The following is an 83277-nucleotide window of genomic DNA, read 5'->3' as shown; positions in this document are numbered from 1 at the left end:
TGTATTAGGCCTGCCGCTAGCGTTCATCCTGAGCCAGGATCAAACTCTCCATCGTAAATAAATTTGTGCGTATATTGCAACGCACTGTCTTGTTCAACCGACATCCGAAGATGTGTCGTTGAGTTGTTTTGTGCTGACCGTTTGTCAAAGAACGTAGCGCCTGACCCGTTGGTCGAAGCGTGGTTGAGAAGTGACTTAGCTTGTCTAAATCGTGTCTCGTTGTTTGGGAGTGCAAAGGTACTCCTTATTTCCCACTTGTCAAGTAAATGTTGAATTTATTTTTAAAACTTATTTTTCACCATTTCCTTGTAATAGATTGATACTCAATGTGTTAAACTTGTTTTCTCAATCTTTCCCGATGTTTGGGAGTGCAAAGGTAACACACTTTGTTTAACTTGTCAAGTAAATCTGAAAATAAATTTCTAGTTTGATTCTCAGCCTGTTGCACCTAATGAATTGATTACTAACAACTTGCGTTCCTATTCTCGATTCATTCCCGATGTTTGGGAGTGCAAAGGTATGTCCATTTTACGCCCCTGTCAAGCCCTGTCCTAAAAATAGATTGGGAGCTGCCAAAGATTCTTCGGCAACCCCCCCAATCTCAATCACTTAACCAATTAAAATTTTTCTAAACTTTTTTCAACAGGTGGTTCTTTTTGCCTTTCGACACCAGTATATACCGCTCCTGAAGCCATTCTAAATCAACAGAGGCAGCAGGATCGGCAACTTTAATCTTATTGATGCTGACCGCATTTTGCGTGATAGCTCGCCGAGCTTCGCCTTTAGAAGCATATATTTCACCTCGGCTGGCAACAGATAATAAGTCCGTAATATCTTTACTGCTGGCTAATTCATCGGCTGACACTTCGGTTTGCGGTACCCCTTCAAAGATGATATCAAACTCATCAGTCTGAATAGACCGTAACATTTCGAGCGTGGCTTTGCCAAATAAGACTTCTGACGCTTTTACAGCCAAGTCGTAGCCTGCCTGAGAATGGATACGAATAGTTACTTCTTTGGCTATCGCCTTCTGTAGAATTCGCAAATGTGGTGCTTCTTCATGTTGGCGCTCCAGCCCGTTAATCTCTTCCTGTGACAAAAGCGTGAATACTCGAATCAAGCGCGGACAGTCGGCATCGGTGGCATTGAGCCAGAACTGGTAAAATTGATAAGGCGATGTTAAGGCTGGGTCGAGCCATACATTACCGCTTTCAGATTTCCCAAACTTGGTGCCATCGGCTTTAGTAACGAGTGGCGTCGTCAGTGCGAACGCCTGATGTCCTCCTTCGTGACCCTCTGCTCCGCCGGGTGACGACTCCCCACCGGCTTCTTTCCGTCGAATTAGCTCGGTACCAGTCGTAATATTACCCCACTGATCAGAGCCACCCATTTGCAACCGTACATTCTTATTCTTGTATAACCAGTAAAAATCGTAGCCCTGCAGTAACTGATACGAGAACTCGGTAAAGGAAATACCAGTTTCAAGCCGTTTTTTCACCGAATCCTTTGCCATCATGTAATTGACGGTAATGTGTTTGCCTGCTTCACGCAGGAAACCCAGAAAGGAGATTTCCCGGAACCAGTCATAGTTATTAACCATTTCGGCAGAATTAGCTCCGCAATTGAAGTCTAAAAACTTGGTTAACTGCTGACGAATGCCTTCCTGATTTTGTCGCAATGTTTCTTCAGACAGAAATTCACGCTCAGCCGCTTTACCTGATGGGTCTCCAATCATGCCCGTGGCTCCACCTACCAAGGCAAACGGCTTGTGACCCGCCCGCTGAAGATGAACCAAGAGCATAACCGTGGCCAGATTACCAATATGGAGCGACGCGGCTGTTGGGTCGAAGCCGATATAGCCCGCTGTTACTTCTTTTTGAAGTTGTTCTTCAGTGCCGGGGGTCATGTCGTTCAACATACCACGCCAGCGGAGTTCGTCAGTAAAGTTCATAATAAGCGAAAGAGGGAAAGAGCAAAACTGGGTCGCTAGTGCAGAGCGAAGGCTGTGCTCATTTTACCCTTATATATATAGTCCGTATTCTTTAAGTAGATGTGCTACAAAAGTACTATCTCATGGCAACAGTAACGATGAATCACCGTAACTCAGAAAACGATAATCATTCTGCAACGCTTCCTTATATACATGTTTCCAGTCATTGCCAATAAGGGTGGCAATAAGTAAAATTAGGGTTGAGCCAGGCTGATGAAAGTTGGTAACAATCCCTTTACACATTTTGACTCGATAACCGGGCGTAATATAAATGCCGGTATGCGCCACAATCGACTCCTGCTTAGTAATGATCAGATGACTTAAAACAGCGTTTAAGGCATCTATTATAAGAGGTTGTTGGTCAGCCGGAAGTTGATAGGCGTAATGCTGATCAAGCTGGAATGGATTGGACTCGTTTCGCAGTAGTTTTGTGCCTATCCAGTAAAGACTTTCTAGGGCGCGCATGGATGTTGTGCCAACGGCTATAATAGTATCTGGATGCTCAAGTAAGTGGCGAAGATTCTGCTGCGTATAAACGACTTGCTCCGTGTGCATGTGATGCTGTCGGATATCTTCAGCTTTTATCGGTTGAAACGTTCCAGCCCCAACATGTAGGGTCAGATACTCATGATCAATACCATGCTCGGCAAGCTCATCAAATACAGCGGGAGTGAAATGTAGTCCGGCAGTAGGTGCCGCTACAGCGCCCTCCTGTTTCGAATATATGGTTTGGTACGTCTCACGGTCAGCATCGATAGCATCGCGTTTAAGATAAGGCGGCAATGGGATTTCCCCCGCGTAGTGGATGACCTGGGCAAACGTTAATTCTGTAGGTTGCCAGTCTAACTGAACTATTGACTGGTCGTAATCATGCCAGGTGGCCGTAAGTATAACGTCTCCAGTTGGCGTCGGGAATGTAGTTTCCAGACTCTCATCCTGTTTCCAGCGTTTGCGGTTGCCAACCATACATTGCCAGACCGCCGAGCCAGTAACCTCCATTGCTAATGTGATAGGTTGATCGGTTGGAAACGGACTTAGCAGAAATAGCTCGATTGTAGCTCCGGTTGGTTTCGTAAAATGCAGACGTGCCGGAATAACTTTTGTATTGTTGAAGACTAGAAAGCTATTTCTGGGCAATAGGCTGGGTAAATCAGCAAACCGCTCATGGCTAATCTGACCGCCTTGGTAAACAAGTAGTTTCGACTCATCGCGCTGGGTCAATGGAAAGCGCGCAATACGGTCGTCGGGCAGATCGTATTGAAACTGGCTCAACAGCAGCTCATTTGTTTCAGTCATCGTCACCGGGTTTCATGAACAAACGGATTGGTAACGAAGCTATAACCGCAATCAAAATAATTGTACTGAGCGGCAATAACCACGCATACTCAATGGACCGTATTGGTCGGTCAGAACGGTTGAGAAACGAAAGTACCAACAGGCCCAAACCCAGAACTGTATTGATGGCAGACATCAGTAAGCTGAACCACGTCTTAAACACATTGTCTAATTTTGGACGATGAGCAGCCCATACATCCTGGTTCGGCATTGGAATCTGGTTAGTCGGCACCCGAAGAAATAGGCGTCCGACAAGGTTAATCAGTGTATTGTTGATCAGAAAAATGGCAATAGCCAAGTAAAAGATCGTTTCTCGATTGATGGTTTGAATAGGATGATTTAGATCGTCGAAGCGCACCGTTACCTGATCAGGATACGAAATATAACTACTGAACAGCGCGAGAAGGAATCCGACAATGGACATGAGACGCCACACACGGACGAAAAAAGTACCTGCTTTCATAAATTAATTGATTACGGGACCATCCCGCGCACGGGTCGCCCGTGCGGTAGGTAATAGATAGTGGCTGGTGGTCTAACTATTCGTTGCCAGTCACTACATACTATCCACTATTTTTCAGGCCGCAAAGGTAAGGCTCGAATGGGGTAAATCCGTTAGCTTAGCCATTTGTTGAGCATTTTGGTTTAGGTACAGTATGAAGATTTACACAAAAACGGGCGATAAAGGCCAAACCGCGTTGATTGGCGGGCGTCGGGTGAGTAAAAGTGAGTTACGAATTGATGCCTATGGAACGGTGGATGAACTCAATTCATGGATTGGTTTGGTACGCGATCAGCCAGTCAATGCAGGACGCCGAGATTTGTTGAAAGAGATTCAGGACCGACTCTTTACTATTGGTGCTGAACTGGCAACCGATCCCGAAAAGGCATCTATCCAGACAGCGACCAAACGGGCAATGCCTGCTATCACACCGGAGGATGTTAGCTCACTCGAACAGGAAATGGACACGATGGATGCCGAATTGCCCGAATTACGGGCGTTTATCCTGCCGGGTGGACATGAGTCCGTATCGTTCTGCCACCTCGCCCGAACGGTTTGCCGACGGGCTGAGCGGTTAGTCATTGCCCTAAACGACGAGTCAGCCCGGTCACTACTACCCAATGGAGCAACTGCCGTAGATGAATTAGTGTTACAATACCTTAACCGACTGTCAGATTACCTATTTGTATTAAGCCGCAAAATGGCACAGGAACTAAACGCGGAAGAGGTAGCCTGGAAGCCAAGAAAACAACTCTAAAAAAAAGTTGTCAAGACAACTAAACTTACTCAATCTATTTTTTTAGCTTTGCCGAAGCTTGTTCATTAACAGGCTAACTCAGTAACCATAAGCTGTTATGACGACGGACGTATTACAAATTGAATTGCGGAAAGCGGAACGCTCCCGCATTCAGGAGGTAGATTTTAACCATCTTCCTTTCGGAAAACACTTCTCGGATCACATGTTCGTGGCCGATTTCGTAGATGGTCAGTGGCAGAATCAACTAATTGTGCCATTCGATAATTTCACGCTAAGCCCTGCTCTGTCGTCGCTGCATTATGGTCAGTCCATTTTCGAGGGCATGAAGGCGTTCAAAAATGAGGCTGGTGAGGTGTCTATGTTTCGTCCTTACGCCAACTTCGAGCGTATGAACGAGTCCGCCCGTCGTATGTGCATGGCTACCCTACCCGAAGAAGTATTTATGGGGGGACTGGAAGCGCTTTTACGCGTAGATGCTGATTGGGTACCAGACACCCCGGAGAGTTCGCTTTATGTTCGCCCTTATATGTTTGGAACGGATACATTTTTGGGTGTAGCCCCGTCGAAAACGTATCGTTTCTGTATTTTTACCTGTCCGGTAGGACCTTATTATTCGAATCCGCCAAAACTTAAAGTCGAAACTGAGTATAGCCGTTCGGCACCGGGTGGCGTAGGTTATGCCAAATGCGCCGGAAACTATGGTGGCTCACTATATCCGACGATGCTGGCGCAACAGCAGGGTTATGACCAACTCATCTGGACCGATGCCCGCGAGCATAAATACATTGAAGAATCGGGCACGATGAACATCATGTTTATTATTGATGGCAAGTTAGTGACTCCAGCTACGTCCGATACCATTTTGAAAGGCGTTACTCGCGATTCTATTTTGAAGATTGCCCGCAATTGGGGGGTTGAGGTTGAAGAACGACTGGTTTCCGTTGATGAAATTATTAGTGCCATCGAAACGGGTCGGTTAACCGAAGCGTTCGGGGCTGGCACAGCGGTAGGTTGTGCGGCTTACTCGCTCATTGGCTATAATGGTAAGGATTATATGCTGCCAGAATTCGCCCCGGAAGATTCGTTTGCGGTTCGCATAAAAAATTACCTCACCGATCTGCGCACAGGCAAGGTTGACGATACGTTCGGTTGGATGCATCAGGTATAAGCTGATACTACTGCTTCTTGCAAAAGCCCCGGCTGATTAGCCGGGGCTTTCGCGCTTTTATGTCAGTTAGTGAACACCCTATGTCGTTGAATAACGTGACTATATTCATTACTCTACTCATATTATAACTTATCCAGAGCTACTTATCTACATCACTATAGTTGGCAGTTGATAGGACTAATTTAGTATTATTCAGTCAACGCTTTAATTCAGGTCATTTCGCGGAAGCAGTTGCGGCACTACCAGCCGGAGATATCTTGATTTTTAAGCCGAAGTCCTTGCCTTTCGAAACATCTTTTAGAGTAACCATATTTCCTTTCGACCCGACCCAGATGGGACCGCCAGCACCAGGCTTTGACGCGCCGTAACGAGCAGTGAAATAGGTTCCTAATTCTTTCTGATAGTCATTAACTGATTGGTGCGTATTCAGAAATAAGTCCACATCAATAGCCGATACTTTTTTGCTCGTTTGATAATAAAGTATATCGGCTGATTCAAGATTTTTCAATTCAACAGTATAGCCAATATGATCGGTGTCACTCTCAAAAGGTGCACTTTTTTCAATGGCTTTAACTTTAGCAAAATCGTCGCCTAGGTTAATACCACGCCAATCACTGTCGGGTGTTAGACCAAGTTCAGCCAAGCGCCCGACAATAGCAACCGACGTTGACATCTCAGTTGCGGCTACGGCTGTTGTAGAGTCAGTAGGTTGGTTATCAGTCTGCTGTCGGCTACGACAGGCGTTAAGAGAGAGTATTGAAAAGCAGACAACTATCGGAAGGAAATATTTATTCATATGTCTCAGGCTGGTTCGGCAAAGGTACTATATGGATATGATTTGCCACCGAGCCTTATACAAAAAGCAAGAACTTATTAGCTTAACTCGGTTTAACATATTATTTTATTCACTTACCGATTTTAATAGCTACCTCAACTCACGCGTTTTCCGTGTAACAGCATATCAACCGCGTCGTTGAGTGAACCCGCCCGAGTAACTTGACCTGAGTTAATGAAAAATATTTCGTCAGCGCTTTCAATTGTGTTAAGGCGATGAGCTATGATAATACGGGTGGTTTTTTCGGGAAGATTTTGCAAAATCTCGTCCAATAATTGCTCCGTAACCGTGTCAATATTGGCAGTGGCTTCGTCTAGAATAAGTAAATCCGGGTTACGTAAAACGGCCCGCATAAAGGCAATAAGTTGTTTCTGACCAAGGCTAATTGCATCACCGCTCGTTTGAATTTTTGTGTCTAACCCCTCATCAAAACGCTCGACCAAACCATCCAGATTTGCCGTCCGGATAACCTCGGCCAATTGCTCATTGGAATGTTGTTGATACGGTTCATTTCCATACAAAATATTCTCCCGAACAGTACCGGTAAATAGGAACGGTTCCTGAAGAATGAAGCCAATCTTTCGCGTGCGTTCCTCGGCGGTATACCCACGTAGGGATTTCCCGTCAAGCAGTATTGTTCCGTTGGTTGGGTCGTACAAGCGGGCAATCAATGAAGCGGTTGTAGTTTTGCCGCCACCGGTTGGGCCAACCAGTGCATAGGTCTTTCCGCGTTCTAAGTCAAAACTAATATTGTGTAAAACTTCCTGGCCATCAGGGTAACTGAAGGACACATTTTGAAACGATAGAAGTGCGGAATTCTGCGTTGCTATCTGATCTGTAACCGTTAACAAGTTTGTTTGCATAGCCAGCAGATGCGAAATGCGATCCCAACCGGCTAAGGCTACCTGAAAGCTTGACCACAGGGTAGCCAATTGCCGAAGTGGATTATAAAAATTGGTTACGTACGACAAAAAGCTAATTAGTAAGCCAATGGTAAAATGACCAGTTGAGATCAAATATATACCAAACGCCAGAACAATTAATTGACCGAGATTGGCCGAAATTCCGTACACAGGCATAAAAATGTTATTTGCCAGGCCAGCGCCAATGGCCGTTTTGTAATTTTGCTGGTTAGCTTCCTCAAAGCGTTTGCGGAAATAATCGCGCCGGTTGAAAGCAATAATGACCTTGAAATTATTCAGGCTTTCCTGAATTTCGGCACTCATATTACCTACGCTATTCAAGTTGGTTGCGTTTTTTTGTTTTACCCAGGAAGAAGTTGCCTGCGTAAAAATCCAGACCAATATTACGGGTGATAACACGGCGGCCCCAAGAGGCAAATCAATAGAGAGTAGAAATAAACCAGCTCCAGTCATAATGAAAATGCTGCTAACAAACTGCATCAGCGCCTGCGAGAAAAACTGGTTTAGCTTATCGGTGTCGTTGTTAACTCGAGAAATCAGATCACCCGCCTTGTTCTGATTGAAGAATGCGACGGGCAATTCCTGCAATTTATTGAACACGGCATTCCTCAATTTGAATAGCGTGCGCTGACCTACGCCACCCATCAGGCGTGTCTGCATATAATTGGTTATGAACGCCATAGCATACACGCCTAGTAAGATAACGGCATTCCGAAGAACGCCATCGTACTGTTTTGTTTGAATATATTTGTCGATAGTACGACCAACCAGCATAGGGCTAACCAGCGTCAATCCTGAATTAACCAGAATAACAATAAATGCCAGAATTAAGGTTTGGCGTTCATCGTCAATAAGCGCTAACAGTTTTCGTAGCGCTTTATACGTAGCGTTTTTTTCCTTTTTTGGCCCGGCAATCTGACTAAGATCGTAATTCATACTGGCTGGTGCTGCGTTGGGATTGATAAATCTGAACGTATTCGGGACTAGTACTCATAAGGAACTGGTGGGTACCTTTGGCAACGATTTCCCCTTCCATCAGCAGGATAATCTGTTCGTAATCTTCAATGGGAACGATTTTCTGTGTCACCGAGAGCAGCGTTAGACCAGGGAAATTCTGCTGTACATTCGTCAAAATTTTCTGCTCCGTATTGGTGTCGACGCGAGCGGTAAAATCATCCAGCAACAACACATTTGGGTTAAGCGCCAAGGCACGAGCCAGCATAATTCGCTGCTTTTGTCCACCCGAAAGACTGGCTCCCCGCTCTGAAACAACGGTCTGAAGTTTGTCAGGAAGTGAGTCGATAAAGCCCTGCAATTCGGCGGTGTCAATAGCTTTTTTTAGCGACTCGTCGGTGACGGTGTCACTAAACGCAATGTTTTCCCGAAGACTTAAATTAAAGATAATACTATCCTGAAAGACAAACCCAACCTGATGATGGAAGGAATCCTCATCATAGCTGTTGATCGGTCGGCCATCGTATTCGACCGTTCCTGAAGTGGCATTAATCAAGCCAGTCAACAAATACAGCAACTGACTTTTACCCGCTGCGGTTGGCCCCACAATAGCCGTTCGGCTACCCGCTTTTACCGAAAAAGAAATATCCTTTAAAGCAGGCTTTTCGCCATAATACACCGATACATTCTTGATCTCAATATCGCCTGTCAACGTGACATCTATTGTTCCGGTATTGGTTGTTTCGGGGGCCTGCAACACTTCATTAACGCGCTCATAAGAGGCCGATGCCTGCGCAATAACGTTACTCATAAAACCTATGATAATGATCGGAAAAATGAGTAAGGCCAGGTAACTATTGAAAGCGGCAAAGTCTCCGAGCGACATACTACCTGTGATAACAAAGTGCCCGCCCAGCACCAGAATGGTTAGAGCAGCCATGTTGGCCGTGAAACTGATAACTGGAATGAGACCAGCAAACAACCGTAAAATAGCCAGTCCTAGGTCTTTAGCATCTGTATTGGCCGCCAGAAACTTGTTGTATTCGAGTTGCTGTGAATTGAGTACCCGAATTATAGCCGAGCCCAGAATGCTTTCATTAATAACTTTATTGAGCCAGTCAATTACTTCCCGACTTCGCTTAAACAAGACCCGGACTTTTTTCAGTACGAGGTAAAACGTGATACCAACAATTGGCACAATCATCAATACAGCCAGCCCAAGTTGCCAGTTAATGTTGATCAGAAAAATACTGGCCCCGATGATGATGCAGAGTGAAGAGACAATGGACACAATTGCCTGAGAAACAAACATCTTGACCGAATCAATATCTGATGTCAGGTTTGTTAACAATCGGGACGGGTTCGCCTGCTGAATATAGACAAAACTCTGGCGTGAAATTTTGGCCGCCAGTTGTGTTCGCAAATCCTTTGCCACGCGCTCAGAAGCATACGTTTGGATAATGCTTTGCAGATATGTAAAGACAAAAATGAATAGAGCAGCCACCAAAAACTCGGTAATCATAGTTCGCAGGACGAACTTCCCGGCGGTGTAGTCGTCGATACCATGCGAGATAATCATCGGCAGCAGCAAATTGACGCCATTACTAATCAGGGCAAACAAGATCAGCAACAGGATCATCCGGGAATACGGCTTAAGCAAGCCCAACAAAGGGAACGATGGCTTTTTGGATGCTTCTTTTTGCGGAGTGACATTATCCATGATTGATCCTGATAATGAGGCTTTAGTTACGAGTGAAGGGGAGTTCAAAGGTAGGGAAATTCGACCTTTACCTACTTACCATCGGAAATTGATATGATGATTTTATAAATAGAGAAAGTGGCTAAAGGGTAGTTGTCTTACACAATTAAGCAAGACTAAACTGCATTCTTATTTTAGTTGACGATAAAAGACCTGCCGGGTAAACAACGGTCTAACACTACAACTCCTGCGCCAGATTGAAGAAAAACCCTGCTTTACCTTGCCCGTTAATGGTCCCGCTGAAGCGCATCACTAGATTGTAAAACGTCACAATATCTAGGCTCATACCCGTGCCAACGAGCAACCGATTTGCCAATTGACTTTGGTATTGTTCCGCCACCGTACTACTAACATACCCCGCATCGCCAAAAGCCGTCAGGTAGGCCGCTATTGGCACCGTGTTGAACTGCCGAACATGAAGCCAGTTCAGCTGTTTCCGAACATTAAAGAGCTGATAGCGTAGACTGTTACGCCAAATAGCCGTACGCTGTCCATCCACTACATAAAGCTCATATCCCCGCACCATGTCGGTGACACTACCCAACCCACGCAGGTTAAAGTACGGCTGGCGTGTAGGCCAGGTGGAGCGGGCGCGCAAACTACCGGCTACGTAAAACCGACCACCTAATGCCCAATAGCGGGTAACAGACGCCGATAAATCCAGAAAATGAAAATTATCCTCCGGCAACAGACCCGAAACAGCAACGGCCCCAGCGACCAAAGTGCCCTGCAATGGATATACGATATTATCGCGCCGGTCGTAGCGGTAACTATAGGTCATTGCTAAATAGTGCTGACTGGTACTTCCGTCTAGAAAATAGTCTGGATTCAGTTTAGCAATCGTATCCGCAATTGTGTTGCGGGTATAGCGGGTATCGAGTGTGTGATAATGATACAGACCACGCCGATGCGTGAGGGTTAGCGCTGCGTAAGCCCGTTCGCGAAGCACATTATCTGACTTTACATACACCCACTTATCAAACTGCGTACGATAGGGAATCTCTTTATTCGTGATATAGCCCACATCGGCCCGCAAACCAATACGCTGTGCCTTATCGATATAGGGTTTGGAATACGACACAACTGTACGCTGCGAAAAGCCCCGCTCAATTATAACCTGAAGGCGGTCATTGGTACCCGTTACGTTGCGGTAACTAAGCCGCCCACCGTAAATAACCCGACGAAAATCGTGCCCTCGATCATACCACCATTCATTAAAATTGCGGTCGGCTATATCAAAAACCGGATAGGCGATGACATACCAGCGTTCTTTCATGGTGACGGTCAGGTCGAGTTGGGCCAGTTCTGTAGAGTCAATAGGTAGAGTAATCTGGCTTGCCACGTCCACCGTTATGAATAAAGTGGTGTTATTAATATTACGTTGATCCCAGGCAACACGACCCGGCAAATTGACCAATCGAACGGAGTCGCCGACACGAAGTGTCATTTCCCGCAGAATAATTCGTTCGCGGGTACGGTAATTTCCTTTAAGCGTAATGGATCGAACAATAACTTTTTGCGTCGAGTCAACTGAAGCAGAAGCAAAGACGGACAGAGACGATAATATAAAAACCGTTAGTATCAGAATCAGGAGCGGCCACCTTTTCGGAATCATTCGCAAAAGTACATCTTTTCAAAAAAATAAGACAAGTATATCTCCGTATCCTGCAAATCAGTATGTATTATTGTTAGCTAGTAAGCAAAACTTATGATGACTGTTAAATATACACTAATCTATGCAAACGGGAAATATTCAGAAGTCAACTAAAACGGCTAAACCCACCTTAAGTTTCTGGCAAATCTGGAACATGAGTTTTGGCTTTTTGGGCATTCAATATGGCTTCGGTTTGCAACAGGCTAACATGAGCCCTATTTTTCGGTACCTACACGCCGACGAAGCCAATATCCCGATTTTGTGGCTGGCCGGACCAGTAACCGGTCTTATTGTACAACCAATTATTGGGTCGTTAAGCGATCGAACCTGGTCGGAGCGATGGGGTCGTCGGAAGCCTTTTTTCCTGATCGGGGCACTCATCACCAGCTTTGCCCTGATTATGATGCCAAACTCAACCTCACTCTGGATGGCCGCCAGCTTAATGTGGCTGCTCGACTCAGGTTTGAACGTGTCAATGGAGCCATTTCGGGCGTTCATTGGCGATAAACTGAATGACAAACAGCGAGATTTGGGGTTTGCGGTACAAAGCTTTTTCGTTGGTTTTGGTCAAACACTGGCCAACCTGATGCCCCGAATTCTGCCTCTATTTGGTATTACGATGGTAGCCGCCGGGGCGAATGGCATTCCTGATTTCGTGAAATATTCCTTCTACGTTGGGGGCGTGGCTGTACTGGGTGCTGTTATTTGGACCATGTACACGACCAAAGAATATCCGCCAGAAAACATGGCCGAATTTGAACGGGAGAAACGAGAAAGCAGGGGTGTCGCGGGCGTGTTCAGGGAAATTGGTGTTGCCCTGCGCGAAATGCCCCCGACCATGAAACAGCTCTGGTGGGTTAAGTTTTTTACCTGGTATGGTCTGCCGCTCATGTGGCAATATCTGTCCCTCGCCATTGCCCGACATGCATTTAATGCGCCCACGCCCGAATCGCCGGGGTTCGAAAAAGGAATTGAAGTGGGTAATGATTGTTTTGCGCTGTTTAATATTGGTTGTTTCGGTATTTCATTTTTCCTGCCCGCTATTGCTAATCGCATTGGTCGACGGGCTACCCATGCAACTTTCCTGACTATTGGCGGGCTGGGCTTCATTTCAATGCTTCTCGGCGAAGATAAAAGTGCGTTTCTAATTGGTATGGCGCTGGTTGGCTTGGCCTGGGGGTCAATTCTATCCATGCCCTATGTACTTTTGTCTTCGTCAGTACCGAAAGAACGAATGGGTGTGTACATGGGCATTTTCAACGGGTTCATTGTTGTTCCGCAGATCATCAATAACCTGACCATCAAATACATTTATGGCCCTGTACTCGGAAATGATCCGCGTAACGCGCTGGTTCTATGTGGGGTATGCCTTATCCTGGCAGCTGCTTCCTGCTTTCTGGTTAAAGAAAACAAACAAAGTGAAGAGGCTGCTTTTCCAGTTGAACCGGGCGGGAATTAGTGGCTAAACCAGTATTTATATTTGCCATTCCGATTGTAATCTTCTTATGTAGTTTGCCTGCGAAATAACTCTCTTTGCATGACAATTCCACCGCGTCCCTACGCCCTACTTTCTGTCGGTGAATTACTAGCCGATTTTATTGGTCACCACGTCACAAATAGTTTACTCGACGCGCAGGATTTCCGTCGATATCAGGGTGGTAGTCCGGCAAATATGGCCACCAATATGGCTCGTTTAGGCAATAAGGCTGCGCTGGTTTCCTGCGTTGGTAATGATAACATTGGGAAATACCTGATTCGACAGGTCGAGGAATCAGGCGTAGACACGCAGTTCATCACATCTGACCCACTGGAACCAACGAGTATTGTCCTGGTTTCGCGCACGGCTGGCACCCCAGATTTTGTTGCTTACCGCCATGCTGACTGCCAGCTCACACCCGACCAATTGCCCGATTCCTTATTAGCTCAAGCTCAACTATTTCATACCACCTGTTTTGCTTTGAGTCGGCAACCGGCGCAGAATACCATTGTAGACGCGGCCAAACGGGCAAAGGCGGCTGGTTGCCAGGTTACAATTGATACAAATTATGCACCGAGTATCTGGCCCGACAGACAACAGGCATGGCGTGTGCTAACCGATTATTGCTCAGCCGGGGCGTTGGTAAAAATTAGCGAAGACGACGCCGAACGACTCTATGGGGAGGTTCAAACACCAGAGCGCATTTTAAGCGATTTTCACCAAATGGGTGCGTCCGTAATTTGTCTGACGCTCGGTCCAAATGGTAGTATAGTCTCGTATCAGGAAGGAGAAAAGCAAACCCATGTACCCGGTAAAAAAATTGACGTTGTGGATGTTACGGGAGCCGGTGATGCCTACTGGGCGGGTTTTCTGACAGCTTATTTAGACGGCCATGCCCCTGAAAGTTGTGCTCAGGCAGGGGCTGCTTTAGCCAAGATGAAACTCACCAGACAAGGCCCATTGCCAGATAAAGTAGATCGCAAACTGCTATATCATTAGTAGTACGTGCAAACGAGGAATCTCCGCAACAGCGAATTGTTGCGGAGATTCCTCGTTTACTCTTTCACAGAATAGCCTTTTTGTCATCGCTCCGGTGAACCGACCCAGCTACGCTATTTATTTCAATCCGGCAAGCTTGTCCAAATCGACATCTTCGAGCGCGGCTTTAATTTTGTCCATGCTAATACCCCGGCCCTTCGCCGTAACAACAAATCGTTTGTTTACCAGCAGGTCAACTTCGCCTTCTTTATTGCTGTTATCGTATTTCTCATACGATTTATTGTCACCAATTTTGCTGGTTTTCTCGTAGCCATTCTCGGTTTCTTTGTCCACTTCCATCATTGACCAGGCGGCTAATCCCATCATCATGGCCGAGCCTCCTCCATCTACAATAGACAGTTCGATGGTTTCGCTATCGTCGGCATTGGCATATTTTCCGTTTGCTGTTGAGATGGTAAAACCAGCGGCTCCATTTTTTTCGCCAGAGGCTTCTTTCCGTGCCAATCCGTCGGCATCAGCAGGAAGCAATTCTTTTAGTGACCGGAAATCGACTGTTGCAACGGGACCACTTTTCTGCATTTCTTCCGCCTGAGCAGCCATTTCTTTCATGGCACTTACAGCACCCAGTGTCGATACAGACTCTTCGTCTTTCTTCTCTTCTTCCTTATTTTCTCCGCAGCCAGTAAGAAACATAACCGGTAGCAATCCGGCCCAGAGCATGTTTAGGTTTATTCGCATGATAGTTATGTAAAATAAGAATGGGATAATTTATTAATCACCAGCAAGCTACATTTTCTATCAACACAAGCCCCAATCTTTTGAGTGAACGTTGCGAGCGAATTCTTTCCAACCGATATTTATCGCGCATCTGGCAAAGATTCATTCACAAAATAGTTGATATACAATAAGTTAATTCACTAGTTTGCTCAATACATAATAATTCGCATCAACCGTCAGCATTGTTTCATTTTTAGCCGACAAGGTTTTCCACTGGGCAGTCGGTTGAATGGTAGAATAGGGCCCTGACTCGCCCATACATAAACGAACAGGCATGGCAAACCCCGCAACACAGTTGGTCCAGCGGTATTGAAACCCGCCCGCTACTGGCCGGTATTCGAGCACCGGAATCCGGATATCACGTAGATACTGGTCAAACACGGGTTTTAAAGTAAGGCCCGATTGCTGACTCATATATTGCTCGATCTGGTTAGTGGTAACAGTTTGGTGGTAAAAGGTTTTGTTGATCCCCCGCAGAAGTTGCCGCCAGGTTAAGTCGTTGCCTACGAGTTGCCGGATCGTATGTAGCATATTGCCGCCTTTGTAATACATATCGCTCGATCCTTCCTGATTTACGTTATAGGTTCCGATGATTGGCTTATCATTTCGTATGTTCGCCCTGCACCCTATTACATACTGAGCACCAGCCTCTTTACCGTAATAATATTCCGTAAATAGGCATTCCGAATAGTTGGTAAAGCTCTCGTGAATCCACATGTCGGCTACATCTTTATACGTAATATTATTGGCGAACCATTCGTGACCTGATTCATGGACGATAATAAAATCCCAGAGTAGCCCCCAACCCGTTCGTGACAGATCGCGACCCAGATAGCCGTTCCGAAAACGATTTCCGTAGGTAACTGAACTTTGATGTTCCATACCCAGATACGGTGTCTCAACCAGTTTATACCCGTCTTCATAAAACGGATATGGCCCAAACCAATATTCAAATGCCTTCAGCATCTTAGGCACTTGCCGGAACTGTGTTTTAGCCGAGTCGAGATGTTCGGGCAACGCATAATAGTTTAGCGAAAGCGGCCCTTTTTCGCCGTTGTATACTTCGGACCAGTGTTCATAACGACCAATATTAAGGTTAACGCCATAGTTATTGATTGGATTGACAACGTACCAATCAAATGTGCGCGTATGATCGGGATTGGTCGTTACCCGGCGAAGTCGGCCATTGGAGACATCGGTCAGGTCTTCGGGAACTGTTACGCTAATGGCCATTGAGTCTGGCTCATCATACATGTGGTCTTTACAGGGCCACCACGCGCTGGCTCCCAAGCCCTGACAGGCTGTTGCAATAAACCAGTTTCCAGACTTATCGCGCGACCACACAAGGCCACCGTCCCAGGGTGGGCGTTTAGCTACACGAGGCTTTCCGGCATAGTGGACCGTTATAGCCTCTGCCTGACCTGTTTTTTGCGGCTTTGTCAACGTGACAAAATACGCATTGCCATCTTGCCGAACGTCAAGTGATTCACCATCCTGCTCCACACGCAACACGCGTAATGGACGCTGTAAATCGACCTGCATAACCTGGCCTGGTTTCAAAATCCGATACCGTATTTCCGTTGATCCGCTTAATGTACTATCGGTTGGTTGAACGCGAACGGTTAAATGATAAAATGTCAAATCCCACCAAACGCGTTCGGGTGTAATGGATCCACGAAGGGTATCATCATGGGAAAAGCCAACTTTCTGCGCCTGAACCAGAATGGGAAAAGCCAACAGCAAATACAGAGATAAGAGTCGATTCATGGTATGTACTTGCCGTTAGCGTGGACCCGGAGGGCACTGTTTAAGCAGATAGTTTGTGTACAGCGTTTGTAGATGCATGGACGTTCCCGGTCCCTCGTTGATACTATGCGAGCGGTTTGGGTAAGGCATTACCTGAAACTGTTTATTGTATTTTATCAGTTCGTTAATTAACGCTTCTGCATTGTCGTAATGCACATTATCATCGCCAGTGCCGTGAATATAAAGCAGGTTGCCACGCAGATTTTTGGCGTAGGTAATTGGCGATCCCGACACAAAATCTTCCCGGTTCTCCTGCGGTAATCCCATATAACGCTCCTGATAAATATTGTCGTAGAACAACTGGTTGCCAACGGCTGCAATAGCAATCCCCGTTTTGTAAATATCGGGGTATTGAAACATCAGATGCAACGTGGTAGATCCGCCCCCACTCCATCCCCACACGGCCACGCGGCTGGTATCTATGTAGGCATGTTGCGTAAATAACTTCCGGGCACCCATCGCCTGATCGCGAATATTAATACGACCAATTTGCCTATAGATTGATTTGCGCCAGGCAGCACCCTTCAGATTGGGTGTTCCCCGATTGTCGAGCGCCACATAAATATACCCCGCTTTGGCCATGTCGCCCTGAAACAAACGGTTCTGTCCAATAGAGAAATCGTCATTTACCGTACTACCTGCCGGTTCGCCGTAGACATAAAACACAACCGGATATTTTTTTGTACTATCGAAATCAGTTGGTTTTGCCATCCAACCGTCAACGGTAACACCATCATCAGTAGTAAGGCTAAAAAAACTGACATTCGGTTTGGCAAGGGGTTTTATTCGTGCAGCAATGCTTTCGGCTTCGTTGACTGCCTTGTGATCGGGAAGGCTTATCCACTCCCTAGCCAATGGTGTTTGATAATTCGTGAAAGTGTGCTGAGCCAATCGCCCGTTTGGTGAAACCGTATAACCATGTGTTCCGGCCTGACCGGTAGGCGTTACACGTTCGGCTTTGCCTTTACCATCTAAGCGAGTACGATATAAATACCGTTGGTTGGTGTTGTCGGGTGAAGCAATGAAATAGATCAGATTGGTAGCCTCATCGATATGACTGATTGTGGCAATATCATACCCCCCCGGTGTCAAGTTAATTTCTTTTTTTCCATCGACATTAACCCGATATAAGTGCCGCCAGCCATCTTTTTCGGAAACCCAAACAAAAGACTTACCGCCCTCCAACCACTCCCAGCCACTAGGGTCATCGCGGCTCCAACGCGCTTTTCCATCAATCCATGCCTTGTCGGTTTCGGTGTAGATTAGATTGACCGATTGACTGGCGGGTTTACAAATGAACAACTTACTTTCGTTCTGTTTGCGGTTTAATTGTTGCACAACCAGGCTTCCAGCATTAGGAAGCCAATCCAAACGGGTCAGATAATGCTGTTGTGAATCGCCGGGAATAGGTAACCAGGCCGTTGGCCCGCCCGATGCTGCCACGACACCGATGCGGGTTGGCGATGGCGATTCGCCGACTTTCGGGTACTCAACCGGCACTGTATGAGAATAAGCAGAATCAGTGGTGTTCAACATCAGGTAATCCCGAATGTTGGTGGCATCTACCTGCCAATAAGCAATTTGTTTGCTATCGGGACTCCATCGAAATCCATCACGGCAACCAAACTCTTCTTCATACGCCCAATCGAAAGTGCCGTTGATTCGCTTGCGGGTTCCATCGGTCGTCAGTTGGGTAGTCTGCCCCGTTGCCACATCGTCAACAAACAGGTTATGTTCGCTAACGTAGCCCACACTTCGTCCATCCGGCGACAGTTTGGCGTACATAAGCGACTGTGCGGGCTTACCCTTTCCAATCTGCCGGGCTTGTCCACTCGCCCGATTAACAAGGTAATAATCGCCTTTGGTATTGTAACGCCAAACGCGGGCCGTATTCATGAAAATCAGGACGTTGGCACTATCGGGTGTAAAGGCAAAGTCGGCAATGGGTGTCACCTGTTCACCAATGGGCCGAGGCAGTTTATTCTTTGCTACTAGAATTGTTTTTCGACCGGTACGAATATCCGTTTTAACGAGCTCACCTTGCTCAACGGTGGCATACCCGGTACCATCGGCGGTCCAATGCATCTGCCGACCGGGTATCTGAGCTTCTGCCACACAGATGACCAAGCTAACCAGCAGGGCTGGCAGGAATTGACGTGAAATAAAAAAAGACGGGTTCACAGAATGAAGTGTATAATTGAGGTAAATAACTCACCAAAAGTACACGAATTCTGTGGCACCGTCTTCTAAAAAGTGTACGGAAACTGGTGAGAATTTTGCCGAATCGATTAGATTTCTCCAAATTCTCCAGTTTATTTCTGTCGTTATGGTGTAATCCTGTCTGTCTTTTCCGATGCCAGCAGCGTAACCGGAGTTCGGTAACTGCGCACAAGGAAATAGATGCCTAACAACACAGCAGGAATACTCAGGAGTTGGCCCACGTTTAGCGGCAGATTATCTTCAAAAGCTACTTGATTTTCCTTTAGGTATTCGTAAAAGAACCGAAGCCCAAAGATCCAAATCATAAAAATCCCTAACATACTACCGCGTGGTGTCTTTTCCTTTGTGCGATTCCAGAACCACAATAAAATGAAAAACAGCACTAAGCAGGAGAGCGATTCATAAAGCTGGGCTGGGTGGCGGGGGATTTTCGCATATTCACTGTTATTCATAAATACGAACGCCCAGGGCAAATCTGTTGGACGACCCACAATTTCGGAGTTCATCAGGTTGCCAAAACGAATGCAGGCTCCTGCCAGCGCTACCACGATAGCAATGCGGTCGCACACCCATAAAAAAGTCTGATTGGTCAATATACTTTCCTTTCGGCGCGAATACAACCATAGACCTGTCAGAATACCAATGATAGCACCGTGGCTGGCTAAACCGGCAAACGGCGGTGTAATAACCGTAAGTGGATGGTGAAACAGAACGTCGGGTTCGTAGAATAAAAAATGGCCAATTCGGGCACCCAAAATTGTGGATACAACCATGTAAATCAGTAAGCTATCCGTATCGGCAACGGGTTTATCTTCCTTCTTGAAAATATAGCTCATAATCTGCATGCCAATTAGGAAACCCAAGGCAAAGAGCAACCCATACCAACGTACTGAGAACCAGCCAATGTGAAAAATTTCGGGATTAACCTCCCAAATAACGTATTGCAGCATAAGGAATTAGAGTCAATGTCGGTTGTGTAACGAACGACGGCGGGCAAAGATACGGATTGCAGGAAAGTTTTTGAACGTTTTGGTGTTTACGAGTTTATGATGAAGTCAATTCTGGTTGGACTTGTTAAGGCATATCAGGCCATTGTGTCACCTTATTTTCCGAATGCCTGTCGTTATACGCCCACCTGTTCGCAATATACGATTGAGGCTATCCGAAAACACGGGGCTATTCGGGGTGGATGGATGGGCCTTAAACGCATTGGCCGATGCCATCCGTGGGGTGGTCATGGGTATGATCCGGTTCCATAACGGTAATTGGTCATCGTCGGTAGCTATGACATTTTGGCTTAAGAAATAAACTTGCCTGATTTTTGACCATCAAAATCAACCCACTAACAGGCCGCAACAGATTGTGGCACTACACCGATGATTGGAATTACTGATGATAATAAATTAAAACGCCTGATTATTGTAGGCGACCGGGTATTGATTAAGCCAAAGGACCCCACCGACCGTACAAACAGTGGGCTGTATTTGCCACCAACGGTGCAGGAAAAAGAACAAGTTCAGTCGGGCTATGTTATTAAAGTGGGGCCAGGTTATCCGATCCCTAGCCCGACGGAAGACGAACCCTGGAAAGAAGTCGAAGAAAAAGTAAAATATATGCCGCTCCAGGCACAGGAAGGGGACGTAGCGTTATACCTGCAACGTAATGCCATTGACTTGCAATACGAAGGTGAGCAGTACGTCATTGTACCACAAGGTTCGATTCTGATGCTGGAACGGCTGGAAGATTTGTCATAAAATGACTAAATACGTTACCTAAAACACTATGCTAAGCTATTGGTTGATATCTTTGACAGTCCTGCTAATGGGATTTACCCGTACTATGGAGAGTGTAGCGAATCAACAAAAATCGCTCAAGGCGATATTGACCGAAAAGAAAGACCATCGACGTGTGTTGCTACTTTATGTGCGCGATGATGCCCAGCATTATACAATTGAGCAACAGGAAGCGCTGAATGAAGAAAAAGCCGGATTAGCCGAACGCGATTTAGACGTAATTGTACTCGTGGCGTCGCTGGTGATGGAGCCTGACCGCCAATTTCTGATGCATGATTACAAACTCAACCCGTCCGATGATTTTGTGGGCTGGCTGATCGGCAAAGATGGTGGTGTCAAACAAACATACAAAAAGCCGATTGCCGTAAAAGACTTATTCGATACGATAGACAGTATGCCAATGCGAAAGCAGGAAAGCAAACAAGAATAATAAAGAGCCGAACGACCTTGAGATCGTTCGGCTCTTTTATTGTCTCTCCAAATAGCGTAGTGTCCCGACAAACTCAGACCAGAATTTGAGTTTTATTTTCTGGTCAGTTACATAGTTATCTATCTATTCGCCTTTTGTAGTTATTGTTGGCCAAATTTAGCGGCTTCGGTAATGCCTTTCCACGTATCGGTGCGAAATGGTACGGCGGGAAAATTTTCCTGATTATATAAATCCACGTCGCCATTGTCATCGGCCCAGCCATAACGAACGGCTACCGGCACCGTTACAGAGTCGGCATGAACTACAACTGAGTTACCCTGAATATCGGCCTTGGCGTAATAAAATTTCTGATCGGCACCTGCTACTTCGAAGCCTTTAAGATACCCGTATTTATCCTTCGCCATTAATCCCCCACCTCCATTGCGAAACGTAATAATAGCGCGGTTGCCATCAACTGTCATTTTATCCAGCATCGGCCCGCGCGATGGCGATTCAGTAGCACTTACTCCACTTTTCTGATACGCTACACGCATGGCTTCGGCGGCTAAACGATTGCCGACATCCAGTTTGTTTTTCGGGTGAATATCCGTCCGCTCGCCAATATCCGACGCCACGGCCATGCCCGTGTTGGGCAACTGAAGTGTCATTGTTTGTGCTTCGCGAAGTTCGGCCCAGGCACTCCCATGCTGACTATCACCGTTGGCGGAATTATAACTAGCTAACTGAACAAACAAAAATGGAAAATCGTATCCCCAATGCTGGCGCCAGTCCTGAATCATGAGCGGAAATGTTTTCCGATATTGATACGCCCGACCTGCATTCGACTCACCCTGATACCAGATGGCCCCTTCGATAGCATATGGTATCAACGGATTCAACATAGCGTTAAATAGCTGAGTAGCATATGTATTTGGCCCTGGCATAAAGGAAGAAGAGAAAACGTTGGCTACCCGGTATTTCCAGATACCTGCCAGCGGAATTGTCAGGCTTTCGCCAGAAAGAGTGAGTTGATCAGGCCGTCCCATAAGCCCCCCGCTCCCGCTGGCATCTGTAACGCGTACAGCAATCACATTGCGACCCGTCTTTAATAACCCATCGGGCAAAACATAGTCACGAGCTTTATTTCCCTTTGTACTACCTACCAACTGTCCATTTACAAACGTCGAATCGTTGTCTGCTACGGAGCCAATATGAAGGACAGTTTTCTGTAATTTGCTTCCTTCCGGAATAATGACCTCCCGCCTAAACCAGACAACGCCATCTAGGGTTGGCAGACCACCCCATTCCCAATCACCGGGCATATTCATCGTCTTCCAATCACTATCGTTCAAAGCAGCGTTAGCCCAAGTCTGCTCGTCGGCGGTAGTGGGTAAGCCACCTTGCTGTGTTTTTAGTAGGGCCTGAATACGCGCTGAGCCACTCTGAATAACCTCTTCATAGCTAGCAGGTAATTTGTTGGCTACTACCCGCAACTCATCATTCTGATTCATGGCTTCACGACTGGTCCAGGTCTCGGAATGAGTGCCTCCCCAGGATGTATTAATCAGTCCAATCGGGACATTCAATTCCTTTTGCAATTGCTTGGCAAAGAAATAACCGACAGCGGTGAATTGAGATGCTGTCTCGGGAGTGCAAACACTCCAATTTCCCTCCATATTATCTTTGGGCGTTAGGCTTACTTCTCGTTTAACCAACAGTTGCCGGATGTTTGGGTAATTGGCAACCGGAATTTCTGTTTTGGCGTTTGAAGCCCCACTCAGCGAAAATTCCATGTTCGACTGACCGGAGCAAATCCACACCTCCCCCGCCAGTACATCATCGAACGTAACCGTATTATTCTTTCCCTTCACTAACATCTGATAGGGACCGCCCGCTTCCATGGCATCAAGTGTGACACGCCATTTTCCATCTTTGCCCGCTTTGATAGTCTTCGTTTGATTATTGAGTGTCACTGTTACTTTCTCACCAGAATCAGCCCATCCCCATACGGGCACCGGTTTCCGACGTTGCAACACCATGTGTGAACCAAAAACGTTCGGCAAACGCACATCGGCAAATGCAGTTTGGACAGCGAACAAACATAAAAAAAGCAAACGCCAAGTCAAATAATTCATTCGTAGTCAGGGTTTTAGTTGTGCATTAGCTCGATCCATCGGAACGGTTGTTGATATAAAAGGCGAAAGTTTACTTTTATCCTTATTGATCAACAAACATTCCTCTCGAATACAGGAAATACGAAACAACAGAATAGTAATAATGTAGACTGGAAACCCTGCGCCAATTAACGAAGTCTCCTGCCAGAGAACCTGTAAGATAATTGGCGAGCTAAGAATTTTGAGAAATTATATGAGACAGGCACTTGTATCCAGACGGATACAAGTGCCTGTCTCTGGAGCTTTTGGTAAAGATGTCGAGCCCGTTAAAGTCTAGGGAAGTGTATAGAAACTACCCGCCAAACAGAACGGTAACAAAAGCGTCCTCTGCTTATGTGCTGGTGGTTTGCCAGTAACCAGGCTAAAAATTTGGCGACTACGATGCTAATGAATATGCCCGGTTTTCCCCTTTATATCCAGAGCGTTGGACAGATTACGCCGAATAGCAAATGTGTAGCGTAATGACACACCGTAACTCAAGCCGGTGCCAGCTCCTTGTAATTGAGCTTGTTGACTATATTTATGATTGACGCTATACGTCACATCAGTGGTGAGGGCATTACCTAAACCCCAAAATTTGCGAACAGAAACGCCTAAATCAATTGCGTTACTTAACCGGACATTATATTCCGCTCCGACTTCGGCCAAAGCAGTTATTTGGGTATTAGCCTGAGTCTGGCTAGTTAGGCGGAGAGTATCGGCTGTTTCTTTATGATCATAATATCTATAACCGATCAGCGAAAAACGACCTTCCTGATGACCACTATTTGGCACGAGCCACATGCCGCCAGTTAGCCAAAATCCCGACCGGAGCCACGGCTTGCTAGTCGATACCATAAGCCGCTTTCCACGTAAAACGAAAGCGTTTTGGGCACTTCCATATCGAAATACCAACGGCGAACCGGCATTACTAATAGATATCTGACTATGAATAGGCATTCGGGTGTATCCACCTTCAATAGCCCACCGCTCACGATACGACCAGCCAATAACAGCTCCCCAACCAAGTTTACCAACTAAGTTACTCTCAATCAGGCCATTGAATGAATTATCAAGTTTAGCACGATCCGTTCGGACAAACCCATCGAGAGCCACATACCAGCGACTTTGAACATAAGGGCCACCATATCGCATGAGCAACCGGTTATATTGATGATCCCGCACTGGCAATCGGTAGTAGTCCGTAACCCCCTGACCACAGACAGGCAGTACGACTAGGCCGAGCAGTACATACAGCAAGTAATGTTTCATCATCGAATATGGATTAGAGCGTTTCACAAATAACGCGATAAACCTTTGCTTGTTAACCACTTACAAACAATTTAATTAGTAAGCGGGCATTAACTTATCTATCTGGAAGAATTACAAAACGAATTACGGCCAAAAAACCCATACAAGATTAATTAACACTTTAGTTTACAGCATTTTAGAAATAAAAAACCCAGCCTTATGGACTGGGTTTTTAAGTAAAATTTAACCGTTAATTTTTGTGAGGTTGCGGCCCGTTTTCTCAGCCATGTTTCATTACAGGCACCGAGATTGTCATGTTATCCCAGGCAATGGCAATGCTACTGTTAGCGGGTGTGATAACAAGTTTCTCGATGGGTGTTTTATTCATCGAAACGGGTACTTTAATCATCGCTACGTCAGTACCTTTAATTTTTTCGTAATCGTAAGCGCCCCACTGACCTAGTGTGCTATTCAGAATTACGCTCCACTCCTTTTCACCGGGAATGGTAAATAGCGTGTACGTACCTGCTTTCACCATTTTGTCGCCAAACATTACGTCGCTTTTGAAGGTCACTTCAGTAGCTTCATTAGCACCCGTCCGCCAAACCTTACCATATTTCTCCAAACTACTCGAACCGTCGGCTCCGAAGACAACACGCCCTTTTTTTGAAGGTTGACCATAGATTACTTTAATATTCTTGTCGGGGCTTTCGGCCGTTATTTTAGGGCTTACGGGTGCTTTTTTGTCCTGCGCCTGTACCAACGATACCGTTGCAAAAAGAAAAGCAAAAACTGCAAGTAAGTTTTTCATGTGTTAATGATAAATTGGTTTTAAGTTATTACTGTCTAAACGCCACAAAGTAAACGATAGTTTTTTGAGAACAATATAAAGATTTGGCCAAACGGTGGTATTTTTAGCCCTACAACTGTACGTAAGAATACCTTTTTCTAATAGAATCGCTTTACATGGCAACAACATATTTTAGTAAACGCAACCTCCAGTTTCTATTGCACGAAGTATTCAAAGCAGACGAATTAACTAAATACGACTATTTCAGTGCCCATGACCGGGAAACGTTCAATCTTGTGCTCGACTCGGCCACGTACATTGCCGATACGTTCATGCATCCGTATTTGAAGGAAATGGACAGAAACCAGCCTGAACTTAAAAATGGGCAGGTTACTGTTCACCCGAAGGTGAGGGAATATTTGAAAGCAATGGGCGATGCGGGTCTGATTGGTGCGGGTTTTTCATTTGAGCATGGTGGTCAGCAACTCCCCGAAATGATTAGCTCCTGTGTGGGATTTATTCTGATGGCCGCCAACAACGGCATGATGTACACCGGTCTGACCTCTGGAGCAGCCCACCTCATTACGTCGTTCGGGTTGCCAGCACTAAGTGATTTTTACGTACCAAATATGCTGGACGGAACCTGGCAGGGTACGATGGCCCTGACCGAACCGCAGGCAGGTTCGTCGCTTTCCGATGTAACGACCTCCGCCACTCCACTATCTGACAGCGAATCCGTTACACTTGGAGAGGTGCCACTTCTAGACCAGCCAGGGAGCTATAAAATCAAGGGGCAGAAAGTGTTTATTTCGGCGGGCGACCACAATGCTACCGACAATATTGTTCATTTGATGCTAGCCCGGATTGATGGTGCACCAAAGGGTACAAAGGGCATTTCCCTGTTTGTCGTTCCCAAATACCGGCCTGATGGTAAGGGTGGTTTTGTCGATAATGACGTTGCCTCAACCGGGATTTACCATAAAATGGGTCAGAAAGGCGTACCAGCTATGCACCTGACGATGGGGTCGAACGACAATACCATTGGATACCTCGTTGGCGAGCCGCATCAGGGATTACCGTATATGTTCCAGATGATGAACGAAGCGCGCATTGGGGTCGGTATGACGGCGGCAGGTATTGCCACGGCGGCCTTTTATGCGGCTCTGCAATATGCTAAAGAGCGTCCGCAAAGTCGTCGGTTGAATCAGAAAAATCACCTGGATGCCCCGCAAACACCAATTATTAACCACCCCGATGTTCGGCGGATGCTGTTATTTCAGAAAGCTGTAACCGAAGGCTCGTTAGCCTTACTCCTCGAAGCGGCCCGGCTTTTCGATATTAGTCAGGTGGCCGAAGGTGACGAAAAAGAAAATGCCTTTTTGCTGCTCGATTTGCTGATGCCGGTTGCCAAATCGTACCCCTCTGAAATGGGTGTCCAGTCAGTAAGCCAGAGCGTGCAGACATTTGGTGGCTATGGCTTTACGGAGGATTTTCCGGTTGAGCAACTGTACCGCGACATTCGTATCACGCCAATTTATGAAGGTACAACGGGTATACAGGCGCAAGATTTGTTAGGACGCAAGATGACAATGAAAGGTGGAAAAGCCCCTCTCTTACTTTTTGCGGAAATAAATAGGACTATCGCTGAAGCCAGCACATCCGATGAGTTAAAACCATATGCAGACCAACTAACTGCCGAACTCAAACGGACACAGGAAATCATGGCCAGTTTGATACCACATGCCCAAAAAGGCGATATTGAACGTTATTTATCAGATGCGACCTTGTTTCTGGAATTCTTCGGAATTGTAGTCGTGGCCTGGCAGTGGTTGAAACAAGCAGTTATCGCCAAACAAATGCTTTTGACCCAAAACCCACAAGGTGATGATTTGATCTTTTATGAAGGCAAGATTCACACCATGAAATTCTTTTTCCACTACGAGGTCCCTAAAACGCTGGGCCTGGCGCAACGACTTAAGGACACGGAGGTACTAACAATTGTATCAGAAAAGGAATTGGCCTTATAGACCATTTCTGCCGAATACATAGAAGAGGCCGCTTTTATAAAAGCGGCCTTCGTTATAACTATTGTGCAAATCGGTAATAGTTACATCGGCAAAACAACTTGTCTGGTCGGTTAAGACAAGATCACGTGATCCTTTGCACAGAATACCATAAGACAATTTTACCTTTTTTACGTTTTATCAAGCTTCTCAGTCTAGAACCCTTACCTTTGCGGCTTCAATCGCCCGCGTTCGGTAATGCCGCTGATTGCCCCATCAAGTTACGAGCCGCCTACCCAATTGTGGAACGGACACATGCAGACTATCATTCCCTCGCTGTTTCGCAAGGTACAGGTCTCCTACGTCCGCGAACGCATCGAAACACCAGACGATGACTTTCTGGATATAGACTGGGCTTTTGGAAAATCGGCCCATAAAACAACGGGCGAACAACAATCCATTGACGGCTTTTCCTCCATTCATAATACGCAATCAACTAAAAGTCAGTTAGTTATTTTAACCCACGGACTCGAAGGAAATTCGGGCAGTCAGTATCTGGCTGGAATGGTACGACACCTAACGCAGAACGGATTGGATTGCCTGGCCTGGCATCTTCGTTCCTGTAGTGGAGAACTGAACCGCCAGCAACGATTTTATCACATCGGCGAAACGGGCGACCTACATTTCATTATTCAACATGCACTCTCAAAAGGTTACCAGACAATTTATCTGATGGGTTTTAGCGCAGGTGGCAATGTCACACTAAAATACCTCGGAGAGAACAGTGCGTCGCACGGCGATAACTCGTTAAGTCCAGCGATCAAAAAAGCCGTTGTTTTTTCGGTTCCTGTCGATTTAATGGGATCGGCTCGGCGGCTGGAACAGTGGGATAGTCTGGCCTATAACTACCGTTTCAATCGGACACTCAAACGAAAAGTGTTACAGAAAGCAGCAGTAATGCCGGGCGTTTTCCCAACTGAGGCCGTGACAAAGGCGCGCAGCATCCGCGAGTTCGATAACTTGTTTACGGCTCCCATGAATGGTTTTCAGGACGTAACAGATTATTACACCCGTAGCAGTTCATTACAGTTCATACCAAACATTACAGTTCCGACTTTGCTTGTAAGCGCAAAAAATGACCCATTTCTGTCGCCGGAATGTTTTCCTGAGGAATTAGGGCGGGAACTCCCCAACGTCTGGATGGAGTTCCCTGAGCAGGGAGGTCATTGCGGCTTTCCACCCCGCACTGGAGGCATTCAGGGCATATATTGGTCGGAGGAGCGGACGTTACAGTTTTTACAAACCACTGAAGGATAGTCGATATGAACGGAAAACGTACTAGACAAGTGTTAGACGCTAACAAAGAGTATTGGTTTACCACCTATTCGCTGGTATCACTGGCTCCATTTAGTTCTTATGCCGATGACCCAATACCGAAGAGAGCTGTAGTGTATGACTTGACTATTTCGGATTAGATTATGAATTTATATGGCACATCATTACCGTGAACCTGCCGCCCCGTCAGTAGTGGTCCGGCATCCCAAATAGTAAACAGATTTTAGACATTGAACCGCAGGAAGTTGCGGATATTGAACCCATTTAAATCATGCTTACCAAACCACTCGAACAAACCTATTACATCATTGATTTTGACAGCACCTTTACGAAGGTAGAAGCCCTCGACGTGCTGGGCGAAATCTCGCTTACGGGTCGCCCCGACCGCGATGATGTGCTGAATCAGATTAAGGTGATTACTGACCGGGGTATGTCGGGCGAGATTTCGTTTACAGACTCACTTAATCTGCGGATCAATCTTTTGAAGGCGCATAAGAGTCAGTTACCCGCGCTCATCGAAATATTGATGGGGAAAATCTCCGATTCGTTTCAACGTAATAAGCAGTTTCTGTCCGAAAATGCCGAGACCATTTATATCGTTTCAAATGGATTTAAAGAATTCATTATACCGATTGTAACGTCGCTGGGAATACGGGCTGAAAATGTGTTTGCCAATACATTCGAGTTCGACGAAACCGGCGCTATTGTTGGTTTCGATAAAACAAACCCACTATCGGCTAACGGGGGTAAATCGCAGGTAATTCGCAATTTGAAACTTGACGGTGAAGTTTACGTCATTGGCGACGGCTATACAGATTATGAAATAAAAGCGTCGGGGCTGGCAAACCGTTTTTATGCCTTCACCGAAAATGTGATGCGCCCCCGCGTTGTCGAAAAAGCTGACCACGTGGCCCCTTCGCTCGATGAGTTTTTGTACCATAATAATCTGAGCCGTAGTCAGTCGTATCCAAAGAGCCGAATTAAAGTTTTGTTGCTCGAAAATGTGCATCCGATAGCGGTTCAGTTGTTTGAGCAGGAAGGATTTAACGTCGAGATTCGGAAGGGAGCACTGGACGAAGACGAACTAATTGAAGCCATCCGAGATGTATCTATCCTGGGTATCCGGTCTAAAACGATGGTTACGGCCCGCGTTCTGGAACAGGCCAATAAGCTAATGACCGTTGGCGCTTTCTGCATTGGAACCAACCAGATTGACCTTGAGGCTTGTACCGAAAAAGGAATTGCCGTCTTTAATGCACCATACAGTAATACGCGTTCGGTAGTTGAATTGGCTATTGGCGAGATTATCATGCTCATTCGGGGCATCGTGCCAAAGAGCAATCTGATGCACAAAGGCGAGTGGGATAAATCAGCAAAAAATAGTTTCGAAGTACGCGGCAAGAAACTCGGTCTGGTTGGTTATGGCAACATCGGCACGCAGTTGTCGGTAGTGGCCGAAGCACTGGGTATGGAAGTGTACTTTTATGATGTGGTCGATAAACTGGCGCTCGGCAATGCCCGAAAATGCAAGTCACTGGACGAGCTGCTGGCGGTAGCCGACATCATTAGTATGCACACCGATGGCCGCAAGGAAAATAAAAACCTGATCAGCTACCGTGAGTTTGGGATGATGAAAAATGGCGTCATCTTTCTGAATCTTTCGCGCGGCCACATTGTAGACATTCCGGCGCTGGTCGACGCTATTGAGCGGGGTAAGGTTGCCGGAGTGGGTGTTGATGTATTTCCGCAGGAGCCTAAAACGAACAATGAAGAGTTCATGAGTGCTCTGCGCATGCAGCCAAACGTAATTCTGACGCCACATATTGGCGGTAGCACTGAAGAAGCCCAGGCCAACATTGGCAGTTTTGTACCGGGGAAACTGCTCGAATATATTAACAATGGCAGCACTTATGGCAGTGTTAACTTCCCTGAACTGCAATTACCACTGCTGAAAGGGTCGCACCGTCTGCTACATATTCACGCCAATGTACCGGGCATTTTGGCGAAAATGAATACCATTTTCGCCAAACACCACATCAATATTCACGGCCAGTACCTCAAAACAAACGAGCAAATTGGCTATGTGATTACGGACGTTGCCAAAGAATATGCCGACGAGGTGGTCGAAGAATTGAAGGACATTGATAACACAATTAAGTTCAGATTACTCTATTAGTGAACGTGCGAAAGATCGGGCTGCCAGAGCGGTGAATACTGCCCGGCAGCCCGGTTTCTTGCTCTCGTTCCGTGCCGGTGGCCCGGTCTCATCTTTATGAAAAACACCTACTTCACCCCCGGCCCAGCCGAACTTTACCCGACGTTCTATCAACACCTGCAACGGGCGATGGATGAACAGATTGGCTCAATTTCACACCGGAGTCAGCAGTTTCGGGACATTTATAAGTTTGCCGATGAGCAATTGCGAACCTTGCTAGCCATTCCAGCTACGCACGGAATTTTCTTTACCGGCTCGGCTTCGGAAGTGTGGGAGCGTATGCTTCTCAACTGTGTGGAGCATGAGAGTTTCCACCTTGTGAATGGCTCTTTTTCCCAAAAATTTTACGACTATGCCAACGATCTGCATAAGCACGCTCACGTCCTGGAAAAACCATTTGGCGAAGGATTTGACGCGGCTGATATTGAGGTGCCGGCTTATGCCGAATTGGTTTGTCTGACCCACAACGAAACATCATCAGGTGTGCAGATGCGGCCTGCCGACATGCATAAACTCAAACGCAAATACCCCAAAAAGTTATTTTGTGTTGATACCGTTTCGTCAGCTCCTTATCCCGATCTGGACTTCAATCTGATTGATTCAGCATTTTTTTCGGTACAGAAAGCTTTTGGGATGCCTGCCGGCATGGGCATTTGGATTGCCAATCAGACTTGTTTGGCGAAAGCCGAACGGCTACAAAAAAACGACTCGCTAACGATTGGGGCGCATCACACCCTACCGACGCTTTGGAAACACTACAAAACGTTCGAGACGCCCGCAACGCCTAACGTCCTGTACATTTACCTGCTGGGTAAAATTGCGGAAGATTTTAACCGAATCGGCATTGATAACATCCGGAAACAGACCGAAGAAAAAGCGCGAATGTTATATAAGTTTCTAGACAGTTCAGATGGTTACGCAGCCTTTGTGAAACCAGATCGCCACCGCTCGCAGACTGTTATTGTAGCCACTACAGGATCGCCGGATCGCGTAAAATCACCGGCTGATGTCATTAAAGTTGCAAAAACAGCAAATATGATTGTTGGCAGCGGCTATGGAAAATACAAGGAGTCACAAATACGGATCGCTAATTTTCCAGCTGTATCAGTCGATCAGGTTGCAGCCCTGATTAAGGAATTACAAAAATAAAACGGTGATCGCTGACCGTTTCCAGCATAACGCCTTTTCATATACTTGAGAAGGCGTTATTTTTTGGCCTCATTCTTCTGGACTATGCACCTGCAACAAACCTTATGTATGCTTTGTGGTTAATAGAGCAGTGTTTTAAAGGTATTAACTCAACGATGATGAAGAAATTACTTACCACTGCGACGTTGCTAATGGGCCTAACAGTAGGTGGTCTGGCTCAGAATAAGTCTGACTCAACAGGAAATGGTAAACCGCTCATTGATGAACAAACGAAACAGAATGTTCGCCAAAAAGCCGCTCAAACCAGCGAAAAGCTGGACGAAGAAATCGACAAATCTCTTAATTACCAACAGGCTAACCAACTAAGCTGGTTTGAACCAGGTAATCTTTTCGTTGGCGGAGGAATTGGCATGGGAGCCACTAATGGTCAGGTATATTTGGATTTCAACTCCCGCATTGGCTACTTTTTTCAGCCCGGTTTTGCCGCTGGTCTGCGTTATGATTACGATCGTCTGGTAGGCAATAAATACCACGCCCGCCAGGTGGGTGCTTTTGCCCGTTATTATCCGTTCCGCACCCGTATTAGCAGTTTCGTTGGAGCCAGCCTGAATAGTGGTCGGGAGTTTTCGGAAAATGTTCCGGCAGATGCCAAATATAAATACACCAGTGTTGGTCTGGAAATTGGCGTAATGGCCTGGATTCTGCACCGTTTGGGTGCTGAATTATCGTATGAAAGCAGTTTTTATAATAAGATTGACCCAACGGTTAGCCGGGGTAAGGGTGGCCGCTTGAAGGTTGGTGTTAATTACTACTTTGGTCAGGTTGGCAAACGAGGAGTTAAACTCGCCAAATAGACCATAAAAAATTGACAAAAAAGGCAGACAGATATAAACTGTCTGCCTTTTTTGTATTCAGGATTATCGGTGAGGGGAACAGCATAATTGTGTACTTTTGAATGAATGCAAAATGGCGAACCTATTTAGGCTTTCTTGTTGTAATGTAGGCTAACAGTCCACGCTAAAATAATGAAACTTGCTTAAAGGCGACTGAATATAAAACCTAACAGGTTCACTAACAACAGCAAATCATCCGCCATAATCTGGCTACAAGAAAAAGTAATTACACATATAATCATCAGAAAATTCATGAAAAACCTCCTGCTAACTACCTTATTTATTGCTGCTTCATTGGGCGCATTTGCCCAGGATGCGGTAAGTTACCACGGCAAAAAAATTACGCCTACTGACGCTATTCCAGCCACGGAATTAACAACTAAAATGGCCGACAAAACACAGATGCCCGCCAAAGTAGAAGGCACCGTCGAGTCTGTCTGTAAAGTCAAAGGTTGCTGGATGAAAGTCAAAACCGGCGATGGTCAAACGATGCGCGTAACGTTTAAAGACTACGGTTTTTTTGTGCCGAAAGACATAGTCGGTAAAACCGTTGTGGTTGAAGGTACGGCTGAAACCACGACTACCCCCGTTGCTGATCTACGTCACTACGCACAGGACGCGGGGAAACCAAAAGAAGAAATCGCCAAAATTACTGAACCTGAAAAAGCCCTGACATTTGTGGCCGATGGCGTACTTGTGAAAAAATAAAGAGATTACTTCCAACCCTTTTCCCGATGGTAGTGTCCTTGTTGAAAAAATCACAAGAACTATGTTAGATTTAATGAAACAGCTTTCTGGTTTTCTCATCGTTGGAACAGTACTCTTTTCAGCTTGCAAATCGTCCGAAACAACTCCATCCGACCGTGTATCGGTTAGCCTGCATCAATCGGCTCGGTTAGGTGCAGATATTGTTGTTCGTGCCGACTCCATTCAGGATAGCCGCTGCCCAACGGGTGTAACGTGCATCTGGGCTGGAGAAGCAAAAGTTAAGCTGCTACTATCGAATGGAAAAGACTCCAGCACCGTGCGCCTGACAGTAGGAGCAAGCCTGAATTCAAAGCGGTTAGACTCAACAAATGTTTCACTAACCAACTCCGTCTATAAAGTAATCTTGCGCGAGGTAAACCCATATCCAACCGCAACGCCTAGCAGCCAACCCCAAACGGCGGTCGTTCAGGTAACAAAAATATAAGCGTTGTTCAAGCTCTTTTCGTAGCTTGAGGGCTGCAACTGACCGTTGCGGCCCTTTTTTGTACCCAACTAACTTCTTTTATGAAAAAACTGTATTTACTAGCAGGCTTGTCGCTGCTGGCTGCTCCTCTATTTGCCCAACGCACATTAATTCATTGCGGAAATCTCTTTGATGGCGTCGGCAATAACCTACAGCCGCAAATGACCGTGGTGGTCGAAGGCAATAAGATTACGTCTGTGCAGAAAGGATATACTGTCCCCGCCGGACAGGATCAGGTGCTGGATATGAAATCAAAAACGGTATTGCCCGGCTTGATTGACATGCACGTTCACTTGGAAAGCCAGACCCGACGGGGTGGTGCTATTGATGGCTTCACTAAGAACCAGGCCGACGTGGCGTATCAGGCTGCACAATATGCCAAAACGACTTTATTGGCAGGATTTACAACGGTACGTGATCTTGGTGGTTCCGGTGTAAACGTGTCACTACGCAACGCCATCAATGCCGGACTGGTAGACGGTCCACGAGTGCTGACTGTTGGCAAATCTATTGCTACCACCGGGGGGCACGCCGACCCGACCAATGGCTATCGCAAAGACCTGATGGGCGATCCTGGTCCAACAGAGGGCGTTATCAATGGTCCCGAAGATGCTCGAAAAGCCGTTCGCCAACGGTATAAGGACGGGTCTGACCTCATCAAAATTACGGCCACCGGCGGGGTATTAAGCAACGCTAAAGATGGCTCCGGTCCTCAGTTTACGGAGGAAGAAGTAAAGGCAGTAGTTGATGCTGCCAAAGATTACGGCTTTGCTGTAGCTGCTCATGCACACGGTGCCGAAGGGATGAAACGTGCCATCAGAGCGGGTGTACAAACCATTGAGCACGGTACATTAATGGACGATGAAGCAATTGAGTTGTTCAAGAAACACGGCACTTATTACGTCCCTACGATTATTGCCGGAAAGACAGCAGCCGATTCAGCCCGACATTTTGGGTATTATCCGGCGTTAGTAACACCCAAAGCTTTAGCAATTGGCCCAAAAATTCAGGCTACGTTTGCCAAAGCTTACAAAGCGGGCGTCAAAATTGCCTTCGGTACTGATGCGGGTGTTTATATCCACGGCTACAATGCCAGGGAATTTGAATATATGGTTGAAGCAGGCATGCCGCCGGTAGAGGCTATCAAATCAGCCCTGATGACCAACGCGAAGTTACTCGGTATGGACGCGCAGGTTGGCTCGATTGAAGTGGGTAAGTTTGCCGATATTATTGCCGTAGCTGAAAACCCGATTCAGAATATCAAAACGTTGCAAACCGTTCAGTTTGTAATGAAAAACGGGAAAGTTTACAAACAGTAATAGATTTTTAAGCAGGCTGTAAGAGGTTATCCTTACGGCCTGCTTATTTATTATCTAAAAATTCGATCAGCAAAGTATTCACTCGTTTAGCCTCTTCATGCTGAACCCAGTGAGTGGCGTTTTCGATAAACACTACTCGACCATCATCACAAAGGTCAATGCTGGGTTGAGCCATCTCGCGCTTCAGAAATTTATCCTTTACCCCCCAGATGAGTAACGTCGGCACAGTAACCCGAATAGTTGGTCGTCGGGCGGGTGGTTTTCGAAGAGAAGCCCGATACCAGTTAATCATTGCTTTTCCTGCACCTGGCTGCGACCAGGCCGCTTTATACAGTTGTAAATCAGCTCTGGTAAAAGTTCGCGGCCGACTACTACTAAGCAGCGTTCCGACAAGCATGGTCCAGTTACCCCGCTGAGTCAACGTTTCGGGTAACCACGGCAACTGAAAAAAGCCGATATACCAGCTACGCAGCATCTGACCAATATCACGACTGACAAATTGCTTCATAATAATTGGGTGTGGGACGTTTAGAACGACCAAGCGTTCAACGCGTTCCGGATAAGAAACCGCTGTCCACCATGCCACAGCCGCACCCCAATCGTGGCCCACGACAACTGCTTTTTTTCGGCCTGCTGCATCAATCAGCCCAACTACATCAGCGGCTAATGTGTCAATACCATAGGCATCAACACCCGTTGGCTTATCGCTGAGGTTATATCCACGCTGATCGGGTGCCCACACGCAGAAGCCCGCGTCGGCTAAAGAATCAATCTGTTTCTTCCAGCCATACCAGAACTCCGGGAAACCGTGCAACAGAATAACAAGCGGGCCATCGTCAAGACCGGCCTGAACGACATGCAATTTAATACCGTTCGTTTCGACAAATGTGTGCGTCATTGCCTGTGTTAAAACCCAAAATACCCTTCGGCATTGCGATAACAGATGTCTTGTATGATCTGGCCCACCCAATGTACGTCGTTTGGCAGTTCGCCCTGTTCAATCTCATTACCGAAGATGTTGCACAGAATTCGCCGGAAATATTCATGACGCGGGTAGGATACGAAACTACGCGAATCGGTAAGCATACCGACAAACGCGCTCAACAGCCCCATATTCGAGAGTGCATTGATTTGTTTTTCCATACCGTCTTTCTGATCGAGGAACCACCACCCTGATCCAAACTGTACTTTTCCCCGAACAGACCCATCATTGAAGTTACCAATCATGGTCGCTATCACCTCATTATCAGACGGATTAAGATTATACAGGATTGTTTTAGCCAGTTGATTCCGGTCGTCCAAACCACCCAGAAAACGAGATAGGGAAGCCGCCTGTGGAAAATCACCGATGCTGTCCCAACCCGTGTCGGGACCAATTTCGCGCAATCGGCGGATGTTATTATTGCGAAGTGCACCGAGGTGAAACTGTTGCGTCCAGCCTTTTTCGTGATCCCATTCGGCAAACTGCACCAGCATAAATGATTTGAATTTCAGCACATCGACCGGTGTAATGGAAACTCCCCTGTGTAAATGATCGAATATACGCTGAACATCCCCTTCTGTATATGGCTCGGCATACACCATCTCCAGACCGTGATCGGATAGTCGGCAACCCATTTCGGCAAAGTAATCGTGTCTGGATTTAAGGGCGTCGATATAATGCGTCAATGTCAGAATTTCCCTGTTTGTCACCTCGGCCAGCTTTTGCATATATTCCCGAAGTGCAATTGGGTCTTCGGCGGCCATTGCTTTATCGGGGCGAAAAGCGGGCAGGATTTTAACGCCAAAACCATCCTGCGCTATTTTCCGGTGATGTTCAAGCGAGTCAAGCGGATCGTCGGTAGTGCATACTACCCGCACGTTGAAATGGTTTAGAAGCGTTCGAGTCGAGAGGTGCGGTAATTGTTCATTGCACGCATCATAGACGGTCCTTGCGGTCGATGGGTTGAGTATTTCCGTTATTCCAAATGGATTTTTCAGTTCCAGATGCGACCAGTGATAAAGTGGGTTACGGAGCGTATAGGGAACGGTTTCAGCCCATTTTTCAAATTTCTCCCAGTCACTTGCCCCCCCTGTACAGTATCGCTCATCGATACCGTGGGTGCGCATAGCCCGCCATTTATAATGGTCACCGTAGAGCCAAAGTTGCGTAATGTTCTCAAATCGTCGGTCGGCGGCAATCTGGTCGGGCGGCAGGTGGCAATGGTAATCAATTATCGGCATTGTCCGGGCATAGTCGTGATAAAGCCGACGTGCCGTCTCGGTTTGCAGTAGAAAGTCGTCGGACAGGAACGTAGGAGAAGGAGCGAGTGTATGCATAGACATTAAAGCAAAAGCCGGGTGGTTTCTCCCGGCTTTTGCACTTTTTTTTCAAAAACCTTTCAGTACTTACTACCCGATAATCCCAGCATTAACCCCCGCAACTCGGCCAGACCACGCAACCGCCCGATGGCCGTATAGCCAGGATTAGTTCGTTTTCCCGTCGTCAAATCGTCGAGCATCCGGTGACCGTGATCAGGCCGAAACGGCATTCGCGTATCCATTCTCCCCTCCTCCTGGCGCCTTTTCTGTTCCAACAGTAACGCCCGCATGACCCCAACCATCGGTACGTCGCCTTCGAGATGATTAGCTTCCTGAAAGCTATTCCGGCCCGGATGGTCATCGGCATCGCGCTGGGTACTGCGAAGATGGATAAAATGGATGCTTGGTCCCAGTCGTTCGACCATGCCTACAAGGTCATTATCAGCCCGGACACCATAAGAACCCGTGCAGAAACATAGTCCATTTGCGGGCGAGTCAACAGCGGCCAGCAACGCGCGGGCATCAGCTTCGGTGCTAACAACGCGAGGAAGCCCCAGAATGGGATACGGAGGATCGTCGGGGTGGATAGCTAACTGAACCCCCACTGATTCAGCCACCGGGACAATTTCGCGCAGAAAAGCATATAGATTCTGGCGTAATTCCCGATCACTAATGTCTTTGTAGGCATCCAGCGCATCACGAAATTGCTCCACAGTGTAACTTTCTTCGGAGCCGGGCAAGCCCGCAATGATCGTACGAGTCAGACGTTTCACCTGCGCATCGGTCATACCATCAAGCTTAGTTCGGGCCTGGTGTTTTTGCTCATCGTTATACAGGTATTGGGCACCCGGTCGCTGGAGAATAAACAACTCGAAAGCGGCAAACTCGGTCGCATCGAAACGCAGACCCGTAGACCCGTCGGGCATGGGGAAATCAAGATCGGTACGGGTCCAGTCGAGTACGGGCATGAAATTATAACAGACCGTATCGACGCCCGCCTGAGCCAGATTGACTATGGATTCTTTATAATTTTCGATATACCGCCGGTAATCGCCCGTGCGGGTTTTGATACCCTCGTGTACCGGAATACTTTCAACCACCGACCAACTTAATCCTTTACCGTCAATCTGCGCCTTACGACTGAGGACTTCTTCAAGGGGCCATACCTCTCCATTCGGAATGTGGTGCAGGGCCGTTACAATGCCGGTGGCTCCCGCCTGCCGGACATCATTGAGCGATACAGGGTCATTGGGGCCGAACCATCGCCAGGTTTGTTCAAGCATAGATAATCGGGGCCAGCATTCTACTAACCCGGTTAATTGAGCGGCCAGCATGATGCTGGCCCAGACTGTTTAGGTAAAAAAGCACGTGTACTTCCTTTTCTCCCCAAAACTGTAATTTGTTTTGCAAACGCCAACCACTTCTGGCCGCTTCCGCTGGCGTATTGTTGCATTGCTATTTCTGGCAACGACCATTAATTACGTAGATCGGCAGGTATTGTCATTCACCATGACGGATGAGCTGTTTCGAAAAGAGATGCTCGATATGACGCCCGATGCTGTACTCACCAAAGAAGCAACTGATCGGTTCAAGGTGCTTTACGGCGATGTTGATGCGGCCTTCAAGTTTGCCTACGCTATCGGTTTTCTGCTCGTTGGCTGGCTCATTGATCGTATTGGCACTAAGCGTGGCTTTTCGCTGGGAATATTAGTCTGGAGTATTGCTGCTGTACTTACCACCTTCGTCAATACTATTGCCGGACTGCGTTGGGCGCGGGCACTGCTGGGTTTGGGCGAAGCAGCCAACTTTCCGTCGTCCATAAAAACCATTGCAGAATGGTTTCCCCGCCGTGAACGCTCCTTTGCTAATGGCCTGTTCAATGCCGGGACCAATGTGGGTATTATTCTGACAGCACTCGCCGTTCCGTATCTTATTTTACAATTTGGCTGGCGGAGTTCCTTTTTAGTTACAGGCATACTAGGCTTTGGACTTCTTTTTTTCTGGTGGTTTACGTACAGCAAACCCGAACGAAACCCGAAACTGTCAGCCGATGAATTGGCGTATATCCGCAGCGACGGCGAAAAAGTTGTTCCTCTAAAAGTATCATGGGGTCGATTGCTGGGGTATAAACAGACGTGGGCCTTTGCCGTCGGGAAATTTATGGCCGATCCAATCTGGTGGTTCTATATGTCATGGCTACCCGATTTCTTCAACTCAAACGATGCCCTTGACGAAAAACTCGACCTCAAAAGTTTTGGCATACCCTTCCTGATTATTTACGTCGTTTCTGACGCGGGCAGCATCTTTTTTGGGTGGCTCAGTACGCAGTTTATGAGCTGGGGCTGGTCGGCAAACCGCGCCCGAAAAACAACGTTGCTCATCTGCGCCTTATGCGTTGTACCGATTTTCTTTGCCGCCCAAACCAGTAGCCTGACCGTTGCCATTGCGCTAATTTCGCTGGCAACTGCCGCCCATCAAGGTTGGTCGGCAAATATGTACACCTTTGCATCAGATTTATTCCCTAAAAATGTGGTTGCCTCTGTAACGGGCATTGGTGGTATGTTTGGCGCTGTTGGTGGCATCTTACTGGCGCTGCTGGCGGGCCGCATTATTACAGCCTTCGGCTATTTGCCCATGTTCATTATTGCAAGTTGCTCCTATTTAATCGCTCTGATTATAATTCATCTGGTTTTGCCAAAGTTAGAGCCAGTAAGACCAGAGGAGTTGATGACCGAATATAGTGTAGAAAACAAAGTGTGACAGGGTCAACTGTCAAGCCACGTATAGACTAGCTAACTCTACAATGAAAATTATCACCTTTGGCGAAGTAATGCTTCGCCTAAGTCCACCAGACGTTGAGCGATTTGCTCAGACAGATACTCTTAGCATGCACTTCGGTGGCACAGAAGCCAATGTAGCCGTGTCGCTGGCGCAGTTTGGTATGCAGGTGGCCCACGTTACCCGATTTCCAGACCACGCTCTTGGCCGGGCGGCAGCGGGCTACCTCCGCAAGTACGATGTTGATACGCAATACATAGGTTACGGTGACGGGCGACTGGGCCTTTATTTTTTGGAAACAGGCGCCGGAAGCCGCGCTAGCCAGATTATCTACGACCGGGCTGATTCGGCATTTTCGCGCATTCTTCCTGACGAAATTGATTGGGAAACCATTCTGAAGGGAGCCTCGTGGTTCCATTGGACAGGCATCACCCCGGCCCTTTCGCAGGGGGCAGCCGACTGTTTGCTAGTGGGCATCCAGACCGCAAACCGGCTTGGCGTTCCTGTTTCGGGCGACATTGTTTACCGCAGCAATTTGTGGAAATATGGCCGGACACCCCAGGAAATTATGCCCGCTCTAACCGAAGGGTGTACGCTTGTTTTGGGAAGCAAAGGTCTTTTCTCCGAACTTTATGATGTTGTTGGTAGCACGTTTCAGGAATCCGGTCGGGCGTTAATGAAACGGTTTCCCAATGTTCGCTACATTACCGATACGAAACGAAATTCTGTTAGCGCATCGCATAACCAGTTGTCAGCCAAGCTATTCGACGGGCAGAATGTTTATAAATCAAGGCTGTACGATATCAGGCCCATCACAGACCGAATCGGTACGGGTGATGCTTACATAGCCGGATTAATTTATGGTTTGCTGACGTTCAACGATCTCCAGCGGGCCGTTGAGTTTGGCGCGGCTGCTTCGGTTCTGAAACATACTATCCCCGGCGATGTGAACCTGACTACTGTTGCTGAAGTTGACACAGTAGCCAACGGCGATAGCTCCGGCAAATTAAGACGATGATGCCGGGATCTATGGTGATGTGCTGAGGGCTTACTACCGAGCTGATTCAGAAAGATGTGCTTGCTAATCGTGCTTTCTATAAAATAGACGCTATGGTTAGCGATGTAGTTCGTATTATTGCTGAATTATGAACAACCCAGTGCAAAACTTCAATTTTAGTTAATAGTCAACCCGTCTGACTGATGATCGCAGACTGGATTGCTACACACCCAACCATGGCTAAATTAACCCGTTCGACCTATCCCGCTCCCGTTTTTCCGGAAAAAATTCTACAGTTCGGTACTGGTGTTCTCTTACGCGGACTACCCGATTTTTTAGTACAAAAAGCCAATGCTGAAGGGCGATTCGAAGGCTCCATCGTTGTTGTAAAATCAACTGATAGCCAAACAGATGAGTTTTCGACGCAGGATAATCTCTACACGGTTGCCGTTCGGGGTGTTCAGCAGGGACGAGAGGTTTCCGAGAACACGGTTGTGTCGGCAATCAGCCGGGTGTTAGCGGCACAAACTCAGTGGGGTGAAGTATTGAAGCTGGCCCGGAATCCAAAATTACAAATCATCATTTCCAATACCACCGAAATTGGTCTAAACTACGTTGAAGAAAGTATTTTTCAGCATCCGCCCCAGTCATTTCCGGCTAAATTAACTGCGTTTCTCTACGAGCGATTTCGCAGTGTTGGCGGCTCGAAGGCTAAAGGTTTAATTGTCATTCCAACTGAACTTGTAACCGACAATGGACTAAAATTACGTGAGGCTGTCGAGAAACTGGCTCAATTCAATGAGTTAGGTAAGTTGTTTACGAAATGGCTCAAGTTCCACGTTCGATTCTGCAATTCCCTTGTTGATCGCATTGTTACCCGGCCAACTGATGAAGCCCGGCAGACATTGCAAAAAGAAACTGGCTACGAAGATGATCTGCTCACGTTTACAGAGCCATATTATCTCTGGGCTATTGAGGGCGACGACCGCGTTCGGCAGACATTGTCGTTTGCCGGCCCATCTACACCCCAGATTATTATTGATGAAGATATTAATTTTTACAAAGAGCGTAAACTTCGGGTTCTAAATGGCACGCATACGCTCACGATGCCATTAGGTTATTTGTTGGGACTGGAAACGGTTGCCGACGAAATGCGTCACCCAACCATGAGTAAGTTTGTGGAATCATTGATGCTCAATGAAATTGTTCCAACGGTACCTGACTATGACACTCCGGGGATGGATAAAGCAGCTGTTGCACAGTTTGCTCACGACGTACTGGATCGGTTCCGAAACCCTCACCTCGACCATTTATTACTCAATATTTCGCTTCAGCAAACGGCTAAAATGCAGGCCCGTAATGTAGCCACTCTTCAACGATATTATGAGCAAGTTAACGCCGTACCCAAACTTATGGCACTCGGCTTCGCAGCGTATCTACTTTTCATGAAAGTGGTTCGGGAAGAAACCGGACAGTTTTTTGGGGAGATTGCTCTGGCAAGCGGTGGCAAGCTCAATTATCCCATTCGCGATGATAAAGCCGGGTATTTTTACGGCGACTGGAAAACGGTAAAAGACCGTGTTCCGGTAACTGTACAAGCGTTTGTAAAAAGTGTTTTGTCGGACGTAACGCTCTGGCAAGCAGACCTGACGGCCTTACCGGGCTTTACCGATGCGGTTGCTCAAAACCTGAACTCACTACTCACAGCGGGAGTAGCAAAAACCTTAGAGAAAGCTGTCGCATAGAGTTCGCGACTTATAGTTCACAGAAAAAGGGTATGAAAAGAAGACTATTACTGGCTCTCTTTTCATACCCTTTTTCTGTGAACGTTACCGTCTAACACTAAATTTGTCTGGCTTGGTTAAGATTATAAGTCCTACTGGTTTCAAATCGCTTTTAAAAGCCTGCAATCAGAGCCGCCATTTTCTCCCGTGTAGCTGCGTCAGGTAGAGGACCATGACCGGCTTTCGCATTATCTGCCATGTGGTCGGGCTTGCTCGTACCGGGAATGACGCACGTTACAGCCGGATGAGCAAGAATAAATTTAAGGAAAAACTGCCCCCAGCTTTCTATTTCGTACTCTTTCGCCCAGTTGGGCAAACTTTTCCCACGCACCTTGGCAAACAAATTCCCTTCGCCCAGCGGACGATTGATCAGGGTAGCCACACCATGATCGGCAGCCGCAGACAGTAACCGCTTTTCGGCATTTCGGGAAACGATGGAGTAATTAAACTGAACAAAGTCCACCGGGTTGGAAGCTAGAATTTGCTCAAGATCGCCATGCATGGAATCAGTATAATGGGTAATCCCGATGTACCGTATTTTACCGGCTGCTTTCCAGTCCCTGAGCGTTTGCAGGTGCGTCTTCCAGTCCACTAGGTTATGAATCTGCATTAAATCCATTGTTTTCCGACGCATAGCCACAAACGACTCTTCCATTTGCTGAATGCCTGCTTCCCGACCACGCGTCCAGACTTTAGTGGCATAAAAAAACTGACTTTCCAGTCCTGAGCCAGCCGTCAGTTCCCCAACCACAGTTTCCGAACGGCCATACATTGGCGAACTATCAATCAATGTTCCACCATACTGGTGCATCATTTTCAAGACCTCTCGCAACGGCTCTTTGGCAGATGGCGTCGAAACATCAAAGGTTTGCCAAGTGCCCAAGCCAACGACGGGCAGGGCTTCTTTGCTGGAAGGAATTAGTCGGGTAATCATATTGACTACGAATATGGGAACTTTCTCCCTTAGTCACTTTCAACCGGCTTGTGGCAGAAATGACCTAATTTTTTCTGCTGTTGCGGCCAGCTCGTCCTGGCTGGGCTTCGTTTTATTATTAAAATTCATGTCGGCCATTGAGTTAAGCGGAATTAAATGGACATGCGCATGAGGCACCTCCAACCCCACAACAGCTACACCAATACGTTTACAGGGTACTGCTTTCTCAATAGCTGGCGCAATTTTTTTGGCGAATGCCATCAAGCCCGTATATAAGGCATCATCTAGGTCAAAAAGATAGTCAACCTCTTTTTTCGGGATGACAAGTGTATGGCCCGTAGTTGTGGGCATTACGTCTAAGAAAGCCAAATAGTCTTCGGTTTCAGCAATTTTATGTGCCGAAATTTCGCCAGAGACGATGCGGGAGAAGATGGAAGGCATACTGTTAATGATGAATGATAAATTATGTATGTAAAATACATCGACAACTTAGCAGAAAGCAACATCATTCATAATTTATCATTCATCATCAAAATTAACGATCAATTCCCAATACTTGAAATTCCAGCACGCCAGCCGGTACTTTGATCTCGGTGGTATCACCGACCCGCTTTCCTAACAGCCCCTTTCCAATGGGTGAATTTACCGAAATTCGGCCTGCTTTCAGGTCAGCTTCTTCTTCTGAAACCAACGTATAAAGCATTTCTGCCCCGCTTTTCGTATTCTTGATTTTAACTTTAGACAATACCGATACCTGCGAGACATCAATCGTCGATTCGTCCAGAACACGAGCATTTGACAGCACTTCGCCGAGTTTCGCTATTTTCAATTCATGCAAACCCTGCGCGTCTTTCGCGGCATCATATTCAGCATTTTCACTCAGGTCTCCTTTGTCGCGGGCTTCGGCAATCTGACGGGCAATGGCCGTCCGACCTTTCGTTTTCAACTCAACCAATTCAGCTTTAAGCCGATTTAGTCCTTCTTCTGTGTAATATGAAATCTTTGCCATGGTATAGTGATACTTACTCGTTATTCATATTGGTTTGGTGCGCTCCCTAAAAACAAAAAGAACGGTACACCGACCGTTCTGCTACCAAATTGGTTTTCTTTGCAGACGCGTCAGTGTCGCCGTCGGATTTCCGAAGCGAGCGGTTCAGGAAAACAATAAATCGTTCGTCGCATAAGCTGAGCCGTTTTCCGGCCGGTACATTCTGACGTGACGCGTTCGGAGAAACGCATCTGTGAGACAAAAGTAAAAATTCTTCCCGGCTATATCAACATATAGCTGATTGACTCATTAAAAACTGATTTACTGATTCATGCAACAACCGCTTCGTATTATATTCATGGGCACGCCCGACTTTGCCGTTGCCAGCCTGCAAAGGCTCCTTGGAGCAGGCTGTCAGGTCGTTGCCGTTGTTACGGCTCCAGACCGGCCTTCAGGACGCGGATTACACCTGTCACCGTCGCCCGTTAAGAAAGCTGCCGAAGCTGCTAATTTACCGGTTCTACAACCTGAAAAACTGCGCGATCCAGCTTTTTTATCGCAATTAGCTAGTTATCAGGCCGACTTACAGATAGTGGTTGCCTTTAGAATGTTGCCTGAAGTGGTCTGGTCTATGCCAACTATTGGAACGTTTAATTTACATGGATCATTGTTGCCGCAATACCGGGGGGCTGCGCCCATAAACTGGGCCATTATTAACGGGGAGACGGAAACGGGCGTCACCACATTTTTCATTGAAAAAGAAATCGACACCGGTCAGATGATTTTCCAGGATCATGAACCCATTTATCCCGACGACACCGCCGAAACAGTACACGACCGCCTTATGGAACGCGGGGCCAATTTAGTGCTGAAGACAGTTCGAGCCATTGAAGCGGATGAGTATCCACGAACACCCCAGCCCGTTGCCGATGACTTGAAGCCAGCACCGAAACTCAGCCGGGAAACCACCGAAATTAACTGGAATCAATCTGCCCATGACGTTCGAAATTTCGTGCGTGGCCTGTCTCCCTATCCGGTAGCCTGGACGCTCATTAATGGCAAGGTGTTTAAACTATATGCCGTTTCGATAGCGAACGAATCGCCCTTTGCCGCCGAACCGGGACAGGCTCACACGGATAACAAAAAGACGATTCTGGTTCGGGCGGCTGATGGTTGGCTGCAAGTCGACTCGCTACAAGCTGAGGGAAAAAGACGCATGACCGCTGAGGAGTTTTTACGGGGTAATAAGCTTTAAGTGTTTGTTATAGTATTGAGGCCATTTAAACTTTAAAACCAGTTTGACAGCACCCGAACACAGCGGGTTCGCACCACGTTGGCCAAACAGTTAGCGTTATACGTCACGCTGTATAGTCCGCTGCAAATGGCCGCAGATTTACCAGAAAATACGAAAGGCATCCAAATGCCTTTCAGTTTATCCGCGATATACCAGTGGATTGGGACGACACCAAAATTATAGCCGCCGAACCGGGAGATTATGTATTAATTGCTCGCAAAGCAAAAGGCACTATTAACTGGTTTGTGGGCGCCATTACCGATGAAAATAGCCGTGATTTATCCCTTACCTTAGACTTTTTGGAAGCTGGTAATACATATGAAGCGACCATTTACCAAGATGCCGCCAATGCAGACTGGCAGACCAATCCAGAAGCCTATGTAATTGACAAAAAGCTGGTTACGTCAAAAACCGCTCTACCAATAAATTTAGCAAAAGGGGGTGGCTGTGCTATACAGTTCGTCAAACATTAACCAACTCCTATATCCTACCACTCATGAAATTAACACTGCTACTTTTAGCGTTGATGGCTCATTTGACAACCAACGCCCAGACCGAAACGTATGCCGAGAAATTAGGCTTTCCCAAGGGCAAAAAAGTCGTCATTTTTCATGTCGATGATGCCGGAATGAGTTACGATTCGAACGTGGGAACGATGAACGCGTTAGACAAAGGCATTGCCAACTCAACAAGTGTCATGATGCCTTGTGGGTGGGTACCGCAGTTTTTCGATTACCTGAAAAAGCACCCGACTGTTGATGCAGGCGTTCACCTCACATTAACCTCCGAGTGGGATAATTATCGGTGGTCACCGTTGGTAGGCCGGGAAAAGGCCCCCGGTTTGTACGATGAACAAGGCGCGTTCTGGCATTCGGTGGCGCAGGTAGTCGAGCATGCATCAGCCGATGAAGTCGAGACCGAAATAAGGGCACAACTGGCTCGTTATCGGGCATTTGGCGTTCAGCCCACCCACATGGATTCGCACATGGGAACGCTCTTTGATGCCAAATTTATTATGCGTTATGTAAAGGTGGCCATAGACGAGAAAATTCCGATTCTGTTTCCCGGAGGGCATGCTTCCCTAATTTTTAAAGCAAACAACATACCCGCTCCGATGCAGCAAATGGTTAGGCAGGTAGGTAAGCAATTGTGGGATGCGGGCCTGCCCGTTTTTGATGATCTCGACGGCACCAGTTATGATTGGAATCTGCCTGCCGGAACCGAAGTGACAGATGAGAATTTACAGAAATTTAAGACTCAGAAATTCATCGAGTTGCTTAATTCTGCCAAGCCGGGCCTAACCTACATTATTATGCACTGTACGGCTCCAACTCCTACTTTCAACCAGATTTCAAATTCAGGTCAGTCTCGCAAAGGCGATATGCTGGCCATGATGGATCCCGCCCTAAAGGCCTTCGTCGAACATGAAGGCATCGTCGTCACAACTTGGCGCGAACTAATGGAACGACGGGGAAGAGTAAAATAAGTTACGGCAATCCGCTAGCTTATAGCGGCTTACCATATACTGTAGTATTGTATAACTTCTATGAAAATCAGTCTCATTTCTGCTGTTGCCGAAAATGGCATCATTGGCCGCGATAATGATATGCCCTGGCATTTACCCGATGACTTCGCCTTTTTTAAACGTAAAACCAGCCATCATTCCATCATAATGGGCCGAAAATCGCTGGAATCGCTTGGCAAGCCGCTACCTAATCGCACGAATATTGTTATTACCCGCAACCCGAATTTCACCGCAGAAGGTGTAACGGTCGTGCATACGCTCGACGAGGCTATTAAAGAAGCAAAAGAAGCAGGTGGTGCAACTGACGAAATCTTTGTTATTGGTGGAGCCGAGATTTATATGATAGCACTGCCCATTGCGACAACGCTTTACCTGACCGAAATTCATCAGGCATACGAGGGAGATGCGTATTTCCCAACTTTCGATAAAAGCGAGTGGCAGGAAGTTAGCCGCCGACCGCACCCCACCGATGAGCGCCACGCGGTAGCTTTTGACTTTGTGGAATATGAACGCAAGAGGTAAGCCGTTTGCTCAAGCAATCATGTAAGTTCAAACTGGCTTATACATCTCCATACGACGAAAGCATTGGGCAAACTGCCCTGAAGGGGTTATACAAAATTTCTTTATTCTACTTCTGCGTGATTGCTTAAATACTTGATATGTAAGAACATGTCTAGCCTTAAACAGATGCGGGTAATGCTATCGTAAATTCGGTAAACTGACCTTCCTCGCTTTCTACTGTGAGCGCTCCACCATGACCTTTAGTTATGATATCGTAGCTTAGCGACAAGCCTAAACCCGTACCCTGGCCAGTTGGCTTAGTGGTAAAAAACGGTTGAAAAATTTTCTGCTTTATTGGTTCGGGAATACCACTTCCGTTGTCGCGGACTTTTATTTTGATTTGGTTCGCGTCCTTACTTGTCTTAACAGCAACTTCCGGGTGATAATCGAGTGGATTACTCTGTTGCCGTTTCTGCACAGCGTAGAAAGCGTTATTAAATATATTCAAGAGCACTCGGCCTACTTCTTGTGGAACTACAGTTACCGGACTTAAACCAGAATCGAAAACGGTTGTCAGTTTCGCGTCAAATGATTTGTCCTTGGCTCGAATACCATGATAAGCTAACTTAAGATATTCTTCCGTTAAGGCGTTCAGATCAGTAAGTTCTTTCTGGCCTCCACTCGGACGGGCGTGTTCCAGCATTCCCTTTACAATGGCCGAAGCCCGACTTCCATGCTGACTTATTTTTTGAAGGTTCTGTTGTACATCCTCTAACAATTCGTTCTCCAATTCCTCGTTACGTTGCACGTGCTGACGACTTTCGATCAACTCGTTGACCAATTCGGTGCTGACTTCCGAAAAGTTGTTGACAAAATTCAGCGGATTTTGAATTTCATGAGCAATACCAGCCGTCAGTTCTCCCAGCGAAGCCATCTTCTCCGACTGAATCAGTTGCGTTTGGGTTGTTTTCAATTGAGCCAGAGTCAGTTGAAGAGCTTCTTTTTGTTCACTTAACTGATGATTAGCCAGTTGCTTTGCCCGGTTGTTGCGGGTCAGCGTGAACGAAAAGGCTGCCAGAAGGACAATACATCCAATCATTAAGAACACATACTGCCGTTGCCGATGAGACTCCTCGTCGCGTAGTTGTTGATCTTTTGTCAACAACTGAATTTGAGCTTCTTTTTTGAGCAGATTCTGTTTGTACGCCAACGAGGCCAGACGACGGGTAGTCGCTTCAGCCGTTAAGCTGTCTTTGTAAGCACTATACTGTAAATAATACCGATAGGCTTGAGCATAATCACCCTCCTTGGCGAACGCTTTACTCAGCGCCTGACTGGAGTCGCGCTGTTTCTTTCGCTCTTTGAGTTGCCGTACCAGCTGCGGATTGGAATCGTCAAAATGAATAAGGGTATCCAGCAACCGATCGGCAAAATCAGGTTTTACGCGAAAGTGCCGGTTCAAGGTTGGGTCAAAAACCGACTTTGGCATTGGGGGTATAAAATCGGCGGGATTAATAGGAAAGTCCCGTCTGTCAGGTAAGCGTCTTTCTATTGAATTAGGTGATTCAAAGGGGGAAGGTTGGGATTGGGATTGTCTCCTTCTGCCAAGTCTGGACGCACTGCTACGCATGGAATTGCCTAACGACTCCATGACGGGTACGAATAAGGCAACAGACGAGGGAGCCATTCGGGAATTAATATCTTGAAGGCGACCAACTTGAGTCATAGCCCAGCCAGCCTCTTCTAAATCACGGATTTGCCCGGCTATCTGCCTGGCTTCCTTCATACTAGCAGCCGCCTGCTGGGTTTGCTGTTGTTGTAATTGAATGCTTGCCAACTGGCTCAACGCTACCACCTGACCGGGCAAATAAGCAAGCTTTCGGGCTGATCCAAGAAGCGTGTCGGCTACCTGACTAGAGCTAATATTTTGACTTAATGCTGCTTTTATGCGAATGATCTCTTTCTCCGAAGGTTGTCCTGAACTAACTGGCACACTATCAGTCTGTGTAACCTGTGCCCATAAACGACCCCCTGTCATTACTGACAACAGGGTGATATAAATTACGATTCCAGAGTAAAAAAACTGTTTCATGAAAAAAATAAATCAACAACTCGGACCCCGCTTATTTCTATCTGTTAAGAATCAGTCATGTGGCTTGAGCAATAAGCTACAAGTATACCCTGAAAATACGTAAACATTGGATTCTCGGTTATTAGCGAGCCTGGGATAAATTATCAACCCCCACAGCGTAAGCTGTGGGGGTTGAAGAGAATCAGGGAATTGGTAGAGCCCTCTTTTGTTGGTCCGGGTGGCCGGAGTCATGCAAAAACTCACCAGTTTAGCAAATCACAAATAGCTCTTCTCTCACAGGCAAACGTTATTTTACGCTTAAAACAGCTTGTTTGTATTTCGCCGTGCGAGCATCTTTAATAACACCTTTCCAGTTCAGGCCGAAGCCAAAATCATAGACATTACCCGATGAATCAACATACGAAGTCATATCGCGGGGAACGTCTTCGGCTTGCGCTTCCACTGTTTTCATGTCGGCGGGTAATTGCATTGGTAGCAGTGCCGACGGTTCGTGCAAGCCCGTTATAATCTCTAATAAAGCTTGGTCCTGCACACCAAAATGGGCCAGAATAGCGTTCGATTCTTTCTCAAACTCCCGCACAACGGTAGGATTTGACACTTGTAGCGCCACAATTACCGGCTTGCCTTTCATCATAGCGAAAGTTTCTGTTACCATACTCAAATCTGAACTATTGATGGTCTTTGCCGTCTTGCCGTTGTAGGTACGGTTTGTGAATTTCTCCAGCGGATCACCACCTGCGATGCTCGGATTGCGGCTACCCTGCGCGGTATAATCACCATATTGCAAACTGACCGGAACATAACCCGTGCCGCCCGCTTTAGCTTCGGCTGAGTTGTAGCCTCCACCTGAATTGGGACTTTGGATAAATACCAATGCGTAATCAGCTTCGGCAGGCTTATCTGTCACGGTAAAGTATTTTTTCACGATAGCCAGACTGACTGGATAATCCAGCTTTTCGGGCGTATCCATCCCTAAAAAGTTGCGGCCCGCTGGCGTAAATCGTTTCGGGATATAGACCGTCTTGCCCTTTGTCAGCGGTAGGGCATTGGCTTTGTTTTTCAGCATCACGATCGACTCCAACTGCGCCTGATAACCCGCTTTCATAAACTCACCCGTACCAACCGATTTCTGCGAGACATTTGGGTCTAAATATGGATTTTCAAAAAGCCCGACCCGGAAAACATTTTTTAGCAGTCGAACTGCTGATTGTTCGAATCGAGTTCGCATAAACGCTATCCCATGTTCTTTAACGCCCATTTGGTAGGCATCCATAACCGGTTTGGATTCGTTGTTGCCGCCAAATTGGTCAACACCGTTCATCAGAATTTTATAGTGCCGTTGCGCAAGTGACAGCTTCTCAACGCCCCACGATTTTCCCGTCAGAAATACATCAACAGCCGTTTCATCGGCAGTGATCAGCCAGTCAGTACATACCACGCCATCATACTTGTATTTAGTCCGCAGCAAGTCGTGGATAATGTATTTGTTGTAACTGTTTCCCACATTTTCGCCGTACTTCTTGTCCTGATCGAACGAAATTGTGTAATAGGGCATCACTGCCGACGCCATGCCCGTTTTTCCCTTTAGTTTGAACGCACCATTTAAGAATGGCAGGAAATGCGTTTGGAAATTCTTGCCCGGATACACAGCATATTTGCCATAGCCATAGTGCGCATCGCGGCCACCTTCGCCCGAACCGCCACCCGGCCAGTGCTTCACCATTGCGTTGACGCTGTGGTAGCCCCAACCGCCGGTAATCTCATTGGCACCCGTTGAGGTTTGGAAGCCATCCACATAAGCACGGGCCATATCGGTAGCTAATTTAGGATCTTCGCCGAAGGTGCCACTCGCGCGGTTCCAACGTGGGTCTGTCGCTAAATCCACCTGCGGAGAAAGAGCCGTTGCAATGCCCAATGCCCGGTATTCGGTCGCGGCAATCTGACCAAAGCGTTGAACAAGGTCGGGGTTGAACGTGGCCGCTAAGCCCAATGAACTTGGCCACATAGAAATAGTGCCGCCTGCACCAGCGTTAAATTCGGCCTCAGCGCGAGTGCCATGCCGAGGGTCGGAACTGCTGTTTACTGGAATACCCAGTCCAAGGCTTTCCACCAGCGCCTGAGCATTATTGTTCCAATCAGCAGCCGCTTCCGGGCTTTGCACCGACGTAATCAGGACGTGCCTCAGGTTGTCTTTCGTTAAAAACTCCCGTTGCTGGTCCGACAAATCAGCCACTTTGGCCCCACTCTGGGCAAAGATTTTTCCGTTGTAGGTACCCGCAAACGGACCGCCAGCCGCTACCGGAATAGGCTGATGTTTACTATAAAGCATCAACCCGGCAATCTGCTCGACGGTCATTTTGGAGGCAAGGTCCTTGGCGCGCACATCGACCGGCAACCGCCAGTCTTCGTATTTGTCTAGTTTGCCATTTTTGTTCAAATCCTTAAAAGCCAAGCCTTTATCCGTCAGTAGTTTTACGCCCGAAGTAGTAGAGTACCCTAACGTTTGGCCATTTTTATTAGTGACTTTTGTCCAATTTCCAGACTTGGTCTCTGTCCAGTTTTGCCCGATAGCTGCGGATATCGACAACAAGCTTAGTACGCAGATACAGATACTTTGTTTTTTCATTATTACAGGTTATAAGTAACTTTCTAAATGAGGTCAGGTTTGCGAATCTGACCAATGCGATTTCTTTAAATTAACTCTACACGTAGTAACTCAACTCAATTGTCAGCGCCATAATATTGCTCCCAGAAAGCTAGTTGAGATTTTGTTAGTAATGGGTGGCTTCCAATGGTTTTATCGAAAATGAGTACGCTGTCTGATACTGGTTTATAGGCTGGCCAGTTAGGTAAGTTTTTGCCGTTTGGGTTTCCTGTTTTAGCAAAGTTTACCCAGTAAGATGACATAACATCGGCAATGTGTTGATCGACGGCTTCCCACGGGCGGTTCAAGGTGTTTAAATTATTGTAGGCATAGACAATTTCGCCGGAATGAAAGGCACCAAACTGCATTTGCGGAGTTAATGCAGGCAGTTTTCGATTGAAGTTATACATATAGACCGGTGCCTTTCCTGTTTTAGTCTGCATTTTGGCCCAGGTATAATCCTGAATGCCAAAAGACTCATCCCGGTTGCTGTTTCCCTGTGATTGAGCCGCTTCGTCGTCTGTCTGAGCTGGGTACGCTTTCAGAAAGGCGTCGGATTTATCGCCAAACCGCTTTTTAATTTGCTCCCGAAACGCGTCAGCTTTGGCTGGCGGACCCATTATTTTGTCGTCTTCGTTCCAGCCTACAATGAGCGGAACATCACTTTGTTGCCCGTGTGTATAAATAGCCATGACGGACTCCGGCACTACATAACCGTCAACAATGGGCGCACTTAGTCCACCGGTTGCTTTCAATATATCGTCAGATGATTTGGCGCGTAATTCAGCCAGCGATTTTACTTGTAGTGAGTTGGCAAACGTAATACCTTGCTGTTCAGCGCCCTGTAACGTCAATTTAGGACGAATAGGACTGGTCATAAAACTGCCGCCACTCTCGGCAATTGCCTTTTGAAAAAGCCCTTTTGCGAGTGGTGATGCTGTTAGAAAATTCACGGCAAATGCCCCCGCCGACTGTCCCGCGACCGTAACATTTTCGGGATCACCACCCATCGCAGCTATATTTTTTCTGACCCATTTCAGAGCAGCAATCATATCAAGCAAAGCGTAATTACCCGACGCATTATGTCCAGATTCTTGCGAGAGTTCGGGGTGGGCCAGAAAACCGAAAACACCAAGTCGGTAGTTGATATTGACAAACACAATACCTTTTTTCGCCATCGCTTCCCCGTCATAAATGGGGCAGGCTCCTCCCCCACTCCGAAACCCGCCACCGGGAATAAAGACGATGACCGGTCGTTTTTCGGTCGCTAACTTAGCACCTGTCCAGACATTCAGGTACAGACAGTCTTCGCTTATTGGCTGTTCCGGAATCAGAAACTCCGACGACCAGTACATAAATGGTGCCGGTTTGGCCTGCATCGGACTTGGACCAAATACCTGACACTGCCGCACATTCGTCCAGTTCGCAACAGGCTGTGGAGCCTTCCAGCGCAGATTTCCGATTGGTGGAGTAGCAAATGGGATACCTTTAAAGATTCGGATGTCGCCTGCTTTGTTAGTCGCTCCTTCAACTCGTCCGTTCTCGGTTTTGACGGTTACCGACTGGCCAAAGGCGCTAAATGCTAGAAAAGTCAGCAGGAAAAGATTGAGTGGTTTCATAAGGGAAACAAATTAGTTTTGCTGTACTAACGGCAGTAGGCACCTTAGTGCAAATCAACGAGTTAACAAGGGAATTTGAAATATTTCCTGCATTGTCACGACAACTATTAACTGACTACTTTCTGATCTGCTACCCGCAATACAACCGGCCCAATTAAGCCAGACTCTAATAAAGGGGAATCTTTGTTGTAGTGTTTCCAGGTTGTAAACGTTACTCGACCATCGGCGGGTTTTGGCTTACCTTCTTTATACCACGCTGGCAATTCCACAATCGCGCCGTTGCTCAAACTGGCAAAACCGCCAGCACCGCCACCCGGCGTAAACTTGTCAGGATCAGGTAGTTGCTCATCACCAATTAATCGATTGGGCCATAAGTTAGTCACCTTAATTACAAGTATGTTATCCCCTGTTTTTACGGCCTCAGTTATATCAATTTGGTAGGGGCGCTTCCAGAGTGAGCCAAGGTCTTTTCCATTTACCGTTACACCAGCCATAACTTCTACCCGCCCTAAATCCAAAAACAACTGCTTACCACGGGCTATAACATTGGCGTTCACATTTATTGTTTTGGTATATGTTGCTGTACCAGAAAAGTATTTTACACCATCCTGTTCATGGTTCGTTAGGGATATTAGTTTGGTCAAAGTGATTTGCTCTGGTGCGCCAAGATTTGGCGGAAAATTCACTTGCCAAGCCCCATCTAGTTGCATCGGTTGACTGATTCCGGCAATGAGTAGAGCCATTTCTTTACCAGAATTATCTCGTAACATATACTGGCCATTCTGCCAGAAACGCAAAGCAGATGTTCCATCTCTCGCAATTTCTACAACCGGCAACGTAGCTATTTTTGGTCGGCCCTGAGTCACTAATTGTCGAATACGATCATCGCTTGAAGGTCCACTCAATAACTGCGGTTCGGTCATGTCACCATTATAAAAGGAAGCGCCATCGCTTAGGTAAGCTTGCCCTAAACCGGGATGTACGATGCTCCCTCCGCTTTTTCCCGCTTGACTAAGTTTACCATTTATGTAAACGGATGGACTACCTTCTTTATAAACCAGCGCAATATGACTCCATCCCGAAATAGTTGCTGGCGCGGCCAGTTTAAACACGGGTTTCCCGCTAGTACGCTCCCAAACAGCCACGCCATTTCGTCCGATGGCTAAGCCGCAGGCAGCATGACCCGCCCCATATAACTCCGTACCCGAAGGTGGATAAATAGCATAATAATCAGTCCAGGGATCTTTTACACTGTCCATAAAGCCGTTCGTCGCCAGCATTATGTTAAGCTCCGGTTTAGCCCACAGGCTAATAGTAAAATTGTTCGTTATGTCTTTATAGATTTTCCGGGTTGGTGCTGGAAAAAGCGTCGCACTTAGCAACGTTTCTTTCCCATTCATGACGGTCTTTAACCGCTTCGGTTTGCTCGGAGAACGGAATACAACAAATATAGAACCAGCCGGTTCAAGCCAAATAGGAACCTGAGTCTGCCCATTTACCAACTCATAAATACTCATCGGCGTTTGCTTGCCGGTTGCAGCATCCCATAATTCCGGCTGCTTACCATCTACCCGGAATGTGCAAACCAACTCTTCCCCTGTCCGTCGCTGATTAGCCAGGAAGTAGACATGAGCCTCTCCAATTCTTCGGTGGATGTATGTAACGGGTGCATCGCCGGAGCGAGAAGTGACCTGAAAATCTGGTTTTATGCCAAGCGTAGTCAGGACAGTTTGGATAGGTTGCCCCCAGAATACGCGGCCTTTCCCTAGCCGGTTATCAGTAACGGTCGGCCCGTTTATTCGGTCCGTCGTATGGGCACCCCAAAGTTCAGTGGCAAGACGCTGGAACTCAGTCTCTCCTTGTGAGTGGGCACGCAATCCCAATGATGTTGATGGTTTGGCCCCAATTAACATCAGCCCGTTATTGACCAAATTACGCAGTTTACGCAACAACTCCAAGCTCACGGCTTTATGATCCTGAAGTACCAGTACCCGGTAACTCATGCCGTCGGGCAACGTAAGATTACTGGAATCAAGCCGAGCCCGTTTTACGAGTGTTTCAGCATTTATAAGATCGTAATCATATCCTTGCGGTGGTGCCGGGTCTAATTCGAATGGCTCCACCTTCGTGTATTGATTACCTTCTTCACCGGTAAAGTAGGCCAAGTCGGCCACAAATAAACCCTGCTGTAAAAGATTTTGGCAGCGAGCCAGATAATCCAGCCAGGATCGACCCTGATTCCACCAGGTAGTTGTCCGGTCGAAATGAATACCCCAAGGCCCCATCGTCATACCTGGAACGGCGGTCGGGTGCGGCTGGTGAGCATACCGGTGAAAAATAATACGGGTCAATCCCTGCGTGAACATCTTGTCGCCCAGAGCTTTCATGGCAAATGGATATTCCTGCCAGCGCGACGATTCAGGCTCTCCCGTAAAGGCTTCGGCGCCAACTATCTGCGGACTGTCGAGTGTGCCACCCCCTGCATTCTTACCATTGATATGCGCAATGGAAGCCGCTAGTTTGGTAGTCCGATGCATGGTCAGGTTGTTCTGAAACAGCGACGAAAGGCCATTCCAGAATTCACCCATGTTAACATCCATCCGAGCGCCGATCTGCATTTCTTCCATTGGCCCCCGGTCATACGGCTCAGCATAGGCAACAATTCCCTGTTGATGGCATAATTCACGGAATCGTCCGTAATAGTTATCCGCCATCAAATCTGCCTGGGTTCGGCGCAAATCCCACAGAAACCGTTCTGTCGTGTCCACGTTTCCCACAATGCGACCAGTCAACGTCGGAAGATAAGTCAGGAGTGAATACCCCGAACGTTTCTGAAACTCCTGGGGAAACTGCGCCGTCCAGTTTTGCATACCGACTTCGTAACTGTCTATCAGCAAACCAACTTTACCTTTTTTGGTCAGTGGTTTCAGAGTAGGCAGCAGATGCTCCATCATTTTATTGAAATGGAAATCTATAGCTGCGGAACTGTACTTATCACATTCCAGACCAGCTCCGGTGTCGGGTGCCGAGCGATTGAGTTCTCCTTTGGGTGTGTAACCGATTCGTAAAATTGTCCAGTTGCCGGTTGGTGCGTTCCACTGAAGCACCCCGTCTTTGTCCATAAATTTGGTTATATCGACAATCGAATCCGGATTAATAGCTGCTTTACTTTTGCCGTCCTGATCGTCAGATACGCCCATAACGGCAAAGGCATTGTTTGTTTTCTTTTGCCAATCGGCCAGCCGCGCCGTTCCCGAAAACCGCATCTGCGCATACTGTCTGGCTCCCGGTGAAGTAAGTCTGAAGTACCTGGCTTTCGTAGCCGGAAACTCCGACAAACTGAGTGTAGTTTCTGGTGAACGTCCTGCATTGATTGACGCTACGGTTCGAAATTGAACCCCATCATCCGATGATTCCAGTGTAATCGCCGGACCAGCGCCAAAGCCACCGCCTTGTCCACCGCCGGATGAGCCAACCGACTTACTTAAAAAAGCGATAGAGCGCGCTTCGTATGGCTGATTAAATTCAACTTGTAAATAGGTTGGTTGATTTCCAGCTGCGGACTGAACGATAACACCTTCATTACCTGATAGTTTTTCGGCAGAAACAGGTTCGGCACTTCCGCTAGTGGTAGCCTTACTCACCAACGAAGCCAAATCAACTTCGCCGGGAAGTGATGGAAATGCGATCACCGACACATCGCGGTAATAGCCAAGTTTGCTCATCGGATTGGGCAACGTAACCGTTACGGCTTTACCACCTATTACGTAGGCTTCACTCCAGGTTACCTGCTGCATGGCCAGCTCGGGCGTAATCCACGGCCCACCACTCGACGACCAGCCGGGGCAATTGTGCATAGTAAATTCCAGTCCCAGACGATCGGCTTCCTTAATTGCGTGTTCTTTCAACTTGAGCCACTCCGGACTTAGATACACAACGGGACCTTTGGGAATACCCGTTCCAGCATCGAAGTTCTGAAACCCACCCAGCCCGATTTGTTTCATGGCTTCCAAATCGCGGGTGATGCCGTCAGCGGTAACATTCCCGTTCATCCAGTGCCACCAGACCTGCGCCCGCGCCGATGTGGGTGGATGTAGGAAAGCCTCAGCAAACGACTCAGCCGCACTGGATTCCAGTGCGGCTTGGCTTTCACTAACGTTAATTATTCCCGATGGCGTAATAATTGCCACCAAGCCAGCCGTAGAGCTATTTTTTAGAAAGGTGCGTCTTTTCATAAAGCGATTTACACGTCTACAAAGGCGGCAACCCGATTGATTTCAACGGATTTACTGTCACTTACACGCATGGATTATGCTCAATAATACGGCTAAAAATCAGCGAAACAGCAACGGGGTAAACGCATGCAGATTATCACGCCAGGTAAGAAATGTATGACCACAGGGGACTTCAGTATATTGATATTTTATGCCGTATTTATCGAAGATAGCCATCATATTTTTATTGTTCTGATACGCAATATCCTTGGGGCCACCCATGGCAAGCCAGAATAATTTCAGCCGGTTGATTTCCGGATTTTTCAGAACGCTTTGATTCTTTTCGTCCAACTCTTTAAGCACCGGCGGAAAATAACCCGTACTCAGCGGCAGCACATAGCCAAATTTCTCAGGGTTCCATAAGCCAATGTTTAGTGTCTGAATGCCCCCCATCGATAGCCCGGCAATGGCTCGATCGTTGCGGTTGGTCGAAACGCGATAATGTTTCTCCACAAAGGGAATCACGCTACCCAGAAAATCCTGACAAAAGGGGTCTTGCTCAGGACCAGCCCCCATATGCAGACCCGGTTGGGGTGTATGCCCGGCGGGCATAACCACCAGCATGGGTTTAATTTTTCCTTCGGCCAGCAGATTGTCGAGAATAAAATTGGCTCGACCAGCCGTCATCCAACTGGCATCGTTATCGCCACCACCATGCAACAAATACAGCACCGGTAATTTATTGGTCATGGTTTCGTAACCCGGCGGGGTATAAATATGCATCCGTCGGGTTATTCCCAGCGATGACGATGGATACCAGACAGCTTCAACCACGCCATGAGGCACGTTCTTAACGGTCAAGTAATTAGTAGCCGTACCCGGTATTTCAGCCAAATTCGACAAGCCATTCAGCCCTTCTTTAAACTGCGCATTTTTAGGATCAAACGTTTTAATGCCGTCTACAGTAAAGTCATAGGTGTACAGATTTGGCGCTAATGGACCAAGCGTTATTGACCAAACGCCATTTTCCTGTTTAATTAATTTGGCGGGAGTCGGGCTATCCAGAAAATCGCCACCAACCGTTACGTCAGTTGCTTTAGGCGCATAAATACTGAATCGCATTCGACTGTCAGGCAGCACCTTTGCCGAGACCAGGGTATCATTCGGCGTGGGTGGACGACCCGAAAAATTCTGTGCCTGCGTGATTCCTACCACTAACAGGCTAAGCCCAAAAATTACTTTTTTCATCTTCTGTCGACACCGGTTAAGGCATAGAAACACCATTTGCTTTCAGTATTTTATGAAAAAACAGAACGTGATAAGGCAGTGAGTTTTCCCAATAATCCCAGGTGTGCGCACCCGGGTGTTCCGTATAATCGTGGGATGTTTGATTGTAAACCAGCCGCCGGTGAAGCTCACGATTGGGTTCAATCAGAAAATCATCGACGCCACAATCAATAATTAATGGTAGCCCGTTGGTTTTCATTTTATCGGCCATATTAACCACCGAATTGGCGGCATATAAGTCAGGCGTAGCACCAACGGGACCCAGAATCCGCGCAAATTGTGGAGCAACTTGTTTGGCAAAGTCAGGAGCAATTTTCCAGTGGGTTATAGACAAATCCAAGGCTCCACTCATGCTGCCAGCCGCACAGTATAGGTCAGGATGGCGCGTCGATAGGTACAAAGCTCCATGACCGCCCATGCTCAAGCCCGTAATAACCCGGCCTTTTCGATCCCGAATAGTGCGATAGGTGTTATCAATTTTATCGATAACTTCTTTGGTGATGTACGTCTCAAACTGGTTGTCTTTCTGAAACGGACTATCCAGGTACCCACTTAGTGCTTCACCTTCCGGCGTCACAATAATCAGGTTGTACTGGTCGGCCAGATTTTGCAACAGCATTTTATCAGGCGTCTTGGTGATCCAGTCAGTAAACTTTCCACTACCGCCATGCAACAGATATAGAACGGGATAAGGCGCTTTGCTTTTGATCGCACCAGCAGACTGATAGGAGTTAGGCAGGACGACAACCGCCCGCAGATTCTTCTGCATGACCGCCGACGGAATATCCAGCGAATCGACTTTGGCACCGAAAGCCAGTGTACAGCAGCTTACCAAAAGACCACTTAGAAAGAGACGAAAATTCATAGTCATTGGATCAGAAGATGCGTTATAGGGTTTTGGGGGCGGTTATCTCTAAGAATTCTTTATCGTGATGATATTTCTCAACGCATTGATTGTCAAGTATCATCGTGGCTCCATTTGCCGAGGTATACTTTTGCCAGGTAGGCAGTCCTTTATGGTTTGGATTACCAGCGCGGGCAAAATTTATCCAGGACTGGCTCACTTTATCCGCCAGCGCATAAGCCTCTTTGCCACCACCCGTCATTTCTTCGCAACGGCTGATATTGTTAAAGGCAAAAGCGATTTCCATACAGTGAATCGCTTTATAATAACCATCGACGACGGGCGATTGCCAGGTGAACAAGTACATATAGACCGGCGCGGTGTTAGTAGCCGACTTCAGGTTAGAATATCTGACAGCTCCCTGTCTGAAACGGTCATCAATATCCATCAAATCAGTTGGCTTCGTATCGGCTGGGTACGCTTTCCTGACGGCGGCAATGTAGGCATCCGTCTTTTCGCCGTACTTCTTTTGCAAAAATCCTTTCACGTCTTCTGACGACCCATTCCGAAGGGCACTTAAGGATGGCACAAACTCATTTTTCGTAGACCCGATCAGCAAGGGTACGTTGGCTGAAATAGCAAGCGCTTCCGGACTCGATGGTTGATAAGGCAGAAAACTTCCATCCAGCGTTGGGCTCCAGCCTCCTCCGGCCATAGGTTTACCTTCAGTGGTGAGTTGAGCCCGCACTTTTTGTAAGGCTTTTGTCCCGGCAGCCGCTAGTTTTTCGTACGAAATCTTTTGGATTTCAGCGATTTGGGCTGTTTGCAGACCCAACTCATCCAAAACGGCAGCAGCAACCCGCTTTGTTATTGCTTTATCCTGAAAACTGCCGACCACACCGCTTTCGGCAATTGCCTTATGGAATAGCCCTTTTGCCGATGGCGTATTCATCAACGTAACGACCTTTCCGCCCCCACCCGACTGACCAAAAATGGTAACGTTGTTCGGATCGCCACCGAAGCTGGCAATATTCTCTTTTACCCATTGTAAGGCCGACACCAAATCCATCATGCCAACGTTGGCCGATGATTTATACTTTTCGCCGTATTCAGATAAGTCCAGGAAGCCTAAGATATTCAGGCGGTGATTGACCGAAACCACCACAACGTCGCCTTTTTTGCTGAGATTTTCGCCATCATACGAAGGCAGTTCCTGCGACGATCCAGCCGAGTAACCACCACCGTGGAGCCAAACCATAACTGGCCGTTTTTTGGCATCAGTACCCGACGACCAGATATTTAAGCGCAGGCAATCTTCATTCGGAAAGCCCCAATCGTGGTGATACACAAACTCCGATTCGTCGCTCACTTTAGTTGTTGGCTCCATCATGGGGCACACCGGCCCATAGGCCATCGAACTCCGAATATCTGTCCACGAATCGGGTTTCGTAGGTGCCATAAACCGTTCTGCCTGCGCATACGGAATTCCTTTATACGTATAAATTCCATTGTGAATGTAGCCCTTCACTTTACCGTATTCTGTTTGAACAACGGCATCTCTAAAACCAGCCAAAATGGGCGTAGTACCGGTAGTTTTCTGGCCTGTTACCAGCATGGGCAAGAATTGCATCGCCAACAGCGCGATGACAATTTTAGTGTTTTTCATGATCTTGAGTGAGGTTAATTAAGGTTGATTCATCACATTACCGAAAAAGCATTGGTGCATATTCGTTCAAATATTGCCGCCAGTTAATCCAGGTATGTCCACCGGAGCTTTCTTTATATTGGTATTTAATTTGGTGTTTGTCGAGCAGAGCCAGCGTTTTCTTGTTAGCATCCATCACAAAATCGTCTTTGCCAATACCAATCCAGAATAGTTTCTTGTTTTTGTTGAACGAGGGATCATTCAATGCTTTAGCATATTTGGTTTCGGCTTCATCGATAGATGCACCAAAAAATCCGGAACTGAAAACACCTACATAATCGAATAATTCAGGCCGGGTTAACGTAACGTCCAGTGTTTGAAACCCACCCATTGACAAGCCCGCTAACGCCCGATTTTCGCGATTAGGCAGAGTCCGGTACGTTTTCTCCACATACGGCATAACGTCCTTAAGAAAATCGTTGGCAAACATCGCCCGAATATTATTCATCACCTGTGTATTGGGCATACCTGTTTGAGGTGGCATGGGCATACTACCGTTTGGCATGACCACAATCATGGGCTTAGCCTGTCCCGCAGCAATAAGATTATCGAGAATAAACCCGGCCCGGCCAATGCTGTTCCAGCCCGAATCATCATCGCCAGCGCCGTGCAGCAAATAAAACACAGGGTATTTCGTGTTCCCTTTCTCGTAACCCGGTGGCGTATACACGTGCATCCGGCGCATCATATTCAGCGAACTCGACGAATACCATACGTCCCGTACTTCGCCGTGTGGCACGGTTTTGTTATCCTCGAAAGCGGTTTCGGCACCCGGCACAACCATCACATTTTCAAGACTACTAATGCCTTGTTTAATGACCGCATTTTTTGGGTCCATCGTCCGTACCCCATCCACCATCAGCGTATAGGTATAATAATCGGGTCGGAGCGGGCCAGTCGTCGTTGACCAAACTCCCTGATCATTTTTGGTAAGGCTAATCGGTTTATTAGTAGGGTTAAAGTCACCGCCTACTGTTACTTCACTGGCTTTGGGGGCATAGATCTGAATGGAGACTCGTTTGTCGTCCATTACCTTCGGCGACTTTAGCGTATCGTTGGGCGTGGGTGTACGCTGGGGCATTTGGGCCATCGCTCCCGATGTGATCAATGATAGACAAAGGGCTGGTACAAAGCCACGTACACTGATTGACGTTTTCATAAATGGAAACTGGTTTTTAGGGATTTAGGGATTCGGTTCACTTACTTCCGCCAGAGGTTAGGCAACAACTTATAATAGAGTAAGTGACGCCAGGTTCCCCAGTCGTGCGCTCCTTCACCCCCGACGTAGTAGTCATGCTTAATGTTATGTTTTTGCAGGGCTTCATGAAGTGCAACAGCCCGTTTGCCTATCGTTTCCACTTCGCCAGTGCCCTGCCCTACCAAAAGATAATCGACTTTCTGGTTAGCGGCAGGGTCATTCAAGAAGGCGGCACTTACCGTCTCCGTTTCCAGATCGCCCGCACTCAGGATACCGAACGAGCTAAACATGTCCAAGTTCTTGAGTCCTACTAATTGCGTGTGCCGCCCACCCATTGACAGTCCAGACAACGCGCGACCTTTCCGGTCGGTGCGGGTGCTGTAGTTCTTGTCTACAAAGGGCACAATCTGTTTTTTCAACTCGTCTTCCAGCAATGTAAACGTCTTTTCGGTATGTTTTGGATCGCTTCGGTGAATCACCTGATTGTTGGGCATGGCAATGAGCATCGGCACCATCTTCCCTTCGGCAATAAGGTTATCGGCGATGAAATTGGCCCGACCGTCGAGTACCCATCCCGAAGCCAGTTCGCCACTACCACCCATCAAATACAGGACAGGGTATTTCTTTTTGGCCGTATAGCCAGGGGGCGTGTAGACGAATATTTCCCGCTCACCATTAAGCACATCTGAATGGTAAATGTGGCGGGTCACAGCACCATGCGGCACGGCTTTGGCATCGTAATAAGCCGGTCCATCGCCCTGAATAACTAGATTACTATAGCCCGGTTGGTCGGCAAAACCAGTTAGAGTATTGTTAGGATCAGCTACCATCACGCCGTCGATGATCAACTTGTAAACGTAAATATCCGGCTTGATTGGTCCTACCGTCAACGTCCAAAGCCCATCATTATCCTTCTGAAACGGAATTGGATCTTTCGCCTTCAACGCCAGCAACAACGGCCCGCCAGCCAGCATAACTTGCTTAGCGTCGGGTGCCTTAAGCCGGAATATAGCCGTATGGTCATCACGAACTTCCGGTGAAATAACACTGGCTCCAAAGGGCACTAGGTTCTGCGTATTTTTCTGGGGATTCCAGTCCAGGTTGACATTGGCCTGTTGAGCGCTTAGCCAATGATTACCTGATAGCAGCAGGGCTATGAATAGGCCGCTAATTCGATTTTTAGTCATCCGTTTACCTTTGCGTCAAAAGTACATAAAGTTATTACCCCTTGATCTTACAGACTAATTTTTCTGTAATTTTTTTAGGAATAGCTATCACGATTTGATGGCAGCAGACGAAACAGAGAGCCATCACCTCCGCGCAAAAACGACGCATGATTCGGCTTTATATACGTTTTCAGGATATATTCCAAGACGGGAAAAGCAACTGAGAGATAGAAGTTACTAATGACAATTTTTTCCGGATTACCTTGACAACAGCGTATGTCAAAATCCTTTCGTTAGCAATAAGTCATGAGTGGCAATTTCATTAGTGACTTGGCGATGGGTAACATATAATTTGGCTCAAGCGAGACTTTCAACTTCACAAGAGGGTATGAAATCACGAATATATGCTCTTCCCACTATTGACTTGATGAGCCGGTTTGACGGGATGCAGACTCACGTAGTTTCCTAATCCAACCGCGTGATGAATATCTCGACCGAGTAGTTATTGGAAATTTATTTTTTATTCGGGCTATGTCGTGGTATCGGGTATGAGATGGTGCCGCAACGGAAGACAATCGGCCACCCCGTTCGGTATCAATACATATTAATTTGTATGACTAAAATCTGTTGCTTCGGTGAGTTATTATTACGCTTTTCCCCCATTGCCGATGGCGAATGGATTCGGCAGGCATCTATGCCCGTATTTGTTGGAGGAGCCGAATTAAATGTTGCTACGGCCTTAGCGAACTGGGGCGTCCCGGTCAGATACAGCACAGTTCTCCCCATAAACACTCTGGCTGACGATATTACGGCCTATATAGATAGCAAAGGCATTGATTCATCTGGTATCGTTCGATTTGGGCAACGCATCGGCAGTTACTACTTACCGCAGGGAACCGACCTCAAAAATGCGGGCGTAATATACGATCGGGACTATTCGGCCTTTTCAGAATTAACCGTTAATAAAGTTGACTGGGACGAAATGCTCAAAGACACCTCCTGGTTACACGTTAGCGCCATCAGTCCGGCCCTGAGTGCCAATGTTACCGGGGCCTGCCGGGAGTTGATGGCCACGGCATCGGCCAAGGGTATCACTATTTCAATGGACCTGAATCATCGGGCGAGACTCTGGCAATATGGAGTAGACCCAACTGACATTATGCCCGATTTGGTAGATTATTGCGATGTGGTGATGGGTAATATATGGGCGGCTAATGCGCTATTAGCGATTCCGGTTGATGAGCATATTCATAGAAAAGGGCAACAATCTGATTACGTAGCCCACGCCCGCGCTACGTCGGAGGCAATTCAGGAGCGGTTTCCGCGCTGTAAAGTAGTTGCCAATACATTCCGATTCGATACACCCTCAGCGGGGCTTCGTTATTACACGACCCTGTTTGTAAATGGTCAGCAATATGTATCACCCGAATTACTGACCGACGCTGTCGTTGACCGGGTCGGCAGTGGCGATTGCTTTATGGCTGGTCTGATTTACGGGCTTTACCATCAGCATTCACCTCAGGAAATAGTTAATTTCGCGGCAGAAGCCGCCTTCGGTAAATTGCAGGAGTTGGGCGATGCCACCAACCAAACAGTTACCGATATAACAGGACGCATGTATACGTTATCATCTCTATCTTAAGCTTATTATGTCTGCCTTCACACCCGATACGATCCTTAGTCTGGTTACCAACCACCCGATTGTACCCGTTTTTTATCATCCCGACAGTGCCCATGCGCAAACGATTGTTCAGGCGTGCTACGATGGTGGTTTACGGGCATTTGAGTTTACAAACCGGGGCGATATGGCCTTTCCTGTTTTTGCTAACTTAGTTCGTTACGTGCGGGAAAACTGCCCCGACATGGCAATGGGCATCGGCACGATACTAACACCTGCCGATGCTGAACGATTTCTGGATGCCGGGGCCGACTTTGTGGTGCAGCCCATTACAACAGCCGCCGTGGGAGACGTTTGCCGGGCACGGGGCGTATCGTGGGTTCCGGCGGGTTCAACGCTGAACGAAATTTATCAGGCAACGCAATTAGGAGCCGATTTGGTGAAAGTGTTTCCGGGAAATGTCGTAGGGCCAGATTTTATTAAGGCTATTAAAGGACCGATGCCCGGCTTAAAACTCATGGTAACGGGTGGTGTTGAACCCACCATCGACAGCCTGTCTGCCTGGTTCCGCGCGGGTGTTACGGCAGTGGGCATTGGCTCACAATTATTTTCCGGTCAAAGTACTTCGCCCGATGCGTTGCGCGACCGAGTAGCCGTGTTGGTCAAGCTTGTGGCCTCTTTTATTCCTAAACCCGCATGAACAAGCCCCTTGGCAATTACCGCTGGACCATCGTAGCACTGCTCTTCTTTGCTACGACGATCAACTACCTCGACCGGCAAGTAGTCGGCTTACTGAAGCCGACTCTTGAAAAAGAATTTAACTGGTCGGAGTTAGATTATAGCCGCATTGTGCAGGTTTTTTCAGCGGCTTACGCGGTTGGTTTGCTCGTTTTTGGCCGTTTCATCGACCGCATCGGCACCAAAATGGGCTACACCATCGCCATTATTTTTTGGAGTGTAGCCGCTATGTGCCACGCACTGGCAACCAGCACGTTTGGCTTTATTATGGCTCGGATTGGCCTGGGATTAGGCGAGGCTGGCAACTTTCCGGCAGCTATCAAAACAGTGGCCGAGTGGTTTCCAAAAAAGGAACGAGCGCTGGCAACGGGTATTTTTAACTCAGGAGCCAATATTGGTGCGGTGGTTGCGCCTATTCTGGTACCCTGGATTCTGGGGGCTTATGGCTGGCAGATGGCCTTTATCATAACCGGTGCAGTCGGGTTTATTTGGTTAATATTCTGGTACATTAGCTACGAAATACCAGCGAAACAGGCTAAACTGTCAAAGGCTGAGTTCGACTATATTCACAGCGATAACGAAACTACCCCCGATGAAGTCGCCGACCACGGCCAGCCGGTGTCCTGGCGAAAACTGCTGAGTGTCCGCCAGACCTGGGCGTTCGTTTTTGGCAAAATGCTCACCGATCCCATTTGGTGGTTTTTCCTCTTCTGGCTGCAAGATTATTTCTCAACTACCTTCCACCTCGATACCAAGAAGCCTAACCTTTATCTGGCAGTTCTCTACACGCTGGTCAGTATTGGCAGCATTGGCGGAGGCTATCTATCATCGTGGCTAATTGGTCGGGGCTGGAGTGTGTGGAAAGCCCGCAAAACGGCCATGTTCATCTTCGCCCTGCTGGTTATTCCGGTTATAGCCGTGCGCTTCGGACCGGGCATTTGGACAGCAGTAGCCCTGATTGGTCTGGCAGGTGCCGCCCACCAGGCTTGGAGTGCTAACATTTTTACGACAGCGTCTGATATGTTCCCAAAACGTGCCGTCAGCTCAGTGGTGGGCATCGGCAGCATGGCCGGGTCAGTTGGCGGCATTATTTTCCCCGAAATAGTAGGCCGTATTCTGGATAGTTACAAACAGGCCGGGAATGTTCAGGGGGGTTATAGCATCATCTTTCTAATGTGCGGCTCGGCTTACCTGCTTGCCTGGCTGGTTATGCATCTACTCGCACCAACGATGCAACCAGTCAATCTGGAAACCCGTGAGTCGGAGCCGGTGACCTGATGGATAAATCTCTATATCATAGTCAATTCGTTGTAACGTTCAGGAACGTTTAAAAAATGATCCACTATACTCATCCAAATCGAATACTCGTTGCTTTAGACTGTATCATCTTCGGCTTCGATGGCGAAGAACTTAAACTGTTGCTCATCAAACGCAACTTCGAACCAGAACGTGGGCAATGGTCGCTAATGGGTGGTTTCCTGAAAGAGCAGGAAGACCTCGAAGCGGCCTCACAGCGCATTTTGTACGACTTGACGGGCCTGACGAATACATACCTCGAACAGTTGCAGACGTTTGGGGCCGTAACCCGCGACCCGGTCGAGCGGACAATCTCTGTTGTGTATTACGCATTGGTCAATATTCAGGATCAGGACGTTAACGCCATTAAAGCGCATAACGCGTATTGGATTGGGTTGAACGAAATGCCAAACCTGATTTTCGACCATAATGCGATGGTAGAACAGGCCTTGCATCGGTTACGCTACAAGGCCGCCCTGCATGCCATCGGCTTTGAACTTATGCCGGAAAAGTTTACGATTCCACAACTTCAAAAAGTCTACGAAGCGATTTATACGAAGCAACTCGACCGGCGTAATTTCAGCCGGAAAATTCTCTCGACAGACCTGCTAATTGGTACGGGTGAGAAGGATACTATCTCTGTTACTAAAAAAGGGCAATTATATCGGTTGAACGCGGATAAATACCAGCAGTATCTTACGGACTACGTTAGCTTTTTTCCTGAACTGACCTTATCATAACCCATTTCTAATTTAACTTCAACTCTATAAAATCCGTAAGATCTTATAGAGTTAGAAAAATAATTACGTTTTCTCATGGAAATAGCCTAATAATGCAGTAGTATTGTGTCAGCTATACACTATTCTCAAAACCGTCCTTTTCTACTATTTCGAATGATTGCTTAATCAATATCATTCAGCACTGTGAATCAATCCACAACATGAGTAATTCCTATGTTATCGGCGTTGACTTTGGCAGCGACTCGGTTAGAGCGCTAGTCGTCAATGCCCAAACCGGACAAACGGTCGGCACACACGTTCATGAATATGTCCGCTGGAAACAGGGCCTCTATTGTGATCCTGCCACCTCGCAGTTTCGGCAACACCCGCTCGATTACCTCGAAGGGCTGGAAGAGACGATTAACGGAGCGTTGTCGCAGGCTCCCAACACTGTTCGGCAACAAATTGTGGGAATTTCGATTGATACCACCGGCTCAACACCCGGCCCGGTAGACGAAACAGGCCTTCCGCTGGCTCTACGTCCTGATTTTTCCGAGAATCCGAATGGTATGTTTATTCTCTGGAAAGACCATACCGCCAATGCTGAAGCCGAAGAAATCAACAATCTGGCTCACCATTGGGATACCGATTACACCAAATATGTTGGCGGCATTTATTCATCAGAGTGGTTCTGGGCCAAGATGTTGCGAACGTTGCGGGTAGATAAAGCGGTTCGCCAACATGCTTTCTCATGGGTTGAACACTGCGACTGGATATCGGCGGTGCTCACCGGAAATACGAATCCGTTGACACTCCGGCGATCACGTTGCGCGGCTGGCCACAAAGCACTCTGGCACAGCGAGTTTGACGGACTACCTTCCGATGAGTTCCTGACCAAACTCGACCCGCTACTTAGTGGCCAGCGAGATCGGCTGTTCACGGATACCTACACTGCCGACCAGCCAATGGGCAATCTTTCGGCAGAATGGGCGGATAAATTAGGGCTTTCAACTGATGTAATCATTGGTGTAGGCGCGTTTGATGCGCACATGGGTGCTATAGGAGCCGAAATTGAACCCTACGCCTTTGTCCGAATTATTGGTACATCGACCTGTGACATTTTAATGGCTCCGAACGACGAAATTGGCCACCGACTTATCCGGGGAATTTGCGGACAGGTAGACGGTTCTGTCGTACCGGGGATGCTCGGTTTGGAGGCCGGTCAGTCAGCATTCGGTGACCTTTACGCCTGGTTCGCTCAGCTGATAACGGGACCTGTACGCGAACTTTTGGGCGATGAAGCCGCCAATACCATGAGCCGACAACTCATTCCACATTTGTCCGCGCAGGCGGCAAAACTACCGATTACGGCAACTGACCTTATTGCCCTCGACTGGATCAATGGTCGCCGGACGCCCGATGCCAACCATACACTCAAGGCAGCTGTAGCGGGGCTAAATCTTGGCACTGATGCGGCCAAAATTTTTAAAGCACTCGTAGAAGCAACAGCCTTCGGCTCGCGCAGTATCGTGGACCGATTTATAGAGGAAGGTGTTCCGATCAAAAAAGTGATTGCGATTGGTGGGGTGGCAAAAAAGTCACCGTTTGTCATGCAAACCCTTGCCGATGTCCTGAACAAACCCATTCAGGTGGCCAGCGCTGACCAAGCCTGTGCGCTGGGCGCGGCCATGTGTGCGGCTGTAGCGGCTGGCGTACACCCCACAATGGCAGCCGCGCAACAGGCGATGGGTTCCGGCTTCGATGCCGAGTATCATCCCCGATCAGAACATGTAGCCACCTACGAAACATTGTATCAGAAATACCTGACGTTAGGCGCGTTTATAGAGAATAATTAGCCTTCAACACCCCAAAAACCAGAGACTATTTGGGGCAACTTACTGACCATAACACAATGCTTAATCTAAAACAATTTGAAATCTGGTTCGTCACCGGAAGTCAGCATTTATACGGCGAAGAAACGCTGCGGCAGGTAGCCGAGCATTCACAAATCATTGCCCAATCGTTCGATCAGGCACCGGCCATTCCCGTGCGGGTTATTTTCAAGCCGGTTGTAAAAACGCCGGATGAGATTTATGCAATCTGTCAGGAAGCTAATGTGGCACCTAATTGTGTGGGGATTGTCACCTGGATGCACACGTTCTCGCCCGCCAAGATGTGGATTCGGGGCTTGACTGTCCTAAAAAAACCATTACTTCATCTCCATACTCAGTTCAACCGGGATATTCCCTGGAGTACGATTGACATGGATTTTATGAACCTGAACCAGTCGGCGCACGGCGACCGGGAGTTTGGTTTCATCATGTCGCGGATGCGTTTAAACCGTAAAATCGTTGTCGGGTACTGGCAGCAGGAAGACGTTATTGCTCAACTTGCCAACTGGAGCCGGGTTTCGGTAGCCGCTCACGAACTAAAGACCATGAAAGTGGTTCGGTTTGGCGACAATATGCGACAGGTAGCCGTAACCGATGGCGATAAGGTAGCGGCTGAAATGACGTTCGGGATGTCGGTGAACACGCACGGAATCGGTGATTTGGTGGCCGTAATCAATCAAGTGACGGATGCTGACATTGATTTGTTGGTGGCCGAATACGCCGACAGTTATACGCTGATGAACTCGCTTCTACGCGGTGGGGCACAACATAGTTCGCTTCGTGATGCAGCCAAAATTGAGATTGGCCTTCGGGCTTTTCTGGAAGATGGCAATTTCAGCGCGTACACCGATACGTTCGAAGACTTACACGGCATGACGCAGTTACCGGGAATCGCGTCGCAACGGCTGATGGCTGAAGGCTATGGTTTTGGTGGCGAAGGCGACTGGAAAACATCGGCAATGGTACGCACACTGAAAGTAATGGCGGCTGGTCTGAAAGGCGGCAATTCGTTCATGGAAGATTATACGTACCATTTCGACCCTGCCAACCCACTCGTACTCGGATCGCATATGCTCGAAATTTGTCCGTCCATTGCGAATGATAAACCGTCCTGCGAGATTCATCCGTTGGGTATTGGCGGCAAGGCCGATCCTGTTCGGTTGGTATTTAATGCGCCAGCAGGCCCGGCAATCAATGTCTCTCTCATTGATATGGGCAACCGATTCCGTTTGCTGGTCAACGAAGTTGAGGCCGTAGCCATACCCGAAGCGCTGCCGAAACTACCTGTGGCTCGTGTTCTATGGAAACCTCTGCCTGACATGCAAACTGGCTGTGCCGCCTGGATTTTGGCCGGTGGCGCACACCATACCGTCTACAGCCAAAACTTAACAACGGACCATATTGAAGACTTCGCCGATATTTTCGGTGTCGAACTGGTCGTCATTGACCGTAACACAAACCTTCGCCAGTTGAAAAACGAACTGCGGTGGAGCGAGGTGTATTATAAATAAGACTATCCTTTTATGCACAGTCTACGTTCTCACAGACTGTGCATAAAAGGACACAGACCAAAATCAGCGCAGCCAATATTTTCTTATGAAAAAATCACTATTTACCCTTGCTTTTGCCTATCTGAGCCTACTAGCGTCGGCGCAGAATAAAGTGACAATCAATGCCGATGAAGGCAAACATATAATTAGTCGCCACATCTATGGCCATTTCGCCGAGCACTTGGGCCGGAGTATTTACGACGGGTTCTATGTGGGTGAAAACAACCAAAAAATCCCCAATAAAAACGGCGTCCGGCTTGATGTTGTTAGTGCGCTTAAAAAACTGAAAATCCCTAATCTACGCTGGCCAGGTGGCTGCTTCGCCGACACCTACCACTGGAAAGACGGTATTGGACCAAAGGGAAAACGGCCTAAAATTGTCAATACCTGGTGGGGCGGTGTTACAGAAGACAATAGTTTTGGTACGCACGACTTTCTGAATATGTGCGAACTGCTGGGCACAGAACCGTATTTGGCAGGCAACGTCGGTAGTGGTACGGTGCAGGATTTATCTGAATGGGTGCAGTACGTCAACTTTGAGAAAGACAGCCCAATGTCGAAACAACGCCAGCAAAACGGTCGTCAGATCCCCTGGAATGTGCGCTACTGGGGTGTTGGCAACGAAGCGTGGGGGTGCGGGGGCAATATGAAACCAGATTACTACGCCAACATTTATCGCCAGTACAGCACGTTCATGAACAACAAAGTTGGTAAAGAGAAGATTTTTCGGATTGCGTCGGGGGCCAGTGATAACGACTACAACTGGACCGAGACGCTCATGAAAAATATCCCCAGCTCGATGATGGAGGGACTGGCAATGCACCATTACTCGGTACTGTCGTGGGGCGAAGGCAAAAAAGGGTCGGCCACTCAATTTACCGATCAGGAGTATTTCAAAACGATGCAACAAGCATTGTTGATGGACGAACTGATCGAGAAGCATTCGGCCGTCATGGATAAGTATGATCCGGAGAAAAAAATAGCCCTTATCGTTGATGAATGGGGTGGTTGGTACAACGTTGAACCGGGCACAAATCCGGGCTTTTTATATCAACAAAATACCATGCGTGATGCGGTATTAGCCGGGGCAACACTCAATATTTTCCACAAACACGCCGAACGTGTGCGTATGGCCAATCTGGCGCAGGCAATTAATGTTCTGCAAGCGGTGATTCTGACCAAAGGCGACAAAATACTGCTGACACCAACGTATCACGTACTGGAAATGTACAACGTTCACCAGGATGCGACAATGCTCCCGGTTAGTGTAAAGTCAGACGATTTCACGTTGGAAAAAGAAAAACTACCCGCCGTATCGGTCTCGGCTTCCCGCGATAAAGCAGGTAAAGTTCACGTGTCGCTGGTTAATATTGACCCCAACAAGCCACAGGAAATTTCAGTAAATTTGAAAGGGATGAAAGCTTCGAGTGTAACGGGACGTATCCTGACATCAGCCAAGGTACGCGATTACAACACGTTTGAAAATCTGACTAAAATCAAACCGGTGACCTTTACTGGTGCCAAACTCAACGGCGATAATCTAACCGTCACGCTACCGCCTGTCTCGGTGGTGGTACTTCAATTATAAAAGTGGACTGAACGATAGTGGTTTGTGCGGAACAGACCGAGGATTCACTAATTCGCTTATTTAGTTATGTATAGGATCTTAAAAGAGGAATGCTACGAGGCCAATATGCAACTTCCAAAGCTGGGGTTGGTGCTGTTCACCTTCGGCAATGTGAGCGCGGTTGATCGTGATCGTGGGGTGTTTGCCATTAAGCCGAGCGGGGTGCCTTACGAGAAACTGACAGCTGAGGACATCGTGATTTGCGATTACGACGCCCGCGTGATAGAAGGCAACTTACGGCCATCGTCTGACACTAAAACTCATGCATTGCTGTACAAAACCTGGGATACTATCGGCGGTATTGCGCATACACACAGTACCTACGCGGTTGCGTGGGCACAGGCAGGTCTGGACATTCCAATTTTCGGGACGACCCACGCCGATCATACACACCAGGATATTCCCTGCGCACCAGCGTTAACCGACGAGATGATTCAGGGTGATTATGAACACGAAACCGGCCACCAGATTTTCAATTGTTTCACCGAGAAAGGGTTAGTGTACAGCGAAATGGAAATGGTACTCTTGCAGAATCATGGACCCTTTACGTGGGGGAAAACCGCTGAGAAGGCTGTTTATAACTCCGCCGTTTTAGAAGAACTGGCCCACATGGCTTACCTGACGCTCCAGATTAACCCCAATACGCCCCGCATTAAGGACACATTACGATTGAAACACTACGAGCGGAAACATGGTAAAAACGCCTACTACGGACAGGGGTGCTAAATTCATTACTGGTCATCTATAGTATTAATGACCAGTAATGCCCTTTACGAGTTACCGATAACCCTTTCTAAATTCATTACTAGTTTATGACGTTTCTGCCCCAACTCCTATCGCTGGCTCTGCTCACGGGCTGCTTAACCATGACTTCCTGTACTTCCAAAAAAGAAAAAGAATCCGACGAGCAAAAGCCAGGTATCGAAAAAGCGGTGTTCGGCCAACTTCCGGACGGCCAAACAGCTGACCTCTACACACTACGGAACGCGTCGGGCATGACGGCTCAAATTACGAACTACGGTGGTGTTATCGTGACGCTGAAAACAGCCGATAAAGCCGGTAAATTTGAAGATGTTACCCTGGGATTGGACTCGTTATCAACGTACGCAAAAAATAGTACGTTTTTTGGGGCATTAGTCGGGCGATTTGGCAACCGTATTGCTAAAGGGAAATTTACGCTCGATGGCAAGGCTTATACTTTGTTCGTCAACAATATGGGTAATCACCTACATGGCGGCAAGGTAGGATTTGACAAAGTACTCTGGACCGCCACACCCGTTGATGGCGACGAACCGGCACTAAAACTAGCTAATACCTCGAAAGACGGTGAAGAAGGGTATCCCGGCAATCTATCGGTGGAGGTAACGTACACGTTGCAGAAAGACAACGCGATCAAGATTGAGTATAAAGCGACAACCGATAAACCGACCGTTTTAAACTTGACCAATCACACGTATTTCAACCTAACGGGTGGAGTCAAACGCGACATTCTCGAGCATGTTGTGACGCTCAATGCCGACAAGTTTTTACCGGTAGACAAAACGCTGATTCCAACTGGCGAACTAAAATCAGTAGTTGGTACGCCTTTCGATTTCATCAAACCAGCGGTGGTTGGTGCCCGCATCAATGACTCGACGGATACACAGATTAAATACGGAAAAGGGTACGATCATGCCTGGATAATCAACGGCCCTGCTGACTCACTAAAACTGGCCGCTACCGTCTACGAACCTACCAGCGGTCGTGTAATGGAAGTACGCACCACCGAACCCGCCGTACAATTCTACACGGGCAATTTCCTGAATGGCAAGCTAGTTGGTCGAGAGGGAATAGCCTACAAAAAACGGTATGCCATCTGTCTGGAAACAGAACATTATCCTGATGCACCGAATCAACCGGCCTTTCCAACAACTGTACTGCGACCCGGACAGACCTATAAAAGCACAACGATTTACCAGTTCTCAACCAAGAAATAATACTGATTCACTCTCGATAAAAACAATAGGCCGTACTACCAATTTCGGTAGTACGGCCTATTTCGTTACCTAAATAGCTGGTCAACTGACTATATAGAAATCAATCTATCGCGGGAGATGGTACGCCATTCGCCAGTAATGGTGCCATTTTCAATGGTGTTGGCACGTTCATACAGGGCTACTGTTGGGCAAATGTGGTTCGGTATTCCGTAGAGAACATCGCCCACTTTATACGGATGGTCTTCACCGGCTTCTACCACAAGGTGTTCCTCACTCTGCCCAATTGCCCTTAACTCCGGAGCATTTAGAAAGAGAATTCGTTGGCTCAATTCGCACTCAGCGGCAACGGATTTATGACCGACATCCAGGCAAACTTTAGTGGAGTCGGGCAATGATATCACCCGCGAAACGACCAGAACGGCTGGTTGAAACGCTTGCTCACTAAGGATAGTCTGATAGCCCTTATCCCAGTAAATGAAGGTGCCGGGGCTACATTCTACGTCTGGCCGTTTGGCATGAATCGGGAACGTTGGGCTCCCGCCTACCACAATAACAGGCTGGACAAAACCACGAGCCGCAAGGGTATCCCGTAATAATTGCACCGGCCAAAAAGCGGCATCGCACTTAGCCGTCCGGATGGCTATATCCGGGTCTCTAAGGTGGCCATCATACGCGTGCAGACCCACCGGCTGAACGCCCGGCAACTGGTCAAGTTCGGCGTAAAGCGTCAGTACATCTTCGCCGGGAGCAATACCCGTTCGGTTCATACCCACGTTCAGGTCCACATAAACCGGCACTACCCGGTCTGCCGCTACAGCCAAGTCTGAAAGTTGCCGGGCGGTTGTCAGGTTATCGACTAAACACGAAAATTTAGTTGCCGGATAGGTCTTTATCAGGTCGAGAAGACGGTGCATTTTGGTCTCGTTCGGCTGATAAGCCAGTAGTACATCAGGCGCATCAATCATTGCGAGCATTTCGGCCTCAGCAATGGTTGAACACTTAAACTTATGAATACCAGCCTCCATCATCAGTCCGGTAGCCTCCCGCGATTTATTCGTTTTTACGTGCGGACGCAACCGACCCACGTTGTTAACAGCGCCCGTTAAGTAGGCAATATTCTGCTTCACACGGTCGGGATAAACCACCAGCGCGGGCGTGTCGAGTTGGGTAAGATCATCAATCCAGTACCAGGGTTTTTGCTCCATTGTTCAGATTAGTTCAAATAAGGCTTCTACTTCAACCGGAATATTGCCGGGTAGCGAGCCCATACCAACCGCCGACCGAACGCCAACGCCATTGTCGGCTCCCCAAACAGCCGCAAACAGTTCACTGCACCCGTTGATCACATAAGGATGTCGCTCAAAATCAGCGGTACAATTAACCATTCCCAGCACTTTGATAACGCGCTTCACCCGGTCAAGACTTCCTAAATTCGTTTTTATAGTCGATAAGATAGTCAGGCCCACCTGACGAGCGGCTAATTTGCCCTGCTCTATGTCCAGATCGGCTCCAACGCGACCAGTTATCAGACTTTTATCGTCCTGAACAGGGCCATGCCCCGATATGTAAAGGTACTTTCCATCAATCAGATATGGTTTGTAAACGCCCAACGGCTGTGGAGCGGGCGGTAGCGAAAGGCCGGTTTCGGCAAAGGCTTTTTCGGGTGATAAGGCGTCAGGCTGCATGGGTAATCAAAACTGTTTTAGACCAAAGGTAAACTATCTGTTTGGGTTCATCTCAAAGTCAAGGTAAGCTTGCTGGCTACCGTTCAGAATTTTGGGCAGCTCGTAGAAGAGTTAGCCCTATTTTCTCTCGCCAGAGCCGTATAAATACGTTACAACTAGCTGTCCAAAAACATTTTACAAAACAACTAGTTGACATTAGAACAACAAAGAAAACGGAATATGAATATCATCGGCAATTTTTTACTCCCAAGCCCGCTCACCAAGCATGTGCAAGGCCGGCTTAACAATATACCCAATACCGCTATTTTATTGAGAGGGGTTGTGCCAACTAATCCTAGTCTACAAAGGGTCGTCATTAAAACAGACCTAACCGGGTGGCATCAGTTTGAACAGATAATTACTGAATACGGGATAGCCTGAACCTGATTTCTAAAACGTACGATCACCCTACTTGTCTCCAGATAAAGAAGTGGTCTGATTAAGTATAATAAAGATGCATTTTGACCTGACGGATTGGAAAACAGTTAGGCATAAAGACTCTGGTTGACTTTGGCCACCGAATCGTTTCCATCCAATTCCTAATGGGTATTAAAACTACTGGACGTTCTTTTTTATTATCTCAGTTCTCCCTACTTCCTGTAAAAGGAAGTTATCGAAAATGAGCAAGCCTATCCCACGCCCGGACGCCCATCTGCGCTTTCAATTTATTGAGGAATCTCAGCAGCGCGAATTACTTCAGCAGTTGGTAACTAACTCGCCTTCGGGCATCGTGGTCTTTGATGCTATTCGAAATACGGACAACGTCATTATTGATTTTAAACCCATTCTTTATAACCAGGCGGCCATAAATATTACGGGTGATTTAGAGGAGAACTTCCAGCAATTAACTCACCGCCAACGATTTCCCGAAGCCCAAAATCCGGGTCTGTTTGCTCAAGCGGTTACCGTGACCGAAGAGAAGTTAGTGCTTCAGGAAACCCGTTTTTATCCAGCCTGGAATAAGTGGTTAGACATCTCCAAGAGCCAGGTAAACGACGGTTTCATGATTGTTTTTACCGACATTACTCCTTTAAAGCAGTCGGAACAATCGCTTGAAGATATTCGTCAGCAACTCCAAAGGCGTAACCAGGAATTGCTGAAGGCCAACGAACGCCTGGAGCAGTTTGCCTCCGTTGCTTCTCATGATTTACAGGAGCCATTACGTAAGATTCAGCAATTTGGTGACCTTCTCAACCAGCAGTATTCGCCCAACCTAGATGATCATGGGCGGGATTTACTCCAACGCATGCAGGGCGCAGCAGGACGCCTGTTGACTCTAATTAAAAATTTGCTTGATTTTTCCAGTCTATCCAGGCAACCAGAAACATTCCGTCATCAGAATCTTAACCAAGTTGTAGACGCTGTACTGACGGCGCTGGAACTGATGGTGGCTGAGACGGGAGCAGTTGTTGAGGTAGGTTCATTAGGTACGCTAGTTGGGGAGGCTACCCAACTGGGTCAGCTGTTTCAGAACTTATTAACCAATGCACTCAAGTTTGCCAAGCCCGGAACACCACCTCATGTTCAGATTAGCCGTCAAGAGGTAGTTCTTGCCGATTTACCACCTGCTTTTGAGCCTCCAAGTGGTCAGACATCTTTTTATACCATCCGGGTTGTCGACCAGGGCATTGGCTTCAAACCGGAACAGGCCGAACAAATTTTTGGCACTTTTCAACGGCTGCACAGCAAGGGTCATTATCCAGGCACGGGCCTTGGCCTGTCGATCGCCAAAAAAGTAGTGACCAACCATGGGGGTTACATCATGGCCGAAAGTCAGCCTGGTCAAGGAGCAACATTTGTCATCTATCTACCAACGCCTAACCCAGCTTCCGAGTAATATAGCCTTTATATCACACAAAGTAAAGGGGCTAATTCTTACTAGAACCAGCCCCTTTACTTTGATATTAATATCTATCGTTATTTCTTAGCTGACACGATCAGGTCTTGCGCCATTTTTACATAATCTCCATTTTTCGCTTCCGTCGCTAACGTAACTGTTTTCTGGGCACTGGCAATTGCGCTAGTCTTGTCTTTAGTTTTTAATTCAATTCTGGCTTTCAGCAACATAATCCAGAAGGCCTTTGGGTTTTGCTCAGCCGCTTTATCGACCCAGTTCAGAGCTTGTTTCAAATCCTTATTGGTGTCATAATAATAACTGGCGGCTTCAAAATAGGCGGGCTTATCAGACGCTAAAGAAGCCTCGATATTCTTCAGGACAGTTTTGTCAATATCGGCAGTGATGGCAACGGGTACGCGGGTCTTGTCCCACATAATCTGTAATGTTGCCGAACTTGGTTGTATGTCGGCCACATCGATAGTAAAGGTCTCTACTTTATTGGTCAACGTAGTGGGCTTTACCTGAACCTTCAACACTTCGTTTTCTACTTTGTAATCACCCACATTAGCGCCTAATGTCAAGTCTTTGTATAACATTACATCCCAGGTATTTTTGTTGGGAATTGTTAAGAGTCCGTATGTACCGGCCTTCACGTCTTTTCCTTCCAGTTTAACATCTGTTGAGAATGTAATTTTAGTCGTTGCATTAGCACCAGTACGCCACACTTTGCCGTAAGGAACCAGATCGCCGAAAATCACACGACCTTTAGTAGCAGGTCTGGAGTATTCAAGTGTGAGATCACCTAAAGCAAAATCTTGCTTCGTCGTTTGTAACGGACTGGCAGCGGGCACTTTAAGCTGCGCATGGGAGATAGTAACTGAAAATAAGGCAAGCAGAATGGCTACCGTAACAGGCAGTTTTTTTGTATTCTTCATAGTAAAGAGAAGCAGAAACAATAGGTATATATTTGGTTATTAAGTGCCCAAAGGTACGAATTGTTGGTCCAGAAATGTCTTTGAAAATGAAACCCAAGGGTTAACAATGAATCTTTTGTGTTGACCGAAACAGAGCAATCCTGAGGATATATGGTACGGATATTATGTTAGCAAGGGCGGCACACCTGCAAAATCAAATCAAAAACGTTTAAAACGTCTCCTCAAAAACAATGGCTATCAGGCGGTGGACAAAAGAGCCTGGAAGATTGTTGACGATTGCGAATTGAGTTACAATGAATACGTTGTCGTAAAGACAAATAATGAAGCAATTTCACTAAGCTACCATGATAACACATCGCATCTGCTAACCGAAAAATGGATTTCTGGTACGCAGGCGAGGACTATTCATGGAAAAATCACGTGATGCCATACGGACATTTGGTGTTGGCAGTGATAAATCCTGCCTGTCATGATCAGACATGCCTAACGTATTGTAAAGAAACGAGTAACGTACGGTTGAGTTTTCACCGTGAGATCCTTGCGCGTTATATCCCGGTCGAAAGGGCGGTTGAGGTTATTACCCGCCAGATCTTCCAATCGGCTCTCAATTTGCAACCGATAGCGACCAGCTTTCCAAATCTCATCCGGTTTGAACCAGCCTTGTTTTTCTTCATTGCCAGGTTGCCATTTACCCGAAACAGGTTTTCCAGCTTCATTGATAATATGTAGAGTTTCCGTCAGTAAACTGTAATCGAGGGCCTCGCCGAAAGCCACTTCCAAGTGTTGTAGACTACCCGATTGTGGCTGGTGTATCGACCACAGAGACGGATTTGGTAACAGGCTATCCCGCTGACTAGCCAAGAACGTTTTTGTTGTTACCTTACCTAATGAGGCACCCTGCTCATCGGGCCATGCGGCAGAAACAACTAGCTGATAGTGAAGCCCGGTTTGTAAGGGAGACCCCAGTAATTTGTTCGGTTGCAGATCGCGCTTAATACGTCCGGGGTCAAGCCAAAGAGTCAGCAGAGTTCGGTCAGCGTTCCAAAGTTCTGGCTGGAGATCAAGAAATACGCTGGGTAGCGTGTCAGCATTGTTTTTCAGTAAGGAGACGTATTTCTGCGATTGCCCTTCCCGCATGGGCCGTGAGAAATGCAGGTAGATTTTCAGCAAATTATCAGGCAGCGAATCTTGAGACGGATAAATAGCCAGTAAGGACGGTTTGTCGCCGGGGGCCAAATCGGGAATAGAAACCTTGCTTACCTGTTTGCTTCTCAACCATATGGTGTAGTTCAGGCCACGGGTAAATGGGATCAGGGGCTCAAAAATAACTTCGTCGCTAGCCACTCGATAATGGCCTAGGATGGCGGTTTCTTTATTGGCGAGCCGTACCGCCAAAAGTTGATCCAGCGAATCATCAGAAGCGTCTCGTACGAACTGTTGGGGGATGGAAATCCCGGTAGCACGATTGCCATGCCAACGAATTTTGATACCGGTTTCCTGCGGCTGTTGGCATTCCAGCAGCGGCCAGGAAACAAAAAAAATCAGGCTATACACGGCGTATAACCTGATTAATAGTAAAGACCTATTTTTATAAAAACCGATCATTGGAGGTCCAAAGATCAAGATTACCATTTGATCGACGTTGCAATAAAATCATTCGTGTGTCGTCCAGTTTATCAAGCTGAACCACGTTTGTCAAGGGTAGAGAGACAAAATCCACACCGGCAGTAGCAAAGTTTTCTTCTACGGGTTTAGTCAGCGAGCCCTGGTAGCCCTCTAAATTTTTGTATCGAACTT

The 83277-nt window shown here is 47.3% G+C and carries 67 protein-coding genes (1 of these 67 only partly in view); 33 read left to right on the top strand and 34 right to left on the bottom strand.

What is annotated here, in order from left to right; genetic code table 11:
- Positions 1-628: 628 nt before the first annotated feature.
- From tyrS to ACFS25_RS05420, 3 genes are all read right to left on the bottom strand, one after another.
- Positions 629-1951, bottom strand: coding sequence for a tyrosine--tRNA ligase (gene tyrS, locus ACFS25_RS05430; protein ID WP_381497393.1), 1323 nt, complete (start codon positions 1949-1951; stop codon positions 629-631).
- Positions 1952-2071: 120 nt separating this feature from the next.
- Positions 2072-3286 carry an S-adenosylmethionine:tRNA ribosyltransferase-isomerase gene (locus ACFS25_RS05425; RefSeq protein ID WP_381497392.1) on the bottom strand — a complete coding sequence of 405 codons (1215 nt, stop codon included), beginning with the start codon at positions 3284-3286 and terminating at the stop codon, positions 2072-2074.
- Complete coding sequence (locus tag ACFS25_RS05420) at positions 3279-3788, bottom strand: hypothetical protein (protein WP_381497391.1); 510 nt, start codon at positions 3786-3788, stop codon at positions 3279-3281. Before ACFS25_RS05420 ends, ACFS25_RS05425 begins: the two co-directional genes overlap by 8 nt.
- 193 nt (positions 3789-3981) lie before the next feature.
- On the opposite strand from ACFS25_RS05420, the gene ACFS25_RS05415 reads away from it, so the two are divergent.
- Both ACFS25_RS05415 and ACFS25_RS05410 read left to right on the top strand, forming a co-directional pair.
- Positions 3982-4584, top strand: a complete 603-nt coding sequence (locus tag ACFS25_RS05415) for a cob(I)yrinic acid a,c-diamide adenosyltransferase (RefSeq protein WP_381497390.1) — start codon at positions 3982-3984, stop codon at positions 4582-4584.
- A gap of 97 nt (positions 4585-4681) precedes the next feature.
- Positions 4682-5752, top strand: coding sequence for a branched-chain amino acid aminotransferase (locus ACFS25_RS05410; RefSeq protein ID WP_381497389.1), 1071 nt, complete (start codon positions 4682-4684; stop codon positions 5750-5752).
- Positions 5753-5966: 214 nt separating this feature from the next.
- Here ACFS25_RS05410 and ACFS25_RS05405 read toward each other — a convergent pair whose 3' ends face one another.
- From ACFS25_RS05405 to ACFS25_RS05390, 4 genes are all read right to left on the bottom strand, one after another.
- Positions 5967-6548, bottom strand: a complete 582-nt coding sequence (locus ACFS25_RS05405; RefSeq protein WP_381497388.1) for a hypothetical protein — start codon at positions 6546-6548, stop codon at positions 5967-5969.
- Between the two features lie 134 nt (positions 6549-6682).
- Positions 6683-8446 carry an ABC transporter ATP-binding protein gene (locus tag ACFS25_RS05400; RefSeq protein ID WP_381497387.1) on the bottom strand — a complete coding sequence of 588 codons (1764 nt, stop codon included), beginning with the start codon at positions 8444-8446 and terminating at the stop codon, positions 6683-6685.
- Positions 8430-10184, bottom strand: coding sequence for an ABC transporter ATP-binding protein (locus ACFS25_RS05395; protein ID WP_381497386.1), 1755 nt, complete (start codon positions 10182-10184; stop codon positions 8430-8432). Before ACFS25_RS05395 ends, ACFS25_RS05400 begins: the two co-directional genes overlap by 17 nt.
- Positions 10185-10401: 217 nt before the next feature.
- Positions 10402-11838 carry a BamA/TamA family outer membrane protein gene (locus ACFS25_RS05390; RefSeq protein ID WP_381497385.1) on the bottom strand — a complete coding sequence of 479 codons (1437 nt, stop codon included), beginning with the start codon at positions 11836-11838 and terminating at the stop codon, positions 10402-10404.
- Positions 11839-11959: 121 nt separating this feature from the next.
- On the opposite strand from ACFS25_RS05390, the gene ACFS25_RS05385 reads away from it, so the two are divergent.
- Both ACFS25_RS05385 and ACFS25_RS05380 read left to right on the top strand, forming a co-directional pair.
- Positions 11960-13336: an MFS transporter gene (locus ACFS25_RS05385; RefSeq protein WP_381497384.1), complete on the top strand. Its 1377-nt coding sequence runs from the start codon at positions 11960-11962 to the stop codon at positions 13334-13336.
- A 78-nt stretch (positions 13337-13414) separates the two neighbouring features.
- Positions 13415-14353: a carbohydrate kinase family protein gene (locus ACFS25_RS05380; protein ID WP_381497383.1), complete on the top strand. Its 939-nt coding sequence runs from the start codon at positions 13415-13417 to the stop codon at positions 14351-14353.
- A gap of 117 nt (positions 14354-14470) precedes the next feature.
- On the opposite strand, the gene ACFS25_RS05375 is transcribed toward ACFS25_RS05380, so the two are convergent.
- The 4 genes from ACFS25_RS05375 to lgt all read right to left on the bottom strand — a co-directional run bounded on the left by ACFS25_RS05375 (position 14471) and on the right by lgt (position 20106).
- The gene (locus ACFS25_RS05375; RefSeq protein ID WP_381497382.1) at positions 14471-15091 is read right to left on the bottom strand and encodes a transposase; all 621 of its coding nucleotides are present in this window, start codon (positions 15089-15091) and stop codon (positions 14471-14473) included.
- Between the two features lie 171 nt (positions 15092-15262).
- On the bottom strand, positions 15263-16897 hold the full coding sequence (locus tag ACFS25_RS05370; RefSeq protein WP_381497381.1) for a M1 family metallopeptidase: 1635 nt from the start codon (positions 16895-16897) through the stop codon (positions 15263-15265).
- Between the two features lie 15 nt (positions 16898-16912).
- A complete protein-coding gene (locus ACFS25_RS05365; RefSeq protein ID WP_381497419.1) occupies positions 16913-19021 on the bottom strand; it encodes a S9 family peptidase in 2109 nt (702 codons plus the stop codon).
- A gap of 239 nt (positions 19022-19260) precedes the next feature.
- Complete coding sequence (gene lgt / locus ACFS25_RS05360) at positions 19261-20106, bottom strand: prolipoprotein diacylglyceryl transferase (RefSeq protein ID WP_381497380.1); 846 nt, start codon at positions 20104-20106, stop codon at positions 19261-19263.
- Positions 20107-20205: 99 nt separating this feature from the next.
- Here lgt and yidD point away from each other — a divergent pair, with 99 nt between their 5' ends.
- The 3 genes from yidD to ACFS25_RS05345 all read left to right on the top strand — a co-directional run bounded on the left by yidD (position 20206) and on the right by ACFS25_RS05345 (position 21379).
- The gene (yidD, locus tag ACFS25_RS05355) at positions 20206-20415 is read left to right on the top strand and encodes a membrane protein insertion efficiency factor YidD (protein ID WP_381497418.1); all 210 of its coding nucleotides are present in this window, start codon (positions 20206-20208) and stop codon (positions 20413-20415) included.
- A gap of 117 nt (positions 20416-20532) precedes the next feature.
- The gene (locus tag ACFS25_RS05350; RefSeq protein WP_381497379.1) at positions 20533-20910 is read left to right on the top strand and encodes a co-chaperone GroES; all 378 of its coding nucleotides are present in this window, start codon (positions 20533-20535) and stop codon (positions 20908-20910) included.
- A 67-nt stretch (positions 20911-20977) separates the two neighbouring features.
- A complete protein-coding gene (locus ACFS25_RS05345) occupies positions 20978-21379 on the top strand; it encodes a DUF4174 domain-containing protein (RefSeq protein WP_381497378.1) in 402 nt (133 codons plus the stop codon).
- Positions 21380-21519: 140 nt separating this feature from the next.
- Here ACFS25_RS05345 and ACFS25_RS05340 read toward each other — a convergent pair whose 3' ends face one another.
- From ACFS25_RS05340 to ACFS25_RS05330, 3 genes are all read right to left on the bottom strand, one after another.
- Positions 21520-23493 carry a sialate O-acetylesterase gene (locus tag ACFS25_RS05340; protein ID WP_381497377.1) on the bottom strand — a complete coding sequence of 658 codons (1974 nt, stop codon included), beginning with the start codon at positions 23491-23493 and terminating at the stop codon, positions 21520-21522.
- 423 nt (positions 23494-23916) lie between these two features.
- Positions 23917-24786 (bottom strand): hypothetical protein, encoded by an 870-nt coding sequence (locus ACFS25_RS05335; RefSeq protein WP_381497376.1) that lies wholly within the window; start codon positions 24784-24786, stop codon positions 23917-23919.
- Positions 24787-25042: 256 nt separating this feature from the next.
- Positions 25043-25573, bottom strand: coding sequence for a DUF2911 domain-containing protein (locus tag ACFS25_RS05330; RefSeq protein ID WP_381497375.1), 531 nt, complete (start codon positions 25571-25573; stop codon positions 25043-25045).
- A 155-nt stretch (positions 25574-25728) separates the two neighbouring features.
- On the opposite strand from ACFS25_RS05330, the gene ACFS25_RS05325 reads away from it, so the two are divergent.
- The 8 genes from ACFS25_RS05325 (at position 25729) to ACFS25_RS05290 (ending at position 35697) form a co-directional block, all read left to right on the top strand.
- Positions 25729-27579, top strand: a complete 1851-nt coding sequence (locus tag ACFS25_RS05325) for an acyl-CoA dehydrogenase (protein WP_381497374.1) — start codon at positions 25729-25731, stop codon at positions 27577-27579.
- A gap of 234 nt (positions 27580-27813) precedes the next feature.
- On the top strand, positions 27814-28872 hold the full coding sequence (locus ACFS25_RS05320) for a YheT family hydrolase (protein ID WP_381497373.1): 1059 nt from the start codon (positions 27814-27816) through the stop codon (positions 28870-28872).
- A 289-nt stretch (positions 28873-29161) separates the two neighbouring features.
- The gene (serA, locus tag ACFS25_RS05315; RefSeq protein ID WP_381497372.1) at positions 29162-31066 is read left to right on the top strand and encodes a phosphoglycerate dehydrogenase; all 1905 of its coding nucleotides are present in this window, start codon (positions 29162-29164) and stop codon (positions 31064-31066) included.
- Positions 31067-31162: 96 nt separating this feature from the next.
- Positions 31163-32254, top strand: a complete 1092-nt coding sequence (locus tag ACFS25_RS05310) for an aminotransferase class V-fold PLP-dependent enzyme (RefSeq protein WP_381497371.1) — start codon at positions 31163-31165, stop codon at positions 32252-32254.
- A gap of 155 nt (positions 32255-32409) precedes the next feature.
- A complete protein-coding gene (locus ACFS25_RS05305) occupies positions 32410-33108 on the top strand; it encodes a hypothetical protein (RefSeq protein WP_381497370.1) in 699 nt (232 codons plus the stop codon).
- Between the two features lie 291 nt (positions 33109-33399).
- On the top strand, positions 33400-33855 hold the full coding sequence (locus tag ACFS25_RS05300; protein WP_381497369.1) for a DUF4920 domain-containing protein: 456 nt from the start codon (positions 33400-33402) through the stop codon (positions 33853-33855).
- Positions 33856-33916: 61 nt separating this feature from the next.
- On the top strand, positions 33917-34339 hold the full coding sequence (locus tag ACFS25_RS05295; RefSeq protein ID WP_381497368.1) for a hypothetical protein: 423 nt from the start codon (positions 33917-33919) through the stop codon (positions 34337-34339).
- Between the two features lie 80 nt (positions 34340-34419).
- On the top strand, positions 34420-35697 hold the full coding sequence (locus tag ACFS25_RS05290; protein ID WP_381497367.1) for a metal-dependent hydrolase family protein: 1278 nt from the start codon (positions 34420-34422) through the stop codon (positions 35695-35697).
- A gap of 43 nt (positions 35698-35740) precedes the next feature.
- On the opposite strand, the gene ACFS25_RS05285 is transcribed toward ACFS25_RS05290, so the two are convergent.
- From ACFS25_RS05285 to uxuA, 3 genes are all read right to left on the bottom strand, one after another.
- Complete coding sequence (locus ACFS25_RS05285) at positions 35741-36595, bottom strand: alpha/beta fold hydrolase (protein ID WP_381497366.1); 855 nt, start codon at positions 36593-36595, stop codon at positions 35741-35743.
- An 8-nt stretch (positions 36596-36603) separates the two neighbouring features.
- Entirely contained in the window at positions 36604-38016 is a 1413-nt protein-coding gene (gene uxaC / locus ACFS25_RS05280) for a glucuronate isomerase (protein ID WP_381497365.1), read from the bottom strand.
- Between the two features lie 62 nt (positions 38017-38078).
- Positions 38079-39281 (bottom strand): mannonate dehydratase, encoded by a 1203-nt coding sequence (gene uxuA, locus ACFS25_RS05275; protein WP_381497364.1) that lies wholly within the window; start codon positions 39279-39281, stop codon positions 38079-38081.
- Between the two features lie 121 nt (positions 39282-39402).
- On the opposite strand from uxuA, the gene ACFS25_RS05270 reads away from it, so the two are divergent.
- The 3 genes from ACFS25_RS05270 to ACFS25_RS05260 all read left to right on the top strand — a co-directional run bounded on the left by ACFS25_RS05270 (position 39403) and on the right by ACFS25_RS05260 (position 43518).
- Positions 39403-40758: an MFS transporter gene (locus tag ACFS25_RS05270; protein ID WP_381497363.1), complete on the top strand. Its 1356-nt coding sequence runs from the start codon at positions 39403-39405 to the stop codon at positions 40756-40758.
- Between the two features lie 43 nt (positions 40759-40801).
- Positions 40802-41794, top strand: a complete 993-nt coding sequence (locus tag ACFS25_RS05265) for a PfkB family carbohydrate kinase (protein ID WP_381497362.1) — start codon at positions 40802-40804, stop codon at positions 41792-41794.
- Positions 41795-41976: 182 nt separating this feature from the next.
- Positions 41977-43518: a tagaturonate reductase gene (locus ACFS25_RS05260; RefSeq protein WP_381497361.1), complete on the top strand. Its 1542-nt coding sequence runs from the start codon at positions 41977-41979 to the stop codon at positions 43516-43518.
- Positions 43519-43669: 151 nt separating this feature from the next.
- Here the strand turns inward: ACFS25_RS05260 and ACFS25_RS05255 are convergent, their stop codons facing one another.
- The 3 genes from ACFS25_RS05255 to greA form a co-directional block, all read right to left on the bottom strand.
- Complete coding sequence (locus ACFS25_RS05255) at positions 43670-44491, bottom strand: aldo/keto reductase (RefSeq protein ID WP_381497360.1); 822 nt, start codon at positions 44489-44491, stop codon at positions 43670-43672.
- Positions 44492-44530: 39 nt separating this feature from the next.
- Positions 44531-44932 (bottom strand): HIT family protein, encoded by a 402-nt coding sequence (locus ACFS25_RS05250; protein ID WP_381497359.1) that lies wholly within the window; start codon positions 44930-44932, stop codon positions 44531-44533.
- A 94-nt stretch (positions 44933-45026) separates the two neighbouring features.
- Positions 45027-45500, bottom strand: a complete 474-nt coding sequence (gene greA / locus ACFS25_RS05245; protein WP_381497358.1) for a transcription elongation factor GreA — start codon at positions 45498-45500, stop codon at positions 45027-45029.
- 310 nt (positions 45501-45810) lie between these two features.
- Here greA and fmt point away from each other — a divergent pair, with 310 nt between their 5' ends.
- From fmt to ACFS25_RS05220, 5 genes are all read left to right on the top strand, one after another.
- The gene (gene fmt / locus ACFS25_RS05240; protein WP_381497357.1) at positions 45811-46734 is read left to right on the top strand and encodes a methionyl-tRNA formyltransferase; all 924 of its coding nucleotides are present in this window, start codon (positions 45811-45813) and stop codon (positions 46732-46734) included.
- 78 nt (positions 46735-46812) lie between these two features.
- Positions 46813-46956, top strand: coding sequence for a hypothetical protein (locus tag ACFS25_RS05235; RefSeq protein WP_381497356.1), 144 nt, complete (start codon positions 46813-46815; stop codon positions 46954-46956).
- The gene (locus ACFS25_RS05230) at positions 46929-47246 is read left to right on the top strand and encodes a glycoside hydrolase family 97 C-terminal domain-containing protein (protein ID WP_381497355.1); all 318 of its coding nucleotides are present in this window, start codon (positions 46929-46931) and stop codon (positions 47244-47246) included. Before ACFS25_RS05235 ends, ACFS25_RS05230 begins: the two co-directional genes overlap by 28 nt.
- A gap of 23 nt (positions 47247-47269) precedes the next feature.
- Positions 47270-48259, top strand: coding sequence for a polysaccharide deacetylase family protein (locus ACFS25_RS05225; protein WP_381497354.1), 990 nt, complete (start codon positions 47270-47272; stop codon positions 48257-48259).
- 60 nt (positions 48260-48319) lie between these two features.
- Positions 48320-48820, top strand: a complete 501-nt coding sequence (locus ACFS25_RS05220; protein ID WP_381497353.1) for a dihydrofolate reductase — start codon at positions 48320-48322, stop codon at positions 48818-48820.
- Positions 48821-48977: 157 nt separating this feature from the next.
- Here ACFS25_RS05220 and ACFS25_RS05215 read toward each other — a convergent pair whose 3' ends face one another.
- The 9 genes from ACFS25_RS05215 to ACFS25_RS05175 form a co-directional block, all read right to left on the bottom strand.
- Positions 48978-50891 carry a sensor histidine kinase gene (locus ACFS25_RS05215; protein ID WP_381497352.1) on the bottom strand — a complete coding sequence of 638 codons (1914 nt, stop codon included), beginning with the start codon at positions 50889-50891 and terminating at the stop codon, positions 48978-48980.
- Positions 50892-51177: 286 nt separating this feature from the next.
- Positions 51178-53517, bottom strand: coding sequence for a glycoside hydrolase family 3 protein (locus tag ACFS25_RS05210; protein ID WP_381497351.1), 2340 nt, complete (start codon positions 53515-53517; stop codon positions 51178-51180).
- Between the two features lie 95 nt (positions 53518-53612).
- On the bottom strand, positions 53613-55154 hold the full coding sequence (locus ACFS25_RS05205) for a carboxylesterase/lipase family protein (protein ID WP_381497350.1): 1542 nt from the start codon (positions 55152-55154) through the stop codon (positions 53613-53615).
- A 107-nt stretch (positions 55155-55261) separates the two neighbouring features.
- A complete protein-coding gene (locus ACFS25_RS05200) occupies positions 55262-59389 on the bottom strand; it encodes a glycosyl hydrolase (protein WP_381497349.1) in 4128 nt (1375 codons plus the stop codon).
- 99 nt (positions 59390-59488) lie between these two features.
- A complete protein-coding gene (locus ACFS25_RS05195; RefSeq protein WP_381497348.1) occupies positions 59489-60616 on the bottom strand; it encodes an esterase in 1128 nt (375 codons plus the stop codon).
- A 16-nt stretch (positions 60617-60632) separates the two neighbouring features.
- The gene (locus ACFS25_RS05190; RefSeq protein ID WP_381497347.1) at positions 60633-61520 is read right to left on the bottom strand and encodes an alpha/beta hydrolase; all 888 of its coding nucleotides are present in this window, start codon (positions 61518-61520) and stop codon (positions 60633-60635) included.
- Between the two features lie 22 nt (positions 61521-61542).
- Positions 61543-63165, bottom strand: a complete 1623-nt coding sequence (locus ACFS25_RS05185; protein WP_381497346.1) for a carboxylesterase/lipase family protein — start codon at positions 63163-63165, stop codon at positions 61543-61545.
- Positions 63166-63202: 37 nt separating this feature from the next.
- Positions 63203-64363, bottom strand: coding sequence for an esterase (locus tag ACFS25_RS05180; RefSeq protein WP_381497345.1), 1161 nt, complete (start codon positions 64361-64363; stop codon positions 63203-63205).
- 41 nt (positions 64364-64404) lie between these two features.
- Positions 64405-65589 carry an esterase gene (locus ACFS25_RS05175; RefSeq protein ID WP_381497344.1) on the bottom strand — a complete coding sequence of 395 codons (1185 nt, stop codon included), beginning with the start codon at positions 65587-65589 and terminating at the stop codon, positions 64405-64407.
- Between the two features lie 592 nt (positions 65590-66181).
- On the opposite strand from ACFS25_RS05175, the gene ACFS25_RS05170 reads away from it, so the two are divergent.
- The 9 genes from ACFS25_RS05170 to ACFS25_RS05130 all read left to right on the top strand — a co-directional run bounded on the left by ACFS25_RS05170 (position 66182) and on the right by ACFS25_RS05130 (position 76984).
- Positions 66182-67210 carry a sugar kinase gene (locus ACFS25_RS05170; protein ID WP_381497343.1) on the top strand — a complete coding sequence of 343 codons (1029 nt, stop codon included), beginning with the start codon at positions 66182-66184 and terminating at the stop codon, positions 67208-67210.
- Between the two features lie 7 nt (positions 67211-67217).
- Positions 67218-67886: a beta/alpha barrel domain-containing protein gene (locus tag ACFS25_RS05165; protein ID WP_381497342.1), complete on the top strand. Its 669-nt coding sequence runs from the start codon at positions 67218-67220 to the stop codon at positions 67884-67886.
- Positions 67883-69202 carry an MFS transporter gene (locus ACFS25_RS05160; RefSeq protein WP_381497341.1) on the top strand — a complete coding sequence of 440 codons (1320 nt, stop codon included), beginning with the start codon at positions 67883-67885 and terminating at the stop codon, positions 69200-69202. The genes ACFS25_RS05165 and ACFS25_RS05160 overlap by 4 nt, the downstream gene beginning before the upstream one ends.
- A gap of 56 nt (positions 69203-69258) precedes the next feature.
- Positions 69259-69960 (top strand): NUDIX hydrolase, encoded by a 702-nt coding sequence (locus tag ACFS25_RS05155; RefSeq protein ID WP_381497340.1) that lies wholly within the window; start codon positions 69259-69261, stop codon positions 69958-69960.
- A gap of 200 nt (positions 69961-70160) precedes the next feature.
- On the top strand, positions 70161-71795 hold the full coding sequence (locus tag ACFS25_RS05150; RefSeq protein WP_381497339.1) for a ribulokinase: 1635 nt from the start codon (positions 70161-70163) through the stop codon (positions 71793-71795).
- 56 nt (positions 71796-71851) lie between these two features.
- Entirely contained in the window at positions 71852-73342 is a 1491-nt protein-coding gene (gene araA / locus ACFS25_RS05145) for an L-arabinose isomerase (protein WP_381497338.1), read from the top strand.
- A gap of 85 nt (positions 73343-73427) precedes the next feature.
- Positions 73428-74969: an alpha-N-arabinofuranosidase gene (locus ACFS25_RS05140; protein WP_381497337.1), complete on the top strand. Its 1542-nt coding sequence runs from the start codon at positions 73428-73430 to the stop codon at positions 74967-74969.
- Positions 74970-75035: 66 nt separating this feature from the next.
- Entirely contained in the window at positions 75036-75734 is a 699-nt protein-coding gene (locus ACFS25_RS05135) for an L-ribulose-5-phosphate 4-epimerase (protein ID WP_381497336.1), read from the top strand.
- Positions 75735-75820: 86 nt separating this feature from the next.
- Complete coding sequence (locus ACFS25_RS05130; RefSeq protein WP_381497335.1) at positions 75821-76984, top strand: aldose epimerase family protein; 1164 nt, start codon at positions 75821-75823, stop codon at positions 76982-76984.
- Between the two features lie 89 nt (positions 76985-77073).
- Here ACFS25_RS05130 and ACFS25_RS05125 read toward each other — a convergent pair whose 3' ends face one another.
- Positions 77074-78189: a D-TA family PLP-dependent enzyme gene (locus ACFS25_RS05125; RefSeq protein ID WP_381497334.1), complete on the bottom strand. Its 1116-nt coding sequence runs from the start codon at positions 78187-78189 to the stop codon at positions 77074-77076.
- Positions 78190-78192: 3 nt separating this feature from the next.
- Positions 78193-78669, bottom strand: coding sequence for a RidA family protein (locus tag ACFS25_RS05120; protein ID WP_381497333.1), 477 nt, complete (start codon positions 78667-78669; stop codon positions 78193-78195).
- Positions 78670-79327: 658 nt separating this feature from the next.
- Here ACFS25_RS05120 and ACFS25_RS05115 point away from each other — a divergent pair.
- Entirely contained in the window at positions 79328-80545 is a 1218-nt protein-coding gene (locus ACFS25_RS05115; RefSeq protein ID WP_381497332.1) for a sensor histidine kinase, read from the top strand.
- A gap of 80 nt (positions 80546-80625) precedes the next feature.
- Here ACFS25_RS05115 and ACFS25_RS05110 read toward each other — a convergent pair whose 3' ends face one another.
- From ACFS25_RS05110 to ACFS25_RS05100, 3 genes are all read right to left on the bottom strand, one after another.
- Positions 80626-81480, bottom strand: a complete 855-nt coding sequence (locus ACFS25_RS05110; RefSeq protein ID WP_381497331.1) for a DUF2911 domain-containing protein — start codon at positions 81478-81480, stop codon at positions 80626-80628.
- Between the two features lie 483 nt (positions 81481-81963).
- Entirely contained in the window at positions 81964-83034 is a 1071-nt protein-coding gene (locus ACFS25_RS05105; protein ID WP_381497330.1) for an Ig-like domain-containing protein, read from the bottom strand.
- Between the two features lie 34 nt (positions 83035-83068).
- Positions 83069-83277: the final stretch of a hypothetical protein gene (locus tag ACFS25_RS05100; protein ID WP_381497329.1), read on the bottom strand. The gene runs 904 nt beyond the window's last position; only the last 209 of its 1113 coding nucleotides appear in the window; the start codon falls outside the window, past its right edge; it ends in the stop codon at positions 83069-83071.

The sequence above is a fragment of the Spirosoma flavum genome, from assembly GCF_042686045.1.
Taxonomy (GTDB): domain Bacteria; phylum Bacteroidota; class Bacteroidia; order Cytophagales; family Spirosomataceae; genus Spirosoma; species Spirosoma flavum.
This window is presented reverse-complemented; position numbering and strand designations above follow the sequence as displayed.

Coding starts and splice junctions, on each gene's coding strand:
- uxaC (WP_381497365.1), bottom strand. CDS start 38,016: ATGCATACACTCGCTCCTTCTCCTACGTTCCTGTCCGACGACTTTCTA.
- ACFS25_RS05390 (WP_381497385.1), bottom strand. CDS start 11,838: ATGATTCCGAAAAGGTGGCCGCTCCTGATTCTGATACTAACGGTTTTT.
- ACFS25_RS05345 (WP_381497378.1), top strand. CDS start 20,978: ATGGGATTTACCCGTACTATGGAGAGTGTAGCGAATCAACAAAAATCG.
- ACFS25_RS05190 (WP_381497347.1), bottom strand. CDS start 61,520: ATGAATTTTCGTCTCTTTCTAAGTGGTCTTTTGGTAAGCTGCTGTACA.
- ACFS25_RS05330 (WP_381497375.1), bottom strand. CDS start 25,573: ATGAAAAACTTACTTGCAGTTTTTGCTTTTCTTTTTGCAACGGTATCG.
- ACFS25_RS05370 (WP_381497381.1), bottom strand. CDS start 16,897: ATGAATCGACTCTTATCTCTGTATTTGCTGTTGGCTTTTCCCATTCTG.
- ACFS25_RS05215 (WP_381497352.1), bottom strand. CDS start 50,891: ATGAAACAGTTTTTTTACTCTGGAATCGTAATTTATATCACCCTGTTG.
- ACFS25_RS05220 (WP_381497353.1), top strand. CDS start 48,320: ATGAAAATCAGTCTCATTTCTGCTGTTGCCGAAAATGGCATCATTGGC.
- ACFS25_RS05420 (WP_381497391.1), bottom strand. CDS start 3,788: ATGAAAGCAGGTACTTTTTTCGTCCGTGTGTGGCGTCTCATGTCCATT.
- ACFS25_RS05135 (WP_381497336.1), top strand. CDS start 75,036: ATGTATAGGATCTTAAAAGAGGAATGCTACGAGGCCAATATGCAACTT.
- ACFS25_RS05335 (WP_381497376.1), bottom strand. CDS start 24,786: ATGATGAAACATTACTTGCTGTATGTACTGCTCGGCCTAGTCGTACTG.
- ACFS25_RS05160 (WP_381497341.1), top strand. CDS start 67,883: ATGAACAAGCCCCTTGGCAATTACCGCTGGACCATCGTAGCACTGCTC.
- ACFS25_RS05120 (WP_381497333.1), bottom strand. CDS start 78,669: ATGCAGCCTGACGCCTTATCACCCGAAAAAGCCTTTGCCGAAACCGGC.
- ACFS25_RS05180 (WP_381497345.1), bottom strand. CDS start 64,363: ATGAAAACGTCAATCAGTGTACGTGGCTTTGTACCAGCCCTTTGTCTA.
- serA (WP_381497372.1), top strand. CDS start 29,162: ATGCTTACCAAACCACTCGAACAAACCTATTACATCATTGATTTTGAC.
- lgt (WP_381497380.1), bottom strand. CDS start 20,106: ATGCTGCAATACGTTATTTGGGAGGTTAATCCCGAAATTTTTCACATT.
- ACFS25_RS05265 (WP_381497362.1), top strand. CDS start 40,802: ATGAAAATTATCACCTTTGGCGAAGTAATGCTTCGCCTAAGTCCACCA.
- tyrS (WP_381497393.1), bottom strand. CDS start 1,951: ATGAACTTTACTGACGAACTCCGCTGGCGTGGTATGTTGAACGACATG.
- ACFS25_RS05325 (WP_381497374.1), top strand. CDS start 25,729: ATGGCAACAACATATTTTAGTAAACGCAACCTCCAGTTTCTATTGCAC.
- ACFS25_RS05200 (WP_381497349.1), bottom strand. CDS start 59,389: ATGAAAAGACGCACCTTTCTAAAAAATAGCTCTACGGCTGGCTTGGTG.
- greA (WP_381497358.1), bottom strand. CDS start 45,500: ATGGCAAAGATTTCATATTACACAGAAGAAGGACTAAATCGGCTTAAA.
- ACFS25_RS05425 (WP_381497392.1), bottom strand. CDS start 3,286: ATGACTGAAACAAATGAGCTGCTGTTGAGCCAGTTTCAATACGATCTG.
- ACFS25_RS05260 (WP_381497361.1), top strand. CDS start 41,977: ATGATCGCAGACTGGATTGCTACACACCCAACCATGGCTAAATTAACC.
- ACFS25_RS05195 (WP_381497348.1), bottom strand. CDS start 60,616: ATGAAAAAAGTAATTTTTGGGCTTAGCCTGTTAGTGGTAGGAATCACG.
- ACFS25_RS05310 (WP_381497371.1), top strand. CDS start 31,163: ATGAAAAACACCTACTTCACCCCCGGCCCAGCCGAACTTTACCCGACG.
- ACFS25_RS05250 (WP_381497359.1), bottom strand. CDS start 44,932: ATGCCTTCCATCTTCTCCCGCATCGTCTCTGGCGAAATTTCGGCACAT.
- ACFS25_RS05155 (WP_381497340.1), top strand. CDS start 69,259: ATGATCCACTATACTCATCCAAATCGAATACTCGTTGCTTTAGACTGT.
- ACFS25_RS05295 (WP_381497368.1), top strand. CDS start 33,917: ATGTTAGATTTAATGAAACAGCTTTCTGGTTTTCTCATCGTTGGAACA.
- ACFS25_RS05125 (WP_381497334.1), bottom strand. CDS start 78,189: ATGGAGCAAAAACCCTGGTACTGGATTGATGATCTTACCCAACTCGAC.
- araA (WP_381497338.1), top strand. CDS start 71,852: ATGCTTAATCTAAAACAATTTGAAATCTGGTTCGTCACCGGAAGTCAG.
- ACFS25_RS05300 (WP_381497369.1), top strand. CDS start 33,400: ATGAAAAACCTCCTGCTAACTACCTTATTTATTGCTGCTTCATTGGGC.
- ACFS25_RS05165 (WP_381497342.1), top strand. CDS start 67,218: ATGTCTGCCTTCACACCCGATACGATCCTTAGTCTGGTTACCAACCAC.
- ACFS25_RS05185 (WP_381497346.1), bottom strand. CDS start 63,165: ATGAAAAACACTAAAATTGTCATCGCGCTGTTGGCGATGCAATTCTTG.
- ACFS25_RS05115 (WP_381497332.1), top strand. CDS start 79,328: ATGAGCAAGCCTATCCCACGCCCGGACGCCCATCTGCGCTTTCAATTT.
- ACFS25_RS05225 (WP_381497354.1), top strand. CDS start 47,270: ATGAAATTAACACTGCTACTTTTAGCGTTGATGGCTCATTTGACAACC.
- ACFS25_RS05415 (WP_381497390.1), top strand. CDS start 3,982: ATGAAGATTTACACAAAAACGGGCGATAAAGGCCAAACCGCGTTGATT.
- ACFS25_RS05340 (WP_381497377.1), bottom strand. CDS start 23,493: ATGAATTATTTGACTTGGCGTTTGCTTTTTTTATGTTTGTTCGCTGTC.
- ACFS25_RS05110 (WP_381497331.1), bottom strand. CDS start 81,480: ATGAAGAATACAAAAAAACTGCCTGTTACGGTAGCCATTCTGCTTGCC.
- ACFS25_RS05350 (WP_381497379.1), top strand. CDS start 20,533: ATGATTGGAATTACTGATGATAATAAATTAAAACGCCTGATTATTGTA.
- ACFS25_RS05375 (WP_381497382.1), bottom strand. CDS start 15,091: ATGCGAATAAACCTAAACATGCTCTGGGCCGGATTGCTACCGGTTATG.
- uxuA (WP_381497364.1), bottom strand. CDS start 39,281: ATGCTTGAACAAACCTGGCGATGGTTCGGCCCCAATGACCCTGTATCG.
- ACFS25_RS05410 (WP_381497389.1), top strand. CDS start 4,682: ATGACGACGGACGTATTACAAATTGAATTGCGGAAAGCGGAACGCTCC.
- ACFS25_RS05130 (WP_381497335.1), top strand. CDS start 75,821: ATGACGTTTCTGCCCCAACTCCTATCGCTGGCTCTGCTCACGGGCTGC.
- ACFS25_RS05380 (WP_381497383.1), top strand. CDS start 13,415: ATGACAATTCCACCGCGTCCCTACGCCCTACTTTCTGTCGGTGAATTA.
- ACFS25_RS05405 (WP_381497388.1), bottom strand. CDS start 6,548: ATGAATAAATATTTCCTTCCGATAGTTGTCTGCTTTTCAATACTCTCT.
- ACFS25_RS05365 (WP_381497419.1), bottom strand. CDS start 19,021: ATGCATTGGACCGCCGATGGTACCGGGTATGCCACCGTTGAGCAAGGT.
- fmt (WP_381497357.1), top strand. CDS start 45,811: ATGCAACAACCGCTTCGTATTATATTCATGGGCACGCCCGACTTTGCC.
- ACFS25_RS05285 (WP_381497366.1), bottom strand. CDS start 36,595: ATGACGCACACATTTGTCGAAACGAACGGTATTAAATTGCATGTCGTT.
- ACFS25_RS05205 (WP_381497350.1), bottom strand. CDS start 55,154: ATGAAACCACTCAATCTTTTCCTGCTGACTTTTCTAGCATTTAGCGCC.
- ACFS25_RS05255 (WP_381497360.1), bottom strand. CDS start 44,491: ATGATTACCCGACTAATTCCTTCCAGCAAAGAAGCCCTGCCCGTCGTT.
- ACFS25_RS05395 (WP_381497386.1), bottom strand. CDS start 10,184: ATGGATAATGTCACTCCGCAAAAAGAAGCATCCAAAAAGCCATCGTTC.
- ACFS25_RS05400 (WP_381497387.1), bottom strand. CDS start 8,446: ATGAATTACGATCTTAGTCAGATTGCCGGGCCAAAAAAGGAAAAAAAC.
- ACFS25_RS05140 (WP_381497337.1), top strand. CDS start 73,428: ATGAAAAAATCACTATTTACCCTTGCTTTTGCCTATCTGAGCCTACTA.
- ACFS25_RS05175 (WP_381497344.1), bottom strand. CDS start 65,589: ATGACTAAAAATCGAATTAGCGGCCTATTCATAGCCCTGCTGCTATCA.
- ACFS25_RS05305 (WP_381497370.1), top strand. CDS start 32,410: ATGATGAAGAAATTACTTACCACTGCGACGTTGCTAATGGGCCTAACA.
- ACFS25_RS05210 (WP_381497351.1), bottom strand. CDS start 53,517: ATGAAAAAACAAAGTATCTGTATCTGCGTACTAAGCTTGTTGTCGATA.
- ACFS25_RS05385 (WP_381497384.1), top strand. CDS start 11,960: ATGCAAACGGGAAATATTCAGAAGTCAACTAAAACGGCTAAACCCACC.
- ACFS25_RS05320 (WP_381497373.1), top strand. CDS start 27,814: ATGCCGCTGATTGCCCCATCAAGTTACGAGCCGCCTACCCAATTGTGG.
- ACFS25_RS05170 (WP_381497343.1), top strand. CDS start 66,182: ATGACTAAAATCTGTTGCTTCGGTGAGTTATTATTACGCTTTTCCCCC.
- ACFS25_RS05290 (WP_381497367.1), top strand. CDS start 34,420: ATGAAAAAACTGTATTTACTAGCAGGCTTGTCGCTGCTGGCTGCTCCT.
- ACFS25_RS05150 (WP_381497339.1), top strand. CDS start 70,161: ATGAGTAATTCCTATGTTATCGGCGTTGACTTTGGCAGCGACTCGGTT.
- yidD (WP_381497418.1), top strand. CDS start 20,206: ATGAAGTCAATTCTGGTTGGACTTGTTAAGGCATATCAGGCCATTGTG.